The following is a 112,121-nucleotide window of genomic DNA, read 5'->3' as shown; positions in this document are numbered from 1 at the left end:
CACCATCATCATCTTCTTCGAGTTGGTCTGATCTCTGCTGACGGTGCGCCTCGGCTCGTGGAGCCGAGGCGACTGCAGGGGCAGGATCGGGGCTGACGGTGAAGGGCCAGCCTCTCCCGTCAGTCCCGCGGCAGCCCGATGCAGGTCCAGGAGGCTCAGCCTCCTGGTGGGGGTTCCAGGGGGCAAGGCCCCCTGGCTCTCCGGCAGTGCAAGGCTGCGGCGCTAACCGCGGGCCCGCAGCCGCAGCACGCTGATCACCGCCCCCAGGAAGGCCATCCCGCAGGCGAGGGTGAGGGCTGTTGTCGGCCCGGCGACGGGCATGCCGGGCATCCAGCCCAGGATGAGGCCGACGAGGGCGGCGCCCGTGGTCTGGCCGAGCAGGCGGGCGGTGGCCAGGAGGCCGCTGGCGCCGCCTGCGCGTTCCGGCGGCGCGGCGCCGACCATGGTGCGGTTGTTCGGGGTTTGGAACAGGCCGAAGCCGAAGCCGGTGAGGGCCATGCGCCAGACGATGTCGGCCGCGTGCGGCTGGGCGGGCAGGAGGGCGAGCAGGCCGAGGCCGGAGGCCATGAGGACCAGCCCGACCCCGCCGAGGAGCCCGGCCGGGAAGCGGTCCATCAGCCGGCCGGAGAGGGGTGCGGCGAGGGCGGTGGCGAGGAACCAGGGCGTGGTGAGCAGGCCGGCCTGGAAGACGGTGAAGCCGTGGCCGTTCTGCAGCAGGAAGGGCAGGCCGGAGAAGGCGAGGGCCTGGGCCATGAAGCTGCAAATGGAGGTGCCGACCGAGAGGGCGAAGACGGGGATGCCCAGCAGGTCCAGCGGCAGGAGCGGGCGCGGGCGCCCGGTTTGGCGGCGCACGAGCCAGGTGCCGGCGATGAGGCCCGCGGCGACGGTGGACAGGGAGGTGAGGCCGGCCCCGCCATGGGCGAGGGAGTCCAGGCCGAGGATGAGCAGGCCGAAGGTGGCGGCGGAGAGGAGGGCGCTGATCCAGTCGAAGCGGTGGCCGCCGCGGGGGGTGTGGGGCAGGGCACGCAGGCCGAGCGCGATGGCGAGGAGGCCGAGCGGCACGTTCACCGCGAAGATCCAGGGCCATTCCGCCACGCCGAGGATGAGGCCCGCCACGGTGGGCCCGGCGGCGGCGGCGGTGGAGACGACCATGGCGTTGAAGCCGAGCCCGCGGGCGAGGTGGGCGCGGGGCTGGATGAAGCGGATGAGGGCGGAGTTCACGCTCATCAGCCCCGCCGCGCCGAAGCCCTGGGCGGCGCGGGCGGCGACGAGCCACTCGAAGCCCTCGGCGGTGGCGCAGGCGAGGGAGGCGAGGGTGAAGAGGACGAGGCCGGAGATGTAGATCCGGCGGTAGCCCACGATCTCCCCCAGCGCGGCCAGGGGCAGGAGGGAGACGGTGACGGCGAGCTGGTAGGCGTTGGTGGCCCAGATGATGTCGGCGGGGGCGACGTTCAGGGCGCGGCCGATGGTGGGCAGGGCGGCGGTGCCGATGGTGCCGTCGATGACGGCCATGGTGATGCCCAGCGCCAGCCCCGCCGTGGCCCAGCGGCGGCGCGGGAGGGGCAGGCCGTCGGGTTGGCCGGGGTTGGATTGGCCGGGGTTAGGTTGGCCGGGGTTGGGTGAGGCGGCGGGCGCGGCGGGGTCGGGCTTGCGGGAGGGTTCGGGCGGCAGGGGGCGGTCACTCCGGCAGGGCCGCGGGGCGGCCTTCGCGCCTTCCTGCGCCCGATGGGCGGGTTTGGCTACCCGGGCAGGGGTTGGGTGCCGGCGCTCGGGTGGGGGACTTCGCCAGGGGACTCCGGCGGCATCGGGCCAGGGCCGTCCGCCGACACCGCGGCGCGGGTGCCGCCGCTCATGCGCAGCAGCTCCGCCGCGGTGCTGGGGAAGACGCTGCGGGGGCTGCCGGCGGCGGCCCAGACCTCGGCCTGCGCGAAGAGGGCCTCGTCCACCAGGACCACGGGCGGGGTGAGGTGGCCGACCGGTGCCACGCCGCCGATGGCGAAACCCGTCGCCTCCCGCACCCAGCGGCCCTCCGCCCGGCCGATGGAGAGGCCGGTCAGGGCCGCCACCTTCTCCGGATCCACGCTGTGGGCGCCGCTGGCCACCACCAGCACGGGGCGCGCCGTGCCGTCCGGGGCGGTGCCCCGGAAGATGACGGATTTCGCGATCCCGCCGACCTCGCAGCCCACGGCGCGGGCGGCGTCGGCGGCGCTGCGGGTGCCTTCCGGGAATTCCCGCACGGCGTCCGGGTGGCCTGCCGCGCGCAGGGCTGCCCGCACGCGCGCGACGGAGCCGCCGTCTTTGCCTTCCCCTGCCGACATGACCATATCCCCCGCGTGCACGAGACCCTGACCCTGGCCCCGGCCGCCACAGCCCTCGGAGCGACGGCGGCGGAGCCGCTGGCCCTCTACATCCACTGGCCGTTCTGCGCCGCCAAGTGCCCGTACTGCGACTTCAATTCGCATGTCCGCCCGGCGGTGGACGCGGCGCGCCACGGCCGTGCCCTGGTGGCGGAGCTGGAGCACGAGGCGGGGCGCGCGGGCGGGCGGCGGCTGGGGAGCATCTTCTTCGGCGGCGGCACCCCCTCCCTCATGCCGCCGGAGGCGGTGGCGGCGCTGATCGGGCGCGCGACGGCGCTGTTCGAGCCCGTGGACGGGCTGGAGATCACGCTGGAGGCGAACCCGACGAGCGTGGAGGCGGGGAAGCTGCGCGCCTTCCGGGAGGCGGGGGTGAACCGCCTCTCCCTGGGGGTGCAGGCGCTGGACGCGGCCTCGCTCGGCTTTCTCGGCCGCAACCACTCGGCGAGGGAGGCGATGGCGGCGCTGGAACATGCCCGCGCGACCTTCCCACGCCTCTCCTTCGACCTGATCTACGCTCGCCCTGGCCAGGGCGAGGCGGCGTGGCGGGAGGAGCTGCGCCGGGCGCTCTCGCTGGCGGCCGACCACCTCTCCCTCTACCAGCTGACGGTGGAGCCGGGCACGCGCTTCGCGACCGAGCACGCTCGCGGCGCCTTCCGCCTGCCGGAGGACGACGAGGCCGCCTCCCTCTACGCCGCGACGGTGGAGGAGGCGGCGCGCTTCGGGCTGGAGCCCTACGAGGTCAGCAACTACGCGAAGCCCGGCGCGGAGAGCCGCCACAACCTGGCCTACTGGCGCTACGCCGACTACCTGGGCATCGGGGCCGGGGCGCACCAGCGGCTGACGCTGGACGGCGAGGTGCTGGCGGCGCGGCGCCACCGCGCGCCGGAGATCTGGCTGGAGCGCGTGGAGCGCGACGGCCACGCCCGGGTGGAGGAGGAGGCGCTTACTCCCGTGGAGCGCGGGCGCGAGGCGATGCTGATGGGGCTGCGCCTGGCGGAGGGCATCGACCCCGCCCGCATCGCCGCCCGCAGCGGGCTGGGTTTCGACGCGGTGGTGGACCGCGCGATGCTGGACGCGCTGATGGAGGAAGACTACCTGCGCTGGCTGCCGGACGGGCGGCTGCAGGCCACGATCGAGGGACGGCTGCGGCTGGACGCGATCCTGCCCGTTCTGTTGCGCTGATGGGAGGCGAGACGATGAGCGACACATCCCCCATGGCCGGCGCCATCGCCGCCGCCCAGGCCGCCTTCGCGGCGGACGAGACGATCCGGGACCTGCCCCCCGGCACCGCCGGGCGGCGGGAGCGCATGGCCCGGATCATCCACGAGATCGCGGATGCCTGGGAGGTGGAGCGCGTGGACCTGACGATGGCGCTAACCCAGGCCTCCGTGCGGAAGAACTAAGGTGGCCGGCCGGCAAGGGGGCGCTGCCCCCTTGCATCCCCCGCCAGGGGCCTGAGGCCTCTGGACCCCCATCCGGCTGCCGCCGCTCCGTCCCGAGACGGAGTCTCTGCGAAAAGGGCATGATTTTGCCCTTGCAGTCGCCTCGGATCATCAACCTGGGGCGCACCGTCAGCCGGATAAGGCCAAAAGCCAGAAAAAATGATGGTGAGGGATCCGGGGAGAGGAAGAATTCCTTCTTCCTCTCCCCGGGACAGCGTTACGCCCCCGGCTTATGGACCCGCAGCGGCCCGAAGCTCTGCGCCACCGGCATCACCTGCAGCGTGTTGACGTTCACGCGAGCGGGGCGCGAGGCGACCCAGTGCACGGCGTCCGCGATGTCTTCCGGCGTCAGCGCGTCCGCACCCTGGTAGATGGCGGCGGCGCGGGAATCGTCGCCGTGGAAGCGGACGTTGCTGAGCTCCGTGCCGCCGACGAGGCCGGGCTCGATATCCGTCACGCGCACGGGGGTGCCGTACAGGTCGGCGCGGAGATTGAGGGAGAAGTGGCGCACGAAGGCCTTGGTGGCGCCGTAGACGTTGCCGCCGGGATAGGGCCATTCCCCGGCGGTGGAGCCGATGTTCACCACGTGGCCGCGCCCGCGCTCGATCATGCCGGGCAGCACGGCGCGGGTGAGGTACATCAGCCCCTTCACGTTGGTGTCCACCATCGTGTCCCAGTCGTCGAGGTCCGCCTGCTGCGCGGGTGCCAGGCCGAGGGCGAGGCCGGCGTTGTTCACCAGCACGTCGACGGCCGACCACTCGGCGGGGAGGGAGGCGACCGCCTTTTCCACGGCGGCGCGGTCGCGCACGTCCAGCACGAGGGGCAGCACCTTCTCCGCGCCGATCTCGTCGCGCAGGGCGTCCAGCCGCTCCGCGCGGCGGCCGGCGGCGACGATGCGCGCGCCGTCCTGCGCGAAGCGGCGGGCGATGGCGGCGCCGAAGCCCGCGGTGGCGCCGGTGACGAGGACGATCATGCGGCTTCCCCCGCGTGCAGGCCCTCATGAAGGATGGACCAGAGCTTCGCGGGGGTGGCGGGCATGTCCACATGGGTCACGCCGCGCTCCGCCAGCGCGTCCACGATGGCGTTCATCACGGAGGGCAGGGCGCCGGCGCAGCCCGCCTCGCCGCAGCCCTTGGCGCCGAGCGCGTTGGTGCGGGCGGGCACGGGGTGGCTGGCGAAGCCGAGGAGCGGGGCGTGGACGGCGCGCGGCAGGCCGTAATCCATGTAGGAGCCGGAGAGGAGCTGGCCGTCCTCGCTGTAGGTGGTGACCTCCGTCAGGCACTGGCCGATGCCCTGCACGATGCCGCCATGCGCCTGCCCCGCGACGAGCATGGGGTTCACGATGGTGCCGAAGTCGTTGACGGTGGTGTAGCGCACCACCTCCGCCTCGCCCGTCTCCTCGTCGATCTCCACCTCGGCGACGTGGCAGCCGTTGGGGAAGGCGCTGTCCTCGTACTTGTCGGTGATGGAGACATCGAGGCTCTCGCCGATGCCGCGCGCGGCGGCCGCCAGCTCCAGGATGCCGATGCCGCGGTCCGTGCCGGCGATGGCGAAGCGGCCATCAGAGAACTCGATATCCTCGGCGGAGGCCTCCAGCACCTGCCCGGCGAGCCGGCGGCCCTTCTCGATCACCCCCGTGCTGGCAGTGGAGAGCGCCTGGCCACTGGCCATCATGGAGCGCGAGCCGCCCGTGCCGCCGCCGGCGATGAGCAGGTCGCTGTCGCCCTGCTGCAGGCGGATGCGGTCGAAGGGGATGCCGAGGCGGTCCACCAGCACCTGCGCGAAGGGCGAGGCGTGGCCCTGGCCGTAATCCAGCGTGCCCGTCAGGATCGTCACGCCGCCGTCCTCGTCGAAGCGGATGCCGCCCATCTCCGGGTTCGGCGGCGCCGTCACCTCGAGGTACTGGCCGATGCCGATGCCGCGCAGCTTGCCTCTCCGGCGGCTCTCCGCGCGGCGGGCGGCGAAGCCGTCCCAGTCGGCGGCGGCCAGCGCCTCCTCCAGGATCGCGGGGAAGTCGCCGCTGTCGTAGTGCATGCCGGACGGCGCCTTGTAGGGAATCTCGTCCGCGCGGATGTGGTTGCGGCGGCGCAGCTCCACCCGGTCGATCCCCATCTCCCGCGCGGCGGTGTCGATCAGCCGCTCGATGTAGAGATTGCCCTCCGGCCGGCCGGCACCGCGATAGGGGCCGACGGGGGTGGTGTTGGTGAGCATGCAGCGGGTGGAGACCTCCACCAGCGGCGTGCGGTACACGCCGACGACGTTCTTCACCGTGTTCGTCGTGGCGGGCTGCGTGGTGGCGTTGCTGAGATAGGCGCCGAGGTTCGCGAAGCCCTGGACGCGCAGCGCCAGGAAGTTCCCCTCTGCGTCCAGCGCCAGGGAGAGCTCGAAGTCGTGGTCGCGGCCGTGGCTGTCCGACAGGAAGCTCTCGCTGCGGGAATCCGTCCACTTCACCGGCCGCCCCAGCGTCCGCGCGGCGTGCAGCAGGGCCGGGTACTCGGGATAGACGCTCGCCTTCATGCCGAAGGAGCCGCCGACATTGCCGGTCAGCACGCGCACCCCTTCCTTCTCCACGCGCATGACCTTGGCGACGTTGCCGCGCATGCCGAACACGCCCTGGCTGCCCAGGCGCAGCACGTAGCGCCCCTCCTCATGGGTCGCGAGCGCGGAGCGCGGCTCCATCGGCGAGACGACGACGCGGCTGTTGCGGATGGCCATGCGCGTGACGTGCGCGGCGCCCGCGAAGGCCGCCTCCACCGCCGCCGTGTCGCCGTAGTGGAAGTCCGAGACGATGTTCCCCGGCACGTCCCCGTAGAGCTCCGGCGCGCCCTCGGCCGATGCCTCCCGCGCCTCCGTCACGGCGGGCAGGGGGTCGATGTCCAGCACCACGGCCTCTGCCGCGTCCCGCGCGCCCTTCGCCGTCTCCGCCACCACCATCGCCACGGGGTCGCCGACGAAGCGCACCTTGTCCGTGGTGAGGACGGGCTGCACCGGGACGCGGGCGGGCGACCCGTCGCGGTTTACCTGGGTGATGCCGACCGGCATGGGGCCGATCCCCGCCGCCTCCAGGTCGCGCCCGGTGATCACGGCCAGCACGCCCGGCATCGCCAGGGCCTCCGCCACGTCAATCCCGCGGATCACCCCATGGGCATAGGGGCTGCGCACCATCACGGCATGGGCCTGGCCGGGAAGGGAGAGGTCGTCGCTGTAACGGCCCTCGCCCCGCAGCAGCACCGGGTCCTCCTTGCGGGAGACGGGCTGGCCGATGCCGAACTTCAGCCGCGAGGGATCGATCGGAGCATTCATGCGGGCATCCTGTCGGGCTTGCGGCCGGGGGAACCGGCCCTCGCCCCAAGTTGGGCCGGGATGGTGGGGTGCGGAAGCCCCCCCTCGCGTGCATTCTCCGGAGCACCGGTTCTGCGGGTCCGGTCCGTGGCCAGGGAGAGGAAGAAGGAATTCTTCCTCTCCCCGGACCCCTCTCCATCATCTTCTTCTAGGAGTTGGTCTCTCTCGGCTGACGGTGCGCCTCGGGTCGATGACCCGAGGCGACTGCACGGGGAGTAGAAGGCCCGTCAGGCAGAGACACCGTCTCAGGACGGCGCGGCGGCAGCCAGACGGGGGTCTAGGGGCCTCAGGCCCTTGGCGGGGATCCAAGGGGCAGCGCCCCTTGGGGCCACCCGCCCGCCTATTCCCCTCGCGGCAGCGGATTGCGCCCACGGAACTCGCGGCTGGTGAGGAGGGCGGTGCGGACCTCGTGCAGGGGGCGGCCGACCAAGCCGGTTCCCGCCTCGGAGTCCGGCACGCGGTCCAGCAGCATCCGGAAGAGGAAGGCCACCTCCTCCGGCGTGGCGGGGCGTTCGCGGTCCATCCAGACCTGCGCCTTCTCCTGCAGCAGGCGGGTCAGGCGTTTCCCGCGGTGCTCCGTCTGCATGGTCAGGGACTCGGCCATGATGTGGGGGATGGCGGCTTCCACGCCTTCGGCCAGGTGGTGCTCCGGGCCCTCCCGCCATTCTGCGCCCTCGAAGCCCATCTCGCGGAAGACGCCCGCGTCGAAGGAGGAGCCGCGCTCGCCGATGTAGCGGGCGAAGCAGACTTCCGTCATCACGCGGGCGATGCCGAGCGCGTCGCAGCCCAGGGTCTTCGCCGTGTCCTGAGAGGAGAAGGGGCGGGAGACGGGCAGGGTCTCCATCCAGCGGAAGATCGCGAGGTGGTCGCGGTAGGCGTAGTCGGCGCCTTCCAGGATGCGGTCGTAGGGGAGGAGGAACTCGCAGAGCCGGCGCCAGGCCTCCCGCTTCAGACCGAAGCCCCAGTTGTGCTGCATCCGGACCAGCCAGGCGTAGGGGCCGGTGGGGGCGATGTGGTGGTCGCCATAGGCGGCGAAGTAGCCGATGCGGGGGTCGCGGTCGGACAGGGCGCGCAGCTCGCCCATCATGCGGAGGTAGTCCGGGCCCAGCTCCAGGTCGTCCTCGAAGAAGTAGGCCAGCTCCGCGCCCAGGGCCTCGAAGGCCAGCACCTCGCCGCGGCGGATATTGGCGGCGATGCCGAGGTTGTGCGGGGCGGCGGCGACCTGGCCGCGCGGGAAGTGGCGGCGGAAGGCGGCGATGGAGGCCTGCACCTCCGCGTCCTCCGCGTAGCGCAGGCCGGTGCGGGGGGAGACGGCGCCGTCCTGGACGAGGAAGACCCGGCGCGGGTCCAGCGCCACGCCGCGCTGGCGGAGGAGGGAAGCGCAGACGCGGTCCAGGTAGTCCGGCCGGTTGAGGGCGAAGAGGATTACCGGCACGTCCAGCACGGCGGGCGCCGGGCGGGCGTGCAGCGCGGGCACGGGGGGCGCTTCGCTCAATCCTCTCTCTCTCCGTCGGGCCTCTGTCCGTCGGGCCTAGAGGGCAGCGCGGGGGATGGCAACGGCCAGTGGGTGATCCAGTGGGTGATCCGGCAGCGGGTGGCACGCATATTTCCCGCGTCGATCACAGGGTGGTTCCATGAGCGCCGCCGCCGAGTACGCCGACCGCCTGAACTTCGCCGAGCAGGTCGCCCGCATCGAGCGGGCTCAGGAGGAGACGCGCAAGTTCGTGGCGGAGCAGCACAAGCTGCAGGCCGAGGCTGCAAAGTTCCAGCGCGACACGCGGCTGGCGCCGTGGCTGGCGGGCGGCGCCGTGGCGGGCGGCGTCGTCACCGTGACCACCCTGCTGTTCCGGGCGCTCGGCGTCCTCTCCTGATCTAGCCCTTCCCGATCTCCAGCGCGCGCGCATAGATCTGCCGGCGCGGCAGGCCCGTTGCGGCCGCGACCATCGCCGCCGCGTCGCGCAGCGATTCGCCCCCGGCCAGCGCCGCCCGCAGCCGGGCATCCACCTCCTCCGCCCCGCTCGGCGCATCGGCCTCCGCGGGGCCGACCACCACCACGATCTCGCCCCGCGCGGCGTTCGCGGCGTAGTGCGCGGCCAGGGCCGGCAGGGTGCCGCGCCGCACCTCCTCGAACCGCTTCGTCAGCTCCCGCGCCACCGCCGCCGGCCGGTCCCCGAGGCCTTCCGCCAGGGCGGCGAGGCACTCGGCCAGGCGGTGCGGGGCCTCGAAGAACACCAGGGTGGCGGAGAGGCCGGCGCCTTCCGCCGCGCGCAGCCGGGCGATGGCGTCGCGCCGCGCCCCCTCCTTCGGGGGCAGGAAGCCGTTGAACAGGAAGGGCAGGGGCGGCAGGCCGGAGAGGGTGAGGGCCATCACCGCCGCGTTCGGGCCGGGCACGGCGGAGACGTGCAGCCCCGCCTCCATCGCCGCGCGGGCCAGGCGGTAGCCGGGGTCGCTGACCAGCGGGGTGCCGGCGTCCGAGACGAGGGCGAGGCGGGCGCCGCCGCGCAGGCGCTCCAGCAGCCCCGGCACCTCGGCGGCCTCGTTGTGGTCGTGCAGGGCGCGCAGGGGCGCGCCGATGCCGTGGCGTGCGAGGAGCGGCGCCGTGACGCGCGTGTCCTCGCAGAGGATGAGGTCCGCCGCGCGCAAGGTCACAACCGCGCGGGAGGAGAGGTCCCCCAGGTTGCCGATGGGGGTCGCGACCAGCCATAAACCCGGGGCCAGCGCGGCGGTCGTGCCGCCGGCAGCCGAAGGGGCTTCCCGTGCAACCTCGTCCGTCTCACCGGGTCCCGGCCCCTCACCATCGTCCTGCAAGTGCCTGCCCCCGTGCCGCGTCCCGTGCCGCTTCCCTGGCGCGCCGGCTCGGAACCCTCGCGGCGCTGATGGGTGTTGTGGGGCTGGCCGCCTGCGCCCCGCAACCCCGGCCCGCCCTCTATGGCGGCCCGTCCGGATCGCTCTTCGGCGGCTCCACTGTCGGCTCCGCCCCCTCCGCGCCGGAAGCGCCGACGGCGAAGGTGGCGGTGCTGCTGCCGATGTCCGGGCCGCAGGGCGCTCTCGGGCCGGCCATGATGAACGCCGCCACTCTCGCCCTCTTCGATTCGGGCGTGCGCGGGGTGGAGCTGGTGCCGCGCGACACCACCGGCAGCGCCGGCGGCGCCTCCGAGGCGGTGCGCGGCGCGATCGCGGAGGGCGCCCGCGTGGTGGTCGGGCCGCTGACGGGGGCCGAGACCGCTTCCGCCGCCGGGCAGGCCCGGGCCTCCGGCGTGCCCGTGCTGGCCTTCACCAACGACGTGGAGCAGGGCGGCAACGGGGTGTGGGTGACGGGCGTCACCCCCTCGCAGCAGGTGCGGCGCCTTCTCGCCTCCGCCCGGACGGCGGGAGTGGGGCGCGTCGGCCTCGCCGGGCCGGAAGGGCCCTTCACGCGCCAGCTCGCCGCCGCGCTCCGCAACGCCTCCCGCGAGGCGGGGCTGCCGCCGCCGGTGGTGGTCACCTATCCGAGCGGCGCCTCCCGCAGTCAGGCGGCGGGGCTGGTGGCGCAGCAGGCCGGGACGGAGGGGCTGGGCCTCCTCATCCTCGGGGAGAGCGGGGCGGGGGCGCGGGAAATGGCGGCGGCCCTGGCCGGCGCCGGGCTGCCCGTGCCGCCGCTGCGCCTGGCCGGCACGGTGCTCTGGGCCAATGACGCGACGCTCGCCTCCGAGCCCGCCCTGGCCGGGGCGCTGGTGCCCGGGCCGGACCCGCTGGCGCGCAACGGCTTCGAATCCCGCTACCAGGCCGCCTATGGCGAGCGCCCGCCGCGCCTGGCCGCCACCGCCTACGACGCCACCGCCGCCGCCCTGCGCGGGGTGCGGGGCGGCGACCCCCGCGCCGCGGCGCAGCTTCCGGTCGGGGAGCCGCTGCAGGGCGCGGACGGGACCTTCCGCCTGCTGCCGGACGGGCAGGTGCAGCGCGCCCTGGCGATCTACGCCCTTTCCCCCGGGTCGGAGCCGCGGATGGTGGAGCCCGCCATCCTGCCCGGCGCCGCCGGGTCCTGAGCCCGCGCCCACCCCGGAGGGCCATGCTGCGCGCGGTGACGCTGGTGGGCGGCGTGCCCGCCGCGGCGCTGCTGGTGCTGATGATCGCCGGCTGGGCGGAGCCCCTGCCGGCCTTCCTGGCCATCCTCGCCACCCTCGGCGCTGCCTATGTGTTCGGCCGGGCGTGGCTGGGAACGCTGGCGGGGCTTGAGGCGGACCTGCGGGCCGCGGCGGAGGGCAAGCCCGTGCCGCCGCGCCCGCCCCTGCTGCCCGCCGCCGCGCGGGTGGCCGAATCCGCCGCCCGTCTCTCCCGCGGGCTGGCGGAGCGGGAGGCGCTGCTGCGCCAGCTCCGCCGCACGGATGCCGCCATCATCGACGCCCTGCCCGACCCGCTGCTGGTGCTGGGAGAGGACCGGAAGGTGCTGCGCGCCAACCCGGCCGCGCGCCGCTTCTTCGGCACCGGCGCGGACGGGGTGGCCGATACCGCCTCCGTCCTGCGCCACCCCCGCATCGCCGCCGCGGTGGACGACGCCCTGGCGGAGGGCGAGCCCCAGGCGGCGGAGGTGGTCCTGCCCCTGCCCGTGCAGCAGGACCTCTCAATCCACGCCATCCCGTTGGACCCGCCCCTCTCCGACGGCGGCTGCCTGCTGCTGGTGCTGGCGGACCGCACCCAGGCGCGGGCGGCGGAGCGGATGCGGGCTGATTTCGTGACGAACGCCAGCCACGAGCTGCGGACGCCGCTCGCCTCCATCATCGGCTTCGTGGAGACGCTGCGCGGCCCCGCGAAGGACGACCCCGAGGCGGGCGCCAGCTTCCTCGGCATCATCGCCACCCAGGCGGAACGGATGCGGCGGCTGGTGGAGGACCTGCTCAGCCTCTCCCGCATCGAGATGGCCGAGCACCGCGCCCCCGCCGGCGAGGCCCGGCTGGACGCCCTGGCCCGGGACGAGGCGGCCGCCATGGCCCCCATCCTGGCCGACCGCAACGTGAACCTGGCCCTGGAGCTGACCCCCGCCACCGCCGCCCCCGCCGATGCCGGGGAACTGGCCCAGGTGATCCGGAACCTGCTGGAGAACGCGGTGCGCCACGGGCGGGACGGCGGCACCGTGCGCCTCTCCGTCCGCCGCCTGGCGGCGCCGGAAGGCGCGCTGGCCCCTGGCGTGATGCTGAGCGTAAGCGATGATGGGCCGGGCATCGCGCGGGAACACATCCCCCGCCTGACGGAGCGCTTCTACCGCGTGGATGCCGGGCGCAGCCGCAACGCCGGCGGCACGGGGCTGGGCCTGGCTATTGTGAAGCACATCGTCGGCCACCACCGGGGGCAGCTGCTGATCGACAGCACGGTGGGGCAGGGGACGGTGATGCGGGTGTGGCTGCCGGGGCGGTAGGGGCGCCCGGGTGGCCCCAAGGGGCTCCGCCCCCTGGACCCCCGCCAAGGGCCTGAGGCCCCTGGACCCCCATCTGGCTGCCGCCACGCCTTCCTGACGCGGGATCTCTGCGCAACCGGGTCTATCCTGCCCTTGCAGTCGCCTCGGGTCGTGGACCCGAGGCGCACCGTCAGCCGAACGATTCCAAAGCCTAGAAGAAGATGATGGAGAGGGGTCCGGGGAGAGGAAGAATTCCTTCTTCCTCTCCCTGGCCACGGACCGGACCCGCAGGATCAGGCCACTTCGATCCCCGTGAGCCCCGCGGTCAGGGCTGCCCGCAGGTCGGGCCCGGCCAGGGCGATGCAGCCCTCGGTGGGCGCCAGGTCCGGCCGGGCGAGGTGGAGGAAGATGGCGCTGCCGCGCCCGGGCACCACCGGGTCGTCGTTCCAGCCGAGCACGCCGACGATGTCGTAGATGTGGTCCTGTCGCCAGAGTTCCTCGTGCCTGGCCTCGTGGGGCAGGTTGACCGGGCGGTTGTAGGCGGGGCTGGCGGGGTCGTCGCACCAGCCGTCGTTCGGGCCGATGGGTTCCACGGGCACGGCGCAGCGTGGGGCGGGGCCGCGGTCGGCGCGGTAGAGCACGCGGCGGAGGGGGAGGGTGGCGCGGGGGGTGGCGCCGTCGCCTTCCGCCTTGTCGGCGCGGATGCCGCCGCGGCCGATGGCGCAGCACCAGCGGTCGCGGTTCAGGATGAGGTGGGGGCCGTCCAGGCGGGCGAGGGTCATGCGGCCTTCTATCATTATGCGGTGCCATCATGCGGTGCCGGTCAGGCGGTGCTGGAGCGCATCTGCTCCTGGTAGGCCGCGCGGCCGCGGGCGATGGTTGCGGGGTCGGCGGTCTGGCCCCAGGCGAGGAAGGCGGTGGGCTGGTCCCGCCCGTTCGCGATGGCCTGGAGGGTGCCGACGAAGCCCGTGACCTCCAGCACGGCGGAGGCGACGCCGCCGAGGAAGCCCACCGGCCCGCCGATAGCGGTGCCGACGAGGATGCGGGCGGCGATGGGGGCGGAATTGCCGGTCACGGCCCGGTAGGCGGTGCCGACACCCGGCACGTATTGCAGGGGGTTCAGCGCCTCCAGCAACTCGTCGAAGGTCGTCTCCACGGGCATGGGGGCCGCCTCCTCGCCGAGGAGGGGTGGGCCGCCATCGGGGGCGGGGCGGGCGCCGCCGTAAACGCGGCCGGCGAACATGGCCCATCCCTCCGGGGATGCGGTGTTCGGGACGATGTGGTTCACGGGCACCCCTCTCCGCCTGGGCGGGGCCAGGCGCCGCAAGAGGCGTGCCTAGCCGAGCAGGTGGCCGAAGCGGGCCTTCTTCGTCGCGAGATAGGCGTCGTTCACGCCGTTGGCGGCGAAGAGGTGGGAGACGCGGCCCGTCACCTCGATCCCGCAGGCGGAGAGGCCGGCCACCTTGTCCGGGTTGTTCGTCAGCAGGCGGATGCGGGGCAGGCCCAGGGCCTCCAGCATCGTCGCGGCCACGCGGAAGTCGCGCTCGTCGGCGCCGTAGCCGAGGGCGCGGTTGGCATCCAGCGTGTCCAGCCCGCCATCCTGCAGGGTGTAGGCGCGCAGCTTGTTCACCAGGCCGATGCCCCGCCCCTCCTGCGCGAGGTAGAGCAGCACGCCGCCCGCCGGCTCCGCCGCCATGCGGGCGATGGCGCCGCGCAGCTGCGGGCCGCAGTCGCAGCGCAGGCTGCCCAGCAGGTCGCCGGTGAAGCACTCGGAGTGGATGCGGGCGAGCGGCGCCGCCTCTCCGGCCGACTCTCCCGCCGACTTTCCGGCCGACTTTCTGGCCGCCTCGGGCGTGCCGACGAGGATCGCGAGGTGCTCGATCCCGCCATCGGCGGCGCGGAAGGCGGCGATGCGGGCCTCCGGCGCGTCCTCCAGCGGGACGCGGGCCTCGGCCACGCGGGTGAGGCTGGTGGCGGCGGCGGCCGGGTATCCCAGCACTGCCGGCACGGCGACGGAGAGCAGGCCCAGGCGCGCCCCGGCGGCGGTGGAGGCCGGGGCGGCGACGAGGGCGGGCAGCAGCCGCCCGACCTTGGCCAGGGCGATGGCGACAGGGGAGAGCGCCTGGGCGAAGCCCGGCGCGGGGACGATCTGCGGGACTTCGGGCAGCAGGTCCTCGGCCACCGGATCGGCCAGGCGGCGCAGGGCGGCAGGGTCCAGCAGGGCGGGGGAGAGGCGCAGCGCCACCGGCGCGTCCTCCGCCGCCGCAGCAGGCACGGAACGCGCAAGTATGGGGCGGGCCAGCACGGCGGCCGCGCGGGGGGCGGCGAGGAGCAGCACGGGCGGGGCCAGCGCCGCCCCGGCCAGCTCGGCGAGGCCGCGCGCGCCGACCGTCTCGGCGGCGGCGAGGACGAGCGCCTCTCCGCCGCCTTCCAGCAGCACGGGCGTGCCGCGGCGCAGGTCGGAGACGGCGCGGTGGACCGCCCGCATCGATGCGGCGCGCGAGTCCGGCCCTTCGCCCGGCCGGCCCGGGAAGGACGGCGCCGTGGCCCGTGTTGACGCGTCGGCCATTCCCGATCCCATCCTTGGAGTAACCTATGATAGCCGGTGGTGCCCAGTTCCACAGCCATATGGGATGCCGTCAGGCACAGGAAGGGCCGGTGCCGCCGGGATTCGTCCCGCAACCTCCGCATGCCCGCTCCATCCTGCCCACAGACCCACGAAAAAGAGAGCCGAGACTTGCCGGTTCCGGCCTTATGGCCCCATATCCCGACTTCACGGCTCCGGGATCGCTCCGTTTCATCGGGTGGACCCCAGCTATCAACGGGAGGGTGCATGTCGGACCCCCGTCCGATCCTGATCGTGGACGACGACCCGGCGCTCCGCGCCACGCTGTCCGAGCAATTGGCCGTCGATGGCGAGTTCGCCCCGAGCGAGGCCGCGACGAAGGCCGAGGCCGGGCAGATCCTGCTCGCCGACGGTGCTCGCTTCGATGCCGTGCTGCTCGACATCGGCCTGCCCGATGGCGATGGCCGCGACCTCTGCGCGGAGCTCCGGCGGGCCGGGCTGAAGGTGCCGATCATCATGCTCACCGGCGCGGACGGGGAGCAGGACGTGGTGCGCGGGCTCGATTCGGGCGCGAACGACTACATCGCGAAGCCCTTCCGCATCATGGAGCTGCTGGCCCGCCTGCGCGCCCAGCTGCGCGGCTTCGACAATTCCGAGGACGCGGTTTTCGTCATCGGCCCCTACACCTTCCGCCCCTCGGCCAAGATGCTGCAGGACCCCGGCCGCAACCGCCGGATCCGCCTGACCGAGAAGGAGTGCGCGATCCTGAAGTTCCTCTACCGGGCCGGTGGCCGGCCGGTGGGGCGGCAGATCCTGCTGAACGAGGTGTGGGGCTACAACGCGGCCGTGACGACCCACACGCTGGAGACGCACATATACCGGCTGCGGCAGAAGATCGAGCCGGACCCGGCGACCGCTTCCCTGCTGCTGACCGAGGGCGGCGGGTACCGCCTGGACCCGCAGGCCGGCCGCGCGGCGGCCTGAGGCCGGGGAATCACCGGAGAACGCGAAGGGCCGGAGGGGCGCACCCCTCCGGCCCTTTCTACTTCCGGGGCTTCGCGGGCGCCGGCAGGGCGCCGATGGCCCGCAGGGCCGGGATCAGGATCGGTCGGACCATCGTTGCTGCCCCTCTCTGGATGGGCGACTCAACGGGGGAGTGCCGGGGCGGTTGCCCCAGGGGAGAGGAGAAGGAATGCTCCCCTCCCCTGGACGTCGAAGGCAGTGCCTTCACCCCCTCGTCTTAGAGCCATGCTGCTGACGGTGCGCCTCGGGTCGAGGACCCGAGGCGACTGCGGAGGCAGGATCGGGCCCCCAGGGAGAAGCCCCGTGTCGAAGCGGCGTGGCGGCAGCCGGACGGGGTTCCAAGGGCCTCAGGCCCTTGGCGGGGATCCAAGGGGCGGAGCCCCTTGGGGCCAAACAGATTTCACGTTTCGGTGATGCGCTCGCCCCGTCCCCCGCCTATCCTGCGCGGGATGCGCCGCGCCCTGATCCTCCTTCCCCTCCTCCTGGCCGCCTGCGAGTTGCCGGACATGCCGGAGCTGGGGCGTGCGGCCGAGAACACCCTGCGGGCGAGCGTGTTCCTGCCGCCGATCCAGGACGGGCTGCGGCCGCGCCGGTACGAGGCGCCGAACGGCGCGCTGGACGAGGAGCAGGTGGCCGTGACGAGCGGGCCGACGCTGGTCGTCAGCTACGGGCGGCAGCGCAAGGTGATGACGATGATCCAGGGCCAGGGCGAGCAGCGCATGTGGCGCTCGGACGACGGCACGGTGGTGGCGACGGACGGGGCGCGGGTGGTGGCGACGGCGGGGGTGCAGACGAACCTCTCGGCCACGCGCTTCGACAGCCCGGACCCGCTGGACGACGTGACGGCGCTGATCGAGCGGCCGGCGATGGCGCGGCGGGTGGTGGACCTGGCGCCGGCGCAGCGCGATCCCGGGCGGATGCGCTTCGGCGTCTCGCTGGAGTGCCGGATGCGGGCGGCGCGGGTGCCGGAGGGGCTCTATGTGGAGGAGCGCTGCGGCGGCGGGGCGCGGTTCCTGAACCGCTACTGGGCGGATGCGGAGACGGGGGCCGTGTGGCGGTCCGAGCAGTGGGTGGGGATGGAGGACCGGCCGATGACGATCGAGGTGCTCAGCCCGCCCGCCAACTAAGGCCGGCGCGCCGCACGCGCCAAGCGACGTAGGCAAGCCAGAGGAGCTGCAGGGCGAGAGGGGGGAGCACGACGAGCGGCTTCGCCCAGGGGGGAAGGCCCGGGAAGGACAGCGCCAGCATCGCCTGGAACAGCACGAAGGCGCCGTGCGTCGCGGCCACCCGCCGCACGGACATGCCGCTGCGCTGGGCCATCTGGTAGAGGTGGGTGCGGTGGGGCGCGCTGATCCTCTCCCGCATCAGGGCGCGGCGGATGAGGGTGAAGCCCGTGTCGAAGAGGTGCGCGAAGAGCAGCAGGGGCACGATGAGGAAGGAGAGCTGCTCCGTGTCGAAGCGGGCGCAGGCGACCGCGAGCACGGCGAGGACGAAGCCGAGGAACTGGCTGCCCACGTCGCCCATGAAGATGCGGGCGGGGTGCAGGTTGTAGGGCAGGTAGCCCAGCAGCCCGGCGGTGAGGAACAGCGCGGCGGCGTAGACGAACCAGGCGCCCTGTTCCGCCCCGATGAAGCAGAGGGCGGCGCAGGCGACGAGGAGGGAGCCGGCGACGAGGCCGTCCATCCCGTCCATGAAGTTCACGGCGTTGGTGCAGGCGACGATCCAGAACAGCGTCAGCACCGGGCCGAGAAGGCCGAGGTCGGTCACGCCCACCCAGGGGATGGCGAGGCGGGTGACGACGAGGCCGCTGGCCATGGCGACCAGCGCGGCCCCGGCCTGGGCCGCGAGCTTCACGACGAAGCGGAAATCCTTCAGGTCGTCCAGCAGCGCGACGCCGGCGATGGCGAGGGCGGCGAGGATGGTGCCGATGAATTCCGGCTCCGCGATTCGGGCGAAGCGGGCGGTGCCGTAGAGGACCACCATGCCCGCCACGAAGGCGGCGACGATGCCGAGGCCGCCTCCCTTCGGGGTGGGGACCTTGTGTGCGGTGGCGGCGCGGCGGGCCGGGTCGTCCAGCATGGGGTGGGCGATCATCAATCGCACGATGCCGGCCGAGAGCAGGACGAGCAGGGCGGCGAAGCCGAGATGGGGGAAGAAGGCCTCCGCGCGCATCACGGGGTGATCCGGGCGGCGTCGGGGCTGGCGTAGACGTCGCCGCTGTTGGCGGCGTGGGGCAGGGCCTCGATCCAGGCGCCCATGGCGTCGGCGGTGACGGGGGCGGGGAGGGCGAGCTCCATGCTCTCGCCGAGCGCGGCGTTGAAGCGGTAGGGGCCGAGGGCGGCCAGACGCGCCAGGCACGCCGCCGCCACGTCGCGCTGGATGGTGGTGAACTCGAAGGAGAGGGCGCGGGGGGCGAAGGAGAGGCCGGCCAGGGCCTCCGCCTCGAAGCCCTCCACGTCCAGCTTGATGAAGTCGGGGGTGCCGTGGGCGGCGGCCAGGGCGTCCAGCGTGGTCACCGGGCGGGGGATGGTGCGGTCCCACCTCTGGTCTTCCCAGCCCGCCGCGCCGTCGGCGGCGGCCACGAAGGCGTCGGAGGCGGTGGCGACGGTGGGGTTGCGCGTGTTCAGGCGCAGCACCGCCTCGCCCGGCGCGGCGCCGACGAGGGCGGGGATGATCGCGACGCCGGGATCATCGCGGAAGCAACGGCGCAGCAGGCGGGCCAGGGCGGGCTGGGGCTCCACCGCCACGGCGCGGGCGCCGAGGCGGCGGAAGCCGGCCGTGCGGTCGCCGACATGGGCGCCGATGTCGAAGCCGAGATCGCCGGGGGAGAGGAAGCGGGACTGGAAGGCGTCCAGCGCGGCCTCGCGCCCCGGCGCGTAGTAGGTCTGAACGGATTGGCGCAGGGGGCTGGCGCGCCTCATGGCGAGACGACCACGGCGCGCCTCATGGCGCGAAGATCAGCGCGCAGCCCGCGGCTTCCGCCTGCGGCACCATCAGCCCGGTGGGGGTTTCCAGGTGCAGCACGCCGGAGAGGGCCTGTCGCGCGCGGTCGGGGCTCTCCACGCCCAGCACCATCGCGGCCACGGCGGGCAGGGGCGGGAGGACGAGGCCGGGGAGGAGGGCGGCGGCGGTGCCGGGGTCCAGCACGCGCACGCGGGCGCCGTCCGGCAGGGGCAGGGCGAAGCCGCCGGCGGGGTCGGGCTCCAGCGGCAGGCCGGAGAGGCGGGAGAGGCGGGCGGCGCTCTCGGCCGGGCGGTCGGCGACGACGATCGCGGCGCGGAGTTCGGTGGCGCCGTTGGGGTGCTCCATCCAGCGGGGCTGCCAGATGGCCTCCGGCGTCAGGTGCCGCACGAGCTGGACGCGGCCCTCCGGCGCATCCGGCAGGGGCAGGCGCTCGAAGCGGGCGATCGGGCCGCCGGGCTCCACGGGGCGGGAGAGGGGGGAGATGCCGGGGATGTCCAGCCCGGCGCGGCGGAGGCGGGCGAGGTTGCCCTCCGAATCCGCCATGCCCAGTGCCAGGATGCGCGCGCCCTCGAACACATCGAGCAGCGCGCCCAGGCCGTTATCGGGCAGGGCGGGATCGACGATCGCCAGCAGCTCGATGTAGCCCCGGCGCAGCATGGCGCAGCGGTTGGCGGTGCCCAGCGGCCCGTCGCCGCGCGACTGCCGGGCGACGGGGGTGAGGGCGAAGCCCAGCCGCTCATAGGCGCCCCAGAGCGCCGCGGCGTCGCGCGAGCAGACGCCGACATGGTCCAGGCCGTTGGAGGAGGCCATCAGGCGGCCCCCCTCAAGCAGCCGGCCCGGCCTCGTAGTGGGCGAGCTGCCACTCCTTCGGCTCCTGCGCCGCCTCGTCGTACCAGCGCGCCACCAGCGGGTGGGCGCGGAGGGCGGCCATGTAGGCGCGGCCGCGCGGGGAGACGGCGGGGGCGTAGGTGATGAGGCGCGCGACCACGGGGGCGTACATGCAGTCCGCGACGCCCATCGCCGCGCCGTGCAGGAAGGGGCCGCCGCTGGCGTCCAGGCACTGCGCCCAGATCGTCTCGATGCGGGCGATGTCGGCCAGCGCGTCCGGCGTGCCGCCGCGGCCGGGGAAGCTGCCGCCGAGGTTCATCGGCATGGCCTGGCGCAGTCCGCGGAAGCCCGCGTGCATCTCGCTGGCGGCGCTGCGGAGGAGGGCGCGCAGGACGCGGTCCCCCGGCCACAGGCCCTCTCTGCCCGACGCTTGGGCGATCTCCGCGCAGTACTCGCAGATCGCGAGGCTTTCCCAGACCCGCGCGCCGTCGTGTTCCAGGTAGGGCACGAGGCCGGCGGGGGTGGCCTGCTTGATGGCGGTGGTGCCGCCGCCGCCGGCGAGCGGGATCAGCACCTCCTCCACCTCCAGCCCGGCGAGGTGCACGGCGAGCCAGCCGCGCAGCGACCAGGAGGAGTAGCGCTTCGTGCCGATGAAGAGCTTGCCGCCTGCCCCTTGCGTCTCAGCCATGGACGGGGACCCCCTTGGAGGTGGAGTACTCGAAGTGCAGCGCCTCACCCGGATGCACGCGCGGGTGGATGGCGTGGGCGGTCATGGCGGCCTCCGAGAAGCCCTGCAGGATGAGCTTCAGCTTGCCGGGGTAGGTCGCCACGTCGCCGATGGCGTAGATGCCGGGGCGGGAGGTCTCGCAGGTGGCGGGCGTCACCGACACGTGGCTGCGGTCCATCCCCAGCCCCCACTCCGCGATGGGGCCGAGCTCCATGGAGAGGCCGAAGAAGGCGAGGAGGTGGTCCGCCTCCACGTCGCGCTCCTCGCCCTTCAGGGTCGCGAGCGTCACGTGGGTGAGCTTGCTGCCGTCGCCCTTCAGCGCGTGCAGCTGGTAGGGGATGGCCATCTCCAGCTCGCCGCGGGCGGCGGCGGCCTCCATCTGGGCGGCGGTCTCGGGGGCGGCGCGGAACTTCGGGCGGCGGTGCACCACCGTGACCTTCGCCGCGATCTCCTTGAGGGACAGGGCCCAGTCCACGGCGGAATCGCCGCCGCCGGCGATCACCACCTTCTTGCCCCGGAAGTCCTCCCGCCGGGCCACCATGTAGCGGACGGCCCCCGACGCCTCGTACTGCGGCAGGTCCTCCAGCGGCGGGCGGTTGGGGCCGAAGGCGCCGGCGCCGGCGGCGAGGATCACCGCCTTGGCGCGCACGCTGTCGCCCTCGCTGGTGCCGAGAACGAAGCTGCCATCCTCCTCCAGCAGCCGCTCCACGCGCCGGCCCATGAGGTAGATGGGGGCGAAGGGCTGGGCCTGGGTCTCCAGCTCGCGGATCAGGTCGCCGCCGGCGATGCGGGGATGGGCGGGGATGTCGAAGATCGGCTTCTCCGGGTAGAGGGCCGAGCACTGGCCGCCGATGGCTTCCAGCGCGTCGATCACCACGCATTTCATCCGGAGCATGCCGCACTCGAACACGGCGAAGAGCCCGGCGGGGCCGGCGCCGATGATGGCGACGTCGGTCTCGATATGCGCGGTCATGGCGTCGGCACGTCCCCCGATGGCGATGAGGGGTGCGGTGATACAGCGGGCGGGGAAGGGGGGGAAGCTTGGGGAAGCCTCCTCCCGGTCAGGGCCCGGCCGGCTCCGGGGTGGTCCCCAAGGTGCTCTCGGTGGCGTTCATCGTCAGCAGCCCGGCCGCCAGCCGCGTCAGGTAGCGCGCGGCGCGCAGGCGGACCGCGGCCTGGCTGGCCGCGCCCTTCGGCGCGTCCTCCGGCAGGGTGCAGCCGGCGAGGGTGATGGCGCTGCCGACGATCCGGGCCTCCAGCGCGGCGGCCAGAGCCTCGGGCGCGGCCTCGCGGGGGAATTCCGTGTCCACGGCCTCGCCCGCGCGGTCGATCTCGGCCTCCACGCGCTCGTCATCGGCCAGGACGGCCATGATCTCGGCGGGCGGGTCGGGATCCTCGCCGGCCCCGATCGCCATCAGGCCAATGGCGCCGACGAGCATGTGCATGGGGCCGGAATCGTCGCCATCCCTGGCGAAGGCGCCGTAGGCGACGGCCAGCGCCGCCTCGCCGAGCACGACCCGGCTCTCCGGCTCCATCGCGTCGATGACCTGGGACTCCTCTCCTCCCGGCAGCCCGCCCTCCCCGAAGGCGCGGCTGACGGTGGCGAGGGCCTCGAAGAGTTTCAGCTCGGACGCGCTCGGCATCAGCCCCCTCCCCCAATCAGTTCCAGCCGTCGGTTCGGGACGTCAGTTCGGGCGGACGCGGTCGACGGCGCGGTCCACGGCGCGGCCAGTGCGCTCCACGGGGCCGCTCGGCGGGTCGATGGTGTCGCGGGCGCGCTCGCCGAAGGTGCGGTCGTTGCCGGTGCAGGCGGCGAGGGTGCCGAGGAGCAGCATCGGCATCAGGGCGGCGCGGAGAAGGCGCATCGGTTCTCTATCCTTGTCCCGGGCGTCCCCCTCGGGCCGCCCTTCCCGGGCCTAACCGGCCGGGCTGCCCTTCGGTTTCCACGGGCCTGTCCGGGAGGCCCGCCCGGTCGGGGCCGGGAGGCGCTTGCCCCGGCCGGGGGCGGGAGGGCAGATTGGGGGCGCCGATGACCGCCCCGATCACCCTTTCCCTGCCGGACGAGGCGGCCACCGTCGCGCTCGCGGCCCGGGCCGCGCGCCTGGCCCGGCCGGGGGACGCGATCCTGCTGGAGGGGCCGCTGGGGGCGGGGAAATCCGCCTTCGCCCGCGCCTTCCTGCGCGCGGCGGCGGGGGACCCGGCGCTGGAGGTGCCTTCGCCGACCTTCACCCTGGTGCAGTCCTACGAGCTCTCCGGCATGGCGGCCCACCACATGGACCTCTACCGCCTGGAAGGGCCCGACGCCCTGCCGGAGCTGGGCTGGGAGGAGATGCGGGAGGGGATCGTGCTGGTGGAGTGGCCGGAGCGCCTCGGGGCCTGGGCCCCGCGCGGCGCGCTGCGGCTGGCCCTGGCGCAGGCCGTAGAGGCGGACGCCCGCACCGCCATCCTCTCGGGCTGGGATCCTGCCCGCCTCTCCGCCCTCGCTGAAGTGCCGGTTGCGAATGACGCCTGACGCTTTCCTCGCTGCCCACGGCTATGCCGGGGCCCGCCGCGCGCCCCTGCCGGGGGATGCCGGGCATCGCCGCTACCTTCGCCTGGCGGGCGGGCCGCGCCCGGCGCTGCTGATGGACGGGTCGGGCGCCGCCGCCGTCGGGCTGGCCTCGGCCGAGGCGGACCTGCGGGCCTTCATGGGGATCGCGGCGCATATCCGGAGCCTTGGCCTCTCGGCGCCGGAGGTGATCGCGGCCGATCCGCCCTCCGGCCTGCTGCTGCTGGAGGACCTGGGGGAGCCGACCCACGCGGCGTTGCTGGATGCAGGGGCGGAGCCGATGCCGCTCTATCTCGCCGCCGCGGAGGCGCTGGCCGCGCTGCACGCCGCCCCGCCGCCGCCCGGCCTGCCGGCCTGGGAGGGGGAGGCCATGGCGCGGGCCGCCGCCGCCACCTTCCTGGACTGGTGGTGGCCCGCAGCGATGGGCGCGGAGCCGACGGCGGCACAGCGCGAGGGCTTCCGCGCGGCCATCCGCGCGATGCTGGCGCCCTTCGAGGGCGCGGGGGGCTTCGTCCACCGCGACTTTTTTCCCGCCAACCTGCTGCCGGTGGACCGTGCGGGACCGGCCGGGGTGGGGATCATCGATTTCCAGGACGCCGGGCACGGCCACCCGGCCTACGACCTAGTGAGCCTGCTGCAGGACGCCCGGCGCGACGTGGCGGAGGATGTGCGGGAGGCCGCCACCGCCCGCTACATGGCGGCCCGCCCTGGGCTGGATCGCGCCGCATTCGGGGCCGCCACCGCCGCCATGGCCGCGCAGCGCCACCTGCGCGTGGCCGCGCTGTGGGTGCGGCTGGACCGGCGGGACGGGAAGCCGCAATACCTGGTCCACGGCCCGCGCTGCTGGCGGCTGCTGGGGGAGGCGTTGCGCCACCCCGCCACGGCGCCGCTGGCCGCCTTCCTCGACGAGCACGTGCCGCCCGCGCGGCGCGGCAATCCCACCACCGCCACCACGGAACACGCCGCATGATCCGCCTCACCCACGGCATGGTCCTCGCGGCCGGGCTCGGCACGCGGATGCGGCCGCTGACCGAGGCCGTGCCGAAGCCCTTGCTCGCGCTGCGCGGACGCTCCTTGCTGGACCACGCGCTGGACCGGCTGGACGAGAACGGGGTGCACGACGTCGTGGTGAACGCCCACCACCTGGCCCCCCAGGTCGTGGCGGCCTGCGAGGCGCGGAAATCCCCCCGCTGCACCGTGCTGGTGGAGGAGGTGCTGCTGGAGACGGGCGGCGGAGTGCGCAACGCGCTGCCGCATCTGGGGCAGGAACCCTTCGCCGTGGTGAACGGCGACGCCTACTGGCTGGACGGCCCCACCCCTGCGCTGGCGCGGCTGGCGGCGGCCTTCGACCCGGAGCGGATGGACGCGCTGCTGCTGATGGTGCGCGCGGCGGCGGTGGACGGGGATGTGGGGCTGGGCGACTTCCTGCTGGACCCGATGGGCCATCTCCGCTGGCCGGAGGAGCGGGAGGTGGCCCCCTACCTCTATGCCGGGGTGCAAATCGTCCATCCCCGGCTGCTGGACGGCACGGAGCGGTACGAGCAGCCCGGGGGGCGCTTCGGCATGAAGGGGCCGTGGACCCGCGCCATCGAGGCGGAGCGGCTCTACGGGCTGGTGCATGACGGGGCCTGGTTCCACCTCTCCACGCCGCCGGACCTGCAGCGCGCGGAAGAAGCGCTGGACAAAGGGCTCGTGAAGTTGTTCTAGCCCCGTTCTCCGCGGCGCCGAGGGGGCAAGGGCCGCGGGGCGAGGGGGACGCTGCATGAATCTGTACGAGATTCCCGCGCATCGTCCTTTCCTGGACGATCTGGCGCAGGGCGTGGTCGCCATGGCCGCCCAAGGGGGCAAGGGGGATGACCCCGCGGCGCTGGCGCGCGTTACGATCCTGCTGCCCACCCGGCGCGCAGCGCGGAGCCTGCGCGAGTCCTTCCTGCGCGCCTCCGGCAAGCCGGCGCTGCTGCTGCCGCGGCTGCGGGCGCTGGCCGGGCTCTCCACGGAGGATGCGGAGGAGCTCTCCCTCCCCGCACTGATGGACCAGCCGCCCGCGGTGGACCCGGCGCGGCGGCTGGCGGTGCTGACGGGGATGGTGATGCGCCTGCCCCCGCATTTCGGCGGTCCCGGCAGCCCGGACCAGGCCTGGCGGCTGGCGCTGGAGCTGGCGACGCTGCTGGACGAGATGGCGCTGGAGGGCTGCGACCCCGCGGGCATCCCGGATCTCGTCACGGGCGACCTCGCGCAGCACTGGGAAATCACGCACAAGTTTCTCGGCGGCGTGATCGGCGCCTGGAACGAGTGGCTGGAAGAGCAGGGGCTCTCCGACATCGGCGTGCGGCGCGTGGCCTCGCTGCGCGCCCAGGCGGCGGCGTGGCGGGACAACCCGCCGAAGGACCCGATTATCGCGGCCGGCATCGGCATCGGCGGCACCATCCCCGCCGCCGTGGAGCTGCTGCGGCAGGTGGCGCGGATGCCGAACGGCGCGGTGGTGCTGCACGGCGCCGGGGAGGAGATGGAGGCGGAGCTGTGGGAGGCGCTGCGCGAGGCGCACAGCCACCCCCTGAACGGCACCGCCCGGCTGCTGCGCGGCATGGACGCCACCGCCGCCGATCTGCGGCCCTGGCCGGGCTGCGCGCGCGATGCGCCCGCGCCGAACGAGGCGCGCGCCGCGCTGCTGGCGCGCGCGCTGCGGCCGGAGCAGGCCATCGCCTGCTGGCAGGACCGGGAGCCGGAGCGCTGGCGGCCCGCGCTGACGGGGCTGGACCAGATCATCGCCCCGGACGAGGCGGGGGAGGCCGCCGCCATTGCCCTGCTGCTGCGGGAGGCGCTTGAGACCCCCGGCGCCCGCGCCGCGCTGGTGACGCCGGACCGGGACCTGGCCCGCCGCGTTTCCGTGGAGCTGCTGCGCCACGGCATCCAGGCCGATGATTCCGCCGGCCAGCCGCTGGGGATGACGCCGGCCGGCGCCTTCCTGCGGCTGATCGCGCGGATGGTGGAGGAGGGCTTCGCGCCCGTTGCCGCGCTATCCTGCCTGAAGCATCCGATGGCGGCCGGCGGGATGGCGCGCAGCGAGTGGATGCGGGCGGTGCGGGAGCTGGAGCGCTACGCGCTACGCGGCCCGCGCCCCGCCGCCGGGCTGGACGGGCTGCGCCGCGCCGCGGAGGCGATCCGGCACGAGGCGCCGCGCGGGCGCGTGCTGGCGATGCTGGACGCGCTGGACCGGGCGCTGGGAGATTTCCGCGCGCTGGACCGCAACGTGCGGCCGCCGGCGGACCTGCTGGCCGATCATCTGGCGGCGGCCGAGGCGCTGGCCTCCACGGACGAGTTGCCGGGTGGCCTGCGCCTGTATCGCGGCGAGGAGGGGGAGCCGCTGGCCGTCCACCTCGCCGGGCTGGAGCCGGCGATGCGGACGCTGCCGCCGCTGGAGGCCGCCGCCTGGCCGCCGCTGTTCGACGCGCTGCTGGAAGGGCCGCTGGCACCGGGCGTGCGGACCATGCGCGGGCGCAAGGGCGGGTCGCACCCGCGCGTGCAGATCCTCGGGCTTCTGGAAGCGCGGTTGCAGAGCTTCGACCGCGTGGTGCTCGGCGCGCTGGAGGAGAGCGTGTGGCCGATCGCGACGGACCCGGGCGCCTGGATGAGCCGGCCGATGCGGACGCAGTTCGGGCTGCCGGCGCCGGAGGCGCGCATCGGGCGGGTCTGCGCGGATTTCCTGCTCTCGGCGCTGGCGGCGCCGCGCGCCACGCTGTCCCGCGCGCGCAAGCGCGGCGGATCGCCCACGGTGGCCGCGCGTTGGCTGACGCGAATCGACACCTTCCTGCGCGGGCAGGAGCTGGGCGGGCTGGAGAACTCCCCCGCCACCGGATGGGCGGGGCTGCTGGACGTGCCGGAGCGCCCGGAGCCCTGCGCGCGCCCGGCCCCCGCGCCGCCCGCCGCGATGCGCCCGCGCAAGATCGGCGTGACGGATGTGTGGCTGCTGAAGTCCGATCCCTACGCCTGGTACGCCAAGCGCGTGCTGCGGCTGCGGCCGCTGGACGACCTGGATGCGGAAGCGGACGTGGCGGAGTACGGCAACATCGTCCACCACATGGTCTCGCGCTGGCTGACGCTGTGCGACGGCGATCCGCACTGCGCGGATGCGGTGGAGCATTTCGAGGCAGCGACGGAGGAGGCGCTGGCGGAGTTCGCGCCGCGCCCCGGCCTGATGGCCTATTGGCGGCCGCGCCTCTCGCGCATCGCGGAGTTCGTGCTGGAGGTGGAGCGCGGGCGGGACGGCGTGGCGAAGCGCCACGCCGAGATCACGGGCGGCATCGACCTGCCCTGCGGCGTGCGGCTGGAGGGGCGCGCGGACCGGGTGGACGTGCTGAAGGACGGCCGCCTCGTCCTCATCGACCTCAAGACGGGAGGCCCGCCATCGAACGCCGAGATGGCGGATGGGCGCGCGCCGCAGATGCCGCTGGAGGCCGCCATCGCCGCGCGCGGCGGCTTCGCGAACATTCCTGCCGCCGCCGTGTCCGGGCTGGAGCACTGGCACGTCTCCGGCGGGTGGGAGGCGGGCACGCGCGCGGAGTTCCGGCCGAAGGACACCACGCTCGAGGAGGTGAGCGAGGAGGCCTTCGAGGCGCTGAACGGGCTGGTGCAGGATTTCCTGCTCGGCGAGCGCCCCTTCCTGGCCCGCCCGCATCCCGGGCGCACGCCGAAGGGGGATGAGTACGACCACCTCTCGCGCATCGCCGAGTGGGGCGGCGCGGGGGAGGGGGATCTGTGAACGAAGCCTTCTCCGCCCGCTCGCGCGCGCAGTACAGCCAGCGCGTCGCCTCCGATCCGCGGCTCTCCGCCTGGGTGGGCGCCTCCGCGGGGTCGGGCAAGACGAAGGTACTGACGGACCGCGTGCTGCGCCTGCTGCTGCGCGGGGATGCGCAGCCCGGCCGCATCCTCTGCCTCACCTTCACCAAGGCAGCGGCGGCGGAGATGGCGACGCGCCTCGCGCGACGGCTCGGCGAGTGGTCGGTGATGCCGGAGGCGAAGCTGCGCGCGGCGCTGGACGAGCTGGCCGGGCAGCCGCCGACGGCCGAGGAGGTGGCGACCGCCCGCAAGCTGTTCTGCCGCGTGCTGGAGCAGCCCGGCGGGATGCGGATCGCCACCATCCACGCCTTCTGCCAGTCCCTGCTGCGCAGCTTCCCGTTGGAGGCGCGGCTGCCGCCCGCCTTCACCCTGCTGGAGGAGGCGGACAGCGCCACGCTTCTGGCCGAGGCGCGGGAGGCGGCGCTGGCCGGGCGCGCCATTCCGGAGGAGGCGCTGGCGGGGTTGGCGAAGCTGGTGTCCGCCGACAGCCTGGCGAAGGCGCTGCGGGAGCTGGTGGGCAAGCGCGACCGGCTGGCGCCGCTGATGGCGCGGGTGGATGGCTGCGATGGCGCGCTGCGCGACCTCCTGGAGATCCCGGCGGACGAGGACGAGACCTCGCTCTGCGCGCGGATTACCCTCCCGCCGGACTCCTTCCGCGAGGCGCTGGCGACGCTGGCGCAGCACAAGAACAAGGGGCCGCGCGAGGCGGCGGCGACGCTGCTCTCCATCCTCTCCGAGCCGGAGGAGGCGCGCGGGGCGCGCTGGGCGTCCTGGCACATGGCGCTGTTTACGCAGAAGGGCGAGAAGCGCGCGGCGCTGGCGAAGGAGGACGCCCTTCTCGCGGAGATGGAGCGGGTGGAGGAGATCCTGGCGCGCTGGTCCGCGCACCGCCTGCTCTCCGCCACCGGCGCCCTGCTCTCCGCCGCCCGGCCGGTGCTGGAGGACTACACGGCGCGCAAGACCCGCCGCGGCGCGTTGGACTTCGACGACCTGATCCACCGCGCCCAGGCGCTGCTGCGCGATCCCGGATCGGCCTGGGTTCTCTACAAGCTCGATGGCGGGCTGGACCACCTGCTGCTGGACGAGGCGCAGGACACCAACCCCGCGCAGTGGGGCATCGCCCAGGCGCTGGCGGAGGAGTTCTTCGCGGGCAAGGGCACGCACGAGCCGGGCGACCGCACGCTGTTCGTGGTGGGCGACGAGAAGCAGAGCATCTTCGGCTTCCAGGGCGCCGACGCGCGCGGCTTCGCGGAGTGGGAGACGCGCTTCGACGCGCAGGTGACCCGCGGCGGCGCGGTGTTCGAGCGCGTGCCGCTGAACGTCTCCTTCCGGTCCTGCGCGCCCGTGCTGGCGCTGGTGGACCAGGTGTTTGCGGATGGCGCGGCGCGGCGCGGCGTGGTGCGGGAGCACGCGGTGCTGGAGCATTCTGCTGACCGCGCGGGGCAGGCGGGGAAGGTGGAGATCTGGCCGCTGCTGGAGCACGCGGACGCGGCCACGCCCGAGCCCTGGATCGTGCCGCGCGACCCCGTGGCCGCGCAGGACGCGGAGGCGCTGCTGGCGGAGGCGCTGGCGGCGCGGATCGCCGGCATGATCAGGGACGAGACCCTGCCGGCGCGCGAGGGGCGGCCCATCCGCCCCGGCGACATCATGGTGCTGGTGCGTCGCCGCACGCGGCTGATCGAGCTGCTGGTGCGGGAGCTGAAAGGGCGCGGCATCCCTGTGGGCGGCGTGGACCGCATCGTGCTGGTAGAGCAGATCGCCGTGCGCGACATGCTCGCGCTCCTCGACGTGCTGCTGCTGCCGGAGGATGACCTTTCGCTCGCCGCGCTGCTGAAGTCTCCGCTGGTGGGCGTCTCGGAGGAGGAGCTGCTGGACCTCGCCCATGGGCGGGAGGGGCCGCTCTGGCACGTCTTCATCAAGCGGCGGGGTGAGAATTCCGCCATCGGCCGCGCGGCGGAGTGGATCGCGGGGCTGGCGGATCGGGCGGACCTCATCACCCCGCACGCGCTGCTGTCCGAGGTGCTGGGCGAGCATGGCGGGCGCGCGAAGCTGCTGGCGCGGCTGGGCGCGGAGGCGGCGGAGGCGCTGGACGAGCTGCTCTCGGCCGCGCTGCGGCACGAGAACAGGTACGCGCCCTCCCTCCAGGGCTTCGTGCAGTGGCTGCGGCGCGGCGGCGCCGAGGTGAAGCGGGAGATGGAGAACGCGGCGGACGCCGTGCGGATCATGACCGCGCACGGGTCCAAGGGGCTGCAGGCGCCGGTGGTGATCATCCCCGATATCGGCCGGGGCGGCGCGCGGGACACGCTGCTGTGGAGCGGCAGGCGGGATATCGGCGTCAACATGCCGGAGGTTCCTCTCTGGGCACCGCGCAAGGAGTTCCAGGCGGCGCCCTGGACCCGCGCCCGGACCGCGCGCGAATCCGCGGAGGCGGAGGAGGAGAACCGGCTTCTCTACGTGGCCCTGACGCGCGCGGAGGATCGGCTGCTGGTCTGCGGCCTGGCGCCGCGCCGGGCGCCCGCCCATCCGCCCTGGCACCAGCTGGTGAAGGAGGGCTTCTTCCGCGGGCTGGAGGGCGGGCGGGACGGCTTCGCCCGCGTGCCCTTCGACCCCACCGCGCTCGGCCTGCCCGCGGATTGCGGCTTCGGCGAGGAGGGGTGGGAGATCACCGCCCCGCAGAGCGCCGAGCCGAAGGCCGATCCCGCCGTGCTGCGCGCGGAGGCCGGCATCCTGCCGCACTGGGCCACCGTGCCCGCCCCGGTAGAGGCGAGCCGCGACCCGGTCGCGCCCTCATCGCTGGAGGGCGAGAACGAGCCCCCCGCCGCCGCCCCGCACGGCGCGGGCGATCCCACCGGCCGCCGCTTCCGGCGCGGCCTGCTGATCCACGGGCTGCTGCAGCACCTGCCGGAGCACGACCCCGCATCGTGGGAGGGGATCGCCCGCCGTCACCTGGCCCGCCCCGGCCACGGGCTGCACACGGAGGAGCAGGAGGCCACGCTGACCGAGACGCTGGCCGTGCTGCGCCACCCCGCGCTGGAGGGTGCCTTCGGGCCGAACAGCCTCGCCGAGGCGCCGCTGGCCGGAGTGGTGGACGGCATCCCGATCGCCGGGCAGGTGGACCGGCTGCTGGTAGCGCCGGACCGGGTGCTGGTGCTGGACTACAAGACCAACCGCCCGCCGCCCGCCGAGGTCTCGGCCGTGCCGGCGCTCTACCTGCGGCAGATGGCGGCCTACCGCGCCGTGCTGCGCGCCGCCTGGCCGGGGCGGCGGGTGGAGTGCGCGCTCGTCTGGACCTGGTCCGGTCACGTCATGGCGTTGCCGGACGCGGCGATGGACCCGCACGCGCCCAGCGCCGGGATGGGCGCCGGGATGGGCGCCGGGATGGGCGCCTAGTTCTCGCGCAGCGTGGAGATCGGGTCGCTGGCGGGGAAGCTCTCGTCCAGCGCCTCGTCCAGCTCCGCCTCGTCATGCGCGCGCTGCGCCTCGCCGGCCGGTTCCGGCGACGCGGGCGGCTTCGGGTCCCCGGTCGGCTTCGCGGGTGGCTTTTCCTCTGGCATGGCGGACTCTCCTGCTCCTGGCGCAGAGGATAGCGGGGCAGGAGCGCTCCCGTCTTGTCCGCAACGCCCGTCGCGTGACATGCAAAGGCCGGAACGACCCGCGGGAAGCGGGCCGACGAGGGAACGACGACCATGCCCACCCGCCGCCTGCTCGGCCCCTCCATCCTTGGCATGGCCGCGCTCGGCCTGCCCTTGCTGAACCGTGCCGCCCTCGCCCAGGGCGTGGCAGGGGGTGCGGCCACCTATCCCGATCGTCCCGTCACCCTCGTCGTTCCCTGGGCGGCGGGCGGCTCCACCGACGCGGTGGCGCGCATCCTCGCTGCGCGCCTCTCCCAGGACACGGGCCGATCCTTCGTCATCGACAACCGCGCGGGGGCCAACGGCACCATCGGCTTCGCCTCCGTCGCGCGCGCCCGGCCGGATGGTGCCACGCTGCTCGTCGGCACCGTCAGCACCTACGCCATGGCACCCCACCTCTACGCCCTGCCCTACGACAACGACCGCGCCTTCACCGGCATCGGGCTGATCGCCGCGCAGCCGATGATCCTGGTGGTGCCGAAGACCTCGCCCTACCGCAGCCTGGCGGAGTTCGTGGCCGCGGCGAAGCGGCCCGACAGCCGCATGACCTACGCCAATTCCGGCACCGGCAGCTCCACCCACCTCGCGACCGAGCTGTTCCTGCGGGACGCCGGCATCACCATGGCCGATGTGGGCTACCGCGCCGGCGCCCCGGCCGTGCAGGGCACGATGCAGGGCGAGGTCTCCATGGTGATCCAGGCCGCCTCCGGCCTGCTTCCCCTCATCGGCTCCGGCGACCTCCGCCCGCTCGCCATCTCCTCCCGCGAGCGGAGCACCATGGCGCCGGACATCCCCACCTTCCGGGAGCAGGGCTACCCGGACTACGAGGCGGCGGAGCACATCGCCCTCCTCGGCCCCGCAGGCATCCCCGCGCCGATCGTCCAGCGCATCAACGAACTGGCCCGCGCCGCCATGACCGCGCCCGAGACGATGGAGCGCCTGGCCGCCCTGGCCGTGACGCCCGAAACCCAGCGGCCGGAGGAGTGGGCGGCCTATAACGCGGCGGAGAACGCGAAGTGGGGGCGGGTGATCCGGGAGCGGGAGATCAAGGTGCAGTAGGCGCGGGTTCTGCCGCGCCCGGTCCGTGGCCAGGGAGAGGAAGAAGGAATTCCTCCTCTCCCCGGACCCCTCACCATCATCTTCGTCTAGGCTTTGGTCTTGCTCAGCTGACGGTGCGCCTCGGGTCCGTGACCCGAGGCGACTGCAAGAGCAGGATAGACCCCTCCACGCAGAGACGCCGCCTCAGGACGGCGCGGGCGGCAGCCAGAGGGGGATCCAAGGGCCTCAGGCCCTTGGCGGGGGGTCCAGGGCGCGGAGCTCCCTGGGGCCGAACAGCGCAGGAAGCGGTCAGCCCACCCCTGTCGGCCCGTCCAGGACGATCCGCACGCGCCGCGCCAGTTCCGCGCGGCCGTAAGGCTTGTGGATCAGGTCGAATTCCGTGCCGCCTCCGTCGTCGCGGTTCATGCTGTCGTCGGCGTAGCCGGTGGTCAGCAGGATCTTCAGGCGGGGGCGCTGGCGGCGGGCCTCGCGGGCCAGCATCACGCCGTTCATGCCGCCGGGCATGATGAGGTCGGTGAAGAGCATGTCCAGCGGCATGTCGCCGGCGATCATCCGCATCGCCGCGTGCCCGTCATGGGCGAGGTGCACGGTGTAGCCGAACTCCTCCAGGATGGCGCGGGCCAGTTCCGCCACTTCCGGCCGGTCGTCCACCACCAGGATCGTCTCCGTGCCCGGGCGCTCGGAGGCGCGGGGCGAGGCGGGCCGGTCCGCGCCGTCCGCCTCCGCCTCGGGGAAGGAGAGGTGGACGGTGGTGCCCTGGCCGGGGGTGCTCTCGATCCGCACGGCGCCGCCGGACTGCCGGGCGAAGCCGTAGACCATGGAGAGGCCGAGGCCCGTGCCGCGCCCTTCCTCCTTCGTGGTGAAGAAGGGCTCCATCACGCGGGCCAGGATTTCGGGTGGCATGCCGCTGCCGTTGTCCGCCACGCTGATCGTCGCGTAGCGGCCGGGCGACAGGCGGTTGGCTATTCCCGGATCGTCGTGGTCCACCACGATGGTGCGGGTGGAGACGGTCACGACCCCGTCCGGCCGGCCGGCCAGGGCGTCGCGGGCGTTGATCAGCACGTTGAGCAGCGCGACCTCGGCCTGGGTCGGGTCCAGGCGGCAGGTGCCGATGGTGGGGTCCAGATCGAAGCGCAGCGCGATGCCCTCGCCGAGGCTGCGGGCCGCCATCTCGCGCAGGCCGTCGGCCAGGGCGTTGAGGCTCATCGTCCGCCCTTCCAGCCGCTGCTTGCGGGAGAAGGCGAGGAGCTGGGAGGTGAGGGTCGCCGCGCGGTCGGCCGCGGAGCGGGCGGCGCCGAGGCTGCGCTGCATCCGCGCCCGGTCCGGCTCCGGCTTGCCCAGGGCGCTGTCCAGCAGGTCCATGTAGCCGCGCATGACCTGGAGGAGGTTGTTGAAGTCGTGCGCGATGCCGCCCGTGAGCTGGCCCAGCGCCTCCATCTTCTGCGCCTGGCGCAGCGCGTCCTCGGCGTCCCGCCGCCGGCTGACGTCGAGCTGGGAGGCGAAGAAGTAGATCAGCTCCCCCTCCGGGTTCAGCACGGGGGAGATGAAGAGGGCGTTCCAGAAGGTGGAACCGTTCTTGCGGTAGTTCAGGATCTCGGTCGCGATCTCCCGCCGGGCCTCGACCGCGCGCCGCACCTCCGCAACCGTCTCGCGGTCCGTCTCCGGGCCCTGGAGGAAGCGGCAGTTGCGGCCGACGATCTCCTTGGGCTCGTAGCCCGTCATCTTCAGGAAGGCCTGGTTGGCGAAGACGATCGGGTTGTCGGGCTGGTTGGGGTCCGTGACGATCATCGGCATGCGCGTCATCTCGACGGCCGCGAAGAAGATGTCGGAGTGCTTGCCGGAGACCTCTCCGCCGCCCTCAACGGTGGGCTTGCCCTGCGGCGGGGTCCAGCCGCCCTTGTGGGGCGCGGGCTCCGGATCGACGGTCTCGTTCATACGGATTTCCAGGCGGCGCAACGAGCAGTGTAAACGACACCGGCGAGATCGGCCCACCTCACCATTCCGCAAGGGGGCGACGGCCGCATCTTCCGGACCGCCCCGTTGCTCAGGCGGCCAGCGCCTGCACGGCGCGGGTGTTGCGCACCTGGACGAGGGTGAAGAGGCCGCCCGGCGGGCAGGGCTCGATCGCCTCCACCTGCGCGTCCCCGTCCAGCAGGTCGGAGAGGGCGAAGTCCGGGTGCCAGCCCAGCACGCGGGAGAGCGGGGCCATGGTCCGCTCCACCCACCAGCGCGGCCCGTCCTGGGCGGCGAAGTGGTTGACGAAGAGGAGCTGGCCGCCGGGCCGCACGACGCGGGACATCTCGGCGAAGAGGCGCTTGGCGTCCGGCACGACGCTGGCGGTGAACATCGCCACCGCCAGGTCGAAGCTGTCATCGGCGAAGGCCATGCGCTCCGCATCCATCTCGATCAGCCCCTCGACGTGGGAGAGGCCCTCGGCCGCCACGCGCTCCCGCGCCTTCTCCAGCATCTCGCGGGAGAGGTCGATGCCGACCACGCGCTTCTCCCGCCGATAGCGGGGCAGGGCGAGGCCGGTGCCCACCCCCACCTCCAGCACGCGGTTGCCGGGCAGGCGGTTCACCGCCGCCACGGCCCGCTTGCGCCCGAAGGAGGAGACGCCGCCGAAGACGGTGTCGTAGACGCCCGCCCAGCGGCGATAGGCCTCCCGCACTGCGCCCGCGTCCAGCACCGCCCGCTTGTGGTCGCGGGACGGGTCGGCGGTGAGGTCGGGCAGGGGCGGCGCCATGATGCGTTCTGGGTCCGATGAAATGTGACCGCCCGAAGGCAGCCGAAAGAGGGCGCTAAACCAGCCGCCGCCGGGGCGCAAGCGTGCGCGAGGGGCGGGGGGTTCACGGGCCGGGGAGGGTCGGGGGCTGTCGCTCGGGCGGTGCCGGGGGGAGGAGGGGATTCCCCTCTCCCAGGCCCCGCTCGCTCTCTTCCGGGGGACTGCCGCAGGGTGCGGCGGCCGCCCCGGGGGCGGCTCACCCCGCCGCGCCCGGCCGGATCAGCCGCACGCGGCGGCCTTCGACGCCGAGGGAGAGGTCGCCATTCCGCAGCGCCAGGGCATCGCCGCCGAAGACCTTGCGGCGCCAGCCCTGCAGGGCGGGCAGGTCCTCCGGCGCCTCGGCCGCCAGCCGGTCCAGTTCGTCGGAGCTGGCGAGCAGGCGGGGGGCGACCTGGTGCTCCTCCGCCTTGGCGGCCAGCAGCACCTTCAGCAGGGCGACGAGCGCGGGGGAGGCGGTGGGGCCGGCCCTCTCCCGCGGGGCCTCGGGCAGATCGGCCTCCGGCAGCGCCTTCGCGGCCTCGATGGCGGCCAGCAGGGAGGCGCCGGACTTGCCGCGGGCGAAGCCCTCCGTCACGCCGCGGGCGCGGGCCAGGGCGGCGGCGTCGGCCGGGGCGGTGGCAGCCACCTCCAGCAGGGATTCGTCGCGCAGCAGGCGCTGGCGGGGGATGTTCACCCGCTGCGCCTCCCGCTCCCGCCAGGCGGCGATGGCCTGCAGCACGCCGAGGAAGCGGCGGTTGGTGGTGCGCGGGCGCAGCTTCTCCCAGGCCGTTTCCGGCTCGGTGCGGTAGGTGGCGGGATCGGTCAGGGCCGCCATCTCCTCGCCCACCCAGTCCAGCCGGCCATCCTTGGCCAGCCGGTCGCGGAGCGCGACGTAGATGCGGCGGAGATGCGTCACGTCCGCCGCGGCATAGGCGATCTGGGCGGGGGAGAGGGGGCGGGCGGACCAGTCGCTGAAGCGGTGGGCCTTGTCGATGGAGGCGTTGGCGAGGGCGCGGGCGAGGCTGTCGTAGCTCGCCTGGTCGCCGAAGCCCGCCACCATGGCGGCGATCTGGGTGTCGAACAGGGGCTGGGGCGTAGCGCCGTAGCGCAGCAGGAAGATCTCCACGTCCTGCCGGCAGGCGTGGAACACCTTCACCACGTGCTCGTCCGCCAGCAGGGCGCCGAGGGGGGAGAGGTCGAGGCCGGGGGCCAGGGCGTCCACCACCGCCGTGTCGTTCTCGCCGCCGAGCTGCACGACGCAGAGCTCCGGCCAGTAGGTGCGCTCCCGCATGAATTCCGTGTCCACCGTCACGAAGGGCTCCTGGCGGAGCCGCTCGCAGAGCGGCACGAGCTGCTCCGTGGTGGTGATGAGGACGGGCTCGGGATCGGCGGCAGCGGGACGGCGGGACATGGGGCGCCGGTTTAGACCGGGAAGCCGCCCCCCACAAATCCGCGGCCCCGCGACACGCGCCCGTGCCCTGCCGGCGGCCGCGCCGCCGCCCAGGGTGCGGCTTTCAGGCCTTCCGCTCAGGCGCCCCCCCCTCGCTCAGGCCCCCCACGCTCAGGCCAGATCGTTCTGCTCGTCGGCCTTCGCGTCGAGAAGGGCGTGATAGGCCTCCGCCAGCCCGACCGTGTCCTCGACGGTCGCGGTGAAGACCGTCTCCTCCTCCGCGCCCTCCACCCGCAGGACGAGCTGGAAATCGAAGTGGCCGGCCTCGGCGGAGGGCGCGAGGGTGGCCGTCAGGCCTCCGGGCGCCGCGTCCACCAGCACGGAGAAGCGCCCGCGCAGGGTCGGCGGGTCGGCCGCCTCGTCGGCCTCCAACTCCCCCGCGTCCCGGGGCTCCGTCGTCACCTGCACCGTGCGGCCGAGCTGCGCCTCGGCGGCCGAGCCGATGAGGGCCTGGGTCATGCTGTTGAACATCTGCAGGGGATCGGTGGTCATCGACCGGCAACACCTCGTCCTGGCCCTGTGGCTCGCGCGGGTGCATAGGCGCATGGCGGGCGCCGGCGGTCCATCTTTGCGGCGCCGGGGTTGCCGCGCCGCCTCCCTCCTGCCGGGGGCGGAATGAGTCTACGCTTGTCCGATTCGCCCCATTCGACTCGAGGATGCGGTGGTCGCGCCAGAGGAGTGCTTCGTGACGACAACCAGGCCCATGCTGTCGCGCCGCGCGCTCCTCGGCAGCGTGCCCGCCCTTGCGGCGCTGCCCGCCTGCGCGCCGGAGAGGCCGGCCGGGGGAAGCGGGCTGACGATGCGCCCGCATGGGGATGATGGGCCGGCCATGCGGCCGAGTGGGGATGATGGGCCGGCCATGCGGCCGGCGGGGCACGATGCCGGCCCCGGCGAGCCCGCCCTCTTCGACAACCCCTTCGCGTCCTGGATCGACCTCGCCTCCCGCGCCGGCGGCGCCGAGGATGGCCCCTGGCCCCGCGCCAACACGGTGGCCCTGACCGTGCGGGCCATGCACGACGCGCTGAACGCCATCGAGCCCCGGTACCAGCGCTGGACCCCTCGTGGCCCCTCCGAGCCATCGGGCGCAGGCGCCTCGCCCCTCGTCGCGGCCTCGGCCGCGGCCCACGCCCTTCTCGTCACCCGGGGGAGCCGCGCGGAGCCCGACGCGCTGCTCGCGGCCTGCGTCGCCCGGGAGCCCTCGGGCGCGGCGCGCGAGGCGGGGATCGCGCTCGGCGCGGCGGTGGGCGCCACCACCCTGGCGCGGGCCGGCGCGACCCCGCCGGAGCGCCGGCGCTACGCCGACTCCGACCGGGAGGCCGTGTGGCGGCCCACCCCGGTCCGCCACGCCAACACCTACTTCTACCTCGATCCGCCCTTCCTGTTCCCGGACCGCGGCGCGCTGTTCGGCCCGCCGCCGCCCCACCTCTCCTCCGTGCTCTACCGGGAGATGCTGGAGGAGGTGCGGCGTATCGGCGGGAAGGTCTCGACCGAGCGGACGGCGGCGCAGGCGGAGGCGGCGAGCTTCTGGGTGCCGCAGCTCCTGCGCCGCAACCTGATGATCGTGCTCCTCCTCCGCCTGACGGCCCAGCCGCCGCGCGGCGGGCCGTGGGACATGGCGCGGATGGTCTCCATCCTCGCCACGGCCAACGCCGACGCCGATGTCTTCGCCTACGGCGCGAAGGCCCACTACTCCTTCTGGCGCCCGGTGACCGCGATCAACCTCGGCAGCCCCGGCATCGCCGCGGACCCGGGGTGGCAACCTCTCCTCGAGACCCCCGCGCACCCCGACCACCCCTCGGGCCACAGCGTGGACATCAGCACGGGCACCTTCGTCATCGCCGGGCTGCTCGGCGACGGGCCGGTCCGCTACCAGGCCTATGACCGCCCGGACCGCCCGGCCCGGAACTTCCCGAGCCTCACCGCGGTGCGCCGCGAGTGCTCCGACAGCCGGGTCTGGGCAGGAGCCCACTTCCGGACCGCCTGCACGGCAGGGGAGGAGATCGGCGAGGCCATCGCCAGGCGCGCGCTCGCCCAGGTGCCGCCGACCGCGTGAGGGATTTCGGGTCTGCCGCCCCTGCGTCGGTTGAGCCTTGGTCCTGCCCTTTCGCCGGGCCGCCGTGGCCAGAGGGAGGAAGAAGGAATTCTTCCTCCCTCCGGACCTCCCACCATCATCTTCTTCTAGCGGTTTGGCCCCGGCTTCACTGACCCACGCCTCGGGGCTTGGCCCCGAGGCGACCGACAGCGCCGGACGGTCGCGGCGGGATCGGGGTGCCCTTTGGGCATCGCATCCGCGGCAGCCCGGACGCGGGGTCCGGGGAGCCCGCCGGCTCCCCGGCGGGGATCCAAGGGGCGGCGCCCCTTGGGGCTACCCGCGCAGGACACCGGAAATCACGCCCGGCCGTGCTGCCTAGCGCGCCAGCGGTTCCAGCCCTGTCCTCCGGAGCGCCGGCGCCGCATCGGGGGAGGCGAGGTAGCGGATCAGTGCGCTCGCTGCGTCCGGCTCCCGCGCGTTCGCGGCGATGCCCGCGCAGAAGATCGTGGGCTGCTGCACGGCCTCCGGGATGGTGCCGAGGTAGTCGATGCCCTCGATCGGCAGCAGCTCGCTCACCTGCTGGAAGCCGATCTCGGCCTCGCCGCGCGCCACCACGGTGCCCACGCGCTCGCTGAGGATGCGGCGGCTCTTGGCCATCAGCTCCTCGTGCAGGCCGAGCTTCCGGTACATCTCCGTCTCGATGTAGACGCCGCTCGCGCTGGCGGAATAGGCGATGGATTTCGCATCCAGCAGGGCCTGGCGGAAGGATTCCAGGGCGGAGATGTCGGGTCTCGGCGCGCCCTTGCGAACGGCCATGCCGATGAGGGAGCGGGCGATGTCCACGCGGCTGCCGGGGCGGGCCTGGCCCCTGGCGATCAGCGCCTCCAGGCCGTCGGCGGCCAGCAGCACCACGTCCGCCGGTTCCCCGCGCGCCAGGCGCTGCGGGATGGCGTCCGGCGCGTTGCCCATGGAGGCGCCCTGGTGGGTGGTGAGCTTGTGGCCGGTGGCCGCCTCAAAGCCGGGGATGAGGGCGCGGTAGGCGGCGGTGAGGCCGCCGGAGGCGAGGACCACGACCTCCGCCGCCGCGGCGCGACGGGCGAGGAAGGGCAGGGTGGCGGCGCCCAGCAGCAGGGCACGGCGCGTGGCGTGGGGCATGGTGTTGTCCTCCCGTTTCCGGCGACGCTAGAACCGATCGGCCGGCCGTGGAACCTTCGGCGGGGCGGGCTGCGCGGCCTGGGATCCACGGCCTGGGATCCGCAGCCTGGGACCCGCGGCCGGAGCGCCCTGCCGGGCGCGCGACAGGAACGGGTTCCTTCCGGGAATCGGCCCTGGCGTGGCATCCCCGCCGGATGCTCCGGAAAGCCCGCCGCCATCTCCGTGCCTGCCTCGTCGCGGTCCTCCCGTTCGGGCTGCCCGCCTGCGTGGCGCCCTGCGATTACGGCGGGGGCGACACGGTGGCGATGGTGGTTCGGGACGGCCTGCCGATCGTGCCGGTGGAGGTGAACGGCAGGCGGGTTCCCTTCGTGCTGGACACTGGCGCCTCCCGCACCACCGTCTTCTCCGAGAGCGTGGCCGCGCTGGGGCTGCCGGTGGACCGGCTGCGCTCCAGCAGCGGCCTTGGGATCGCCGGGCAGTCGCGGGAGAGGAACGCGCTGCTGGCTCGGATGCGGGTGGGCGAGCACGACCTGCGAAACCTGACGGTCCCGGTCGCCACCCGCTCCATGCCGCACCGGACGGGTGCGGTGGGCCTGCTCGGCGCGGACCTGCTGGGGATCGGCGAGGTGGAGCTGGACGTGTCCGCCCGCCGCCTGACGCTGCATGATGGGCGCCGGTGCCGCGTTGCCGCGGTGCCCTGGGTGGGTGAGTACGACACCATTCCCGTCACGCTCGTGGCGGGCGGGCTCGTGGTGGTGCCCGCCGAGGTGAACGGGATGGCCGTCCGCGCCCTCTTCGATACGGGGGCCATGATCAGCGCCCTCCGCCGGTCCATGGCGTCCGCTATCGGGGTGACGGAGGAGGTGCTGGCCGGCCTTCCCACCGCGACGGCGCACGGGATCGGGACGGCGGGGGTGGAACTCCGGCTGCTCCGGGGCGTCACGGTGCGGGTAGGCGCGGAGAGGATCGCCGGCGCGTCCGTGGGGCTCGTGGACCTGCCCTCCTCCCTGCCCTTCGAGATGATCCTCGGGCAGGACTACATCGGGAGCCGGCGCTTCTGGCTCTCCTACGCCGAGCGGCGCCTCTACGTGCAGAGGACGGGGGGACGGGGGGTGGGCGGCGCGGCCCCGACCTCGGCGGCGGCGCGGGGCATCACAGCAGGGCCCGCAGCAGAACCGGCGCCAGCAGGGCGCTGACGAGGGCGTTCAGCGCCATGGCGATGCCGGCGAAGGTGCCGGCCACGGGATTCACCGTGAAGGCGCGGGCGGTGCCCAGCCCGTGCGCGGCCAGCCCCGCCGCGAAGCCGCGGGCGCGCATGTCCTTCATCCCGAGGGCGTTCATCACGGGGGTGACGAGCACCGCCCCGATGGCGCCGGTGATGAGGACGAGCACGGCGGCGAGGGCGGCGTCCCCGCCAAGCCCTTCCGCGATGCCCATGGCGATGCCGGTGGTGACGGATTTCGGGGCGAGGGAGGCGAGGACGGGGCCGGAGACGCCGAGCGCCCGGGCGATGAGCAGGGCGGAGAGCATGGCGGTGACGGAGCCCGCCAGCAGCGCCGCCGCCATGGGCAGGAGGGAGCGGAGCACCGTGTGCCGGTTGCGGTAGAGCGGCACGGCGAGCGCGACGGTGGCGGGGCCGATGAGGAAGTGGACGAACTGCGCGCCCTCGAAATAGGTGCGGTAGGGCGTGCCGGTGGCGTAGAGCACGGCCGCCGCGATCACCACGGCGATGAGCATGGGGTTCGCCACGGGGTGGCGCCGCAGCAGGGCGGAGATCCGGTCCGCCGCCAGGTAGGCCAGCAGCGTGACGGTCAGCCAGAGGAGCGGCGTGCGGGAGAGATAGACCCAGAGCGAGAAATCGGGGTCGCTCATGCCTCGGCCTCCCCCTTGCCGCCGCGGTTGGCCAGGCGGGCCACGGCGACGAAGACGAGGGCGGTGACGATCAGGCCGAGCAGGGTGGAGGCCACCAGCGCCGCCGCGAGGGCGAACCAGTGCGCCGCCAGCACGTCCATCCGGTTCACCACCCCCACCCCGGCCGGGACGAAGAGGAGGGTGAGGTTCATCAGCAGCCCGTCCGCGGGGCCGGTGACGAAGCGCGTGTCGATCGGCTCCGCCAGGAGATCGTTCCCGAGCAGCAGGAGGAGCAGGAGCACCATGCCGAGCACGGGGCCGGGCAGGGGCAGGCCGGTGCCGTGCACCAGCGCCTCCCCCACGAGCTGGCAGAGGAGGATGAGGGCCGCGCCTGGGATCATGGGCGGGGTTTAGCGAGGATCGTGCCGGGGCGGCCCCGCGATCCCGGCACACCGCCCATGCCCGCCCGGGAAGGCGGCGACCCCTGCGAAGGTGATGCCGCCCCGGCTTTCCCGCCGGGGCGGCCCTCCGTAACCTCCGCCCCGATTCGAAGGGGGCCTTCATGGCGGACGGGATCGAGGCGGCCTGGGAGCGGGTGGCGGAGCTGGCACGCGCCCCGGGGGCGGGCGCCATCCGGCCGCTGATGGGCGATGCGGGCCGCGCCGACCGCCTGATCCGCCGCGCCGGGGAGGTGCGGGCGGACCTGACCAAGACCTCTCTCTCCGCCGAGGTGCTGGACGCGCTGCTGGAACTGGCCCGGGCGCGCGGGGTTCTCGCGGCGCGGGACGCCATGGCGCGGGGCGAGGCGATCAACGTCACGGAAGGCCGGGCCGTGCTGCACATGGCGCTGCGCGGGCCGCGCGGGGCGTTCAAGACCGGGGACGAAGACGCCTCGGCCGAGGTCCACGAGACCCTGGACGCCATGCGCGCCTTCTGCGGCCGGGTGCACGGGGAACGGCGGTTCACCGACGTGGTGAACATCGGCATCGGCGGCTCCGACCTCGGGCCGCAGATGGCGGCCCGCGCCCTGTGGCGCGCGGGGATGCCGATGCGCGCCCACTACCTCTCCAACGTCGATGGCCACGCCTGGGAGGCGATGCGCCACGGGCTGGACCCGGCGCGCACCCTGGTGCTGGTGGCGAGCAAGACCTTCACCACGGCCGAGACCATGGCCAACGCCCACCTGGTGCGGGACTGGCTGCGGGCGGGGCTGGGCGAGGCGGAGGCGGGGGCGCACCTCGTCGCGCTCTCGACCAACCTGAAGGCGACGGCCGCCTTCGGCGTGCCCGCGGAGCAGGTGTTCGGCTTCAAGGACTGGGTGGGCGGCCGTTTCTCCATGTGGTCGGCGATCGGGCTCTCGGTGGCGCTGGCCTGCGGGTGGGAGGTGTTCCAGGCGCTGCTGGACGGGGCGCGCGCCATGGACGAGCACTTCCTCTCCGCGCCGGAGGCGGAGAACCTGCCGCTGCTGATGGCGCTGGCGGAGCTGTGGCACGTGGACGGGCTGGGCTACCCCACCCGCGCCGTGCTGCCCTACGACGAGCGGCTGGGGCGCTTTCCCGCCCATCTCCAGCAGGTGGAGATGGAATCGCTGGGCAAGCGCGTGACGCTCGGCGGCCTGCCCGTGACCCGCCCGACCGGGCCGGTGGTGTTCGGCGAGCCCGGCACGAACGCGCAGCACTCCTTCATGCAGCTGCTGCACCAGGGCACCACGCCCGTGCCGGCCGACATCGTGCTGGTGGCGAACCCCGACCACGGCTTCGAGGAGAACCACCGCCAGCTGCTGGCGAACGGCCTCGCCCAGGCGGAGGCGCTGCTGCGCGGGCGGGACGCGACGGAGGTGCAGGAGGAAATGGAGGCGAAGGGGATGGACGCGGCCGCGATCGCGGCGCTGCTGCCCCACCGCCTCTTCCCCGGGGACCGTCCCAGCACGACCCTGCTGATCCCGCGGCTGGACGCGGGCACGCTGGGGCAGCTCGTCGCGCTGTATGAACACAAGGTGTTCTGCCTCGGCGCGCTGTGGAGCGTGAACGCCTTCGACCAGTGGGGGGTGGAGCTGGGCAAGCAGCTGGCGGGGGTGCTGCTGCCGGAGCTGGCGCCGGGGGCGGAGGCGGGGTCGCACGACCCCTCCACCACCGCGCTGATCGCGGAGATCCACCGGCTGCGCGGGGCGTAGGGTACCCCGCGGCCGGGCGGAATTGCCGGGCGGAATTGACGACCGCCCGCGGCCGCGGGATCATGCCGGTGCGGCAACGAGCGCGGGTGCGACATGGATGAAGACGGCGTCCTGATCCTCGCGGCCGGGATCTTCCTCTTCCTCCTGTTCTCCACCGGGCTGACCGTGTGGTGCATCCTGCTGCTGCGCCAGCGGTCGGACCGGCCGCTGTGGCAGGACGCGGCGGGCGTGACCGAGGTTCCCGTGCGCGGCCTCAAGCGGACGCTCGGCTTCTTCGGGCACTCCTCCAACGGCATCGGCGCGCGCCTCGCGATCGCGCCGGACGGGCTGCGGTTCAAGGTGTTCCGGCCCGATTACTGGCCTTTCGCCGACATCGCCCAGGTGGACGCGCTGGGGCTGTTCTTTGTCACCCGGCTCGCCATCCGCCACCGGCAGGGGACGCGGCTCTACGTGGACCTGGCCGACGCGGCGCGGGCGCGCGACCTGCTCCGGGCCCTGCCGGCGACCGTGCCGCTCACGCGGGGTGCTGCCGCGCTGCGCGACGGGACCGCGTGACCCTGCCCGCCGGGGGCGGTTGACGCCCGGCCACCGGGCGTGTTCTCGGACGCCTCCTTCCGATGCTGGCGCGCCGCGCCGGCCCCAGGCCCCGAGTATCCATGATCCGCCTCGATTCCATCAGCAAGCAGAACGGTCAGCAGCTTCTCTTCATCGAGGCCTCCGCCGCGCTCCAGCGCGGGGAGAAGATCGGCCTCGTCGGCCCCAACGGCGCGGGCAAGACCACCCTGTTCCGCATGATCACCGGGGCCGAGCAGCCCGATGAGGGCCAGGTGCTGGTGGACCGGGGCGTTAGCATCGGCCTGTTCAGCCAGGACGTGGGCGAGATGTCCGGCCGCACCCCGGTGGCGGAGGTGATGGACGGCGCCGGCGACGTCAGCACCGTGGCCGCCGAGCTGGCCGCGCTGGAGGCCGCGATGGCGGATCCGGAGACGGAGGACCTCGACGCCGTGATCGAGCGCTTCGGCGAGGTGCAGGGGCGCTTCGAGGAGCTGGGCGGCTACGCGCTGGAGGGGCGCGCGCAGGAGGTGCTGGCGGGGCTCGGATTTAGCGGGGAGATGATGGCGGGCGATGTCGGCAAGCTCTCCGGCGGCTGGAAAATGCGGGTCGCGCTGGCGCGCATCCTGCTGATGCGCCCGGACGTGATGCTGCTGGACGAGCCGAGCAACCACCTGGACCTGGAGAGCCTGATCTGGCTGGAGGGGTTCCTGCGCGGCTATGACGGCGCGCTGCTGATGACGTCGCACGACCGCGAGTTCATGAACCGAGTCATCAACAAGGTGGTGGAGATCGATGGCGGAAGCCTGAACTCCTACTCCGGCGACTACGCCTTCTACGAGGCGCAGCGCGCGATGAACGAGCGCCAGCAGCAGGCGCAGTTCGAGCGCCAGCAGGCGATGCTGGCGAAGGAGATCAAGTTCATCGAGCGCTTCAAGGCCCGCGCCTCCCACGCCGCGCAGGTGCAGAGCCGCGTGAAGAAGCTGGACAAGATCGAGCGCGTGGAGCCGCCGAAGCGCCGGCAGACCGTGGTGTTCGAGTTCGGCCAGGCCCCGCGCTCCGGCGACGACGTGGCGAGCCTGCGCGGCGTGCACAAGCGCTACGGCAGCAGGGTGATCTATGACGGGTTGGACTTCCTGGTGCGCCGAAAGGAGCGCTGCTGCGTGCTCGGCACCAACGGCGCGGGCAAGTCCACGCTGCTGAAGCTGGTGACGGGGTCCACCGCGCCGGACAGCGGTACGGTCTCGCTCGGCGGCAGCGTGAAGATGGGCTACTTCGCGCAGCACGCGATGGAGCTGCTGGACGGCGAGCGCACCGTGTTCCAGGCGCTGGAGGACGCCTTCCCGCAGGCGGCGCAGGGATCGCTGCGGACGCTGGCGGGCTGCTTCGGCTTCTCCGGCGACGAGGTGGAGAAGCGGTGCCGCGTTCTCTCAGGCGGGGAGAAGGCGCGGCTGGTGATGGCGCGGATGCTGTACGACCCGCCGAACTTCCTCGTGCTGGACGAGCCGACCAACCACCTGGACATGGCGACGAAGGAGATGCTGATCGCCGCCCTCTCGGATTACGAGGGCACGATGCTCTTCGTCTCGCACGACCGGCACTTCCTGGCGGCGCTGTCCAACCGGGTGCTGGAACTGACGCCGGAGGGCATCCACCAGTACGACGGCGGCTACACCGAGTACGTGGCGCATACCGGGCAGGAGGCGCCGGGCCTGCACGCCTAGATCCTGGCCCCTCCCTTGGCGCCCATGGAGGGCGGGTCCAGACTTCTGCCGGCGCCAAGGGTGGTGCCGCGGGGCGGAGGCAGGTGATGGCGGGTTTCGGACGTCGGGCATTCGGGCCGCTCGGGCTGGCGACGCTGGCTGCGCCGGCCCTGCTGCGGGGGCGGCCCGCCCTGGCGCAGGACGGGCCGGTCGCGCGCCCGCCGGCCGGCGCCCTGCGCGGCGCCGCGCTCGACGGGGTTCTGGCCTTCAAGGGCATCCCCTACGCCGCGCCGCCGACGGGGCCGCTGCGCTACCGCTCGCCCCAGCGCCTGCCGACCTGGGCGGGGGAGCGGGACGCGACGCGGGCCGGCGCGGCCTCCATCCAGACCATCCCGCCCTGGGCGACCTGGCTCTACGACAGGCCCGCGGCCACCGGGGAGGACTGCCTCACCCTGAACATCTGGACGCCCGCGCTGGAGGGGCGCCGCCCCGTCATGGTCTGGATTCACGGCGGCGCCTGGCGCACGGGGGAGGGCGCGGCGGCCGGGAATGACGGCACGGCGCTCGCCCGGGTCGGCGACGTGGTGGTGGTGACGGTGAACTACCGCCTGGGCGCGCTGGGCTTCCTCGCCCACCCCGAGCTGAAGGACCCGGAGACGGGGGCATCGGCGAACTGGGGCGTGCAGGACCAGGTGGCGGCGCTGCGCTGGGTGCGCGCCAACATCGAGGCCTTCGGCGGCGACCCGGAGAACGTCACCCTCTTCGGCCAGTCCGCCGGCGGCACCAGCGTGGCGAACATCGTGGTGAACCCGGCCAACCGTGGCCTAGTCCACAAGATGATCATCGAGAGCGGCGCCTTCCTCGGCCCGCCCGACCTGCCGGACGTGGCAGGAGCCGCCGCCTATGCCGAGGCGCTGGCGGCAAGGCTGGAGACGACGCTGCCCGGGCTGCGCGAGGTGCCTGCCGAGCGGCTGCACGCGACGGAGCTGGCGCTGGCGCGGGAATGGGGCGCGCGGAACGGCGGGCGCGTGCCGGTGCTGCCGATCGCGGACGGCGCGGTGATCCCCGCCGTGCCGCGCGGCGCCCGCCTGCCCGCGATGCCCCTGCTGATCGGCACCACGCGGGACGAGGCGGTGTTCTGGTACGACTTGCTGGACCCGGAGGGGCGCCGCATTCCCGGCCTGCCCTCCCCGACGGACGACGCCTCGCTGCTGCGGATGGTGGGCGCGCTGAAGGAGGGCAGCCGCCCGCAGGCCAGGGCCTCGGCCGAGGCGGTGGTGGAGGCCTATCGCCGCGCTGCCGCCGCGCGGGGCGGGGCCGCCGACCCGAACGCCCTGTGGATGGCGGCCTATACCGACCTCCGCTTCCGCCTGGACGCGCTGGAGACGGCGCGGCGCCACGCGGCCTCGGGCCATCCGGCCTTCCTCTACGAATTCGTCCATCCCCTGGCCGGGAAGGCGCGGGGCGTGCCGCACTGCGCGGAGATCCCCTTCGTCTTCGGCACCCACGCCGATCCGTACTTCGCCGCAAAGTGCGGCACCGGCCCCGCCGAGGCGGCGCTGTCCCGCGCGATGATGCAGGGCTGGTCGGGCTTCGCCCGCACCGGCGTGCCCTCCTCCGACGCGGGCGGGGCCTGGCAGCCTCTCTCCGCCGCCGGAGAGGGGGTGAACCTGCTGGGGGGCGAGGCCGGGCCGCGGCAGGTCGTGCCGGTGGTGCGGGCGGAGGAGCTGGAGGTCTGGAACCTCTGAGAGGCGCGGCCAGCGGTTCATCCTTCCTTCACCCCTGTCGCGGATGATCATCCCCCGTGGCTTGTGCCGGGACCGCGGAAACCCCATCCCCTCCGGCGTGAGCCCGCCCGTCATTCGCCGCCTGCCCTCCACCACCGCGGACCGCATCGCCGCCGGTGAGGTGGTGGAGCGCCCCGCCGCCGCGGTGAAGGAGCTGGTGGAGAACGCGCTGGACGCCGGCGCCCGCCGCGTCTCCGTGACGCTGGAGGGCGGCGGGATCGACCGCATCCTGGTGGAGGATGACGGGCGCGGCATGGGGCCGGACGACCTGGCGCTCTGCATCGAGCGCCACGCCACCTCCAAGCTGCCGGACGAGGAGACGCTGTTCCGCATCGCCACCCTCGGCTTCCGGGGGGAGGCGCTGCCCTCCATCGGGGCGGTGTCCCGGCTGACGATCACCACGCGGCCACGCGAGGGCGAGGCGCACGCCATCCACGTGGAGGCGGGGCGGGTGGGAGAGGTGGCGCCCGCATCGGCCGCCCCTGGCACCCGGGTGGAGGTGCGGGACCTGTTCTTCGCCACCCCCGCCCGCCGCAAGTTCCTGAAGACCCCGGGCACCGAGGCCTCCCACGCCGTGGAGGCGGTGCGCCGCCTGGCCCTGGCCTGGCCGGAGGTGGGGTTCCGGGTGGCCGTGGACGGGCGCACGGCGCTGGACCTGCCGCCCGCCGACCGCGCGGGCCGCGCCGCCGCCCTGCTGGGGCCGGATTTCGCGGCGGCCAGCGTGGCCGTGCAGGGGAGCTGGCCGGACCTGGTGCTGGAGGGGCTGGCGGCGCTGCCGACGCATCACCGCGCCACCTCGGCCGAGCAGCACCTCGTGGTGAACCGGCGGCCGGTGAAGGACCCGCTGCTGCGCGCGGCGCTGCGCGTGGCGTACCGGGACGTGCTGGCCTCCGGGCGCTACCCCGTGGCCGCGCTGTTCCTGGAGATCCCGCCGGACCGGGTGGACGTGAACGTGCACCCCATGAAGACGGAACTGCGCTTCCGCGACGCGGGCGGGGTGCGGGGGGCGCTGATCGCCTCGCTCCGCCGGGCGCTCGGCACCGGGGCGGGGGTGGGGATGGCGCGCGGCGGCTGGGATGCGGGCCCGGCGCCCCAAGGCCAGGCCGGAGGCGCGCCCGATCCCGCCTGGCCCAGCCGCGCCGGGCAGGCCATGGAGGCGGCCGCGACGCCCTGGCCGTCGAACGAGGCGCCCGCCGCGCCGCGCGGCTTCGCGGAGGCGGGCTTCGCCTTCACGGCCCCACCACCTCCCGGCCCCGCCCCTGTGCAGCCGCGCTTCGCCCTGCCGCCCGGCGCCTTCACCGTCCCGGCCGAGGCGCCGGCCCTGCCGCAAGGGGCGGGGGAGGGGCCGCTGGGCCGGCCGCTGGCGCAGATCCTCGACACCTACGTGCTGGCGGAGGCACCGGACGGCGCGCTGGTGCTGGTGGACCAGCACGCGGCGCATGAGCGGCTGACGCATGAGCGGCTCTCGGCCCAGCTCGTGGCCGGGGGCGTGCGGTCCCAGCCCCTGCTGCTGCCGGCGGTGGTGGACATGCCGGCGGGCGACGCCGCGCGGCTGGCGGATCGGGCGGAGGATCTGGCGCGGCTCGGGCTGGAGATCGAGGCCTTCGGGCCGGGCGCCATCCTTGTCCGCGCGCTGCCGGCCCTGCTCGGCACGCCGGAGCCGGGGCCGATTCTCGCCGACATCGCGGCCGAGCTGGCGGAGTGGGAGGAGAGCACGGCGCTGGAGCGACGCCTGGACGCCGCCGTGGCCCGCCTGGCCTGCCACGGCAGCGTGCGCGCGGGGCGACGGCTCAACGCGGCGGAGATGGCGGCCCTGCTGCGGGAGATGGAGGCGACGCCGCGCGCCGCCACCTGTTCCCACGGGCGGCCCACCTTCCTGCGGCTGGGGCCGGGGGATCTGGCGCGGATGTTCGGGCGGACGTGAGGCGCTTCAGCGCCCCTCTGCCCGGAGGGGCGTGGGACGCTGGTCCGCGAGGCTCAGAGCGGATGCCGCGCGACGACGGTGTCCCTCTCGAGGCGGAGGGGCTCGGCGGGGCCGGAGGGTTCCGTCTCGCCCTCCGGCAGCAGCCAGCGCAGGGCCTGGCGGAGCTGCCGGGCGCCGTCGCGCTCGAACCAGCGGCCGTGGGCGAAGACCACGTGCTCCGGCGCGAGGGCGAGGAGGCGCGCCGCGGCCGCCGAGGCCTCCGCGTGACGCCACTTCACCACGGCGCGCAGATAGGGCGGCGGCATGCCCTCCGTGACGCCGAAGAGGCGGGCGACCGGGCGCAGCGGGGCGGGCAGCTTCGGCGGCTCCAGGTTCATCACCAGGTCTGTCATCAGCAGCGTGCGGCTGGCGCGGTGGAACATCGCCATCTCGTGGAAGCCGATGGCGCCGGGGATGCCCACCACCTCGAAGGCGCCGCCCCAGGATTCGGGCGGGGTCTCGCCGAGGTCGAAGTCCAGCCGGACGCCGCTGCGGCGCACCTGCCCGCGCGCCCGCAGCCCTGGGGCGGCCCAGCTCGTCGCCTCCGGGCAGGCTTCCTTCCAGTCCTTCAGGAACATCCAGTGCGCGATGTTCGGCGCGACGAGGTGGCGGATCGGCCCGATCCGCTCCAGCGCCGCCTTCAGCGCCAGGCCGTAGGGGGTGGGGGAGTGCAGCAGCAGCCCGCCATCGGGCAGGCGCACCACCGTCATCCGCACGCCGAGCGGCGCGCCGGGCATGACGCTGTCCACGATCCAGACATCGGTGGCGACCGGCTTCGGCACGTCCAGCGGCGGGTAGCCCACGGCATGGGCGTGGGCGGCCTCGTCCCGGCCCAGCAGGCGCCCGACGGGGCCGGAGCCCTGGCCCGGGCCGCGCTTCGGCTCGGTGCTGCTGAGGGCGACCACGGCCAGTTCCGCCAGCCCCAGCCCGACGAGCAGGTTGCGGGAGGGGGCGTGGCGCAGGGCGAGCCCCTGGCCGACGAGGGCGAGGCCGCCCAGCGCGTCGAGGGCGAGGTGCTGGCGCATGGAGAGGGCGGGCTTCACCCCGCCCTCGTAATCCGTGACCAGCGCGTAGCCGGTGTGGAAGGCGCTGGCCGTGCCGAGCGCCCGCCGCGCGGCCGGGTGCAACTCCCGGCGGGTGGAGAGGGCGCCCAGCAGGGCGGCCACGCCGTAGTCGATCAGCCCGTGGGTTCGGGTGGGGATCATGCTCGGGCATCCGTGCCGGGGTGCCCTGCAAACGAGATCGGCGCAGGATGGATGCGCCCGCGACGGAGCGAAACGCGATGACCGACCGCATTGCCGACCCCGCCGCCCGCGCGGCCGCCGAGGGTTCGGGACAGGTGCCGGAGGGCGGGTTCGCCGCGCTGGTGCCGGAGCTGTCCGTGACGGAGATCGCGGCGAGCCTGCGCTTCTGGTGCGGGCCGCTCGGCTTTCGCGTCGCCTATGACCGGCCGGCGGCGCGCTTCGCCTTTCTCACCCACGGCCCCGCCCGCGGCGCCGCGCAGTTGATGCTGTGCGAGCGGAACGGCCGGTGGGGGACGGGTGGGATGCAGCGCCCCTTCGGCCGCGGCATCAACCTCCAGATCACCGTGGAGCGGGTCGCGCCGATCCTGGAGGGGCTGGAGGCGGCGGGCTGGCCGCTCTTCGAGGCGCCGCGCGAGGCCTGGTACCGCACCGGCGACGGGATGGCCGGCCAGCGCGAGTTCCTGGTGCAGGACCCGGACGGCTATCTGCTCCGCTTCGCCGAGCGCCTGGAGGGGCGCCCGGCCCTGGCGGAGTGAGGGCCGCTCAGCCCTCCTCCTCGTCGTCCGCGCCGCGCAGGTCGCAGGCGATGACGTAGGCGGGGGAGCCGTCCTCGGCCTCCATCTCCTCGATGAGGTCGATGCCGTAGATGTCGATCTCGCCCTCCTCGCTGTCCTCGCCGCCGAGCATGATGCCGAGCGCGATGGGGCGGGAGGCGTCGAGCTTCTGCAGCTCGGCGATCAGGGCGCCGACCGTCATGGTCTCGGTGGCCTGGGTATCGTCGGACATAGTGATGCGCTCCTGAGGGCCGCTGCGATGTGGCAGGCCCGGGCGGGGCCGGCAAGGGCCGGGGGGCGCCGGGGCGGCGATTCAACGCCGCCATCCCCGCCCCTGCCCTTAACCCCTGGGCCCGGTCACAACCCGATCTGGCGCTTAGTCCCGCTTCGCCCAGCCGTTCGGGCCCTGCTGCCAGTAGGTGAGGGCGTGCCCGGCGGCGCGCGCCCGGCGCCAGCGGTCCCGCGCCGCCTCCAGCGCGGCGGGGTCGTTGCCGTCGAAGAGGTCGAAGACGCGGTCGTAGGCCTCCGGGCGCGCCGTCTCCGCGCCGTCCGCCAGGAAGAGGTGGCGGGCGCCGTTCGGGGCCTCGTCCTCCGTCGTCAGCAGGATCGGCTGCAGGTCGGGGTCGCCCGAGGCCGGGGTGCCGTGGGGCAGCCAGTCCGGGTCGGGGCAGAGCCAGAGGGCAGTGTCCAGCGCCGCCAGCCGCTCCGGCCCGCCCACCCGCACCACGGCGCGGCCGCCTGTCGCCAGCACGCGGCCGAGCAGCTTCGGCAGCGCGACCTCCAACGCCGTGCGGGTCAGGTGGTAGAAGCCGATCTCCGCCATGCCGCCCTCAGCCCTTGCGGTCCGGGGGAGCGCCCTGGGAACTGCCGGGAGGACCGGCCGGGGGGGTGCCTGGAGAAGATCCCGGAGAAGTTCCCTGGGCCGCCCCGACCGGGCAGCGCAGCCGGTACCAGTTCAGCATCGGCGGGGCGCCCGGACGGTCCGTCCTGCCGAGATAGGTCTCGACGTGCACCTCCCCCTCCGGCGAGAGGGTGGCGTGGTTGAACACCGTGCTCCAGGGGCCGGAATTCGGGAGCTGGAAGGCGGTGAGGCGCACGGAGAGGCCGGGGCGCGGGCCGGGCACCAGCTCCGTCCGGCCGGTGCGGTTGCCCGGCAGCTCCAGCGTCAGCACCGCCACGCGGCCGTCCCGGATCACGGCCTGGTAGCCCAGCGCGGCCACGGTGCCCGGCCCCTCGTTGCGGCCGTCCAGGAAGTCGCAGCGCACCGCCTCCTCCCCTGCCGGCGGGGGCTTCTGGGCCGTGGCGGGGGTGGCGGGCAGCAGGGCCAGGGTGGAGGCCAGGGTGGAGGCCAGGGTGAGGGCCGGGATGGCGGCGCGGATCGTCATGGCGGGCTCCTCCGGGTCGGGGCGGCAGGGTGCGGCGGCAGGGTATCCCGGCAGATTAGCGCGGCCGGGCGGGCCGCAGCCACTGCGCCTCTCCCTCGAAGCGGTCTGCCACCAGCCGGTCCAGGAGGCGCACGCCGTAGCCGCTGGGGCCGGGGGGAAGCGGGTAGGGGCCGGCCTCGCGCCCCGCTTCCCGCAGGTCCATGCCCGCGATGTCCAGATGGGCCCAGGAAATGAGAGGCGCGCCCTCCGGCGCCGCGAAGTCGCGCAGGAAGGCGGCGGCGTGGCAGGCATCGGGCAGGAACTTCCCGGCCCAGCCCGGCCCTCCGCCACCAGGGGGCAGGCAGTGGCGGAGGTCGGCGATGTCGCTCGTCAGGTCCTCGCGGTGCCGGGCGCCGATGGGCATGGGCCAGAGGGGCTCGCCCACCGCCTCGCCGGCCTCCATCACGGCGTCGCGCAGCGCGTCGTCGTTGCCGAAGAGCCCGGCGCGGTGGTGGCCGAGGGCGGAGATGATGCTGCCCGTGAGCGTGGCGAGGTCGAGGATGGCGGCGGGGTTCAGGCCGCGCGCGCGGTGCAGGGCGTCCGCCAGCACCAGCCGCCCCTCCGCGTCCGTGTCCATCACCTCCACCATCAGGCCGGAAGCCATGCGGAGGACGTCGCCGGGGCGGTAGGAATCGGCGCCCGTCATGTTCTCCGCGATCGCCAGCACGGCGGTGACGGGGGCGGGGCTGTCGCGCAGCGCGAGGGCGAGGACCGCGCCCGCGCAGGCGGCGGCGCCGGCCATGTCGGCCTTCATCGCCTCCATGCCGGCGGCGCCCTTGATGGAGACGCCGCCCGTGTCGAAGGTGATGCCCTTGCCGACCAGGACGACGGGCGGGGCCTCCGTGCGGCCGGGCCAGCGCAGCTCCACCAGCCGCGGCGGGTGGGCGGAGCCGCGCCCGACCGCGAGGAGGCCGCCGTAGCCGTGCCGCTCCAGCCAGCGGCGGCCGTGGACGGTCACCTCGATGCCGTGCGCCTCCAGCTCCCAGAGCCGCTCGACGAAGAGGGGCGGCGTGAGGCGGTTGGCGGGTTCCGCCGCCAGGTCCCGCGCCAGCCCCGCGCCGCGCAGCAGGGCGCGCGCGCGGTCCAGGCCCGGCCCGTGCGCCGCCGCGTCCTCCACCAGCAGGTCCAGCCTTCGCAGGGCGGGGGGCGGGGTGGCGCCGTAATGGGGCAGGGGATGGGCGCGCATCCCCGCGCCGATGGCGAGGGCGGCGACGTCGGCGGGCGGCAGGCCGCGTGCGTCGATCACGCCGCGCCGCCCGCCCGGCGGTTCCTCCCCGGCTATCGCGGCGGCGGCGAGGGCGCCGGCGGCCTCCATCCCGGTCGGTCCGGGCGCGACGCCGATAAGCCAGGCGGTGCGGTCGCCCAGCGCGCCGTCCAGCCGCAGCGCCTCGCCACGGGCGGGGTCGAAGCCCGCGGCGGCGGCCGCGGCGGCGTATCGCTCCGGCAGCGCCACGCCGGGCCGGACGGGCAGGGCGAGGGGCGCGCTCCCCTTCCCGTGCCCGGACTTGCCGCCTTCCGCCGGCAGCTCGACGAGACGGAGTTTCAGCACGGCGTTCCCGGCACCGGGTGGGGAGCCCAGGGCGCCCGTTCCCGCCCTAGCGGCGCGGCCGGCGCGTCGCCGGGCGGCGCGGGGCGCGGGGGGCCGGGGCGGGGCCCTCGGCCGGGCGCGTCGCGGCGTCGGGGGTGGGCACCAGCGGCTCGGAGGCGGGCGTGCCCTCCGACAGCACGGCGGGGGAGGTGCTGCCGGCGCCGCTCACCAGCGCTGTCGCTTCCTCGGCCGGCTCCGGCGCGAGGGCGGCGAGGGCGCGGCCCTCGTGGTGCTCGGCCACCATCCGGTCCAGCAGGCGCACGCCCCAGGCGGTGGCGCCCTTCGGCACGGTGGGCTGATCCTTCCCGCTCCAGGCCACGCCCGCGATGTCCAGGTGCGCCCAGGGGCAGCCGTCCACGAAGCGCTGGATGAACTGGGCCGCGGTGATGGAGCCACCGGCGCGGCCGCCGCCCACGTTCTTCATGTCGGCGATGTCGGAGCGGATCTGGCGGTCGTAGGCGTCGCCCAGCGGCATGCGCCAGGCCAGCTCCCCCACCGCCTTGCCGGCGTCCTGGATGCGCTGGGCCAGCCCGTCATCGTTGGAGAAGAGGCCGGCGTGCTCGTTGCCCAGCGCCACGATGATGGCGCCCGTCAGGGTGGCGAGGTTCACCATGAAGGCGGGGTCGAAGCGCTTCCTGCAGTAGGACAGCACGTCCGCGAGGACGAGGCGGCCCTCCGCGTCCGTGTTGATCACCTCGATCGTCTGGCCGGAGTAGGAGGTGACGACGTCGCCCGGGCGGGTGGCGGTGCCGGAGGGCATGTTCTCCACGAGGCCGACAAGGCCGACGACGTCCACCTTCGCCTTGCGGCCGGCGAGCGCGGCCATGAGGCCGGAGACGACGCCGGCGCCGGCCATGTCCCACTTCATGTCCTCCATCCCGCCCGCGGGCTTGATGGAGATGCCGCCCGTGTCGAAGGTCACGCCCTTGCCGATGAAGGCGATGGGCTTGCTGCCCTTCTTCTTCTGGTCCGAGCCGTTCCAGCGCATCACCACCATGCGCGGCGGCTGCGCGGAGCCCTGGGAGACGCAGAGCATGGAGCCGAAGCCGAGCTTCTCCAGGTCTTTCTGCCCGAAGACCTCCACCTCCACCCCGAGCTTCTCCAGGCGGCGCAGCCGGTCCGCGAACTCGGGCGGGTTGAGGATGTTGGCGGGCTCGCTCACCAGCTCGCGCGTCAGGAACACGCCCTCCGCCACTGCACGGCGGGAGGCCCAGTCGGCCTTCGCGGCGCCGGGGTCGTCGCAGAGCACCTTCACGGCGCTCAGGCGCGGCTTGTCCTCGGCCTTCTCGGTGGTGCGGTAGCGGTCGAAGCGCCAGGCGCGCAGGACGGCGCCGAGGGCGATGTCGGCCGGGGAGGGCGCGCCGGGGGCACGGGCGGAGAGGGCGCGGGCGTCGATGGCGGCGATGCCCTCCTTGCCGAGGGCCGTCACGGCCGCGCCGCCCGCCGCCTCGGCCGCGGTGGCGTCCAGCGCCTCGCGCTTGCCCAGCCCGACGAGGACGAGGCGGGAGAGGCCGCCGCCCGGGGCGTAGAGCGTCGTGCTGCTCCCCTTGCGGCCCTTGAACTCGGCGGCGGAGATCCCGCGCGCGAGGTGCCCGCCCAGCAGCCGGTCCCACTCCGCCACCAGCCCGCCGCCCAGGTCCTCCTCGGCCAGAGGCAGGACGAGGGCGCCGCTCTCGGGCAGGGTGGGCTTGGCGAAGGCGATGTCGAGCATGGGGGGTTCCGGCACAGAGCCCTTCAGAGATAGCACCGGGTGCGCGAAGCGCCATGGCGGCCCCCCCCTTCGCCGGGGCGGGGGCCCCTTGCCCGAGGCCGGCATCGGATGCCCGGGCGGAAGCGGAGACCGGAGCAGGCGCAGGTTCCAGGGCGGGGAAAGGTGCCGGGACAGGCCCCGGCCAGGCGCAGCGCCCTCCTGCCCTCGCCTTCCCCCGCCGGCGGAACGGCGCCTAGCGGGCGCGCCAGTCCGGGCGGTTGCCGGCCGGGGCGCGGAGCCAGAGGAGGATGTCCCGCACGAGCCGGGCGAGCCAGCATCGGCCCGCGGCGAGGGCGCGGGAGGGGGCGGCGGGGCTCTTGGCTCTTTTCTGGGGCGGCATGGGGCGGGCCTGGGCGTCTCTCGCGCCTTGTACCGTGAGCGGCTGACGATTTCCTGACAGGGATCCCCGCCGTGGCGGCCCGAGCTGCGGTGGGAGGGGTGCCCTTCGGGACGGCCCCCCGCTATGTGCGGCCGATGAACGACGAAGACCTGCTCGCCCTGGCCGCGACCCTTGCCGAGCGCGCCGCCCACGCCATCAACGCCATTCGCGCCGCCGGCTTCGCGGTGGAGCGCAAGTCCGACGAATCGCCCGTGACGGAGGCGGACCGGGTGGCCGAGGCGCTGATCGTGGAGGGGCTGCGCGCCGCCACGCCCGGCATTCCCGTGGTGGCGGAGGAGGAGGTCTCGGCGGGCCTGAGGCCCGCGCTGGCCGAGCGCTACTGGCTGGTGGACCCGCTGGACGGCACGCGGGAGTTCGCGGCGGGGCGGGACAGCTTCACCGTGAACATCGGGCTGGTGCAGGGGGACCGGGCCTATCTCGGGGCGGTGGCGGTGCCGGCCTCCCTGGAGATCTTCGGGGGCATCGTGCCGGCGGGGCTGGCCTGGAAGCGGGACGCGGCGGGGCAGCGGTTCATCCGGGCGCGGCCGGTGCCGGGGGCGGGGGCGGTGGTGCTGGCGTCGCGCCACTACTCGGACGACCCGCGGCTGGACCGCTTCCTGGAGGGGCGGAAGATCGCGGAGGTGCGGAAGGTCGGGTCGGCCGTGAAGTTCTGCCGGCTGGCAGAGGGGGAGGGCGACCTCTACCCGCGATTCGGGCGCACGATGGAGTGGGACACGGCGGCGCCGCAGGCGGTGCTGGAGGCGGCCGGGGGCCGCGTGGTGTCCTTCGAGGGGGCGCCGCTGCGCTACGGCAAGCCCGAGTTTGAGAACGGGGCCTACCTGGCTCTCGGCGCGGCGTGACGGCGCTTCTCCTCGCGGGGGAGGTGGCGCGGGCGGCGGCGATGCTGCGCGCGGGGGAGCTCGTCGCCTTCCCCACGGAGACGGTCTACGGCCTGGGCGCGGATGCCCGGGACGGGCGGGCGGTGGCGGCGATCTACGCGGCCAAGGGGCGGCCGAGCTTCAACCCGCTGATCTCCCACTTCGCGGACGCGGACGCGGCCTTCGCCGAGGTGGTGCCGGATGGCCGCGCCAGGGCGCTGGCGGCGCGCTTCTGGCCGGGGCCGCTGACGCTGGTGCTGCCGCGCCGGGAGGGGGGGCGGATCGACCAGCTGACGGGGGCGGGGCTGGACACGCTGGCGGTGGGGGTGCCCGGGCACCCGCTGGCGCTGGACCTGCTGCGGGCGGCGGGGGTGCCGCTGGCCGCGCCCTCCGCCAATCGCTCAGGCGGGGTGTCGCCGACCACGGCCGATCACGTGATGGCCGGGCTCTCCGGGCGGATCGCGGCGGTGCTGGATGGCGGGCCCTGCGCGGTGGGGGTGGAGAGCACGGTGCTGGACCTTTCCGGCCCCGCCCCGCTGCTGCTGCGGCCGGGCGGGGTGACGGTGGCGGCGCTGGAGGAGGTGGTCGGGCCCGTGGCGCGGCCCGTGGCGTGGCCCGAGGAGGCGGAGCCGGCGATGCTGCGGTCGCCGGGGATGATGCTCTCCCACTACGCGCCGGGGCTGCCGGTGCGGCTGGGGGCGCGGGAGGTGGGCGCGGAGGAGGCCCTGCTGGCCTTCGGGGCGCCGCTGGCCGGGGCGGGGGCGGTCTGGAACCTCTCGGAGGCGGGGGAGCTGGCGGAGGCGGCGGCGCGGCTCTTCGCCGGGTTGCGCTGGCTGGACGGGGAGGGGGAGCGCCTGGGGTTGCGCGGGATCGCGGCCATGCCGGTGCCGGAGGAGGGGCTGGGGGAGGCGGTGAACGACCGGTTGCGGAGGGCGGCGGCGCCGCGCTGAAGGGAAGGGGTGGTCCGGGTCCGGCCCTGCCGTGGAGTGGAATGACATTCACTCGCAATCCCTTGTCGGCCGCCCGCGGCTGAGTTACGCGACCGTAATTCTCCGTCCAGAAGGTCCAGCCGCGTCATGAGCTGCTTCCGCCGCGCCGTGTTCCTCGCCGCTTCCCTGCTGCTTCTCCTTGGCGGGCCCCTCGGTGGGGCGGGCGCGGCGGAGGTGAACGTCTACACGACCCGCGAGGCGGGGCTGCTGCGGCCCCTGACCGACCTGTTCACCGAGCGGACGGGCATCCAGGTCCGCACGGTCTTCGTGCAGGGCGGGCTGGCCGAGCGGCTGGAGTCGGAGGGGCGGCGCTCCCCGGCCGATGTCGCGATCGTGGTGGACGTGGGCAACCTGATGGAGCTGGTGGACCGCGGCCTGACGCAGCCGGTGGAGTCGGCGGCGCTGGAGGCCGCGATCCCCGCGGGGCTGCGGGACGCGCAGGGGCGCTGGTTCGCGCTCTCCACCCGCGCGCGGGCGATCTACGCCTCCCGCGAGCGGGTGCCGGAGGGCGAGGCGCAGGGCCTGACCTACGAGGCGCTGGCCGAGCCGCGCTGGAGGGGCAAGGTCTGCGTCCGCTCCGGCCAGCACCCCTACAACACCGCGCTCTTCTCCATCCTGATGATCCAGCACGGGGAGGCCTGGCTGCGGGACTACTTGACGCGGCTGAAGGCCAACCTGGCCCGCCGCGCGGCCGGCGGGGACCGGGAGGTGGCGCGCGACATCCTGGCCGGGGTCTGCGACGTGGGGCTGGCCAACACCTACTACGCCGGGCTGATGCTCTCCGGCCGCGGCGGGGAGGAGCAGAAGCGCTGGGGCGAGGCGGTGCGGGTGGTGATGCCGGCCGGCGGGACGGCGGTGAACATCTCCGCCGGCGCCGTGGCGCGGAACGCCCCGAACCGGGCTGAGGCGGTGCGGCTGCTGGAGTTCATGGCCTCGCCGGAGGCGCAGACCCTCTACGCCAACGGGAACTTCGAGAACCCGGTGCGGCCGGGCACGCCGACCAACCCCATCGTGGAATCCTTCGGCGCGCTGACGCCGCGCGAGGTCTCCATGGCCGAGGTGGCGGCGCGGCGCGCGGCGGTGAGCCGGATCGTGGACGAGGTCGGGTTCGACCGCTGAACGGGGCACTGATTCAGGCGCTGGGCCGCTCCTTCCAGACCCCGGGCCTGATGCGGGGGGTCCGCGTCCCGCTCCACCTTCTCGCGGCGGCGGGCGTGGCGGTGGTCGCGCTGCCCGTGCTGGCCCTCCTCGCCGCCGCGGCGCGGGGATCGGGTGACCTCTGGCCGCACCTGATCCGCCACGTCCTGCCCGGGGCGGCGGTGGAGACGCTGCTGCTGCTGGCCGGGGTGGGGGCGGTGGTGGTGGGGGTGGGCACGGGCACGGCTTGGCTGGTGGCCTGCCACCGCTTCCCCGGGCGGCGGGTCCTCTCCGCGGCGCTGGTGCTGCCGCTGGCGCTGCCGGCCTATGTCTCCGCTTATGCCTGGCTGGACGTGCTGCACCCGGCCGGGCCGGTGCAGTCCGGGCTGCGCGCGCTGCTGGCGCCGCTGGAAATGGGGCCGCTGCCGATGCCGGAGATCCGCTCCCTGCCGGGCTGCGTGACCGTGATGGGGAGCGTCCTCTACCCCTATGTCTACCTGCCGGCCCGCGCGGCTTTTCTCGCCCAGGGGGCGGAGCTGGTGCAGGCCGGGCGGGGGCTGGGGGCGGGCGGGTTCCGGCTGTTCCGCTCCATCGCCCTGCCCCTGGCCTGGCCGGCGGTGGCGGCCGGGGCGTCGCTGGCGCTGCTGGAGGCGCTGAACGACGTGGGGGCGGCGGAATTCCTGGGCGTGCGGACGCTGACGGTCTCGGTCTACGTCACCTGGATCACCCGCTCCTCCCTGGCGGGGGCGGCGCAGGTCGCGCTGGCGATCCTGGTGCTGGTGGCGGGCCTGCTGGCGCTGGAGAGCTGGGCGCGGGCCCGGCTGCGCGGCCGCGGGGCGGGGCGGGAGGGGGCGGTGCCGGTGCTCCGGACGCTCTCCCCCCTCGCCGGATGGCTGGCCGCGCTGTCCTGCCTGATCCCCGTGCTGCTGGGCTTCCTGATTCCCGCCGCCTACCTGGCCTGGGCGGCCTGGGGGCGGGTGGCCGCCTTCGGCCCGCCGCGGGAGCTGGGCGCCTGGATCGGCAACAGCGCCACCCTCTCGGCCGCGGCCACGCTGCTGACGCTGCCGGCCGCCCTGGCCCTGGCGATGGCGGCGCGGGGGGAGGCGTTGCCGGACCGGCGGCCGGTGCTGGGCCGGGCGCTGCTGCGGGCCGGGCGGCTGGGTTACGCCCTGCCGGGCGGGCTCGTGGCGGTGGGGCTGGTCGTCGCCTTCGGCGCGCTGGACGGGCTGACGGAGGACTGGGCGCGGCCGCTCCCCGCCCTGTCCGGCACGGCGTCGGCGCTGGTGGCGGCCTATTTCGTGCGATTCCTCGCCATTCCCGCCGGCGGGCTGGATGCGGGCTACGCGGGCATCCGGCCGCAGCTGGACTGGTCCGCCCGCGCCATGGGGGCGGGGCCGGGGCGCATCCTGGCGCGGGTGCACCTGCCGCTGCTGGCGCCCTCGCTCCTCGCCGCCGCGCTGCTGGTGTTCCTGGACACGATGAAGGAGCTGCCGGCCACCCTCCTGCTGCGGCCCTTCGACCGGGAGACCCTCGCCACCGCCCTCTACGCCGAGGCGGCGCGTGGGACCTACGAGGAAGGGGCGGTGGCGGCGCTGGCGCTGGTGGCGGCGGGGCTGCCGGTGATCGCGCTGCTGGTCCTGGGCGGGCGTCCTCCGGGCGGGCAGCCGGGCCTTTCCGCGCGGGGCTGAAACGGGCCTTGACCCGCGCCCCCGGCCCGGCGTTTGGTCCCCTGACATGCCCGATACGATCGCGCCCCTCACCGTCCTGCCCCTGGCCGAGCCGCTGATGGCGGCGCTGCGGGCGATCCTCGGCCCGCGGGGCATGATCACCGATCCCGCGGACCTGGAACCGCACCTGTCCGACTGGCGCGGGCTGTACCGTGGTGCCTCCCCGGCTCTGATCCGGCCGGCTTCCACCGAGGAGCTCTCGGCGGCGCTGAGGCTGCTCTACGAGGCGGATATCCCGGTGGTGCCGCAGGGCGGGAACACCTCCATGGTCGGCGGGGCCATGCCGGACGAGAGCGGGCGGCAGGTGATCCTCTCCCTCTCCCGCATGAACCGCATCCGCGACATCGACCCGGTCGACATGACGATGGTGGCCGAGGCCGGGGTGGTGCTGAAGACGGCGCAGGACGCTGCGGCGGGGGCGGGCTGCCTCTTCCCCCTCTCTCTCGGGGCCGAGGGCACGGCGACGATCGGCGGCGTGCTCTCCACCAATGCCGGGGGGAACACCACGGTCCGCTACGGCAACGCGCGGGATCTGATGCTGGGGCTGGAGATCGTGCTGCCCGATGGCGGCGTGATCCACGGGCTGCGGCGGCTGCGGAAGGACAACACGGGCTACGCGCTGCGCCACCTGATGGTGGGGGCGGAGGGGTCGCTGGGGATCATCACCGCCGCGGTGCTGCGGCTGTTCCCCCGGGCGCGAGCGGAGGCCACGGCCCTCTGCGCCGTGAGGAGCGAGGACGCGGCGCTGTCCCTGTTCCGCCGCTTCCGGGACCGGGACGAGACGGCGGTGCGGGCCTTCGAGTACATGTCCGGCACGGGGATGGATTTCGCGCTGAAGCACATCGAGGGGGCGGTGCTGCCGCTCTCCGAGCGGGGGGACCACTATGTCCTCGTCGATCTCGCCTCCTCCCGCGCGGATGCCGACCTGCGCGGGCTGATGGAGGCGGTGCTGGAGGAGGCGCTGGAGGCCGGCGAGGTGACCGACGCGGCGCTGGCCGAGAGCGAGGCGCAGCGTCACGCCATCTGGCGCCTGCGCGAGGAGCACCCGGAGGCGCAGAAGCGCGAGGGGGCGAGCGTGAAGAACGACGTCTCCGTCCCCGTCTCCCGCGTGCCGGAGATGATCCGGCGCTGCAGCGCGGCGCTGCGCGCGCTGATCCCGGGCAGCCGGCCCGTGCCCTTCGGGCACATGGGCGACGGCAACATCCACATGAACCTGGAGCAGCCGGAGGGGATGGAGCCCGCCGCCTTCCTGGCGCGTTCCCACGACATCATGGACTGCGTGAACGCCATCGTGCGGGAGCTGGACGGGTCGTTCAGCGCGGAGCACGGCATCGGCCGGCTGAAGCCGGACATGCTGGCGGAGTGGCGCGGGGGCGCGGAGCTGGGGGCGATGCTGCGGATCAAGGCGGCGCTGGACCCCAAGGGCCTGCTGAACCCCGGCAAGGTGCTGCCGGCCTGATGCGCCTTCCGCGGGTCTGCGCGCCGGCGGCGCTGGCCGCCCTTGTCCTCTCCGCCTGCGCGCAGCGGGTGGAGCGCCCCTGGACGGAGAGCGCCCCGACCCGCACGCCCGAGCCGACCGAGCGCCTGCCCGACCTGCCCGACGCCTTCCGGGCGGAGCTGCGCGGGGGGCAATCCCCGGGCTGCCCGCTGCGCGGCAACGCCGTTTATCTCGGGGGCGGGCGCTTCCTGACGGCGGCGCACCTGGTGGACGGCATCGTGCCGCGGCTGCGGCAGTGCAACGGCACGCCCATCCCCACCACCGTGCGCTTCGCCGGCCGCACCCTGGCCGTGCGGGCGCTGCGCGTGGGGGAGGGGTATCTCGAGCCAGGGGTGGGGCCCCTCTACAAGGGCGGGGAGGACCTGGCGCTGCTCCAGGCCTCGACCAGCCCGCCGGGGCCGGCGGCGCGGCCCTGCGGGGCGGGGCCGTCGCCGGGCCAGGCCGTGCTCGTCTCCTCCTCCGCCAGGCAAGGGCTGGCGAAGGCAGGCGAGATGGTGCCGGAGACCCGCAAGGCGGACGGCGCCTATGCCGACATCGCCCTGCCGATGGCGGAGGGGGAGTCCGGCGCCGGCGTCTTCGATCCGGAGACGAACTGCCTGCTGGGGATCGTCAGCCACCGGCCGGATTCCACGCCCGACCACTCCCGCATCGTGCCGGCGGGCATCATCCGAGCCTTCCTGGGGGCCGGAGGCGTGGCGGAGCTGTCCGCGCCTAGGGGACCCCGCCCCCTGGAGCCCCCGCCAGGAGGCTGAGCCTCCTGGACCTGCATCGGGCTGCCGCCGCGCCGTCCTGATGCGGTTCCCCGTGTGAAAGCTCTTTTCCTGCCCCTGCGGTCGCCTCGGGTCGATGACCCGAGGCGTGACGGCACATGAACAAATTCAAGCAGATAGAAAAAGATGAGGGCGAGGGGGCCGGGGAGAGGAAGAATTCCTTCTTCCTCTCCCCGGGACATCCCGCCCCCGCCAAGGGGGCGCCGCCCTTCGTCACATCAGCCCATTTGCCCCGGGGTGGACGGATGGATAGGTTGCGCCCCCCATGAGCCGCGTCACGCGCTACATCTCGAAGCAGATCGCCCTCTCCCTCCTGGCCGTGACGGTCGGGCTGGCGGCGCTGATCTGGCTCACCCAGTCGCTCCGCTTCATCGAGCTGGTGCTGGACCGCGGCCTGTCCTTCGCGGTCTTCCTGGAGCTGACGGGACTGCTCCTGCCCTCCTTCTTCGCGGTGATCCTGCCCATCACGACCTTCGTGGTGACACTGTTCACCTATGTCCGCCTCTCCTCCGACCGGGAGCTGGTGGTGATGCGGGCGGCCGGGCTGTCGGACTGGCGGCTGGCGCGGCCGGCGCTGCTGGTGGCCACCCTGGCCACCGCGATCGGGCTGGTGCTGCAGACCTGGCTGGTGCCGATCTCCCACGCCGCGTTCCGGGAGTGGCAGTACGAGATCCGCAACCAGATGGCCGCGATCCTGGTGCAGGAGGGGGTGTTCAGCAGCGTCTCGGCCGACCTGACCGTCTATGCGCGGGACAGGGAGCGGGACGGGACCCTGCGCGGCATCCTGATCCATGACATGCGCGAGCCGGGGGCGCCGGTGACGATCCTGGCAGAGCGCGGGGTGATCCTTCCCAGCAACAACGGGCCGCGGGTGATCCTGCTGAACGGCCAGCGGCAGCAGATGGAGCGGGCGGTGCCGCCGAACTCGCCGCCGGGCACCGCGCCGCAGCCGCGCCTCTCCGTGCTCGCCTTCGGGGAGAACAGCGTGGACCTGGCGCGGAGCAGCCGCACCGAGGATGCGCGCAACCGCGACAGCCGGGAGCGCTTCGTGGGCGAGCTGCTGAACCCCAACCCCGAGGAGGGGCTGCTGGAGCGGGACGTGCGGAAGTTCCGGGCGGAGGGGCATGGCCGCCTCGCCTCGCCCTTCACCGCCCTGTCCTTCGCCATGGTGGGGCTGGCGGCGGCGCTGGCCAGCGCCTTCCGGCGCCATGGCGGCGGGCTGACCGCCATGGGGGCAGTGGGCGCGGTGGTGGGGCTGCTGGCCCTGGGGCTGGCGGTGGGGAACCTGGCCGCGCGGGACAACCGCTTCATCCCGCTGATCTGGCTCCACGCCATCGGGCCGGGGCTGGCGGCGGCCTGGGTGCTCTCCGGCGCACCGGGCTGGCCGCGCCGCGCGCCGCCGATGCCGGCACCGCGCGCCGCGCCGGGCGCCGTCCTTCCCCGCGGGGCCGCCGCGGAGTGACCCTGCCCTTCACCTTCGGGCGCTACGTCGCCCGCCGATTCCTCGTCATGTGCCTTGTCATGCTGGCGGCGCTGACGGGGCTGGTGGCGCTGTTCGACTTCATCGAGCTGCTGCGCCGCGCCGCCACGCGGGAGGTGGGCTTCGCCACCGTGGCGACCATCGCCGGGCTCCGCGTGCCCTTCGTGGCGATGCAGGTGCTGCCGTTTGCCATCCTGCTCGGCGGCATCCTCGCCTTCTGGCGGCTGGCCCGCTCCTCGGAGCTGGTGGTGGCGCGGGCGGCGGGGATCTCGGCCTGGGGCTTCCTGACAGGGCCGGTGATCGTGGCGACGATGATCGGCGCGGGGGCGACCGCCGGCCTTTCCCCGCTTTCGGCCGCCATGCTGTCGCGGGCGGAGCGGCTGGACGCGGCGGTGCTGCGGAACCAGTCCGGCGTCAGCGCCCTGGCGGGCGGGCGGCTCTGGCTGCGCCAGGCGGACCGGGAGCTGGACCCGATGGGGGTGGCCATCCTCTCCGGCCGGCCGGTGGCGCCCGGCACGGGCGGGGCGGCCGGCGCGTCCGGCGGCGTCTTCGGGATGGAGGAGGTGTCGCTCTGGCGGATTTCCGGCGCGGACCGCTTCCTCGGGCGGGTGGAGGCGCCGCGGGCGGCGCTGACGAACGGCGCCTGGGTGCTGGAGGAGGCGATCGCCTTCGGCTCCGACCGGCAGGCCAGCCCCGCCCGCACGATCCGCTTCCCGACCGAGCTGACGCCCGAGCGGATCGAGGGCAGCTTCGCCAGCCCCGACACCCTCTCCTTCTGGGTGTTGCCGGACTTCATCGCTGTGCTGGAGAATTCGGGCTTCTCGGCGGTTCGGCACCGGCTGCAGTTCCATTCGCTGCTCGCACTGCCCATGCTGGCGGTCGCCATGGCCCTTCTCTCCGCCGGATTTTCGATGCGCGAGGCCCGAAAGGGCGGCGTTGCCCAGATGCTGGGGCTGGGGGTGGCCGCGGGCTTCGCCCTGTTCCTGCTGGACCGCGTGACGGGCGAGTTCGGGGAGACGGGCACGCTGCCCGTGGTCCTGGCCGCCTGGGCGCCTGCCATGGCCGGCCTGATGTGCGCGGTCGCGCTGCTGCTTCACCTGGAGGATGGATGACCGACGTGACCGGACGCAGGGGCGGGCCCCGGTCCCACAGCACGGGCCCCTCAGGCGTGGCCCCCTCAGGCGCGGCCCCCTCTCGCGCAACCCCCTCTGGCGCCCCCTCTGGCGTGGGGCGTGCCGTCCCTCGCCGCGCGTGGCTGCTCGGCGGCGTGGCCCTGGCGGCGGTGCTCTCCGCCCCGCTGGCGCTGCCCGTGCCCGCGGCGGCGCAGGGCGGGCCGATGAACATCAGGCCGGACGAGTTCAGCTCCGGCATCGGCCCGGGCGGGGCGCGGGGCCAGCCCGCCGCGCCATCCGCCGGCCAATCCGCTAACCCGCCGGCCACCACGGCCGGCGTGCTGCGCGGCGGGGTGCCGCCGGTGGACCGCAACGCGCCCGTGACCTTCACGGCCGACGAGGTGGAGTACGACCAGAACGAGAACCGGGTGACCGCCACGGGCCGCGTGGAGGCCTGGCAGAACGAGCGCATCCTGCGCGCGGACCGCTTCACCTACGACCGCGACACCGGCGTCTCCGTCGCCGAGGGCAACGTGCAGCTGCTGGAAGCGGACGGGCAGGTGCTCTTCGCCGAGCGGGCGGAGCTGCAGGGCGGGATGCGGGACACGATCGTGGAGGGACTGCGCGGCCTGCTGGCGCAGAACGGGCGGCTGGCCGCGAACGGCGCCCGCCGCCGCACGCTGGAGGGCGGGGCGGTGGTGATGGACCTCTCCCGCGTCGTCTACTCCTCCTGCGACCTCTGCGAGGAGAACCCGAGTGAAGCGCCGCTGTGGCAGCTCCGCTCCCGCCTCGCCACCCAGGACGGGGAGGCGCGGCGCATCCGCTTCCGGGACGCGACCGTGGACTTCAGCGGCGTGCCGGCCTTCTACACGCCCTACCTCTCCATGCCGGACCCCTCCACGCCGCGCTCCTCGGGCTTCCTCTCGCCCTCCTTCGGGCAGACGACCTATCTCGGCGGGTTCCTGGAGACGCCCTACTACTGGGCGATCGACGATTCGAGCGACCTGACGGTGACCCCGGTGGTGACCACGAGGACGGTGCCCTTCGCGAACGGCGTGTACCGGCAGCGCTTCAATTTCGGCGAGGTGAACATCGCTGCCTCCGCCGCCTACCTGGAGGAGCGGAGCCGGAGCGAGGAGAGCGGCCTGGGTGGCAGCATCTTCGCCCGCGGGAACTTCACGATCGACGAGAACTGGAGCGCCGGCTTCAACATCAACCGCGCGTCCAGCCAGACCTACCTGCGCTCCTTCCGCCTGCCCTCCCCCGCGATCCTGGCCAGCACCGCCTACGTGGAGGGGTACTGGGGCTACAACCGCTACGCCCGGATCAACGGCCTGGCCTTCCAGGGCTTGCGGGAGACGGACGACGTGGGGCGCACGCCCTTCGTGCTGCCGAACCTGTACTACGAGCACGTGTTCGAGCGGGACGGGCTGGGCGGCACCTTCGCGGCGGACGCCACCGCCTTCTCCATCTACCGCAGCCAGGGCACGCAGACGCGGCGGGCCGGAACGCGGCTGCGCTACGAGCTGCCGCGCACCGACGCCTTCGGATCGCAGTGGACCTTCCGCGTGCAGGCGGACGGGCTGGCCTACAACGCCAGCAACCTGGACCAGGCGCCGAACTTCAGCGACACCAGCAGCGTGACGACGGCCACCGGCAACATCCGCGCGGCGGTGGACTGGCGGCTGCCCCTGGTGCGCTCCGCCGGCAGCCTCGGCAGCCAGCTGATCGAGCCGCGGGTGCAGCTGGTGACGGGGCCGAACACCGGGCGGCAGCGCGACATCCCGAACGAGGAGAGCCTGGACTTCGAGTTCACGGACGCGAACCTCTTCTCCCTCAACCGCTTCAACGGGCGGGACCGGCAGGAGGGCGGGACGCGGGTGGACGCGGCGCTGCGGGGCGCCTGGTTCTTCCCCAACGGGGGCTCCGTGGAGGGGCTCGCCGGGCGGTCGTTCCGGGCCTCGGAGGAGGCGCTGTTCACGGAGAATTCCGGGCTCGAGAAGCGGGCCTCGGACTGGGTGGGGCGGGTGACGGTCTCCCCCACCTCGTGGTTCGACGTGACCGCCCGCGGGCGCTTCGACGGCGACAGCGGGGACCGGCGGTTGCTCGACACCTCCGCCAGCTTCGGGCTGGAGCCGATCGGCCTGCCGGGCACGCGGCTGACGACGGGCTACGTGTACCGCACCCCCGACCCCCGCCAGACGCCCCTGCGCTACACGCGCGAGGTCTATGCGGGCGCGACCACCCGGGTGGGCAAGTACTGGCGCGCCGCGGTCTTCGGCCGCTACGACCTGGAGCTCGAGCGCGGCGTCTCCTATGGCACCAGCGCGGCCTACGAGGACGAGTGCTTCGTGCTGGAAGGGCGCTTCTTCCGCTCGCTCGCGGAGAACGCGGTCACGGGCACCACCTATCCCGGCGCGACGACCCTGGTCTTCCGCATCGCCCTGAAGACGGTGGGCGACTTCTCGGCGCGGGCGCTCTGAGGGCCGGTCCGGGGTTGGGGGAGGAGGCATTCTCCCCCGCCCCGGACCCGCCGGAACGGCGGCCGCCTCGCCCGCTGAAACGACCCCTCCTGAAACGACCCCCTGAAACGACCCCCTGAAACGAAATGCCACGCCCTGCGGCCACCGGATCGCTTCAAACCTCGCGCCGCATGGTCTAGGAACCCCGGCATGCGACGCTTTTCCCGTTTCCGTCCGGCCTTTCCTCGCCTTGCCATGGCCTTGCCCGCGCTGCTCCTCGCGGGCGGGGCGGCGCTGGCGCAGCCCTCGGCCCGGCAGCCCGCGCCGCGGCCCGGGGGCGGGGAGGCCTCGGCTCCGGCGCCCGGGGATGCGAACCGGGGGGATACGAACCGGATCGTGGCCGTGGTGAACGGCGACGTGGTGACGGAGGCGGAGGTGCGGTCCCGCGCCCGGCTCTTCGCGCTGAACGTGGGGCTGCAGCCCGCGCCGGACCTGACGGCCCGGATCAGGCCGCAGATCCTGCGCCAGATCATCGAGGAGCGGCTGCGGCTGCAGGACATCCGCCGCCGCCGCATCCCCGTGGGGGACGACGAGGTGGCCGAGGCGATCGGCGACATCGAGAAGCGCAACGGGCTGCCGCCGGGGGGGCTGCGGGCGCAGCTCCGCGCCGCCGGGATCGAGCCGCGGGTGCTGTACGACCAGCTCCGCTCCCAGCTGGGCTGGGGGCGGCTGATCCGCGGCATGATGGGGCCGAACGCCGAGCCCTCGCCGGAGGCGGTGCAGGAGGCGGTGGCGGCCCATGCGGCGCGGGTGGGGCAGCCGGAGTTCCTCGTCTCCGAGATCTTCGTGCCGGTGGAGAACCCCTCCTCCGCGGCGGAGACGAAGCGCTTCGTGGACGACGTGATCGCGCGCCTCCGCCAGGGCCTGCCCTTCGCGCTGGCGGCGACCCAGTTCAGCCAGAGCCAGACGGCGCTGCAGGGCGGCGACCTCGGCTGGATCAGCGCGGAGCGGCTGGACCCGGAGGTGGCCTCCGTCGTGCAGCGCATGCCGCCGGGCGCCGTCTCCAACGCGGTGGAGGTGCCGGGCGGGTACCAGATCATTCAGCTCCGCCAAAAGCGGGAGACGGGGCGCGAGAACGCGACGATGGTGACGCTGCGCCAGGCCTTCCTGCCCTTCTCCTCGCCGCTGGACCCGCAGAACCCGACGGAGCAGCAGCGCGCGACGCTGGCGCGCGCCCAGGCGGTGCGGGGCGGCTGCGACGCGGTGGAGGCGGCGAACCGCGCCGCCGGGAACGCGCGCCCCTCCGATCCGGGCGGCGAGGTGCGGCTGGAGACGCTGGGGCCGCCGCAGCTGCGGCAGCTGGTGGGGGGGCTGACCCCGGGGCGGGCGAGCCAGCCGATCGTGACGCCGGAGGGGATCCTGGTGGTCGCGGTCTGCTCCAGGGAGACGCGGAACCTGGCGAGCTTCACGCCGGAGATGGCGAAGCAGCAGATCGTCCGCGACCGGGCGGAGAACCTCTCCCGCCAGCAGAGCCGCGACCTGCGGCGGCGCGCGACGATCGAGATGCGGGGCTAGGGCCGGCGTTCCGGGTCGGGTGACGTGACGACACCGCCCGGCCTTCCCAGCCTTTCCGAGACCGTCCACCGGCACGGGCTGGCCGCGCGCAAGGCGCTGGGCCAGCACTTCCTGCTGGACGAGGCGCTGTGCGGCCGGATCGCGCGGCTGGCGGGGGATCTCTCCGGGCGGCAGGTGCTGGAGGTGGGGCCGGGGCCGGGCGGGCTGACTCGGGCGCTGCTGGCGAACGGCGCGGATCACGTCCACGCGGTGGAGCTGGATTCGCGGGCCATCGCGGCGCTGGCGGAGCTGGCGGCGGCCTGGCCGGGGCGGCTGACGGTGACGGAGGCGGACGCGCTGGGGGTGGATCCGGTGGCGATGATGCCGGCGCCGCGCCGGATCGTGGCGAACCTGCCCTACAATGTCGGATCGCCCCTGCTGATCGGCTGGCTGGCCCGGGCCGGCGAGTTCGAGAGCATGACGCTGATGTTCCAGCAGGAGGTGGCGGAGCGGATCGTGGCCGCGCCGGATACCTCCGCCTATGGCCGGCTGGCGGTGGCGGCCCAGTGGCGCTGCGAGGCGCAGATGGTGCTGCGGCTTCCGCCGGGCGCCTTCAGCCCGCCGCCGAAGGTGTGGTCCGCCGTGGTGCACCTCGTGCCCCGGGCGGTGCAGCCGGAGCCGGCGCTGGCGAAGGCGATGGAGCGGGTGACGGCGGCGGCCTTCGGGCAGCGGCGGAAGATGCTGCGGGGATCGCTGAAGTCGCTCGGCGAGGCGGAGGCGCTGCTCGGGGCGGCGGGGATCGAGCCGACGCGGCGGGCGGAGACGCTCTCGGTTGCGGAGTTCGAGGCGCTGGCGCGGGCGCTGCTGGGCCGCGGGGGCGGCTAGGCCGGAACCCGCGGCGCCAGGGCCGGGACGCGCGGCCCCTGGGAGAGGGCGGCCCTACTTCGGCGGGCCCTCTTCGGCGGCTTGCCCGCTGTCTCCACCGCCCCGGTTCCCGTCGTAGGTGCCGCCGGTGCTGGGGAGGGGGCCGGGGGCGGGGCTGAAGGGCTGGCTCGGCGCGGCGCGCGGCGCCTGGGAGGGCGCGGGGCTGAAGGGCTGGGTGGGGCCGCGGGGTGCTCCCTGGGGTGCTCCCTGGGGCGCTCCCTGGGCGAGCTGGCGGATGCAGCCGCTGAAGGCGTCCGCGGCGGCGCTGCTGCCGGAGAGGTTCAGCGACCAGGAGCCCTCGCTGCCCTGGGGAAAGGTGATCTGGCCGCGGCCGGCGCCGCGGAACTCCCGGATGAAGAGGGCCAGCCGGTCCGCGGTGATGCGGCCCTCGACGAAGTTGCGGTGGCCGGTGCCGCGGTAGCGCCAGGGCGTCTCGCCGCCGAAGCGGATCTCCACGGGGACCTGAGTGCCCTCAGGGATGTTCCAGCCACCCTTGGAGAGGTGCGTGGTGACGTGCTGGTTGCCGAGGAAGTACTTCAGGCCGAAGTAGCGGCCCTCCGGCCCGCCGGTGGAGAGGACGCAGACCATCGTCCCGTTGTTGGAGCGGCCGGAGAAGACCTCCCACACGCCGGTGCGGCTGACGAGGGAGAGCTGCGCCCGCGCCTGCAGGGGCAGCATCGCGAGCACGCCGGCCAGGATCCAGAACGCCTTCCTCATCGCTGACCCCTTTCCACCCCTGGTTTCCGGCTGCCGGGCCCCGTTGCCGCCGGGTCGCCCGGCGACGCGCGACGACAACGCGCGACCGGAAGGTGTTTGAGCCGGGCGCGCCGGATCAATAAATGATGGTCACTGGCATGTAACAGTAACGCCTTCGCGCGGGGGGAGTAGCGGGGAGGGGCGGGGGCGGTTCCCGGCCGTCAGGCCAGGGCGGCGAAGCGCGACGCGAAGGCCTCGCGCTCGGCGGGGGTCATGTGCAGGCCGCGCCGGGTGCGGCGCCACAGCGCGTCGTCCGGCCGCGTCACCCATTCGCGGGCGCGCATCCACTCCAGCTCCCGCGCGGTGATGCCGCCGCCGAGGTCGCCGCCCATGGCCTCGAGAGAGGTGGCGCCGCCGATCACGCGCTCCAGCTCGCCGCCATGGGTGCGGATCAGGCGGTGCAGCAGGGGGCGGGGGAGCCAGGGATGGGCGCGGGCCATGCTTCCCGCGAAGGCCTCGCGGGTGAGGCCGCCGAGGTCGCCGCCGGGCAGGGGCGCTCGGCCGGTCCATGAGGGGGCGGCCTTCCCCAGTGCGTGGCCGATCCTTTCCACCGCGTCCTCGGCCAGCCTGCGATAGGTGGTGATCTTGCCGCCGAGCACGGAGAGCAGGGGCGCCCCGGCGCGGTCCATCTGCAGCGTGTAGTCCCGCGTGACGGCGGAGGGGTTGTCCGAGCCGTCATCGTGCAGCGGGCGGACGCCGGAATAGGTCCAGGCAATCATGTCCGGCGTGACGGGGGTGCGGAACTGGCGGGAGACGGCGTTGCACAGGTACTCGGCCTCCTCCGGCGTGCATCGGGGCCGGCCCATGGCCGGGTCGTGCGGCACGTCGGTGGTGCCGATGAGGGAGTAGCGCTCCTCATAGGGGATGACGAAGACGATGCGGCGGTCGTCGTTCTGCAGGATATAGGCCTGGGGGCCGTGGTAGAGCGCGGGCACCACGATGTGGCTACCGCGGACGAGGCGGACCCGGCCGCGCAGCGCCGTGCCCGTCTCCTCCTGCGTGGGGGTCACCCAGGGGCCGGCGGCGTTGGCGATGGCGCGGGCGCGGAGGGTGCGCTCCACCCCGTCCGCGCCGCGCAGGGCGCAGGTCCAGGCCTGCGGGGCGCGGGTGGCGCGGAGGAACTCCGTGCGGGGCAGGATCGTGGCGCCGCGCGCGGCGGCGTCCCGCGCGTTCAGCAGGACGAGGCGGCTGTCCTCCACCCAGCAGTCGGAATAGGCGAAGCCGCGGGAGAACTCGGGCTGCTTCAAGGGCTCGCCCTGTGGCAGGGCACCGAGGTCCAGCGCCTCGCTGCCGGGCAGGGATTTCCGGCGCGCCAGGTGATCGTAGAGGAAGAGGCCGGCGCGGATCATCCATCGCGGGCGCATCTCCGGCCGGTGGGGCAGGACGAAGCGGAGCGGCCAGATGATGTGGGGGGCGATGCCCATCAGCACCTCGCGCTCCGCCAGCGCCTCCCGCACCAGGCGGAACTCGTAGGTCTCCAGGTAGCGGATGCCGCCGTGGATGAGCTTGGAGGAGGAGGAGGAGGTGGCCTCCGCGATGTCGTCCCTCTCCACCAGCGCGACCGAGAGGCCGCGGCCGGCGGCGTCGCGCGCGATGCCGCAGCCGTTCACGCCGCCGCCGATGACGAGGAGGTCGAGGGTGCCGGGAATGTCCATCCGGGCGAAGGGCCTCTCAGGTGGGCGTGGAAAATGCCGCGCGGGGTATGGAGGGTCAAACATCCGGCGCGAGGTGGACCGCGACGCCGGAGCGGATGAGGGGGGCGGCGGCGGGGCCGATTCACGGCGGGTTAACGGCTTCGCGCCAGGATCGTGGGCGAGGGCGGGCAAAAGGGCCTGCCGGAGGGCCGCATGCCAGAGACCGCGCCGTGTGGCGACGCCGTGCAGGCCGCCGGGGAGGATCGGGCACCGCGGATCCGGGCGCTGGTCTTTCCCTGCGGGTCCGAGAATGGCGGGGAGATTCACGACGCGCTGCGCCACTCCCTGCACGTGGAGGTGATGGGCGCCTCCAGCGCGGAGGATCACGGGCGCTTTCGCTTCGCGCGCTACTTCGGCGGGCTGCCGCGCGTGGGCGAGGAGGGGTTCGATGGCGCCTTCTCCGCCCTGCTGCGCGGGGAAGGGGTGGCGATGGTCTTCGCCACGCACGACACGGTGGCGGAGTACCTAGCGCCGCGCATGCGGGCGATGGGCGCGCATCTCGTGAACGGCGATCCGGAGACGGCGGCGGTCGCGCGGCGCAAGAGCCTCACCTACCGGCTCTTCGCGGATCAGGGCTGGGCGCCGCGCGTGTTCTGCGGGCCGGAGGCGGTTCCGGAGTGGCCGGCGGTGGTGAAGCCGGATCGCGGGCAGGGCGGGAGGGGCGTGGCGGTGGTGCGGGACAGCTGGGAGGCCCGGCTGGCCACCGCTGCGCTGGAGGAGCCCGTGCTGATGGAGCACCTGCCGGGCGATGAGGTGACGGTGGACTGCTTCACGGACCGGCACCGGCGGCTGGCCTGGGTGGGCCCGCGCACGCGGGAGCGGGTGCGGGCGGGGATCGCCATGCGGTCCGAGGTGGTGGAGGCCGATGCGGAGATCCTCGGCATCGCGGAGGCGATCAACGCGCGGCTGCTGATGCGCGGGCCCTGGTTCTTCCAGCTGCGGCAGGACCGGGAGGGGCGCTGGAAGCTGCTGGAGGTGGCCTGCCGGGTGGCAGGCAGCATGGTGGCGCAGCGCGCGCGGGGGGTGAACCTGCCGCTGATGGCGGTGCACGACTTCCTGGGGCGCGACGTGGTGCCGCTGCCGGACCCGCGCGTGCGGCTGGTGGACCGGCGGATCGCGACCCGGGCGCGGCTGGACTGGGAGTTCGACGAGGTCTTCGTGGACCTGGACGACACGCTAGTGCTGGACGGGCGGGCGGTGCCGGGCGTGGTGGCCTTCCTCTACCAGTGCGCGGGGGAGGGGAAGCGGCTGCACCTCGTCACCCGCCACGCGGGCGAGCCGGAGGAGGCGCTGCGGCGCGCGCGGATCGCGCCCGGGCTGTTCGACCGCATCCACCACCTGCGCGCGGGGGAGCCGAAGGCCGGGGTGATCGGGGGGCGGGCGATCTTCGTGGACAACCACTTCCCGGAGCGCGCGGCGGTGGCCGCGGCGCGGGGGATCCCGGTGCTGGACGTGGACGCGGTGGAGTTCCTGCTGGGATGAGCGAGGGGGCGGCGGTGCGGAAGAACGGGGCGGGCGAGTTCGTGGGGCTGCGGACCGAGGCGCAGCTGGAGCGCGACGCAGACTTCAAGAGGACGGCGCTGCGGCTGATCGGGGATGCCGGGGAGAACTGGGCGGTCCATGCGCTCGCGGTGACGAAGCGGAACGCGCTGGCGCGGGTGCTGTACCTGGACGAGCTGTACCGGCGCATCCTGCCGGTGCCGGGCGTGATCCTGGAGTTCGGAGTCCAGTGGGGCGCGACGCTGGCGACGCTGCTGAACCTGCGGGCGCTGCACGAGCCCTACAACGCGTCCCGCATGATCTACGGCTTCGACACCTTCGAGGGGTTCGCGGCGGTGGACGCGGAGGACGGCGAGGGCGTGCGGAAGGGGGATTTCAGCGCGGGGCCGGGGCACGAGAGGGGGCTGGACGACATCCTGGCCTATCACCAGTCCATCAACGCCTTCCCCGAGCACCGGCGGCACGGGCTGGTGAAGGGGGATGCCTCCGAGACGATCGGGCCCTGGCTGGAGGGGAACCCGCACGCGGTGATCGCGCTGGCGCTGTTCGACATGGACCTCTACCGGCCGACGCGGGACGTGCTGCAGGCGATCCGGCCGCGGCTGGTGAAGGGCTCGGTGCTGGTGTTCGACGAGCTGAACTGCCCCTTCTTCCCCGGCGAGACGGCGGCGGTGGCGGAGGTGCTGGGCCTTGGGAATTGCCGCCTCACCCGGCACCCGTTGCAGAGCTACTGCGCGGTGATGGAGGTGGCGTAACGCGCTCTCCCCGGAAGGTGAGGGGCCGCGCGGTTTCTCGCGTGTGCGAAACGGCGTAACGCCCTGGACCATGACCGCCCCGCCGCCGCGCCGACCGCTGATCCTGGCCTCCGTCATGGTCGCGCTGTTCATGGTCTCCATCGAGTCCACCATTGTCTCCACGGCCATGCCGCAGATCGCGGGTCGGCTGGGGGACCTGCACCTCTACTCCTGGGTCTTCGCGGCCTTCCTGCTGACGCAGACGGCAATGACGGTGGTGTTCGGCAAGCTGGCGGACATCTACGGGCGGCGGCCGGTGATGCTGGCGGGGATCGGGATCTTCCTCGTGGGGTCGCTGCTCTGCGGGCTGGCCTGGTCCATCCCCTCGCTCATCGTCTTCCGGCTGGTGCAGGGGATCGGGGCGGGGGCGGTGCTGCCGGTGGCGCAGACGGTGGTAGGCGACCTCTACTCCGCGCAGGAGCGGGGGAAGGTGCAGGGCTGGCTGGCGAGCGTCTGGGGGCTCTCCTCCGTGCTCGGGCCGCTGGCGGGCGGCATCATCGTGGAGCGGGCGAGCTGGCCCTGGATCTTCTGGATCAACCTGCCGATCGGCGTCCTCGCGGCGATCGGCTTCGCGCGCTTCCTGCGGGAGACGGTGGTGCGGGAGCGGCGCCCGGTGGACGTGGTGGGGGCGGCGCTGCTCACGCTGACGGTCGCCGCGCTGATGGCGGCGGTGACGGATCCCGGCACCCCCCTCTCGCTCGTCTCCGCGGCGGTGTTCCTGCCGGCGCTGGCGGGGTTCCTGTGGTGGGAGAGGCGGGCGGCGGACCCGGTGCTGGACATCGCGCTCTGGGCGCGGCAGGCGATCGCGACGAACAACCTCGTCGTCTTCCTCGGCGGGGCGGCGCTGATCGGGCTGACCACCTTCCTGCCGATGTATGTGCAGGGCGTGCTCGGCCGCTCCGCCCTCACGGCCGGTTTCGCGCTGACGATGACGGTGCTGGGCTGGCCGGTGGGCGCGGCGGTCGGCGCGCGCTCCTTCGGCCGGCTGGGGCTGCGGGGGTGCCTGCTGCTGGGGGCCGCGCTGATGCCGGTGGGGGCGGTGGCCTTCGTGCTGCTCGGCCCCGGCTCCTCCCCCGTGCTGGCGGGGGCGGGGTCCTTCGTGATCGGGCTGGGGATGGGGTTCCTGAACACCGCGGCGGTGGTGATGGTGCAGGAGGTGGTGGGCTGGTCCCAGCGCGGGTCGGCCACGGCCTCCGCCATCTTCTCCCGCAACCTCGGCAGCGCGCTGGGGGCGGCGGTGCTGGGCGGGGTGCTGAACCTCAGCCTCTCGCGCAGCTTGGCCGGGGGGATGGAGTCCGAGTCCCTGCGGCGCCTGCTGGAGGGCGGGGGCGGCGCCGTGGCGGATGCGGCGGTGCGGACCGCGCTGGACGGGGCGCTGCACCTGACCTTCTGGGCCGTGCTCGCGCTCTCGCTGGGCTGCCTGGTGGTGGGCTTCCTGGTGCCGCCGGTGGTCATGCGGCCGCGGGTGCCGGTGGCGGCGCCGGCCGACTGAGCGGGGCTTCGATGGGCGCGGAGCAGACGATGCCCCGCCTCCGCCCTGGGGGTGGACGCGCCTTGGCGCGTGGGCTTCCGCCGGTGCTTCACCCCCTTCGGTCTGGAAAGTGTTTCATCCATGGGGTGGATAGGAACTATCCGTCTCCTCAAGTGGACCGCACGGGCGCGGCGGCGCATATCGGCGCCAGAAGACGACGACACGACGCCGCCGCCATCCACTGAAGGCATGATCTGATGTCCAGCTTCCGTACCCTCGCCCTCGCCGCCGCCCTGATCGGCTCCGTCGCCGCCCCCGCCCTCGCCGCCAGCAACGCCCTGCCGGGTTCCGTGGCGTCGCCGGCCTGGAGTGCGGCCGATGCCGGCCGCACGCCGCTGGCGAGCAACGCCACCGGTCCCGGCCAGACCCTGCTGGAGCTGAACGGCGCCACCGGCGGCGGTGGCCAGCACAGCTGACCTGCCGCGCCGCACCGGGCGCAACGAGAGGGGCCGCCGGATCATCCGGCGGCCCTTTCTGCTGAGTGTCCGGTCGGAACCGGGAGGGACCGCGGCATTGACGCGCCGGGTCCCCGCCCGGATATCCCGCCCCCGGTCGGGGACAGGGCTGCCAGCACATGACGGGTTCGGACGCCTCGGGCCGCCTCTCCTACGGGCTCGCCGCGCTGATGGGGCTGGCGGCCGTGCTCGGGCTGGTGGGCGCGGAGGTGGTGGCCGGCACGGGCGGGCTGTGGCGGCACACCGGCACGGATCAATCGCAGAACCTGTCCGGCCACCTCGCCTTCCAGGCGGATGCCTGGCGCTGGCCGCTGCTGTTCACGCAGCAGCTCTTCTGGCCCCAGGGGCTGAGCGCGGCGATGACGGACAGCAACCCGCTGGTGTCCCTGCTGGGCAAGGCGGTGGCAGCGCCCCTGGCGGGGCATCCGGTGAACCTCCTCGGCGCCTGGATCGGGGCGTGCTGGCTGCTGCAGCCCGTGGCGGCGGTCTACGCGCTGCGGGGCTTCGGGGTGCCCGCCGGGTGGCGCGGCGTGGCGGCGGCCGGGGCGGCGGGGGCGCTCGCGCTGCTCTGGCCGGCGATGCTGTTCCGGCTCGGGCATGTGAACCTGCTCGGGCACTTCCTGCTGCTGGCGGCATTGGCGCTGGCCGCGCGGGCGGTGCTGCGGCCGGCACGGCTGCCCTTCCTGCCCTCGGTGGCGGTGCTGACGCTGGCGATCCTGACGCACCCCTACAACTTCCTCTTCGCGGCGGCGGTGCTGGCGGCGCCGCTGCTGCGCCGGCACCCCGGCGGGCGGGCGGGGTGGTGGCGGGAGGCCGGGCGGTTCCTGCCCATCCTGGCCCTGCCTGTCGGGCTGTTCCGGGTGCTGAGCGGGAGCACGGGCGGGGCGGACCGGGGATACGGGTACTACTCCATGGACCTGCTCTCGCCGGTCTGGCCGCAGCTCTCCGGCCTGTTCGGCGGGGCGGTGCTGGACGGGACGGGCGGTGCCTATGAGGGATTCAACTACCTTGGCGCCGGGGCGCTGCTGCTGCTTGCCGTGGCGCTGGCCCTGGGCTGGTGGCGCGGGTGGCGGGCGGGGCTGCCGCTGCTGGTCCTTGGCGCCGGGCTAACGGCGGTAGCGGTGACGCCGCGGGCCTATGCGGGCGGGGTGCTGGTGCTGCCGCTGCCCGCCTGGCCCTGGGACCAGGTGTTCGGGATCGTCCGCGCCTCCGGCCGGGCCTTCTGGCCGGTGGGCTACATGCTGCTACTGGCGCCTCTGGCCTGGCTGGCGCGGCGGCTGCCGATGCGGGCGCTGGGGCCGCTGCTGGTCGTGGCGGTGGGGCTGCAGGCGGCGGATGCGTGGCCGCTTCTGCGACAGGCACACCACCGGCTGGCGGAGGGGGAGACGGGGCTGCCGCCCCTGCCGGTCCTGCCGGAGGGGATGGTGCTGTTCCGCACCGCGCCGGTCTGCCCGGCGCCGGGACCGGCCTCCTCCGTCGTCGAACGGGCGCGGTTGCAGGCGGTGCGGCAGGGGGCGGCGCTGGCCGACATCCGCGCCTCTCGCCAGCCGCGCTGGTTCAACTGCGAGTCCGGTCTCTCCGACGCCTTGGAGCTGCCGCTGCGCGCGGGCGAGGTGCGGCTGCTGCTGGAGCCAGCGACCGCCGCGCTGCGCCCGGCGGCACTGGGGGACGGAGTGGAGTGCCGCAGCCAGGGCGAGGCGGTGCTCTGCGCGCGCGGGCTGGCGCTGGCCGGGGAGGCGCTGCCGCCCGGCACCACCCTGCCGGAGGCGCGGCTGCCGGAGGCGCTGGGGACGGGGTGGGTGCGGGCGGAGGGGCTCGCTTGGTCCGAGGGGCCGCGGGCGACGCTGCTGTTCCGCAATCCCGGGCCGCCGCGCCGGCTGCGGCTGATGCTGGAGGGGGTGGGGCGCCGCGCGGGCGAGGCGCGGGCGGCGGAGCTGCGGGTGAACGACGCGGAGCCGGTGCCACTCCTCCTGCCGGACCTGGCGGAGACCGTTGTGGAATTGGAGGTTCCCTCCGGGCCGGTGCGGCTGGCCTTCGATCTCTTCCGGCCGGTGGACCCGGGCGCGCGGGGGCTGGCGGCGCCGGTGCGGCGGGCGGGGCTGCGGCTGCGCGGAGTGGAGTAGGGGACGGGTCCGTGGCGCGGGTGGCCCCAAGGGGCGCTGCCCCTTGGAACCCCGCCGGGGAGCCGGCGGGCTCCCCGGACCCCGCGTTCGGGCTGCCGCGGGCGGGGTGATCGAAGGGGTTTCTGACCCGATCGCGACCGTCCGGCGCCGTCGGTCGCCTCGGGGCCACGCCCCGAGGCGTGGGTCAGCGAAGCCGGGACCAAACCGATAGAAAAAGATGATGGTGGGAGGTCCGGAGGGAGGAAGAATTCCTTCTTCCCCCCTCTGGCCACGGCGGGCCGGCGGAAGGCCTGGCCGGTGTCAGTCGTCCGCCCCCGCCCGCTGCAGGACCTCGCGCTTGCCCACGTGGTTGGCCGGACCCACCACGCCGTCGCGCTCCATCTGCTCGATCAGCTTGGCCGCGCGATTGTAGCCGATGTTGAGGTGGCGCTGGACGAAGCTGGTGCTTGCCTTGCCCTCGCGGGAAACCAGCGAGACGGCCTGCTCGTAGAGGCCCTTCTCGCCGCCGTTGGCGCCGGCGTCGAAGACGGGGCCAGAATCCTCGTCCTCGTCGGTTTCCGTGACCTCCTCGATGTAGGCCGGCTCGCCCTGCTCGCGCAGGTACTCCACCACGCGCTCCACCTCCTCGTCGGAGACGAAGGGGCCGTGCACGCGGTTCACGCGGCCGCCGCCGGCCATGTGCAGCATGTCGCCCTGGCCAAGGAGCTGCTCCGCGCCCTGTTCGCCGAGGATGGTGCGGCTGTCGATCTTTGAGGTGACGGCGAAGGAGATGCGGGTGGGGAAGTTGGCCTTGATGGTGCCGGTGATCACGTCCACCGAAGGGCGCTGGGTGGCCATGATGACGTGGATGCCGGCGGCGCGCGCCATCTGCGCCAGGCGCTGCACGGCGGCCTCGATCTCCTTGCCCGCCACGATCATCAGGTCCGCCATCTCGTCGATGACGACGACGATCATGGGCAGGGAGGTGAGGTTCAGCGGCTGCTCCTCGAAGACGGGCTTGCCCGTCTCGGGGTCGAAGCCGGTCTGCACGCGGCGGGTAATCTGCTCGCCGCGCGCGTTGGCGGCCACGACCTTCTCGTTGTAGCCGCCGATGTTGCGGACGCCGAGCTGGGACATCGCCTTGTAGCGGCGCTCCATCTCCCGCACCGTCCACTTCAGCGCGCCGATCGCCTTCGGCGGCTCCGTCACGACGGGCGCCAGCAGGTGCGGGATGCGGTCGTAGACCGAGAGCTCCAGCATCTTCGGGTCGATCATGATGAAGCGGCATTCGTCCGGCCCGAAGCGGTAGAGCAGGGAGAGGATCATCGTGTTGATCCCGACCGACTTGCCCGAGCCGGTGGTGCCGGCGATCAGCAGGTGCGGCATCCGCGCGAGGTCGGCGACCACGGGTGCGCCGCCGATGTCCTTGCCGAGCGCCAGCGGCAGCTTGCCGGGGTTCCGCGCCCAGTCCTCCGCCTCCATCATCTCGGAGAAGACGACCATCTCGCGCTTCACGTTCGGCAGCTCGATGCCGATCACGTTGCGGCCGGGGACGGTGGCGATGCGGACGGCCAGCACGGACATGCTGCGGGCGATGTCGTCCGCCAGGCCGATGACGCGGGCGGACTTCGTGCCCGGCGCCGGCTCCAGCTCGTAGAGCGTCACCACCGGGCCGGGGCGGATGTCGGCGATGCGGCCGCGCACGCCGTAATCCTCCAGCACGGATTCCAGCATCCGCGCGTTCTCCTCCAGCGCCTCGCGGGAGGGACCGGTCTCGCGGCGCGGCGGGGCGGGGGCGAGGAGGGAAAGGGGCGGCAAGCGGAACTTGCCGTCGTCGCCCTTCTTCACCGTCTCCCCGATCGGCAGGCGGCGGGGCGGCAGCACGCGGTCGGCGATGCGCGGCCCGCTGTCGCTGGCCCCATCCTCCCTGGCCCTGTCCTCCTTGGCCCCGTCCCCCCTCGTCCCGGCCTGATCCAACGTGCGCTCCGCGACGGTTTCCGCCGCGGGCTTCGGGGCGCGGCGAGGGGCGGGGCGCGGGCCCGGCGGCTCCTCGGCGGCTGCGTCGGCCGCGCGGAGCAGCTGGGAGAGCTGGGGGGAGGGCTCCTGCCGCCGCCGGATCATCCCGGCCAGGGATTCGCCGAAGCGGCCCGGCGCGCCGATGACGCGGGCCAGCAGGCCGGGGCGCGCTTCCGGCTCCCCGTCGTGGAGCCGGGCGCGGGCCATGCGGGCCTCCGCCGCGCGGGCGCGCGCCTGGGAGCGGCGGCGCAGGATGTTGCCGGCCAGGCCGTGGCTGCGCCGCGCCGCGGCCCCGCCGGCGCGGCGCCATGAGGAGAGCGGGACCGCGAGCGCGAGCACCACCGCCACGACGGCCAGGGCCGCGAGGGCGGAGTTGCCCATCACCGAGCCCAGGGGACCGAAGATGGCGCCGATCGTCTCGTCCACCGCGTCCCGCATCAGCGGCCCGACCGCCCCGCCGGCCGTGCCGCCCGGGAAGGGCGCGGGCAGGGGGGTGACGGAGAGGACGGCCGCCAGAAGCGGCAGCCCCGCCAGCAGCGCCGCCACACGCAGGGGGAAGGGCGAGAGGCCGCGATGGGTGGAGAGGCGCAGCGCCCAGGTGAGGAGGCAGGCGGCCGGCAGCAGCCCCGCCCAGCCGAAGCCCTGCAGCAGCACGTCCGACACCATGGCGCCGAAGGGGCCCGCGAGGTTGGTCGGCGCGCGGCTGGTGGCGGTGGAGAGGGAGGGATCGCCCGGGTTGTGGCTGGCCAGCGCCACCAGCACTGCCAGCCCCAGCAGCCCGGCGATCATGCCCAGGAGCTGCGCGCCCCGCCGCGTGAGGGCCGCCCGCACGGCGGGTGAGGCGAAGCGGCGGATGCCCGCGGGCGTGCCGAAGGGGTTCATGCCGGAAGGGTGGACGCCGGCCGGGGCCTCGATCGGAGCGGCGGAGGCGGATCGGCTGGCGCGCGGCATGGTTTTCCCGGTGGAGTTTGAGGAACCGGGGGAAGGCTACACGACAAGCCCTTGGTTTTGGGGCCACAGGCGAACAAAAAAGGCCCACAAAAAAGACCCGGGGGAGTTTCCTCCCCCGGGCCCGGAGCGGGGCCAGGCCCGGCTCAGTAGCGGTACAGCTCGGCCTTGAAGGGGCCCTGCTGCGGCACGCCGATGTAGTCGGCCTGCTGCTGGGAGAGCTTCGTCAGCTTCGCGCCCACCTTCTCCAGGTGCAGGAAGGCCACCTTCTCATCCAGGTGCTTCGGCAGGGTGTAGACCTGGTTGCCGTAGGCCGCGCCGTTCGTCCACAGCTCGATCTGCGCCAGGGTCTGGTTGGTGAAGCTGGCGGACATCACAAAGCTCGGGTGGCCCGTGGCGTTGCCAAGGTTCACCAGCCGGCCCTCGGAGAGGAGGGTGATCTTCTTGTTGTCGGGGAAGCGGATCTCGTCGACCTGCGGCTTGATGTTCGTCCACTGCAGGTTGCGGAGCGCCGAGACCTGGATCTCGCTGTCGAAGTGGCCGATGTTGCAGACCACGGCGCGGTTCTTCATGGCGCGCATGTGGTCGATGGTAATGATGTCCACGTTGCCCGTGGCGGTGACGAAGATGTCGGCCTGCGGCGCGGCATCCTCCATCGTCACCACCTCGTAGCCCTCCATCGCGGCCTGCAGCGCGCAGATTGGGTCGATCTCCGTCACCATCACGCGGCAGCCGGCGTTGCGGAGGGAGGCGGCGGAGCCCTTGCCGACATCGCCGAAGCCGGCGACCACGGCGACCTTGCCGGCCATCATCAGGTCCGTGCCGCGGCGGATCGCGTCCACCAGGCTCTCACGGCAGCCGTAGAGGTTGTCGAACTTCGACTTGGTGACGCTGTCGTTCACGTTGATGGCGGGGAAGAGGAGCTTGCCCTCCTTCGCCATGGAGTAGAGGCGGTGAACGCCCGTCGTCGTCTCCTCCGACACGCCCTTGAGGGAGGCGGCGAGCTTGGCGAACCAGCCCGGCTTCTCCGACAGCGTGCGCTTGATGAGGGCGAAGAAGACGGTCTCCTCCTCGTTCGTCGCGCCGTCGAGGAAGGCGGTGTCGCCCTTCTCCGCGCGCAGGCCGTAGTGGACGAGCAGCGTCATGTCGCCGCCATCGTCCAGCAACAAGTTCGGCTCGCCGCCGTCCGCCCACTCCAGCGTGCGGCGCACGTAGTTCCAGTAGTCCTCCAGGCTCTCGCCCTTGATGGCGAAGACCGGGGTGCCGGTGGCGGCGATGGCGGCAGCGGCGTGGTCCTGCGTGGAGAAAATGTTGCAGGAGGACCAGCGCACGTCGGCGCCGAGCGCCTTCAGCGTCTCGATCAGCACGGCGGTCTGGATCGTCATGTGCAGGCAGCCCGCGATGCGGGCGCCCTTCAGCACCTGGGCCTCGCCGTACTCGCGGCGGGTCGCCATCAGGCCGGGCATCTCGTCCTCGGCCATCTCGATCTCCTTGCGGCCCCACTGGGCCAGGGAGAGGTCGGCGACGACGTAGTCGGTCTTCGGGGGCAGGGTGTCGGGCATGTCGGGGGCCTTCCGGTATCGGGAAGGCGCCTAACACAGGGGGCCGAGGATCGCCAGACCCATCGGCGATATAATGATATATTGATGTGAGGTCTTCGTCTCCTTGCCCGCCGCCCTGAACGGCCTCTCGCTTCCGCCCCGATTTTCATTGCTTTCATGGAACATATGGCCCCCTAGTCAGACCCAGAAGTCCTTGCCGAAGAGGTGCCGTGATGGGTGCAGCAGGGTGTTGCCAGCCTGAGTCGGCCGTCGCGGCCCAGGCTTCCCACGCAGCCCGCCCGTAGGACAGCGCCGTGGCGGGATCCGAAATCCTCGAGGTCGCGATCGGCCTCGTCTTCATCTTCCTGATCGCCAGCCTCGTCGCCTCGACTATCCGGGAGACGATCGAGGCCTGGTTGAAGACGCGCGCCGTGCATCTGGAGCGCGGCTTACGCCAGCTCCTTGTCGATCCGAAGGGAACGGGGGTCACGAAGGAACTCTTCGATCATCCTCTCCTCTTTGGCCTCTTTCCCGGACAGTACGAGCCGGGGAAGCAACTGACAGGCTTCAAGATGCGGGCGCCTGCCAGCCTGTTGAGGCGGCTTCTCTCTCTGACACCCAAACCCGACGCGCAGGCGCCGGACCAGCGGCTGGCCTACAGTTCGAACCTGCCGAACTACATTCCCTCCCGGAACTTCGCGCTCGCTCTCATGGACCTCGTCTCGAACAGCGGATCGGAGGGCAAGTCGTCGGCCGCGCCGCTCAGCCTCGAATCCATCAGGGCCGGTGCCATGGCGCTGCCCGAGGGGACGATCCGGCAGGCTATGGTCGTGGCGCTGGCGGAGGCCGGGAACGACATCGACCGCGCGCGGGCGAGCATCGAGGCCTGGTTCGACGGGAACATGGATCGCGTCTCCGGCTGGTACAAGCGCGAGACGCAGTGGATCCTTCTTGTCATCGGCCTCGTCATCGCCGCGTTCCTCAACGTCGACGCGCTCCGCATCGCCCACGATCTCTCGGTCAACAACAAGCTGCGCCAGGACGTGGTCGCGCAGGCTGTGAGGACCAACGCCGAGTTCAAGGACAACCCTGCGCTGCGGATGACTGAGGAGCAGCTGCGCGGTCAGCTCACCGGCCTCTCCGAGGTGATCGGCTGGGCCCGCCTCTCCCGTGCTGCCGAAGCGAAGATCGCAGCAAAGGAGCGGGCGCGCCGCGAGGCCTGCGGAAACCTGCCACTGCCGAACGGGAGTGACAACCGGCGGACCACCTGCGAGGAGGCCCACCCGGTGCCGAGCCACTTCGGACTGATCCTGCCGCACATTCCCGGCCGCATCCCAGGCTGGATCATCACCGCCCTCGCCATCTCGCTCGGCGCGCCCTTCTGGTTCGATCTGCTGAACAAGTTCATGGTCATCCGCTCGACCGTCAAACCCTATGAGAAGAGTCCATCCGAAGGGTCGGAGGACCGCGCGGGCGCTGCATCACCCGCCGCGCAACTTGCGCCGAGGCATGGGGCTGGCAGCCAGTCCCAGGGTGCCGGTCAGGCGGCGGCTCCGCCCACTCCGGCCCTGGTCCGCCTGCGGCTTGCCATCGATGCCCACGGCATCGACCTCAGCTCGCTCGTCGTGACGAGCAATGGTGAGAAGGTTGCCGTGATGAGCGAGAACGACGTCGCGCTCGCCGAGGTTCCCCTGCACGTGGGGGAGAGCAACAGCGTCCTCGCCGAGGCCAAGCCCGATGACGGCACAACGACGCTGCGGCGCTGGACGAAGGTGATCGTCCCGACACTCAACTCCGAGGCGGAACCCATGCTGGCAAAGCTCGTCTAGGACCACGGCGATGCGGGACATCTTCCAGGGCGACGCCCGGCCACTCTCGACGGCCGGACTCACCGCGGCCGCCACGGCGCTCGGCATCGGGGACGACTGCCCTCTCTGGGCCCTTCTTGCTGTCGAGACGCGCGGCTTCGGCTTCCTGCCGGACCGCCGTCCGCAGATCCTGTTCGAGCGCCACATCTTCCACAACCGCACGGATGGCCGGTTTAGCGCCGCCAACCCCGATATCAGCAACGCGTCGAGCGGCGGCTACGCCGGCGGAGCAATGGAGTACCAGCGCCTCAAGCGGGCCATGGTGCTGGATCGCAAGGCCGCGCTGGAGAGTGCCTCCTGGGGGCTGGGGCAGGTGATGGGGTTCAACGCCACCAGCCTGCGGTACGCCTCGGTGGACGCCATGATAGAGGCCTTCATGGAGAGCGAGGACAGGCAGCTGGACGGAAGTGTCCGCTTTATCCTCTCGAAGCCGCCGTTGCTGCACGCCTTGCAGAACAACGAGTGGACGAAGGTGGCCTTCTTCTACAACGGCGCGAATTTCGCCGCGAACAACTACCACATTCGTCTGGACAACGCCTTCAAGGCCTGCGGCGGCGCCGGGAGGCCGGACATCCAGGTTCGGACCGCGCAGGCCTACCTGACCTTCCTTGGCTTCAATCCCAAAGGAGTGGACGGCCAGCTCGGCCCCGGCACGAGAGCCGCGATCCGTGCCTACCGGAAACGGCACAACGAAAGGATCGGCGCAGAGAGGGCCGGCGCAGTGCCGCTGGACACCTCAACGGACGAGCTGGACGCGCCGACGAGCAAGGCCCTTGCCGCGGAGATCGAGGCCATGATCGTTGCCGCCTGAGGGCAGAAGCGCGGCAAAATCTCGCCCTCTCAGAGTCAGGCCTGTCCGACCGTCTCCCCACCGCGCTCCCGCAGCAGCGTCCGCAGGTTGCGGATCACCGGGAAGACCTCCTGGTTCCAGTCCTCGCCCTGCGCGTCGTGGGCGGCCTGCTCCATCTCCACAATCTCCCGGTCCTCCTTGAAGATGCGTTCCGTGAAGACGATCAGGATCGGCCAGCCCGCTTCCAGCAGCCCGGGGATCTTCGGCCGCTTGATGGAGAGCAGGCCGAAGGTGCGGTTGCGCCTCTGCTCCGCATCCGTCGGCACGTAGGCAATCCAGAGGTCCATCACCGGGTCGTCGTCCCCGGTCTGGATCCGGAGGGTCTGATACGGGTACTCCGTGCGGATCGTCATCAGGTCCTTCTGCGCGGTGGAGGCCTCCGTCCCCACCGCCCGGCGCTCCCCGAAGATCGCCGCCTCCGCCCAGGGCTGCTTCCCGCCGACGCGGGAGAAGGTGTAGCGCGCCTCGACGAAATCCTCGCCCTTGGCCCCGCCCATGTAGCGCGGGACCATGTTCCCCATCTGCTTCCGGTGCAGGAACTGATGGTTCATGTCCATCAGGTTCTCGTGCATGAAGCTGTAGTGGCAGGCCACTTCCCGCCCGAAGCGCCGCGTCTTGTAGGCGGGGTTGGCGACGGAGCCGAGGCCGGGCAGCGGCACCGTCTCCGCCAGGGCCGGGTCGCCGGGGAAGACGAGGATCAGCCCCTCCACCTCGCGGCAGGGATAGGCGCGCACCCCGTTGGGCAGCTTGCCCTTGCCGAGATAGGGCACGTCCGTGCACTGGCCGGATTGGTCATAGGCCCAGCCGTGGTAGCCGCAGCGGATCGCGCAGCCCTCCACCACGCCCCTGCTCAGCAGCACCTGCCGGTGGGCGCAGCGGTCCTCCAGCGCGAAGACCGGGCCCTGCTTCGGCCGCACCAGCACGATGGGGTCGCCCGCGAAGCGCACGGCCAGCGCCTTGCCGGGCTTCAGCTCCGTGGACCAGGCCAGGGGGTACCAGTGGTCCCGGTGCACGCCGACGCGGCGCAGGTCCCGCCCCGTGTCGCGCCCGTTGCGGGCCTCGGGAGGGGCCGACACAAGCTGATCCATGGAACCTCGCTCACCCGGCCGGGGCGCCCCGGCGGCCATGGCCCGGAGATTGGCACGGACCGCGCCCCGAGTCAGGACAGAGGGGGGTCAGGACAGGGGGTCGTCAGGGCAGGGGTGGTCAGGCCGCCCGGGTCAGCCCTTCTCGCCCGGCACGAACTCCATCACCAGTTCCTGGATCCGCTTCGGGTCGCTCTGCTCCATCACCCGGCGGGCGAAGCGGGCGCAGTCGTCCACGTTCAGGCTGCGGACCATCTGCTTCACGCGCGGGATGGCGCTGGCGTTCATCGACAGGCTGCGCAGGCCCAGCCCCATCAGCAGGGGCACCAGGCGGGGGTTCCCCGCCATCTCGCCGCAGACGGAGACCGGCATCCGCAGGCGCAGCGCCGCTTCGGTGGCGAACTGGATCAGCCGAAGCACCGCGGGGTGCAGGGGATCGTAGAGGTGGGAGACCTCCACCTCCGCCCGGTCCACCGCCAGCGTGTACATGGCGAGGTCGTTGGTGCCGATGGCGAAGAAGTCCGCCTCCAGCGCGATGGCGTCGGCGGCCAGGGCCGCACCGGGCGTCTCGATCATCGCGCCCAGCGCCGGCAGCTTCTCCGGCAGGGTCACGCCGCGGCGGCGCACGCGCTTGACCACGCGGTCGTAGATCTCCCGCGCCTCGCGCACCTCCTCGGGGATTGTCACCATCGGCAGCAGCACGCGCACGGGGCCGAGCGAGGAGACGCGCAGGATGGCCGCGAACTGGACCTCCAGCAGCTCCGGCCGGCGCAGCAGCATGCGGATGCCGCGCAGGCCGAGCGCCGGGTTCGGGCCGGCGTGGAAGGGCTCCACCCCTTCCGCCAGCGCCTCCATGTCCTTCTCGCCGCCCCAGTCCAGCACGCGGATGGTCACGCCCGCGCCGTCGGTGCCCTCCACGATCTGGCGATAGGCCTCGTAGTGGGCCTCCTCGTCCGGCAGGCCCTGGCGGTTCATGAACAGGAACTCGGTGCGCAGCAGGCCGATCCCGGCGGCGCCGGCCTGGGCGATCAGCGGCAGCTCCGCCGGGATCTCCAGGTTGGCCTGGAGCTCCATCTCCTCGCCGTCGGTGGTGACGGAGGGCAGGCGGCGCAGCTTGCCCAGCCGCGTCCGCTCCTTCGCGTAGGCCGCGATCCCGTGGCGACCCTCGGCCACCGCCTCCCTGCCCGGGCGCAGCACGATGGTGCCCGCGCGACCGTCCAGCACCGCCTGGTCGCCGCGCGCCAGCGCGTTGGTCAGGCCGGGGAGCCCCAGCACGCTGGGGATGCCGAGCGCGCGCAGCATGATGGCGGTGTGGCCGTCCGCGCCGCCCTCCTCCGTCGCCACGCCGGCGATGCGGGAGGGATCGAGCAGCGCGGCGTCGGCCGGGGTCAGCTCCTCGGCGACGAGGATCGAGCCCTCCGGCACCTCCTTGAAGGAGCGAAAGCCGGACTGGGTGAGGTTGCGGGTCAGGCGGCGCGCGATCTCGTGCACCTCGCCGGCGCGGCGGCGCAGCCCGGCCTTGTCGTCGTCCTTGGCGGCGAGGATGGCGCCCGCGATCGCGTCCGCCTCGTCGCTCACCGCCGTCTCGGCGGAGAGCAGCTCCGCCTCGATCCGCTTGCGCGCCCCGCGGATCAGCCGGCTCTCGCCGAGCATCATCGCGTAGGCGTCCAGCAGCGGCTCCAGCTCCTCCTGCGCCTCCTCGGGCAGGATCGCCAGCCGGGCCTTCAGCTTGCCCACCTGCTTGCGGGAGGTGGCGACGGCGGCCGTCAGCCGGCCCCGCTCCTCCTCCACCTTCGCCTCCCTGATGGCGCGGCGGGGGGCGGCGGCCGGGGCGGCGTCCACGTCGAAGACCGGGCCGATGGCGACGCCGGGGGAGATGGCGATCCCCTTGATCGTCAGCTCGCGCGCGCGCCGCCCGGCCTTGCGCGCCTCGGCCGCCTTCAGCTCGGCGGCCTTCTCAGGAGTCTTCTCGGCATTCTTCTCGGGGGACTTCTCGGCGGCCCTGGCATCGGCGGGCTTGCCGTCGCGCGCCTCCCCGGACTTCCCGTCCGTCGGGCGCGATGCGGCAGGTCCGTCCGACTTCATGCATTCCTCCGTCCCGGCCTCCTGCCGGGATGGCCGCGCCGCCCGCTTCGCTGGAGGGGGCGGTGCGGCGTCAGTCCTCGTGGAAGCCAGCCTCGATGAGCGCGGCCACCTCGTCCAGGGCCTCGCGGGCATCCCAGCCCTCGGCTTCCAGCACGACCGTGGCGCCCTTGCCGGCGCCGAGCATCATCAGCCCCATGATGGAGCAGGCCGGCACCGTCTGCCCCTCATGCGAGACCGACAGGCAGGAGCAGTGCTTCTCCGCCAGCGTCACCAGCTTGGCGGCGGCGCGCGCGTGCAGGCCGCGCTGGTTGCGGATCACGAGGCTGCGTCGAAGCGGCATGGGGGCGCCCTCCGGCTTCGGTGCGGTCGTGGAGGCGGTGTCGAGGCCCATGGTCTTCTTTCCTCCCTAGCCGCGCCGCGCGGAGCAGAGCTCGCCGGCGGTGGCCATGTACTTGCGGCCGGCGTTCACGGCGTGGTCCACCGCCTCGGCCAGCGGCTCCGTCCCGCGCACGCGGGCGAGCTTCACGAGCAGCGGCAGGTTCACGCCCGCGATCACCTCCACCTGATGCCCGCCGCGATCCGGCCCGCTGCAGAGGCCCTTCATGGAGGCGGCGAGGTTGGAGGGCGTGCCGCCGAACATGTCGGTCAGCACCACCACCCCGTCGCCCTGGTCGACCTGGTCCACCGCGGCGCGGATGTCCACGCGGCGGCTCTCCATGTCGTCCTCGGGGCCGATGCAGATGGTCGAGACGTGCTTCTGGGGCCCCATGACATGTTCCATGGCGAGGCGGAGTTCCTCGGCCAGGCGGCCATGGGTGACGAGGACGAATCCGATCATCGGCGGTCCAGCGAGGCCGCCCGCTGCGGGCGGGGTGGGGCCGAAAGGGGGATGGTCATGGGGGTGGGGGCCGCGGCAGGCGCGGCCGGATGGGTTTCGGTCATGCTCGGAGCATCGATATGGTGTGCGGATGGGCCTCTGGGGAGTCGGTGGCGCGGATCGCCTCCCGGATTCCCAGTTCCCGGTGGGTGAGCTCCACCGGCCAGCCGGCCTCGGCCAGGTGCCGCGCCAGCCGCTCCGCCGCGAGGACCGAGCGGTGCTTGCCGCCGGTGCAGCCCAGGGCCAGCGTGAGGTACTTCTTGCCGCCCGTTTCGTAGGCCGGCAAGAGCGGGTCCAGCAGCGCCGTCATGCGCGCCCAGAATGGGGCCCACTCCGGATCCGCCTCGATAAAGGCGGCTACTGGCGCGTCCCGCCCGGTCATCGGCCGCAGGGCGGGATCGTAGTGGGGGTTCCGCAGGAAGCGCAGGTCGATCGCCAGATCCGCCTCCCGCGGGAGGCCGCGCGGGTAGGCGAAAGACTGCACGGTGACGGACATGCCCGCCTTTCCCGCCGGCCCGTAGCGCCGCTCGATCATCCGCCGCAGCTCCGGCAGGGGCAGCTCGGAGGTGTCGATCACCCAGTCCGCCGCCTCGCGCAGGGGGGCCAGGGCCTCCTCCTCCCGCGCGATGCCGTCCCCGACCCCGCCGCTCGCCACCCCGGCCGGGGTCAGCGGGTGCCGCCGCCGCGTCTCGGAGAAGCGGCGCAGCAGCACCTCCTCTGAGGAGTCCATGAAGACCAGCTCCGGCGCCGCCGCGCCCCGCGCCCGCAGCGCATCCAGCCCCGCCAGCAGCGCGGTGGCGTCGAAGCCCCGCGTGCGCGTGTCCACCCCGATGGCCAGCGGCGCCGCCCCGGCGCCGGAGAGAAGCTCGCCCAGCACGGCCAGCGGCGGGTTGTCCACCGTCTCCAGCCCCAGATCCTCCAGCACGCGCATGGCGGAGGACTTCCCCGCGCCCGACAGGCCGGTGACCACCACGACCTGGCGCGGCGGCGCCTTCTGGAGGGGCGCGTTCAGGGCGCGGGTTCCGGGCGTGGCGCGGGTTCCAGCGCGCCGGCGCGGCAGGTGATCCGCCCGGCGATCGCGTCCAGCGCCAGCTCGAGCACCCGCGGCACGGAGGCGTCCGGCGCGTGGACGGCGATCCGCGGCAGGGCGTGGCCCAGGGCCTCGTAGCGGGCGGGCTCCGGCAGGCGGGAGACCTCGTCCCGCGCCACGCAGTCCACGGCGAGGGCCAGCGGCGCCTCCTGGGAGTCCAGCCCTTCCATGATCCCCAGCCCGCGCACCGCCATCATCCCGCGCAGGGCGGCGGGCGCCGCGGCGCGCAGGGCATCGCCCCCGTCCCGCAGCAGCACCTGGTCATCGGCCACGAGCCGCCATCCCCCGCCCGTCAGGCGGAGGAGAAGGTCGGACTTGCCCGCGCCCGGCGGGCCCAGCAGGAGGACCCCCTGGAGGAGGCCGCCCGCATCGCGTGCGGCACAACTGCCGTGTTGCAGCATGGCTGGACGGTGACACCCCGGACAGGCGCCGGAACGTGGCAGAAATCCGGCGGCGGCGGAAGCGGGCGGCTTGGGACCGGGGCGGCCCGCCCTCCCTCCCGCCCGGCCGCCCCGGCACCCCGCGGGGTGCCGGGCCATTCGCTTCCGGCGGGAGGATCCGCCCGCAACCCCTTCCCGGCCCTCCGCTTCGGCCGGGCCGGAGGGTGGACAGGCGGGCGCCCCGGGGCCATCCCCGGGGCATGATCACGCGCACCGCCATCGAAGCCGCCGCAGCCCGGATCGCCCCGCATATCCGCCGGACACCCGTCCTCGGTCTGCCCGGCGCGGCCCTGGGCGCGCCGTGCGGCGTGTCGCTGAAGCTCGAGTCGCTGCAGGTCAGCGGATCCTTCAAGGCGCGCGGGGCCTTCAATGCGCTCCTGCAGGCGGATGGGGCCGCCCGCGGGGTCATCGCGGCCTCCGGCGGCAATCACGGCGCGGCCGTGGCCCATGCCGCCGGCGCGCTCGGCATTCCCGCCGAGATCTTCGTCCCCGCCATCGCCGCTCCCGCCAAGGTTGCCCGCATCGCGGAGGCGGGGGCGCGCGTGGTCCAGGGCGGCGACACCTACGCCGAGGCCTTCGCCGCGAGCGAGGCCCGGCGCGGTGAGACCGGTGCCCTGTCCGTCCACGCCTACGACCAGGCGGAGGTGCTGGCCGGGCAGGGGACCGTGGCGCGGGAGCTGGAGGCCGACCTGCCGGGCCTGACCCATGTGCTGGTGGCGGTGGGCGGCGGCGGCCTGATCGGGGGCATTGCCGCCTGGTTCGCCGGCACGGGGGTGCAGGTGGTGGCGGTGGAGCCGGAGGGCTGCCCCACCCTGCACGCCGCCCTCGCCGCCGGCCGGCCCGTGGACGCGCCAGTCGGCGGACTGGCGGCGGACAGCCTCGGGGCGCGCCGGGTCGGCGGCCTCATGTTCCCCCTCGCCCAGGGGGTGGTCCGCGAATCCGTGCTGGTGGCGGACGAGGCGATCCGCGCTGCTCAGCGGCGCCTCTGGTCCGCCGCCCGCGTGGTGGCGGAGCCCGGCGGGGCGGCGGCGCTGGCCGCCCTTCTCTCCGGCGCCTGGACGCCGCCCGCGGGGGTGCGGGTGGGCGTGCTGGTCTGCGGGGGGAACTGCGACCCCGGTTCGGTGGCCTGAGGGGGGGCTGGGTGGCGGCGCCTACCGCCGTTGGTTGAGCAGGCCTTCGAGGTAGTGGCCGTAGCCGCTCTTGCGTTGTGCTTGTGCGAGGGCTTGGAGGGCGGTGTCGTCGATGAAGCCCATGCGCCAGGCGACCTCCTCGGGGGCGTTCACCTTCATGCCCGTGCGCTTCTCGATGGCGCGCACGTACTCGCCGGCTTCGAGCAGGCTGTCATGGGTGCCGGTGTCGAGCCAGGCGTAGCCGCGGCCGAGGCGGATGACGCGCAGGCTGCCCTCCTCGAGGTAGAGGCGGTTGAGGTCGGTGATCTCGAGCTCGCCGCGGGCGGAGGGCCTGACGCGGCGGGCCATCTCGGAGGCGCGGCCGTCGTAGAAGTAGAGGCCGGTGACGGCCCAGTCCGAGCGCGGGCGCGCCGGCTTCTCCTCGAGCGAGAGGGCGCGGTAGGCCTCGTCGAACTCGACCACGCCGTAGCGCTCGGGGTCGGCCACGCGGTAGGCGAAGACGGAGGCGCCGGGGCCGTTGGCGCGGGCCTCGGCCAGGCGCCCGTCCAGCTCGGAGCCGTGGAAGATGTTGTCCCCCAGCACGAGGGCGGAGGGGGCGCCGGCGAGGAACTCCTCGCCCAGGAGGAAGGCCTGGGCGAGGCCGTCGGGGCTGGGCTGGGCGACGTAGGAGAGGCGGATGCCCCACTGCTCGCCGGTGCCGAGCAGGCGCTGGAACAGGGGCAGGTCGTGCGGGGTGGAGATGATCAGCACCTCGCGGATCCCGGCGAGCATGAGCACCGAGAGCGGGTAGTAGATCATCGGCTTGTCGTAGACGGGCAGCAGCTGCTTCGACACCGCCATCGTCGCCGGGTACAGCCGCGTGCCGCTACCACCCGCCAGAATGATGCCCTTCATGGGTGTCCCGGACATCATGCCGTGTCTTTCTTGTTGTCGGGGAGGAGTCCGAGGCGTTCTCCGGCGTATGTGTCGCGCAAGGGTCGCCACCAGGCCTCGTTGTCGAGGTACCATCGCAGGGTGCGCTCGATGCCCTCCTCGAAGGTGAGGGTGGAGCGCCAGCCGAGTTCCCTCTCGGCCCTGGTGGGGTCGATGGCGTAGCGGCGGTCATGTCCCGGGCGGTCGGGGACGAAGGTGATGAGGTCGCGGCGCGGGGCGGGGCCCTCGTCGGCGGGGTCCTCGTTGGTGGGGCCCTCGTTGGTGGAGCGGGGGCGGAGGCGGTCCAGGGTGTCGCAGATGGCGTGGACGACCTGCAGGTTGGTGCGCTCGGCGCGGCCGCCGATGTTGTAGGTCCGCCCCGGGGTGCCGCGGGTCAGCGCCGCGGCCAGGGCGCGGGCGTGGTCCTCGACGAAGAGCCAGTCCCGCACGTTGCCGCCGTCGCCGTAGACGGGGAGGGGCTTGCCCTCCAGCGCGTTGAGGGTGACGAGCGGGATGAGCTTTTCGGGGAAGTGGTAGGGCCCGTAGTTGTTGGAGCAGTTGGTGACGATCGTGGGCAGGCCGTAGGTCTCGTGCCAGGCGCGGGCCAGGTGGTCGGAGGCGGCCTTGCTGGCGGAGTAGGGGGAGCGCGGGTCGTAGGGCGTGCTCTCGGTGAAGGCGCCGGTGGGGCCGAGGGAGCCGAAGACCTCGTCGGTGGAGACGTGGAGGAAGCGGAAGGCCGCGGCCCGGGGGGCGTCGTAGCCGGCCACCAGGGCGCGGGCGGCCTCCAGCAGGGCGAAGGTGCCGACCACGTTGGTCTGGATGAAGGGGGCGGCGGAGGCGATGGAGCGGTCCACATGGCTCTCGGCGGCCAGGTGCAGCACGGCGTCGGGGGCGTAGTCGGCGAGGGCGGCGCGCATCCGCTCGGCGTCGCAGATGTCGGCCTGCAGGAAGGCGAAGCCGGGGCGGCCCTCGCAGGGGGCCAGCGTCCGGCGGTCCCCGGCATAGGTGAGCTTGTCGACCACGAGCACCTCGTGCCCGAGCTCGAGAACCAGGTGCCGAACAAGAGCAGAGCCGATGAAACCGGCACCACCAGTGACGATCACGCGCATGGGGGGGTGTGGGTCCTCTTTAGGCGGCCTGCTTTGGGCGGCCTGCGGCGGGGTTAGCAGGGCATTGCGGCCCGCTGGGGGCAGGGGCGGGGCGCATCGGGGTTCTCTTTGCACCCATTGGGGCACCTATAGGGCGTGACGGCTCCCGGAGAAATCGCTCGGGGATGCGGGGGTGGCCGCGACGGGGATCGCGCCGGTGCGGGGCCAGGGCAAGGATGCGTCGGTCGCGGCCTTCGCCGCCGGGCCGGGCTGCGTTATGGGAGGGCCGCGCCGGCCCCGTGCCCTGGGGCCGGGCGGGCAGGAGGCGCGGCGCGATGGACCAGGTGCACCCCAGGCTGACGCTCCTCACCCACCCGCTGGTGCAGCACAAGCTGACGATCATGCGGCGGCGGGAGACCTCCACGGGCGAGTTCCGGGCGCTGGCGCGCGAGATCAGCCTGCTGATGGCCTATGAGCTGACGCGGGACCTGCCGGTGCGGGACGTGCCGATCGACACGCCGCTGGAGCCGATGATGGCGCCGGAGATCGCGGGCAAGAAGCTCTGCATCGTCTCCATCCTGCGGGCGGGGGACGGGATCGCATCGGGCATGCTCGACCTCGTGCCCTCCGCGCGGGTGGGACATATCGGGATGTACCGCGACCCCGTGTCCAAGCGCCCGGTGGAGTACCTGCTGAAGCTGCCGGAGGACGTGGCGGAGCGGCTGGTGATCGTGGTGGATCCCATGCTGGCCACCGGCTACTCGGCCGCCGCCGCGCTGGAGCGGCTGAAGGCGGCGGGCTGCGCGAACCTGCGCTTCGCCTGCCTGCTGGCGGCGCCGGAGGGGGTTTCCGTGCTGGCGAAGGCGCATCCGGACGTGCCGGTCTATGCCTGCGCGGTGGACCGGGTGCTGGACGAGCACGCCTACATCCGCCCGGGGCTGGGCGATGCGGGGGACCGCCTCTTCGGGACGAAGTAGGGTCGAAGGATCGACCGGGACGATCGTTCCGATCTGATCCAACTGTTTGTTGGATGACTCCGGCCGGCGCACATCCCGGGCCGGAGATTGCCGTTTCATGACCCTGCCCGAAGTGACGCCGGTTCGAGCGAGGCCGGCCGGAGCGGCCCCGGCCGGGATGACGCTTGCCGGCCGCGCGGCCCGGCTCCTGCCGGGGGTGGTGCTCTGCGCCGCCGTCTCGCTCGCCGCGCTGGGGCTGGCGCGGCTGGAGGAAGCAGTTTTCGGCCGCGCCTGGCTGGAGACGCTGGTGCTGGCGATCCTGCTGGGCTGCGCCATCCGCACGGGCTGGCGGCCGGGGCCGCGGTGGAAGCCGGGGGTCGACTTCTCCGCCAAGGTGCTGCTGGAGGTGGCCGTTGTGCTGCTCGGCGCCTCGCTGAGCGCCGCGACGATCCTGGCGGTGGGGTGGGAGCTGCTGCTGGGGATCGCGGCGGTTGTGGGGGTGGCGATCCCGGCCAGCTACGCCCTGGGGCGGGCCTTCGGGCTGGCGCCGCGGCTGGCCGTGCTGGTGGCCTGCGGCAACTCGATCTGCGGGAACTCCGCCATCGCGGCCGTGGCGCCGGTGGTGGGTGCGAAGGGGGAGGACGTGGCCGCCGCCATCGCCTTCACCGCCGTGCTGGGCGTGGCGGTGGTGCTGGCGCTGCCGCTGCTGGCGCCGCTGCTGGGGTTGAGCGGCGGGCAGTACGGCGTGCTGGCCGGGCTGACGGTCTATGCCGTGCCGCAGGTGCTGGCGGCCACGGCGCCGGTAGGGGCGCTGAGCGTGCAGGTCGGCACGCTGGTGAAGCTGGTGCGGGTGCTGATGCTGGGGCCGGTGGTGGTGGCGCTCTCCCTGCTGGCGCCGGGGCGGGGCGGGGCGCGGCCGCCGCTCTCCCGGCTGATCCCTTGGTTCATCCTGGGCTTCCTGGGGCTGGCCGCCCTGCGCTCCCTGGAGTTGCTGACGGCCGCGCTGTTGGGGCCGTTCGCGAGCGCTGCCACGGCGCTGACGGTGCTGGCCATGGCTGCGCTGGGGCTGGGGGTGGACCTGCGGAGCGTGGCGCGGTCCGGCGGGCGCGTGGTGGGGGCGGCGGTAGCGTCGCTGCTGCTGCTGGTGGCGGTGAGCCTGGGGCTGATCCGGGTGCTAGGGGTGGCGTGAGTGGCCCCAGGGGACGCTGCCCCCTGGACCCCCGCCGGGGTGGCAACGGCCACCCCGGACCCCGCGATCGGGCTGCCGCGGATACGATGAGCGCCGTTGCGCCGCGGACTTTTTGAATGAGGTCAGCCCTTACTGCCATATCCGGCGCCGAGGGTCGTGGACCCTCGGCGAGCCCCCGGTTCCGCATCCCGCGGCAGCCCTTTGAAAGAAGATGAGGGGTGGGGTCCAGGGGAGGGGAGAATTCTTTCTCTCCTCCCCTGGGGCCACCCGCGCTCACTCCCCGGGCAGAAGCGCCAGCAGGGCTTCCGCCGCGCGGCTGGGCGCGCGGTCGCGGTGGCGCAGCACCTGAAAGGCGCGCCGGAGGGCCGGGGCGGGGAGGTCCAGGGGCACGCGGTGGAGGAGCCCGGCCTCGATCGAGGGGGCGGTGACGGAGGCGGAGAGGGCGGTGGCGCCGAGGCCGGCCTCCACCGCGCCGCGCACGGATTCGTTGGAGGGAAGCTCGAGGGCGACGCGGAGGGAGCGCGGGGCGAGGCCGGCGTCGCGGAGGGAATCCTCGAAGGCGGAGCGGGTGCCGGAGCCGGGCTCGCGCAGGACCCAGTCGCCCTCCGTCAGCCCGGTCAGGGTGGCGGGCGGGTGCCGGGCCCAGGGGTGGGCGGGGGCGACGACGATGACGAGCTGGTCCGTGGCGACCGTGCGGGCGAGGAGCTGGGCGTCCTCCACCGCGCCCTCCACGAAGCCGAGCTCGGCGGTGCCGGCGCGGACGGCGGCGGCCACCCCCGCGGTGTTGCCGATGGCCAGCGGCACGGCGATGCCGGGATGGGCGCGGCGGAAGGCGACGAGGTGGCGGGGGAGCCAGTAGCTCGCGATCGTCTGGCTGGCGTGGACGGGGAGAGTGCCGCGGCCGAGCCCGGCGAGGTCCGCCAGGACGTTCTCCGCCGCCTCCGCCCGGGCCAGCACGGCACGGGCTTCCGGCAGGAACTCGCGGCCGGCGGCGGTGAGGGCGATGCCGCGGCCGATCCGGTCGAAGAGGCGGAGGCCGCTGCGGGATTCAAGGGCGGCGACGGCGGCGCTGGTGGCGGACTGGGTGAGGTGCAGCGCCTCCGCCGCGCGGGTGACGTGCTGGCGTTCCGCGACGGCGACGAAGACGCGGAGCTGTTCCAGCGTGAGGCGCATCAGGGGAAGTTGGGGCGGATCATCTCGAACATCTCGCCGATCTCCGCGTAGTCGCCGCGGTAGCCGCAGCGGCCGATGGGGCGGGCGGCCTTGGTGTCGAAGATCCCGTCCTTCAGGAAGGCGCGGTTGATGTGCACGCCGACGACTTGGCCGAGGACGATGTGCGTGCCGATCTCGCGCCCGTCCAGGTCCTTCGGCGAGACCACCTGCAGCACGCGGCACTCCAGCGCGGCGGGGGAGGCGGCGACGCGCGGGGGGCGCACGAGGCGGCAGGGGGCGGCCTCGAGGCCGGCGTGCTCGAACTCCGACATGCCGTGGGGAAGGGGGGCGCAGCTCTGGTTCATCGCCTCCGCCAGCTCGCGGGTAACGAAGTTGCAGACGAACTCGCCGGTCGCCTCGATGTTGCGGACGCTGTCCTTGCGCCCCTCGCTGCCGAAGGCGACGACGGGGGGCGCGGAGCCGAAGCCGTTGAAGTAGCTGTAGGGGGCCAGGTTCACGCGGCCGTCCGGGTCCATGCTGCTGATCCAGCCGATGGGGCGGGGTGCGATGATGGCCTTGAAGGGGTCGTGCGGCAGGCCGTGGCCGAGCCGGGGCTCGTAGAAGTGCTGGTCCATAGGGTGATCCTGGCGGCTGTTCAGGAAATGGTCACCTGACCTGCCATGTGCATGCAAGATGGGCGGATCGGGTGCTGGCGTGGGCGGGATGTTGCGCTGCAGGGCGGAATTCCGCTTTTCGGCGCTTTGGACATAACTGTACGCTCAGTTAGTTTCAGCGGGAAGGCAGAGCCGATGGCGATCAGCGATGCGGACATGGTCGAGGCCTGGAAGAAGGTCCTGGCGCTGTCGAACCTGAAATCGGGCGAGGTGGTGACGGTGCTGACGGGGGCGGCGACGCACCCGCAGACTCTCTCCACCGCGATGATCGCGGCGCGCGGGATGGGCGCGATCGTGAATCGCCTGGACCTGCCGCCGATGAACGGGGAGGCCTCGCTCTCCCGCGACGCGCTGGCCTTCGTGGGCGACACGCCGCTGACGGGGAACCCGGCGGGAATGGCGGCGCTGAAGGCGAGCGACCTGGTGCTGGACCTGATGCTGCTTCTCTTCTCCCCCGAGCAGGGGGAAATCCTGGAGAGCGGGACGCGGATGCTGCTGGCGGTGGAGCCGCCGGAGGTTCTGGCGCGGCTGGTGCCGACGATGGCGGACAAGCTGCGGGTGAAGGCGGCCGCCGAGAAGCTGAAGGCGGCGAAGGAGATGCACGTGACCTCCGCAGCCGGGACGGATATCCGGTTCGCGGTCGGCGAGTACCCGCTGCTGGAGGAGTACGGCTTCGTGGACGCGCCGGGGCGGTGGGACCACTGGCCTTCGGGGTTCCTGGCGACCTGGCCGAACGAGGGGAAGTCGAACGGCACGATCGTGATCGACCGGGGCGACATCCTGCTGCCGCAGAAGTCCTACACGCAGGACAAGATCGTGCTGACCGTGAAGGACGGCTACGCCGTGAAGGTCGAGGGCGGCCTGGATGCGGAGCTGCTGCGCGACTACATGGACAGCTTCAACGATCCCGAGGCCTACGCCATCTCCCATATCGGCTGGGGGCTGCAGGACCGGGCGCGGTGGTCCGTTCTCTCGCTGTATGACCGGGAGCAGACGATCGGGATGGATGCGCGGGCCTTTGCCGGGAACTTCCTGTTCTCGCTCGGGCCGAACACGGAGGCGGGCGGCACGCGGAACACGCCCTGCCACATCGATATCCCGCTGCGCCGCTGCACCGTGCGGCTGGACGGCGTGCCGGTGACGCTGGACGGCAAGGTTCTTGATGAGGCGCCTCTGGCGGCCGAGTGAACGGCCGCTTCCGCATCCCAACCCGACCAGGAGTAGCTCCATGCCCGTCTCACGGCGCCTGATCCTCGGCGCGACCGGTTCGCTCGCCCTGCCCGGCCTGGTCCGCGCGCAGGGGAGCAACCCCATCCGCATCGGCGAGATCAACTCCTACACCGCGCAGCCCGCCTTTACCCTGCCCTACCGTAACGCCATGCAGCTGGCGGCGGAGGCGATCAATGGGCGCGGCGGCGTGCTGGGGCGGCCGCTGGAGCTGATCACGCGCGACGATGCGGGGCGGCCGCAGGACGCGGTGCGGCTGGCGGGCGAGCTGTACAACGACCAGAAGGTGGACGTGCTGGCGGGCGCCTTCCTCTCCAATGTCGGCCTCGCCCTCAGCGAGTACGCGCTGCAGAACAAGCGCCTCTATGTCGGCGGTGAGCCGCTGACGGACGCGATGGTGTGGGACCGCGGCAACCGCTACACCTTCCGCCTGCGCCCCAGCACCTACATGCAGGCCGCGATCCTGGCTGAGGAGGCGGCGAAGCTGCCCGCCAAGCGCTGGGCCGTGGTGGCGCCGAACTACGAGTACGGCCAGTCCGCCGTGAAGTGGTTCCGCCAGATCCTGACGGCCAAGCGGCCGGACGTGACCTTCGTGGGCGAGCAGTGGCCGGCGCTGGGCCGCGTGGACGCGGGCGCGACGGTGCAGGCGCTGGAGGGGATGCGCCCGGAGGGCATCTTCAACGTGCTGTTCGGCCCGGACCTGACGAACTTCGTGCGCCAGGGCAACACGCGCGGGCTGTTCGAGCGCCGCAGCGTCGTCTCCATGCTGACCGGGGAGCCGGAATACCTGGACCCGCTGGGCGACGAGGCGCCGGAGGGCTGGATCGTGACGGGCTATCCCGGCGAGGCGATCGACACCCCCGCGCACAAGGCCTACGCGGCCGATTACCGGCGGCGGTTCAACGCCAAGCCGATGTGCGGGTCGCTGGTGGGCTACGCGCTGATCCAGTCCATCGCGGCCGGCATCGCCAAGGCGGGCTCGGTGGAGGTGGAGCGCATGGCGGAGGGCTTCCGCGGCGCCTCCTTCGAGAGCCCCGTGGGCCCCGTGACCTGGCGCGCGCAGGACCACCAGGGGACGCTCGGCGTCTTCGTCGGCAAGACCGCCCTGCGCGGGAATGCCGGCGTGATGGCGGACTGGCGCTACGTGGACGGCAAGGATCTGCTGCCGACCGACGACGCGGTGCGCGCCATGCGCCCCGCCTCCGCCAACTGAGGGGAATTCCGGCGAGCCTATGGACAGCATCCTTCCTCAACTGCTGACCGGGCTCGCCGGGGCCTCGTCGCTTTTTCTCGTGGCGTCCGGGCTGACGATCATCTTCGGCGTCACCCGGATCGTGAACTTCTCCCACGGGTCGCTCATGATGCTCGGCGCCTATATCGGGTGGAGCATCCTCACGCGGCTGCCGCGGGACCCGGAGTGGTTCGTCCTCGGCGTCCTCCTCACCGCGCTCGCCACCGCGGCGATCGGGGTGGTGCTGGAGTTGGTGGTGCTGCGGCGGGTGTATCGCGCGCCGGAGCTGTTCCAGCTTCTCGCTACCTTCGGCGTGGTGCTGATGCTGCAGGACATCACGCTCTGGCTGTGGGGGGCGGTGGAGCTGCCCCTGCCGCGCCCGCGCTGGCTGCGGGGGTTCGTGGAGATCGGCGGCAGCCGCTTTCCGCTCTTCGACCTGATCCTCATCGCGATCGGGCCGGTGGTGCTGGGGCTGCTGTGGCTGCTGATGAACCGCACGCGCTGGGGCACGCTGGTGCGCGCCGCCACGCTGGACCGCGAGATGGTGGCGGCGCTGGGGGTGAACCAGCGCACGCTGTTCACGGCCGTGTTCGCGCTGGGCGCGGGGCTGGCGGGGCTGGGCGGCGCGCTCTCGCTGCCCAGCGCCTCGGCCAACCTCAACATCGACCTCGCGGTCATCACGGACGCCTTCGTCGTGGTGGTGGTGGGCGGACTGGGCAGCCTGACGGGGGCTTTCGTCGCCAGCCTGCTCATCGGCGTCCTCCAGGCCTTCGGCATCGTGCTGGTGCCGAAGATCACGCTGGTGCTCGTCTTCCTCGTCATGGCCGTGGTGCTGGTGTTCCGCCCCAACGGGCTGCTGGGCCGGCCGCAGGCGGAGGCGCGGGAGGCGACAGTGGCCGCGCCCGTCATCCGCGCCGCGCCGCCGGAGCTGAAGGCCCTGGGCGCCGTGGCGCTGCTGCTGGCGGTCGCCGCGCCTTTCCTGGTGGGGGAGTACGCGCTCACCGTCCTGACGGATGCCTGCGTCGCAATCCTTTTCGCCGTGTCGCTGCACTTCATGATGGGGCCGGGCGGGATGGCGAGCTTCGGCCACGCGGCCTGGTTCGGCATCGGCGCCTACGCGGCGGGGCTGCTGATGCAGTGGATCGCCGCGCCCATGCCGGTGGGGCTGCTCGCCGCGCCGCTCGTCGCGGGGATCGTGGCGGCGGGGTTCGGCTGGTTCGTGGTGCGGCTCTCCGGCGTTTACCTCTCCATGCTGACGCTCGCCTTCGCGCAGATCGTCTGGGCCGTCTCCTTCCAGTGGGTGGAGGTGACGGGGGGCGACAACGGGCTGCTGGGGCTGGTGCGGCCGGCCTGGGCCTCGGAGACGCGGGTCTTCTACTGGCTGGCGCTGGCGCTCTCGGTCGGCGGGGCGCTGCTGCTGCGGCGGATCCTCTACGCGCCCTACGGCTACGCGCTGCGGGCGGCACGGGATTCCGCCCCGCGCGCGGCGGCCATCGGGCTGGACGTGAAGGGGCTGCGGATCGCGGCCATTACCGTGGCGGGGGCGGCCTGCGGGCTGTCCGGCGCGCTGTTCTCCTACGGCAAGGGCAGCATCTTCCCGACCTACATCTCCATCGCGCACTCGGTGGAGGCGCTGCTGATGGTGCTGCTGGGCGGGCTGCAGACGGTGGCCGGGCCGATCATCGGCGCCCTCGTCTACACGGGACTGGCGGACGTGCTGATGCGCTCCACCGATCTATGGCGGCTGGTGCTGGGCGCGGTGATCGTGACCCTCGTCGTCGCCTTCCCCGAGGGTATCGCGGGGGCCGTGCGCCGGCTGTGGCTGCGGGGGCGTGAGGCATGAGCGTTCTGGTGGTGCAGGGGCTGAGCAAGTCCTTCGGCGGCGTGCAGGCGGTGGGGGATGTCTCCTTCGCCGTGGCGCCGGGGGAGATGCTGGCGCTGATCGGGCCGAACGGGGCGGGGAAATCCACCTGCTTCAACATGGTGGGCGGGCAGTTGAACCCGGACAGGGGTTCGGTGCTGCTGGAGGGGAAGGCGATCACCGGTCTCTCGCCGCGCGCCATCTCGCGCGCGGGGGTGGGGCGGACCTTCCAGATCACCGCCACCTTCGGGTCCATGACGGTGCGGGAAAACGTGCAGATGGCCCTGCTCTCCCACCATCGGGAGATCTGGGGGTTCTGGCGGCCGGTGGCGGGGCGGTACCTGGCCGAGGCGGACGCGCTGCTGGCGCAGGTGGGGCTGGAGGCGCAGGCGGAGCGGGCGACGGGCGTGCTGGCCTATGGCGACCTCAAGCGGCTGGAACTGGCGATCGCGCTGGCGAACCGGCCGCGGCTGCTGCTGATGGACGAGCCGACGGCCGGCATGGCGCCGGTGGAGCGCGTGGGACTGATGAAGCTGACGCGGCGGCTGGCGACGGAGCGGGGCGTGGCGGTGCTGTTCACCGAGCACGACATGGACGTGGTGTTCGACGTGTCCGACCGGATCCTCGTGCTGAACCGGGGGGTGCTGATCGCGGAGGGGGATGGGGATTCCATCCGGGCCGATCCGGCGGTGCGGGAGGTTTACCTCGGCACCGGCGCGACGAGCGGGGGGCACTGACGATGCTGCTCTCGGTAGAGGGGCTGAACACGCATTACGGGCGGGCCCACATCCTGCAGGACATGGCGCTGACCATCGCCGCGGGCGAGGTGCGCGTGCTGCTGGGGCGCAACGGCGCGGGCAAGAGCACGACGATGAAGTCGGTGATCGGGCTGGTGCGGCCGAGCGCGGGCAGGATCGCCTTCGACGGCGCGGAGATCGCGGGGGAGGAGCCGCACCGGATCGCGCGGCGGGGCCTGGGCTACGTGCCGGAGGACCGGCGGGTCTTCGCCGACCTGACCGTGATGGAGAACCTGGAGGTCGGGCGCCAGGCGGCGCGGGGCGGGATGCGGCCCTGGACGCCGGAGCGGCTGTTCGAGCTGTTCCCCAATCTCGGGCGGATGCGGGACCGGCCGGGCGGGCGGATGAGCGGTGGGGAGCAGCAGATGCTGACCATCGCGCGGACGCTGATGGGCAATCCGCGCCTCGTGCTGTTGGACGAGCCGAGCGAGGGGTTGGCCCCGGTCATCGTGGAGCAGATGGCGAACGCCATCCTGGCGCTGAAGCGCGAGGGGCTGACGGTGCTGCTGGCCGAGCAGAACCTGCACTTCGCGGGCGGCGTCGCCGACAGCGCGACGGTGGTGGAGAAAGGCCGGGTGGTGTGGTCCGGCACCATGGAGGCGCTGCGGGCGGATGAGGCGGCGCGCACCAAGTACCTGGCTGTGTGATGGGCGCAGCGCGGGACGTCTCGCTGGAGGTGAACGGGCGGGCGGTGGTGCTGCGCCTGGACCCAGACGCACCCCTGCTGATGGTGCTGCGGAACGACCTGGAGCTGAACGGGCCGAAGTACGGCTGCGGGCTGGGGGAGTGCGGGGCCTGCACGGTGCTGCTGGACGGGCGGGCCGTGCGGTCCTGCGTTCTGCCGCTCTCCCGCGCCGAGGGGCGGCGAGTGGTGACGCTGGAGGGGCTGGGCACGGTGGAGGCGCCGCATCCCGTGCAGGCGGCCTTCATCGCGGAGCAGGGCGCGCAGTGCGGCTACTGCCTGAACGGGATGATCATGACGACGGTGGCGCTGCTGGCGCGGAGGCCGGACCCGAGCGAGGCGGAGATCCGGGACGCGCTGGCGCATAACCTGTGCCGCTGCGGGACGCATCTGGAGATCCTGGCCTCCGTGCGCCGCGCCGTGGCGGAGCGCGCGGCGTGACGCGGGCGCGGCAGGAGCTGTCCCGGCAGGAGGTGCTGGAGGCGGAGGGCGTGCTGGCGGTCACCCGGCGCCGCGCACCGACGCCGGGGACGGTACCGGGGGCGAATGCGCGGGACGAGGAGGACGTGTTCGTCGCCGTGTTCGACGACGGCAGCGTGGCGGCCTTCAACGGGCATGTGGATCTGGGCACGGGCATCCGCACGGCGCTGGCGCAGATCGTGGCGGAGGAGCTGGACGTTCCGCTGGACGCGGTGACAGTGGTGCTCGGGCATACCGGGCGGGCGCCGGACCAGGGGCCGACCATCGCCAGCGAGACGATCCAGATCTCCGCCGTGCCGCTGCGGCAGGCGGCGGCGGAGGCGCGGCGGGCGCTGCTGGCGGTCGCGGCCTCGCGGCTGGGGACGGGAGAACTGGCCGTTCGGGATGGGGTGGTCCTCGCGCCGGATGGGCGGGGGCTGTCCTATGCGGAGCTGCTGCGGGGCGCGCGGGAGGTGGTGCCGCTGAGCGGGACGGCGCCGCTGAAGCGGGTAGAGGACTACCGCATCGTCGGGAAGCCGGTGCCGCGGGTGGACATCCCGGCCAAGGCGACGGGCGGGCTGACCTTCGTGCACGACGTGCGCTTGCCCGGGATGCTGCATGGGCGCGTGGTGCGGCCGCCCTACTCGGGGCTGGATGCGGGGGCCTTCGTCGGGGCCAGCCTGCTGTCTGTGAACCGGGATTCGGTGGCGCACATCCCCGGGCTGGTGGATGTGGTGGTGATCGGCGACTTCGTCGGTGTGGTGGCGGAGCGGGAGGAGGAGGCGGCGCGGGCGGCGCGCGATCTGCGGGTGGCGTGGAAGGCGTTCTCCGCGCCCGCCGGGTTGGAGGATGTGGAGCGGGCGCTGCGGGAGAACCCGTCCACGCGGCGTGTTCTGAAGGATACGGGGGATGTGGAGGCGGCGCTGGACGGCGCGGCCAAGCGGATGCCGCGGACATATTCCTGGCCGTATCACATGCACGGCTCCATCGGGCCGTCCTGCGCGGTGGCGGATCTCGCGGAGGGAGTGCTGCGGGTCTGGTCGGGCTCGCAGAACCCGCACATGCTGCGGGCGGCGCTGGCGCGGCTGATGGCGCTGCCGGAGGCGCGGGTAGAGATCACGCGGCTGGAGGCGGCGGGGTGCTACGGGCGCAACTGTGCGGATGATGTGTGCGGCGACGCGGCGCTGCTCGCCCGCGCGGTCGGACGGCCGGTGCGGGTGCAGCTGACGCGGGAGCAGGAGCACCTGTGGGAGCCCAAGGGCGCGGCGCAGCTCATCGACGTGGATGGCGGGCTGGATGCGGCCGGTGGCGTGGCGGCGTACGACTTCGTGTCGCGCTACCCGTCCAGTGATGCGCCGTTGCTGGGGCTGCTGCTGACGGGGGTGGTGAAGCCGGAACCGGCGGTGCTGCAGATGGGGGATCGCACGGCGATTCCGCCCTACGACTATCCTTCCATGCGGATCGCGGTGGAGGACATGCCGCCGATCGTGCGCGCTTCCTGGATGCGGGGCGTGTCATCGCTGCCCAGCACCTTCGCGCATGAATCCTGGATCGACGAGTGCGCGGCGGAGGCCGGGGTGGATCCGGTGGAGTACCGGCTGCGCTACCTGCACGAGCCGCGCGCCGTGGATCTGGTGAAGGCGGTGGCGGAGCGGGCGGGGTGGGAGACGCGCACCGGGCCGCGCATGAAGGCCGATGGAGACATCCTGCGCGGGCAGGGGTTTGCCTACGCTCTCTACGTCCACAGCGCGTTCCCGGGCTACGGCGCCGCCTGGGCGGCCTGGGTGGCGGAGGTGGAGGTGAACCGCCGCACGGGCGTGGTAACGGCGACGCGGATCGTCACGGGGCATGATGCCGGGCTGATGATCAACCCGGCGGGGGTGAAGCACCAGGTCCACGGCAACGTCATCCAGGCCACCAGCCGCGTGCTGAAGGAGCGGGTGCCCTTCGAGAACGGCTTGGTCGCGGCGCAGGAATGGGGCGGGTACCCCATCCTCGATTTCCGGGAGGTGCCGGAGATCGAGGTGGTGATGATGGACCGGCCGGACCAGCCGCCCTTGGGTTCGGGGGAGTCCGCATCGGTTCCGAGCGCGGCGGCGATCGCGAACGCGATCTTCGACGCGACGGGGGTGCGCTTCCGGAAGGTGCCCTTCACGCCGGAGGTGATCCGCGAGGGGTTGCAGCCCGCGGTGCAGGCGGAGGCGAAGCGGAAGCGCCGCCGCTGGTTCGCTGGGCTGGGCGGGCTGGCAGGCGGGCTGTTGGTGGCGGCGGGCGCGGCGGTGGGCTGGGCCTCCGCCATGGCGCCGGTGAGGCCGCCTGGGGCGGATGTGTTCTCGGCGGCGCAGATCGAGCGCGGGCGGCTGCTGGCGGCGGTCGGGAACTGCACGGGGTGCCACACGGTGCCGGGCGGGGCGGTGAATGCGGGCGGGCTGGGGCTGGAGACGGGTTTCGGCACGATCTACGCCACCAACATCACGCCGGATGTGAAGACGGGGATCGGCGCCTACTCCTTCGCGGCCTTCGAGCGCGCCATGCGGCAGGGGATCGCGCGGGATGGGCGGCATCTCTATCCCGCCTTTCCCTACACGGCCTATTCCGGGATGACGGAAGAGGACCTGCTGGCGCTTTACGCCCACCTGATGGCGCAGGCGCCGGTGCGGAACGTGGCGCCGGAGACGAGGCTGGCCTTTCCCTACAGCGTCCGGCCGCTGATGGCGGGGTGGAACCTGCTGTTCCATCGGCCAGGGGCGATGCAGGCGGATCCCTCGCGCTCGGCGGAGTGGAACCGGGGGAATTACCTCGTCAACGCGCCCGGGCATTGCGGGGCCTGCCACACGCCGCGCAACGCGCTGGGGGCGGAGAAGCGGAGCGCCGCGTTCGCGGGGGCGGTGGTGGAGGGGTGGGAGGCGCCGGCGCTGAACGCGCTCTCCCGCTCCCCCGTGCCGTGGAGCGAGGCGGATTTCTTCGACTATCTACGGACCGGGCATTCCGCGAATCACGGCGTGGCGGCGGGGTCGATGGCGCCGGTCGTGGCGGGGCTGCAGGCGCTGCCGGACGCGGATATCCGGGCCATGGCGCACTACCTGGCCTCGCTGAATCCGGCGCCGGCGTCGGTTGATCCGGTGGCGCTGGTGGCGGCGGCCTCGGTGGCGCCGCGGCAGGGGCTGAGCGAGGGCGCGCGGCTGTTCCAGGGGGCCTGCGCGGCCTGCCACGGCGGCGGGGCGCAGGAAGGGCCGGAGGTGGCGCTGGCGCTGAACAGCAACGTCCACTCCGACCGGCCGGACAACCTGATCCGCACGGTCCTGGACGGCATCCGCCCGACCATCCCCGGCCATGGCGAGATGCCGGGGTTCCGGGGGAGTTTGAGCAACCGGCAGGTGGCGGAGCTGGCCGGGTTCATCCGCGCGAACTTCGCGCCGGGGCGGCCGGGCTGGGGGGACCTCTCCGGCACGGTGGCGCGGCTGCGGAATGCGGTGCCGCACTGAAGAATGCGCTTTCTTCTAACTGAACGTGCAGTTAAATAAAGACGAGCTGGCCAGGAGACCGAGAATGAGCAAGCCGCGCATCGCGATCGTCGGGGCGGGGCTGGGCGGGATCGCCGCCGCCCTGCTGCTGCGGAAGGAGGGCTTCGAGGCCACCCTCTACGAACAGGCGCCGGCCTTCGCGCGCCTGGGCGCGGGCATCCATGTCGGGCCGAACGTGATGAAGATCATGCGCCGCATCGGGCTGGAGGGTGCGATGGAGGCGATGGGGTCGCACCCCGACTACTGGTACAGCCGAAACGGGGCGGATGCCGCGATCCTGTCCCAGATTCCGCTGGGCGACTTCGCCCGCAAGCACTACGGCGCCTCCTACCTCACCGTGCATCGCGGTGATTTCCACCAGCTGATGGTGGATGCGGTGCCGTCCGGTTCCCTGCACTACAACAAGCGGCTGACGGGGATCGAGGATCGCGGCCGCGACGTGGTGCTGCGCTTCGAGGACGGAACCGTCGCCGAGGCGGACATCGTGATCGGCGCGGACGGCGTGAACTCCGTGATCCGCGAGCACATGCTCGGCGCGGAGGCGCCGCGCTACACGGGGTGGGTGGCGCACCGCGCCGTGTTCTCCGCCGACCGGCTGGCGAAGTACGGCTTCAAGTTTGACCAGTGCGTGAAGTGGTGGTCCGAGGACCGACACATGATGGTCTACTACGTGACCGAGCGGCAGGACGAGTACTACTACGTCACCGGCGTGCCGCAGGCCGAGTGGGACATGAGCAAGGCCTGGGTGCAGAGCAGCCAGGAGGAGATGCGCGAGGCCTTCGCGGGCTATCATCCGATGGTGCAGGCGCTGATCGACGCCTGCGACGACATCACCAAGTGGCCGCTGCTGGAGCGCGACCCGCTGCCGCTGTGGAGCCGCGGGCGGCTGGTGATGCTCGGCGATGCCTGCCACCCAATGAAGCCGCACATGGCCCAGGGCGCGGCGATGGCGATCGAGGACGCGGCGATGCTGGCGCGCTGCTTCGGCCAGGTGGGCGTGGAGGATTACGAGACGGCCTTCGCGCTGTACCGGGCCAACCGGATCGAGCGGGCCTCCCGCGTGCAGAAGGTGAGCCACGACAACACCTGGCTGCGCACGAACGAGGACCCGGCCTGGGTGTTCGGCTACGACGTGTTCGAGGTGCCGCTGGTCGAGCCCGCCCGCGTGGCCGCCTGAGCGTGGCGGCATCGGCCACGCCGAAGAGGAGGATCGGCCGGCGCCCGGCCGATCCCGATGGCGTCTCCACCCAGGACGGCATCCTGGCCGTGGCCGAGCAGGTTTTTGCCGATCACGGCTACGTCGCCGCCTCGCTGCGCGAGATCGCGGAGCGGGCGGATGTGACGCAGGCGCTGATCATCTACTACTTCGGCAGCAAGCAGGGGTTGTTCGAAACGCTGTTCAAGCGGCGGGGGCTGGAGGTCTCGAACGAGCGGCAGGCGCTGCTGGACGCGCTGCTGGCGCGTGCCGAGCCGCCGACGGTGCGGGATCTGATCACCGCCTACCTGACCCCGCAGTTCAAGCTGCGCGGGCAGGGCTCGGACGCCATCGCCTTCGTGCGGATGCAGGCGCGGCTGCACCATGAACCGGACGAGCTGGCGTTGCGGCTGCGGCGCGAGGTCTATGACTTCTCCACCCGCAACTACATCGCGGCGCTGGAGCGCGCGGCGCCGGGGATCGACGCGGCGGACGCGCACTGGCGCATGATGTTCGCGGTGGGCACCTATCTCTACATGCTTTCGGGCTTCGACCGGCTCGCGGAGGTGTCGCAAGGGCGGTTCAGCACGGAAGATACGGAGGAGGTGGTGCGGCGCCTGACGGACTTCCTTGTGGGCGGGTTCACGGCACCGTCCAGCCGGTAGCTGGGGCAGATCGCCGGAGGGCGGCATCGCCCGCAGGCGTGAGGCTGCCCCTCAACTATTCAGCCAGTTATCCACGCAGCGGCGCAGGAAGGCGGTGTCCTCCGCATGGCCCTGGGGATTGCCGGCGCGGTGGCCCCAGATGCTGGGGATGGGGC

At 73.6% G+C, this 112,121-nt stretch carries 97 protein-coding genes (1 of these 97 running past the window's edge); 51 read left to right on the top strand and 46 right to left on the bottom strand.

Annotation, left to right across the window (positions count from 1 at the left end; all coding sequences use genetic code 11):
* Positions 1 to 222 precede the first annotated feature (222 nt).
* Positions 223 to 1,512: an MFS transporter gene (locus tag VQH23_RS03690; protein WP_408904282.1), complete on the bottom strand. Its 1,290-nt coding sequence runs from the start codon at positions 1,510 to 1,512 to the stop codon at positions 223 to 225.
* 227 nt (positions 1,513 to 1,739) lie between these two features.
* The gene (locus tag VQH23_RS03685; protein ID WP_338664267.1) at positions 1,740 to 2,318 is read right to left on the bottom strand and encodes a YbaK/EbsC family protein; all 579 of its coding nucleotides are present in this window, start codon (positions 2,316 to 2,318) and stop codon (positions 1,740 to 1,742) included.
* Between the two features lie 15 nt (positions 2,319 to 2,333).
* Here VQH23_RS03685 and hemW point away from each other — a divergent pair, with 15 nt between their 5' ends.
* Positions 2,334 to 3,539 carry a radical SAM family heme chaperone HemW gene (gene hemW / locus VQH23_RS03680; RefSeq protein WP_338664266.1) on the top strand — a complete coding sequence of 402 codons (1,206 nt, stop codon included), beginning with the start codon at positions 2,334 to 2,336 and terminating at the stop codon, positions 3,537 to 3,539.
* A gap of 14 nt (positions 3,540 to 3,553) precedes the next feature.
* The gene (locus VQH23_RS03675) at positions 3,554 to 3,760 is read left to right on the top strand and encodes a hypothetical protein (protein WP_338664265.1); all 207 of its coding nucleotides are present in this window, start codon (positions 3,554 to 3,556) and stop codon (positions 3,758 to 3,760) included.
* Between the two features lie 256 nt (positions 3,761 to 4,016).
* Here VQH23_RS03675 and ydfG read toward each other — a convergent pair whose 3' ends face one another.
* From ydfG to VQH23_RS03660, 3 genes are all read right to left on the bottom strand, one after another.
* Positions 4,017 to 4,772, bottom strand: a complete 756-nt coding sequence (ydfG, locus tag VQH23_RS03670; protein WP_338664264.1) for a bifunctional NADP-dependent 3-hydroxy acid dehydrogenase/3-hydroxypropionate dehydrogenase YdfG — start codon at positions 4,770 to 4,772, stop codon at positions 4,017 to 4,019.
* Positions 4,769 to 7,102 (bottom strand): xanthine dehydrogenase family protein molybdopterin-binding subunit, encoded by a 2,334-nt coding sequence (locus VQH23_RS03665; protein WP_338664263.1) that lies wholly within the window; start codon positions 7,100 to 7,102, stop codon positions 4,769 to 4,771. The genes ydfG and VQH23_RS03665 overlap by 4 nt, the downstream gene beginning before the upstream one ends.
* A 379-nt stretch (positions 7,103 to 7,481) precedes the next feature.
* A complete protein-coding gene (locus tag VQH23_RS03660) occupies positions 7,482 to 8,636 on the bottom strand; it encodes a hypothetical protein (protein WP_338664262.1) in 1,155 nt (384 codons plus the stop codon).
* A 139-nt stretch (positions 8,637 to 8,775) separates the two neighbouring features.
* Here VQH23_RS03660 and VQH23_RS03655 point away from each other — a divergent pair, with 139 nt between their 5' ends.
* The gene (locus VQH23_RS03655) at positions 8,776 to 9,012 is read left to right on the top strand and encodes a hypothetical protein (RefSeq protein ID WP_338664261.1); all 237 of its coding nucleotides are present in this window, start codon (positions 8,776 to 8,778) and stop codon (positions 9,010 to 9,012) included.
* A gap of 1 nt (position 9,013) precedes the next feature.
* On the opposite strand, the gene rsmI is transcribed toward VQH23_RS03655, so the two are convergent.
* Positions 9,014 to 9,949, bottom strand: a complete 936-nt coding sequence (gene rsmI, locus VQH23_RS03650; protein WP_408904281.1) for a 16S rRNA (cytidine(1402)-2'-O)-methyltransferase — start codon at positions 9,947 to 9,949, stop codon at positions 9,014 to 9,016.
* A 68-nt stretch (positions 9,950 to 10,017) separates the two neighbouring features.
* On the opposite strand from rsmI, the gene VQH23_RS03645 reads away from it, so the two are divergent.
* Positions 10,018 to 11,166: a penicillin-binding protein activator gene (locus tag VQH23_RS03645; protein WP_338664260.1), complete on the top strand. Its 1,149-nt coding sequence runs from the start codon at positions 10,018 to 10,020 to the stop codon at positions 11,164 to 11,166.
* Between the two features lie 23 nt (positions 11,167 to 11,189).
* Positions 11,190 to 12,533, top strand: a complete 1,344-nt coding sequence (locus VQH23_RS03640; RefSeq protein WP_338664258.1) for an ATP-binding protein — start codon at positions 11,190 to 11,192, stop codon at positions 12,531 to 12,533.
* A gap of 272 nt (positions 12,534 to 12,805) precedes the next feature.
* Here VQH23_RS03640 and VQH23_RS03635 read toward each other — a convergent pair whose 3' ends face one another.
* Genes VQH23_RS03635 through VQH23_RS03625 form a run of 3 tightly spaced genes read right to left on the bottom strand, consistent with a single transcriptional unit; the run spans position 12,806 to position 15,000 of the window.
* Positions 12,806 to 13,294 (bottom strand): L,D-transpeptidase family protein, encoded by a 489-nt coding sequence (locus VQH23_RS03635; RefSeq protein WP_338664257.1) that lies wholly within the window; start codon positions 13,292 to 13,294, stop codon positions 12,806 to 12,808.
* Between the two features lie 41 nt (positions 13,295 to 13,335).
* Positions 13,336 to 13,800, bottom strand: coding sequence for a hypothetical protein (locus VQH23_RS03630; protein WP_338664256.1), 465 nt, complete (start codon positions 13,798 to 13,800; stop codon positions 13,336 to 13,338).
* Positions 13,801 to 13,848: 48 nt separating this feature from the next.
* A complete protein-coding gene (locus VQH23_RS03625; protein ID WP_338666046.1) occupies positions 13,849 to 15,000 on the bottom strand; it encodes a GTP cyclohydrolase II in 1,152 nt (383 codons plus the stop codon).
* A 345-nt stretch (positions 15,001 to 15,345) separates the two neighbouring features.
* Here VQH23_RS03625 and VQH23_RS03620 point away from each other — a divergent pair, with 345 nt between their 5' ends.
* Positions 15,346 to 16,062: a response regulator transcription factor gene (locus VQH23_RS03620; protein ID WP_338664255.1), complete on the top strand. Its 717-nt coding sequence runs from the start codon at positions 15,346 to 15,348 to the stop codon at positions 16,060 to 16,062.
* Between the two features lie 488 nt (positions 16,063 to 16,550).
* Positions 16,551 to 17,228: a YjbF family lipoprotein gene (locus VQH23_RS03615; RefSeq protein WP_338664254.1), complete on the top strand. Its 678-nt coding sequence runs from the start codon at positions 16,551 to 16,553 to the stop codon at positions 17,226 to 17,228.
* Here VQH23_RS03615 and VQH23_RS03610 read toward each other — a convergent pair.
* The 7 genes from VQH23_RS03610 to VQH23_RS03580 form a co-directional block, all read right to left on the bottom strand.
* Entirely contained in the window at positions 17,209 to 18,273 is a 1,065-nt protein-coding gene (locus VQH23_RS03610) for an MraY family glycosyltransferase (RefSeq protein ID WP_338664253.1), read from the bottom strand. The genes VQH23_RS03615 and VQH23_RS03610 overlap by 20 nt on opposite strands.
* Complete coding sequence (locus tag VQH23_RS03605; protein ID WP_338664252.1) at positions 18,273 to 19,022, bottom strand: FkbM family methyltransferase; 750 nt, start codon at positions 19,020 to 19,022, stop codon at positions 18,273 to 18,275. Before VQH23_RS03605 ends, VQH23_RS03610 begins: the two co-directional genes overlap by 1 nt.
* Positions 19,023 to 19,044: 22 nt before the next feature.
* Positions 19,045 to 19,875 (bottom strand): VOC family protein, encoded by an 831-nt coding sequence (locus VQH23_RS03600; protein ID WP_338664251.1) that lies wholly within the window; start codon positions 19,873 to 19,875, stop codon positions 19,045 to 19,047.
* A 13-nt stretch (positions 19,876 to 19,888) separates the two neighbouring features.
* A complete protein-coding gene (locus tag VQH23_RS03595) occupies positions 19,889 to 20,581 on the bottom strand; it encodes a glutathione S-transferase family protein (RefSeq protein ID WP_338664250.1) in 693 nt (230 codons plus the stop codon).
* On the bottom strand, positions 20,574 to 21,593 hold the full coding sequence (locus VQH23_RS03590) for an NAD(P)/FAD-dependent oxidoreductase (protein WP_338664249.1): 1,020 nt from the start codon (positions 21,591 to 21,593) through the stop codon (positions 20,574 to 20,576). The genes VQH23_RS03595 and VQH23_RS03590 overlap by 8 nt, the downstream gene beginning before the upstream one ends.
* Before the next feature lie 88 nt (positions 21,594 to 21,681).
* Positions 21,682 to 22,263: a hypothetical protein gene (locus VQH23_RS03585; protein WP_338664248.1), complete on the bottom strand. Its 582-nt coding sequence runs from the start codon at positions 22,261 to 22,263 to the stop codon at positions 21,682 to 21,684.
* A 42-nt stretch (positions 22,264 to 22,305) separates the two neighbouring features.
* Entirely contained in the window at positions 22,306 to 22,485 is a 180-nt protein-coding gene (locus VQH23_RS03580; RefSeq protein WP_338664247.1) for a hypothetical protein, read from the bottom strand.
* Positions 22,486 to 22,649: 164 nt separating this feature from the next.
* On the opposite strand from VQH23_RS03580, the gene tsaE reads away from it, so the two are divergent.
* The 5 genes from tsaE to addA are packed head-to-tail and all read left to right on the top strand — an operon-like array spanning position 22,650 to position 31,394.
* Positions 22,650 to 23,132, top strand: a complete 483-nt coding sequence (gene tsaE / locus VQH23_RS03575) for a tRNA (adenosine(37)-N6)-threonylcarbamoyltransferase complex ATPase subunit type 1 TsaE (RefSeq protein ID WP_338664246.1) — start codon at positions 22,650 to 22,652, stop codon at positions 23,130 to 23,132.
* Positions 23,122 to 24,138 (top strand): phosphotransferase, encoded by a 1,017-nt coding sequence (locus tag VQH23_RS03570; RefSeq protein WP_338664245.1) that lies wholly within the window; start codon positions 23,122 to 23,124, stop codon positions 24,136 to 24,138. The genes tsaE and VQH23_RS03570 overlap by 11 nt, the downstream gene beginning before the upstream one ends.
* Positions 24,135 to 24,875, top strand: coding sequence for a nucleotidyltransferase family protein (locus VQH23_RS03565; protein ID WP_338664244.1), 741 nt, complete (start codon positions 24,135 to 24,137; stop codon positions 24,873 to 24,875). The genes VQH23_RS03570 and VQH23_RS03565 overlap by 4 nt, the downstream gene beginning before the upstream one ends.
* Positions 24,876 to 24,930: 55 nt before the next feature.
* Positions 24,931 to 27,927 (top strand): double-strand break repair protein AddB, encoded by a 2,997-nt coding sequence (gene addB, locus VQH23_RS03560; RefSeq protein ID WP_338664243.1) that lies wholly within the window; start codon positions 24,931 to 24,933, stop codon positions 27,925 to 27,927.
* Positions 27,924 to 31,394 (top strand): double-strand break repair helicase AddA, encoded by a 3,471-nt coding sequence (addA, locus tag VQH23_RS03555; RefSeq protein WP_338664242.1) that lies wholly within the window; start codon positions 27,924 to 27,926, stop codon positions 31,392 to 31,394. Before addB ends, addA begins: the two co-directional genes overlap by 4 nt.
* On the opposite strand, the gene VQH23_RS03550 is transcribed toward addA, so the two are convergent.
* The gene (locus VQH23_RS03550) at positions 31,391 to 31,558 is read right to left on the bottom strand and encodes a hypothetical protein (protein WP_338664241.1); all 168 of its coding nucleotides are present in this window, start codon (positions 31,556 to 31,558) and stop codon (positions 31,391 to 31,393) included. The two genes, addA and VQH23_RS03550, sit on opposite strands and share 4 nt — an antisense overlap.
* 132 nt (positions 31,559 to 31,690) lie before the next feature.
* Between VQH23_RS03550 and VQH23_RS03545 the strand changes: the two genes are divergently transcribed.
* Complete coding sequence (locus VQH23_RS03545) at positions 31,691 to 32,695, top strand: tripartite tricarboxylate transporter substrate binding protein (RefSeq protein ID WP_338664240.1); 1,005 nt, start codon at positions 31,691 to 31,693, stop codon at positions 32,693 to 32,695.
* A 288-nt stretch (positions 32,696 to 32,983) separates the two neighbouring features.
* Here VQH23_RS03545 and VQH23_RS03540 read toward each other — a convergent pair whose 3' ends face one another.
* From VQH23_RS03540 to VQH23_RS03525, 4 genes are all read right to left on the bottom strand, one after another.
* Positions 32,984 to 34,630, bottom strand: a complete 1,647-nt coding sequence (locus VQH23_RS03540) for a histidine kinase famiy protein (protein WP_338664239.1) — start codon at positions 34,628 to 34,630, stop codon at positions 32,984 to 32,986.
* Positions 34,631 to 34,739: 109 nt separating this feature from the next.
* Complete coding sequence (locus VQH23_RS03535; RefSeq protein WP_338664238.1) at positions 34,740 to 35,438, bottom strand: methyltransferase domain-containing protein; 699 nt, start codon at positions 35,436 to 35,438, stop codon at positions 34,740 to 34,742.
* Positions 35,439 to 35,673: 235 nt separating this feature from the next.
* A complete protein-coding gene (rnd, locus tag VQH23_RS03530; protein ID WP_338664237.1) occupies positions 35,674 to 36,867 on the bottom strand; it encodes a ribonuclease D in 1,194 nt (397 codons plus the stop codon).
* A gap of 150 nt (positions 36,868 to 37,017) precedes the next feature.
* Positions 37,018 to 37,398, bottom strand: coding sequence for a hypothetical protein (locus VQH23_RS03525; protein WP_338664236.1), 381 nt, complete (start codon positions 37,396 to 37,398; stop codon positions 37,018 to 37,020).
* A gap of 193 nt (positions 37,399 to 37,591) precedes the next feature.
* Here VQH23_RS03525 and VQH23_RS03520 point away from each other — a divergent pair, with 193 nt between their 5' ends.
* Positions 37,592 to 38,959, top strand: a complete 1,368-nt coding sequence (locus VQH23_RS03520; protein WP_338664235.1) for a vanadium-dependent haloperoxidase — start codon at positions 37,592 to 37,594, stop codon at positions 38,957 to 38,959.
* A gap of 354 nt (positions 38,960 to 39,313) precedes the next feature.
* Here the strand turns inward: VQH23_RS03520 and VQH23_RS03515 are convergent, their stop codons facing one another.
* The gene (locus VQH23_RS03515; protein WP_338664234.1) at positions 39,314 to 40,093 is read right to left on the bottom strand and encodes a substrate-binding domain-containing protein; all 780 of its coding nucleotides are present in this window, start codon (positions 40,091 to 40,093) and stop codon (positions 39,314 to 39,316) included.
* 194 nt (positions 40,094 to 40,287) lie between these two features.
* Between VQH23_RS03515 and VQH23_RS03510 the strand changes: the two genes are divergently transcribed.
* Positions 40,288 to 41,289: a retroviral-like aspartic protease family protein gene (locus VQH23_RS03510; protein WP_338664233.1), complete on the top strand. Its 1,002-nt coding sequence runs from the start codon at positions 40,288 to 40,290 to the stop codon at positions 41,287 to 41,289.
* Here VQH23_RS03510 and VQH23_RS03505 read toward each other — a convergent pair.
* Entirely contained in the window at positions 41,246 to 41,965 is a 720-nt protein-coding gene (locus VQH23_RS03505) for an LrgB family protein (RefSeq protein ID WP_338664232.1), read from the bottom strand. The genes VQH23_RS03510 and VQH23_RS03505 overlap by 44 nt on opposite strands.
* Positions 41,962 to 42,345, bottom strand: a complete 384-nt coding sequence (locus VQH23_RS03500) for a CidA/LrgA family protein (RefSeq protein WP_338664231.1) — start codon at positions 42,343 to 42,345, stop codon at positions 41,962 to 41,964. The genes VQH23_RS03505 and VQH23_RS03500 overlap by 4 nt, the downstream gene beginning before the upstream one ends.
* Before the next feature lie 161 nt (positions 42,346 to 42,506).
* Here VQH23_RS03500 and pgi point away from each other — a divergent pair, with 161 nt between their 5' ends.
* The 5 genes from pgi to mutL all read left to right on the top strand — a co-directional run bounded on the left by pgi (position 42,507) and on the right by mutL (position 50,083).
* Entirely contained in the window at positions 42,507 to 44,117 is a 1,611-nt protein-coding gene (gene pgi / locus VQH23_RS03495) for a glucose-6-phosphate isomerase (protein ID WP_338664230.1), read from the top strand.
* Positions 44,118 to 44,210: 93 nt separating this feature from the next.
* On the top strand, positions 44,211 to 44,672 hold the full coding sequence (locus VQH23_RS03490) for a hypothetical protein (RefSeq protein WP_338664229.1): 462 nt from the start codon (positions 44,211 to 44,213) through the stop codon (positions 44,670 to 44,672).
* 101 nt (positions 44,673 to 44,773) lie between these two features.
* Positions 44,774 to 46,393, top strand: coding sequence for an ABC-F family ATP-binding cassette domain-containing protein (locus tag VQH23_RS03485; protein WP_338664228.1), 1,620 nt, complete (start codon positions 44,774 to 44,776; stop codon positions 46,391 to 46,393).
* An 86-nt stretch (positions 46,394 to 46,479) separates the two neighbouring features.
* Complete coding sequence (locus VQH23_RS03480) at positions 46,480 to 48,120, top strand: carboxylesterase family protein (RefSeq protein WP_338664227.1); 1,641 nt, start codon at positions 46,480 to 46,482, stop codon at positions 48,118 to 48,120.
* A 43-nt stretch (positions 48,121 to 48,163) separates the two neighbouring features.
* The gene (gene mutL / locus VQH23_RS03475; RefSeq protein ID WP_338664226.1) at positions 48,164 to 50,083 is read left to right on the top strand and encodes a DNA mismatch repair endonuclease MutL; all 1,920 of its coding nucleotides are present in this window, start codon (positions 48,164 to 48,166) and stop codon (positions 50,081 to 50,083) included.
* A gap of 53 nt (positions 50,084 to 50,136) precedes the next feature.
* On the opposite strand, the gene VQH23_RS03470 is transcribed toward mutL, so the two are convergent.
* Positions 50,137 to 51,327, bottom strand: a complete 1,191-nt coding sequence (locus tag VQH23_RS03470) for a DUF4336 domain-containing protein (RefSeq protein WP_338664225.1) — start codon at positions 51,325 to 51,327, stop codon at positions 50,137 to 50,139.
* A 77-nt stretch (positions 51,328 to 51,404) separates the two neighbouring features.
* Between VQH23_RS03470 and VQH23_RS03465 the strand changes: the two genes are divergently transcribed.
* Positions 51,405 to 51,902, top strand: a complete 498-nt coding sequence (locus VQH23_RS03465) for a VOC family protein (RefSeq protein ID WP_338664224.1) — start codon at positions 51,405 to 51,407, stop codon at positions 51,900 to 51,902.
* Positions 51,903 to 51,909: 7 nt separating this feature from the next.
* Here VQH23_RS03465 and VQH23_RS03460 read toward each other — a convergent pair whose 3' ends face one another.
* The 6 genes from VQH23_RS03460 to VQH23_RS03435 form a co-directional block, all read right to left on the bottom strand.
* Complete coding sequence (locus tag VQH23_RS03460) at positions 51,910 to 52,152, bottom strand: hypothetical protein (protein WP_338664223.1); 243 nt, start codon at positions 52,150 to 52,152, stop codon at positions 51,910 to 51,912.
* 144 nt (positions 52,153 to 52,296) lie between these two features.
* The gene (locus tag VQH23_RS03455) at positions 52,297 to 52,743 is read right to left on the bottom strand and encodes a DNA polymerase III subunit chi (protein WP_338664222.1); all 447 of its coding nucleotides are present in this window, start codon (positions 52,741 to 52,743) and stop codon (positions 52,297 to 52,299) included.
* Positions 52,744 to 52,750: 7 nt separating this feature from the next.
* Positions 52,751 to 53,305, bottom strand: a complete 555-nt coding sequence (locus VQH23_RS03450; RefSeq protein ID WP_338664221.1) for a hypothetical protein — start codon at positions 53,303 to 53,305, stop codon at positions 52,751 to 52,753.
* A gap of 55 nt (positions 53,306 to 53,360) precedes the next feature.
* The gene (locus tag VQH23_RS03445) at positions 53,361 to 54,893 is read right to left on the bottom strand and encodes a leucyl aminopeptidase family protein (protein WP_338664220.1); all 1,533 of its coding nucleotides are present in this window, start codon (positions 54,891 to 54,893) and stop codon (positions 53,361 to 53,363) included.
* 46 nt (positions 54,894 to 54,939) lie between these two features.
* A complete protein-coding gene (locus VQH23_RS03440; RefSeq protein ID WP_338664219.1) occupies positions 54,940 to 56,643 on the bottom strand; it encodes a leucyl aminopeptidase in 1,704 nt (567 codons plus the stop codon).
* A 232-nt stretch (positions 56,644 to 56,875) separates the two neighbouring features.
* Entirely contained in the window at positions 56,876 to 57,022 is a 147-nt protein-coding gene (locus VQH23_RS03435) for a hypothetical protein (RefSeq protein ID WP_338664218.1), read from the bottom strand.
* Positions 57,023 to 57,156: 134 nt separating this feature from the next.
* On the opposite strand from VQH23_RS03435, the gene cysQ reads away from it, so the two are divergent.
* The 11 genes from cysQ to rsmA all read left to right on the top strand — a co-directional run bounded on the left by cysQ (position 57,157) and on the right by rsmA (position 71,553).
* On the top strand, positions 57,157 to 57,921 hold the full coding sequence (cysQ, locus tag VQH23_RS03430) for a 3'(2'),5'-bisphosphate nucleotidase CysQ (protein WP_338664217.1): 765 nt from the start codon (positions 57,157 to 57,159) through the stop codon (positions 57,919 to 57,921).
* Between the two features lie 41 nt (positions 57,922 to 57,962).
* Positions 57,963 to 58,889: an L-threonylcarbamoyladenylate synthase gene (locus VQH23_RS03425; protein ID WP_408904324.1), complete on the top strand. Its 927-nt coding sequence runs from the start codon at positions 57,963 to 57,965 to the stop codon at positions 58,887 to 58,889.
* Between the two features lie 126 nt (positions 58,890 to 59,015).
* The gene (locus tag VQH23_RS03420; protein WP_338664215.1) at positions 59,016 to 60,047 is read left to right on the top strand and encodes an extracellular solute-binding protein; all 1,032 of its coding nucleotides are present in this window, start codon (positions 59,016 to 59,018) and stop codon (positions 60,045 to 60,047) included.
* A gap of 50 nt (positions 60,048 to 60,097) precedes the next feature.
* A complete protein-coding gene (locus VQH23_RS03415; protein WP_338664214.1) occupies positions 60,098 to 61,753 on the top strand; it encodes an iron ABC transporter permease in 1,656 nt (551 codons plus the stop codon).
* Positions 61,754 to 61,799: 46 nt separating this feature from the next.
* Complete coding sequence (locus VQH23_RS03410) at positions 61,800 to 63,251, top strand: FAD-binding oxidoreductase (RefSeq protein WP_338664213.1); 1,452 nt, start codon at positions 61,800 to 61,802, stop codon at positions 63,249 to 63,251.
* A complete protein-coding gene (locus tag VQH23_RS03405) occupies positions 63,251 to 64,042 on the top strand; it encodes a trypsin-like peptidase domain-containing protein (protein WP_338664212.1) in 792 nt (263 codons plus the stop codon). Before VQH23_RS03410 ends, VQH23_RS03405 begins: the two co-directional genes overlap by 1 nt.
* Before the next feature lie 283 nt (positions 64,043 to 64,325).
* Complete coding sequence (lptF, locus tag VQH23_RS03400; RefSeq protein WP_338664211.1) at positions 64,326 to 65,522, top strand: LPS export ABC transporter permease LptF; 1,197 nt, start codon at positions 64,326 to 64,328, stop codon at positions 65,520 to 65,522.
* Entirely contained in the window at positions 65,519 to 66,652 is a 1,134-nt protein-coding gene (gene lptG / locus VQH23_RS03395; RefSeq protein ID WP_338664210.1) for an LPS export ABC transporter permease LptG, read from the top strand. The genes lptF and lptG overlap by 4 nt, the downstream gene beginning before the upstream one ends.
* Positions 66,653 to 66,765: 113 nt before the next feature.
* On the top strand, positions 66,766 to 69,135 hold the full coding sequence (lptD, locus tag VQH23_RS03390; protein WP_338664209.1) for an LPS assembly protein LptD: 2,370 nt from the start codon (positions 66,766 to 66,768) through the stop codon (positions 69,133 to 69,135).
* A 234-nt stretch (positions 69,136 to 69,369) separates the two neighbouring features.
* On the top strand, positions 69,370 to 70,689 hold the full coding sequence (locus VQH23_RS03385) for a peptidylprolyl isomerase (RefSeq protein WP_338664208.1): 1,320 nt from the start codon (positions 69,370 to 69,372) through the stop codon (positions 70,687 to 70,689).
* A gap of 24 nt (positions 70,690 to 70,713) precedes the next feature.
* Positions 70,714 to 71,553 (top strand): 16S rRNA (adenine(1518)-N(6)/adenine(1519)-N(6))-dimethyltransferase RsmA, encoded by an 840-nt coding sequence (rsmA, locus tag VQH23_RS03380; RefSeq protein ID WP_338664207.1) that lies wholly within the window; start codon positions 70,714 to 70,716, stop codon positions 71,551 to 71,553.
* A 54-nt stretch (positions 71,554 to 71,607) separates the two neighbouring features.
* On the opposite strand, the gene VQH23_RS03375 is transcribed toward rsmA, so the two are convergent.
* Positions 71,608 to 72,309 carry a hypothetical protein gene (locus VQH23_RS03375; RefSeq protein WP_338664206.1) on the bottom strand — a complete coding sequence of 234 codons (702 nt, stop codon included), beginning with the start codon at positions 72,307 to 72,309 and terminating at the stop codon, positions 71,608 to 71,610.
* Between the two features lie 200 nt (positions 72,310 to 72,509).
* A complete protein-coding gene (glpD, locus tag VQH23_RS03370) occupies positions 72,510 to 74,003 on the bottom strand; it encodes a glycerol-3-phosphate dehydrogenase (RefSeq protein ID WP_338664205.1) in 1,494 nt (497 codons plus the stop codon).
* A 192-nt stretch (positions 74,004 to 74,195) separates the two neighbouring features.
* On the opposite strand from glpD, the gene VQH23_RS03365 reads away from it, so the two are divergent.
* The 5 genes from VQH23_RS03365 (at position 74,196) to VQH23_RS03345 (ending at position 80,445) form a co-directional block, all read left to right on the top strand.
* Entirely contained in the window at positions 74,196 to 75,524 is a 1,329-nt protein-coding gene (locus tag VQH23_RS03365) for an ATP-grasp domain-containing protein (RefSeq protein WP_338664204.1), read from the top strand.
* Complete coding sequence (locus VQH23_RS03360) at positions 75,521 to 76,297, top strand: class I SAM-dependent methyltransferase (RefSeq protein ID WP_338664203.1); 777 nt, start codon at positions 75,521 to 75,523, stop codon at positions 76,295 to 76,297. The genes VQH23_RS03365 and VQH23_RS03360 overlap by 4 nt, the downstream gene beginning before the upstream one ends.
* A 70-nt stretch (positions 76,298 to 76,367) precedes the next feature.
* Positions 76,368 to 77,828 (top strand): MDR family MFS transporter, encoded by a 1,461-nt coding sequence (locus tag VQH23_RS03355; RefSeq protein WP_338664202.1) that lies wholly within the window; start codon positions 76,368 to 76,370, stop codon positions 77,826 to 77,828.
* 236 nt (positions 77,829 to 78,064) lie between these two features.
* Positions 78,065 to 78,283: a hypothetical protein gene (locus VQH23_RS03350; protein WP_338664201.1), complete on the top strand. Its 219-nt coding sequence runs from the start codon at positions 78,065 to 78,067 to the stop codon at positions 78,281 to 78,283.
* Between the two features lie 158 nt (positions 78,284 to 78,441).
* Positions 78,442 to 80,445: a DUF6311 domain-containing protein gene (locus VQH23_RS03345; protein ID WP_338664200.1), complete on the top strand. Its 2,004-nt coding sequence runs from the start codon at positions 78,442 to 78,444 to the stop codon at positions 80,443 to 80,445.
* Between the two features lie 300 nt (positions 80,446 to 80,745).
* Here VQH23_RS03345 and VQH23_RS03340 read toward each other — a convergent pair whose 3' ends face one another.
* On the bottom strand, positions 80,746 to 83,391 hold the full coding sequence (locus VQH23_RS03340) for a DNA translocase FtsK 4TM domain-containing protein (RefSeq protein WP_338664198.1): 2,646 nt from the start codon (positions 83,389 to 83,391) through the stop codon (positions 80,746 to 80,748).
* A gap of 143 nt (positions 83,392 to 83,534) precedes the next feature.
* Positions 83,535 to 84,950, bottom strand: a complete 1,416-nt coding sequence (ahcY, locus tag VQH23_RS03335) for an adenosylhomocysteinase (RefSeq protein WP_338664197.1) — start codon at positions 84,948 to 84,950, stop codon at positions 83,535 to 83,537.
* 293 nt (positions 84,951 to 85,243) lie between these two features.
* On the opposite strand from ahcY, the gene VQH23_RS03330 reads away from it, so the two are divergent.
* Positions 85,244 to 86,758 (top strand): hypothetical protein, encoded by a 1,515-nt coding sequence (locus VQH23_RS03330; RefSeq protein WP_338664196.1) that lies wholly within the window; start codon positions 85,244 to 85,246, stop codon positions 86,756 to 86,758.
* Between the two features lie 10 nt (positions 86,759 to 86,768).
* Positions 86,769 to 87,608, top strand: a complete 840-nt coding sequence (locus tag VQH23_RS03325) for an N-acetylmuramidase domain-containing protein (RefSeq protein WP_338664195.1) — start codon at positions 86,769 to 86,771, stop codon at positions 87,606 to 87,608.
* A gap of 35 nt (positions 87,609 to 87,643) precedes the next feature.
* Here VQH23_RS03325 and VQH23_RS03320 read toward each other — a convergent pair whose 3' ends face one another.
* The 6 genes from VQH23_RS03320 to VQH23_RS03295 all read right to left on the bottom strand — a co-directional run bounded on the left by VQH23_RS03320 (position 87,644) and on the right by VQH23_RS03295 (position 93,185).
* Positions 87,644 to 88,735 (bottom strand): aromatic ring-hydroxylating dioxygenase subunit alpha, encoded by a 1,092-nt coding sequence (locus VQH23_RS03320; protein WP_338664194.1) that lies wholly within the window; start codon positions 88,733 to 88,735, stop codon positions 87,644 to 87,646.
* A gap of 132 nt (positions 88,736 to 88,867) precedes the next feature.
* Positions 88,868 to 90,817 (bottom strand): phosphoenolpyruvate--protein phosphotransferase, encoded by a 1,950-nt coding sequence (ptsP, locus tag VQH23_RS03315; protein ID WP_338664193.1) that lies wholly within the window; start codon positions 90,815 to 90,817, stop codon positions 88,868 to 88,870.
* Positions 90,818 to 90,887: 70 nt separating this feature from the next.
* Complete coding sequence (locus VQH23_RS03310; protein WP_338664192.1) at positions 90,888 to 91,208, bottom strand: HPr family phosphocarrier protein; 321 nt, start codon at positions 91,206 to 91,208, stop codon at positions 90,888 to 90,890.
* Between the two features lie 15 nt (positions 91,209 to 91,223).
* Positions 91,224 to 91,655, bottom strand: coding sequence for a PTS sugar transporter subunit IIA (locus VQH23_RS03305; RefSeq protein WP_338664191.1), 432 nt, complete (start codon positions 91,653 to 91,655; stop codon positions 91,224 to 91,226).
* Between the two features lie 100 nt (positions 91,656 to 91,755).
* A complete protein-coding gene (rapZ, locus tag VQH23_RS03300) occupies positions 91,756 to 92,664 on the bottom strand; it encodes an RNase adapter RapZ (RefSeq protein ID WP_338664190.1) in 909 nt (302 codons plus the stop codon).
* A 38-nt stretch (positions 92,665 to 92,702) separates the two neighbouring features.
* Complete coding sequence (locus VQH23_RS03295; protein WP_338664189.1) at positions 92,703 to 93,185, bottom strand: hypothetical protein; 483 nt, start codon at positions 93,183 to 93,185, stop codon at positions 92,703 to 92,705.
* 239 nt (positions 93,186 to 93,424) lie between these two features.
* Between VQH23_RS03295 and VQH23_RS03290 the strand changes: the two genes are divergently transcribed.
* Entirely contained in the window at positions 93,425 to 94,354 is a 930-nt protein-coding gene (locus VQH23_RS03290) for a serine/threonine dehydratase (protein ID WP_338664188.1), read from the top strand.
* Between the two features lie 21 nt (positions 94,355 to 94,375).
* On the opposite strand, the gene rfbA is transcribed toward VQH23_RS03290, so the two are convergent.
* Positions 94,376 to 95,248, bottom strand: a complete 873-nt coding sequence (rfbA, locus tag VQH23_RS03285; RefSeq protein ID WP_338664187.1) for a glucose-1-phosphate thymidylyltransferase RfbA — start codon at positions 95,246 to 95,248, stop codon at positions 94,376 to 94,378.
* A 14-nt stretch (positions 95,249 to 95,262) separates the two neighbouring features.
* Complete coding sequence (gene rfbB, locus VQH23_RS03280; protein ID WP_338664186.1) at positions 95,263 to 96,375, bottom strand: dTDP-glucose 4,6-dehydratase; 1,113 nt, start codon at positions 96,373 to 96,375, stop codon at positions 95,263 to 95,265.
* 314 nt (positions 96,376 to 96,689) lie between these two features.
* Between rfbB and upp the strand changes: the two genes are divergently transcribed.
* Positions 96,690 to 97,331 (top strand): uracil phosphoribosyltransferase, encoded by a 642-nt coding sequence (upp, locus tag VQH23_RS03275; protein ID WP_338664185.1) that lies wholly within the window; start codon positions 96,690 to 96,692, stop codon positions 97,329 to 97,331.
* Between the two features lie 97 nt (positions 97,332 to 97,428).
* Entirely contained in the window at positions 97,429 to 98,499 is a 1,071-nt protein-coding gene (locus VQH23_RS03270; RefSeq protein WP_408904279.1) for a YeiH family protein, read from the top strand.
* Between the two features lie 273 nt (positions 98,500 to 98,772).
* On the opposite strand, the gene VQH23_RS03265 is transcribed toward VQH23_RS03270, so the two are convergent.
* The gene (locus VQH23_RS03265) at positions 98,773 to 99,672 is read right to left on the bottom strand and encodes a LysR family transcriptional regulator (RefSeq protein ID WP_338664184.1); all 900 of its coding nucleotides are present in this window, start codon (positions 99,670 to 99,672) and stop codon (positions 98,773 to 98,775) included.
* Positions 99,672 to 100,286, bottom strand: coding sequence for a flavin reductase family protein (locus VQH23_RS03260; protein ID WP_338664183.1), 615 nt, complete (start codon positions 100,284 to 100,286; stop codon positions 99,672 to 99,674). The genes VQH23_RS03265 and VQH23_RS03260 overlap by 1 nt, the downstream gene beginning before the upstream one ends.
* 174 nt (positions 100,287 to 100,460) lie before the next feature.
* Here VQH23_RS03260 and VQH23_RS03255 point away from each other — a divergent pair, with 174 nt between their 5' ends.
* From VQH23_RS03255 to VQH23_RS03215, 9 genes are all read left to right on the top strand, one after another.
* Positions 100,461 to 101,513: a 2,5-dihydroxypyridine 5,6-dioxygenase gene (locus VQH23_RS03255; RefSeq protein WP_338664182.1), complete on the top strand. Its 1,053-nt coding sequence runs from the start codon at positions 100,461 to 100,463 to the stop codon at positions 101,511 to 101,513.
* A 40-nt stretch (positions 101,514 to 101,553) separates the two neighbouring features.
* Positions 101,554 to 102,765 (top strand): ABC transporter substrate-binding protein, encoded by a 1,212-nt coding sequence (locus VQH23_RS03250; RefSeq protein WP_338664181.1) that lies wholly within the window; start codon positions 101,554 to 101,556, stop codon positions 102,763 to 102,765.
* Between the two features lie 19 nt (positions 102,766 to 102,784).
* A complete protein-coding gene (locus VQH23_RS03245) occupies positions 102,785 to 104,626 on the top strand; it encodes an ABC transporter permease (protein WP_338664180.1) in 1,842 nt (613 codons plus the stop codon).
* Positions 104,623 to 105,381 carry an ABC transporter ATP-binding protein gene (locus tag VQH23_RS03240; protein ID WP_338664178.1) on the top strand — a complete coding sequence of 253 codons (759 nt, stop codon included), beginning with the start codon at positions 104,623 to 104,625 and terminating at the stop codon, positions 105,379 to 105,381. Before VQH23_RS03245 ends, VQH23_RS03240 begins: the two co-directional genes overlap by 4 nt.
* Positions 105,382 to 105,383: 2 nt before the next feature.
* The gene (locus VQH23_RS03235; RefSeq protein WP_408904276.1) at positions 105,384 to 106,088 is read left to right on the top strand and encodes an ABC transporter ATP-binding protein; all 705 of its coding nucleotides are present in this window, start codon (positions 105,384 to 105,386) and stop codon (positions 106,086 to 106,088) included.
* Positions 106,088 to 106,564 (top strand): (2Fe-2S)-binding protein, encoded by a 477-nt coding sequence (locus VQH23_RS03230; RefSeq protein ID WP_338664177.1) that lies wholly within the window; start codon positions 106,088 to 106,090, stop codon positions 106,562 to 106,564. Before VQH23_RS03235 ends, VQH23_RS03230 begins: the two co-directional genes overlap by 1 nt.
* On the top strand, positions 106,561 to 110,067 hold the full coding sequence (locus VQH23_RS03225; RefSeq protein ID WP_338664176.1) for a molybdopterin cofactor-binding domain-containing protein: 3,507 nt from the start codon (positions 106,561 to 106,563) through the stop codon (positions 110,065 to 110,067). The genes VQH23_RS03230 and VQH23_RS03225 overlap by 4 nt, the downstream gene beginning before the upstream one ends.
* A 64-nt stretch (positions 110,068 to 110,131) precedes the next feature.
* Positions 110,132 to 111,283, top strand: a complete 1,152-nt coding sequence (locus tag VQH23_RS03220) for an FAD-dependent monooxygenase (RefSeq protein WP_338664175.1) — start codon at positions 110,132 to 110,134, stop codon at positions 111,281 to 111,283.
* A 2-nt stretch (positions 111,284 to 111,285) separates the two neighbouring features.
* Positions 111,286 to 111,966, top strand: coding sequence for a TetR/AcrR family transcriptional regulator (locus VQH23_RS03215; protein ID WP_338664174.1), 681 nt, complete (start codon positions 111,286 to 111,288; stop codon positions 111,964 to 111,966).
* A gap of 51 nt (positions 111,967 to 112,017) precedes the next feature.
* Here VQH23_RS03215 and VQH23_RS03210 read toward each other — a convergent pair whose 3' ends face one another.
* Positions 112,018 to 112,121 carry the final stretch of an alpha/beta fold hydrolase gene (locus VQH23_RS03210; RefSeq protein ID WP_338664173.1) on the bottom strand. 919 nt of this gene lie beyond the right edge of the window, so only the last 104 of its 1,023 coding nucleotides appear in the window; its start codon lies off the right edge, out of view; the stop codon is at positions 112,018 to 112,020.

This window comes from Pararoseomonas sp. SCSIO 73927 (genome assembly GCF_037040815.1).
Lineage (GTDB): Bacteria > Pseudomonadota > Alphaproteobacteria > Acetobacterales > Acetobacteraceae > Roseomonas.
Note: the sequence above shows the minus strand (reverse complement) of the source record. Positions and strands in the feature narration are given on the sequence as shown.

Coding starts and splice junctions, on each gene's coding strand:
- VQH23_RS03220 (WP_338664175.1), top strand. CDS start 110,132: ATGAGCAAGCCGCGCATCGCGATCGTCGGGGCGGGGCTGGGCGGGATC.
- VQH23_RS03305 (WP_338664191.1), bottom strand. CDS start 91,655: ATGATCGGATTCGTCCTCGTCACCCATGGCCGCCTGGCCGAGGAACTC.
- VQH23_RS03500 (WP_338664231.1), bottom strand. CDS start 42,345: ATGATCCCAGGCGCGGCCCTCATCCTCCTCTGCCAGCTCGTGGGGGAG.
- VQH23_RS03620 (WP_338664255.1), top strand. CDS start 15,346: ATGTCGGACCCCCGTCCGATCCTGATCGTGGACGACGACCCGGCGCTC.
- lptF (WP_338664211.1), top strand. CDS start 64,326: ATGAGCCGCGTCACGCGCTACATCTCGAAGCAGATCGCCCTCTCCCTC.
- VQH23_RS03595 (WP_338664250.1), bottom strand. CDS start 20,581: ATGGCTGAGACGCAAGGGGCAGGCGGCAAGCTCTTCATCGGCACGAAG.
- VQH23_RS03245 (WP_338664180.1), top strand. CDS start 102,785: ATGGACAGCATCCTTCCTCAACTGCTGACCGGGCTCGCCGGGGCCTCG.
- VQH23_RS03690 (WP_408904282.1), bottom strand. CDS start 1,512: ATGGCCGTCATCGACGGCACCATCGGCACCGCCGCCCTGCCCACCATC.
- VQH23_RS03645 (WP_338664260.1), top strand. CDS start 10,018: ATGGGTGTTGTGGGGCTGGCCGCCTGCGCCCCGCAACCCCGGCCCGCC.
- VQH23_RS03625 (WP_338666046.1), bottom strand. CDS start 15,000: ATGCGGGCGGTCCACCGCGCCGTCTCCGACCTGCGCCGCGGCACGCCC.
- VQH23_RS03510 (WP_338664233.1), top strand. CDS start 40,288: ATGCTCCGGAAAGCCCGCCGCCATCTCCGTGCCTGCCTCGTCGCGGTC.
- VQH23_RS03615 (WP_338664254.1), top strand. CDS start 16,551: ATGCGCCGCGCCCTGATCCTCCTTCCCCTCCTCCTGGCCGCCTGCGAG.
- tsaE (WP_338664246.1), top strand. CDS start 22,650: ATGACCGCCCCGATCACCCTTTCCCTGCCGGACGAGGCGGCCACCGTC.
- VQH23_RS03635 (WP_338664257.1), bottom strand. CDS start 13,294: ATGACCCTCGCCCGCCTGGACGGCCCCCACCTCATCCTGAACCGCGAC.
- cysQ (WP_338664217.1), top strand. CDS start 57,157: ATGAACGACGAAGACCTGCTCGCCCTGGCCGCGACCCTTGCCGAGCGC.
- VQH23_RS03535 (WP_338664238.1), bottom strand. CDS start 35,438: ATGGCGCCGCCCCTGCCCGACCTCACCGCCGACCCGTCCCGCGACCAC.
- VQH23_RS03375 (WP_338664206.1), bottom strand. CDS start 72,309: ATGAGGAAGGCGTTCTGGATCCTGGCCGGCGTGCTCGCGATGCTGCCC.
- VQH23_RS03415 (WP_338664214.1), top strand. CDS start 60,098: ATGCGGGGGGTCCGCGTCCCGCTCCACCTTCTCGCGGCGGCGGGCGTG.
- VQH23_RS03675 (WP_338664265.1), top strand. CDS start 3,554: ATGAGCGACACATCCCCCATGGCCGGCGCCATCGCCGCCGCCCAGGCC.
- upp (WP_338664185.1), top strand. CDS start 96,690: ATGGACCAGGTGCACCCCAGGCTGACGCTCCTCACCCACCCGCTGGTG.
- VQH23_RS03505 (WP_338664232.1), bottom strand. CDS start 41,965: ATGAGCGACCCCGATTTCTCGCTCTGGGTCTATCTCTCCCGCACGCCG.
- ptsP (WP_338664193.1), bottom strand. CDS start 90,817: ATGAAGTCGGACGGACCTGCCGCATCGCGCCCGACGGACGGGAAGTCC.
- VQH23_RS03345 (WP_338664200.1), top strand. CDS start 78,442: ATGACGGGTTCGGACGCCTCGGGCCGCCTCTCCTACGGGCTCGCCGCG.
- VQH23_RS03440 (WP_338664219.1), bottom strand. CDS start 56,643: ATGCTCGACATCGCCTTCGCCAAGCCCACCCTGCCCGAGAGCGGCGCC.
- VQH23_RS03465 (WP_338664224.1), top strand. CDS start 51,405: ATGACCGACCGCATTGCCGACCCCGCCGCCCGCGCGGCCGCCGAGGGT.
- rnd (WP_338664237.1), bottom strand. CDS start 36,867: ATGTCCCGCCGTCCCGCTGCCGCCGATCCCGAGCCCGTCCTCATCACC.
- VQH23_RS03585 (WP_338664248.1), bottom strand. CDS start 22,263: ATGCCGAGCGCGTCCGAGCTGAAACTCTTCGAGGCCCTCGCCACCGTC.
- VQH23_RS03350 (WP_338664201.1), top strand. CDS start 78,065: ATGTCCAGCTTCCGTACCCTCGCCCTCGCCGCCGCCCTGATCGGCTCC.
- VQH23_RS03455 (WP_338664222.1), bottom strand. CDS start 52,743: ATGGCGGAGATCGGCTTCTACCACCTGACCCGCACGGCGTTGGAGGTC.
- VQH23_RS03230 (WP_338664177.1), top strand. CDS start 106,088: ATGGGCGCAGCGCGGGACGTCTCGCTGGAGGTGAACGGGCGGGCGGTG.
- VQH23_RS03640 (WP_338664258.1), top strand. CDS start 11,190: ATGCTGCGCGCGGTGACGCTGGTGGGCGGCGTGCCCGCCGCGGCGCTG.
- VQH23_RS03320 (WP_338664194.1), bottom strand. CDS start 88,735: ATGGATCAGCTTGTGTCGGCCCCTCCCGAGGCCCGCAACGGGCGCGAC.
- VQH23_RS03250 (WP_338664181.1), top strand. CDS start 101,554: ATGCCCGTCTCACGGCGCCTGATCCTCGGCGCGACCGGTTCGCTCGCC.
- addB (WP_338664243.1), top strand. CDS start 24,931: ATGAATCTGTACGAGATTCCCGCGCATCGTCCTTTCCTGGACGATCTG.
- VQH23_RS03360 (WP_338664203.1), top strand. CDS start 75,521: ATGAGCGAGGGGGCGGCGGTGCGGAAGAACGGGGCGGGCGAGTTCGTG.
- VQH23_RS03515 (WP_338664234.1), bottom strand. CDS start 40,093: ATGCCCCACGCCACGCGCCGTGCCCTGCTGCTGGGCGCCGCCACCCTG.
- VQH23_RS03340 (WP_338664198.1), bottom strand. CDS start 83,391: ATGCCGCGCGCCAGCCGATCCGCCTCCGCCGCTCCGATCGAGGCCCCG.
- rfbB (WP_338664186.1), bottom strand. CDS start 96,375: ATGCGCGTGATCGTCACTGGTGGTGCCGGTTTCATCGGCTCTGCTCTT.
- VQH23_RS03420 (WP_338664215.1), top strand. CDS start 59,016: ATGAGCTGCTTCCGCCGCGCCGTGTTCCTCGCCGCTTCCCTGCTGCTT.
- VQH23_RS03460 (WP_338664223.1), bottom strand. CDS start 52,152: ATGTCCGACGATACCCAGGCCACCGAGACCATGACGGTCGGCGCCCTG.
- VQH23_RS03470 (WP_338664225.1), bottom strand. CDS start 51,327: ATGATCCCCACCCGAACCCACGGGCTGATCGACTACGGCGTGGCCGCC.
- VQH23_RS03665 (WP_338664263.1), bottom strand. CDS start 7,102: ATGAATGCTCCGATCGATCCCTCGCGGCTGAAGTTCGGCATCGGCCAG.
- VQH23_RS03255 (WP_338664182.1), top strand. CDS start 100,461: ATGGCGATCAGCGATGCGGACATGGTCGAGGCCTGGAAGAAGGTCCTG.
- glpD (WP_338664205.1), bottom strand. CDS start 74,003: ATGGACATTCCCGGCACCCTCGACCTCCTCGTCATCGGCGGCGGCGTG.
- VQH23_RS03480 (WP_338664227.1), top strand. CDS start 46,480: ATGGCGGGTTTCGGACGTCGGGCATTCGGGCCGCTCGGGCTGGCGACG.
- VQH23_RS03355 (WP_338664202.1), top strand. CDS start 76,368: ATGACCGCCCCGCCGCCGCGCCGACCGCTGATCCTGGCCTCCGTCATG.
- VQH23_RS03600 (WP_338664251.1), bottom strand. CDS start 19,875: ATGGCCTCCTCCAACGGCCTGGACCATGTCGGCGTCTGCTCGCGCGAC.
- VQH23_RS03565 (WP_338664244.1), top strand. CDS start 24,135: ATGATCCGCCTCACCCACGGCATGGTCCTCGCGGCCGGGCTCGGCACG.
- VQH23_RS03540 (WP_338664239.1), bottom strand. CDS start 34,630: ATGAACGAGACCGTCGATCCGGAGCCCGCGCCCCACAAGGGCGGCTGG.
- VQH23_RS03655 (WP_338664261.1), top strand. CDS start 8,776: ATGAGCGCCGCCGCCGAGTACGCCGACCGCCTGAACTTCGCCGAGCAG.
- VQH23_RS03685 (WP_338664267.1), bottom strand. CDS start 2,318: ATGTCGGCAGGGGAAGGCAAAGACGGCGGCTCCGTCGCGCGCGTGCGG.
- VQH23_RS03590 (WP_338664249.1), bottom strand. CDS start 21,593: ATGACCGCGCATATCGAGACCGACGTCGCCATCATCGGCGCCGGCCCC.
- VQH23_RS03235 (WP_408904276.1), top strand. CDS start 105,384: ATGCTGCTCTCGGTAGAGGGGCTGAACACGCATTACGGGCGGGCCCAC.
- VQH23_RS03605 (WP_338664252.1), bottom strand. CDS start 19,022: ATGAGGCGCGCCAGCCCCCTGCGCCAATCCGTTCAGACCTACTACGCG.
- VQH23_RS03365 (WP_338664204.1), top strand. CDS start 74,196: ATGCCAGAGACCGCGCCGTGTGGCGACGCCGTGCAGGCCGCCGGGGAG.
- VQH23_RS03240 (WP_338664178.1), top strand. CDS start 104,623: ATGAGCGTTCTGGTGGTGCAGGGGCTGAGCAAGTCCTTCGGCGGCGTG.
- VQH23_RS03425 (WP_408904324.1), top strand. CDS start 57,963: ATGCTGCGCGCGGGGGAGCTCGTCGCCTTCCCCACGGAGACGGTCTAC.
- VQH23_RS03550 (WP_338664241.1), bottom strand. CDS start 31,558: ATGCCAGAGGAAAAGCCACCCGCGAAGCCGACCGGGGACCCGAAGCCG.
- VQH23_RS03410 (WP_338664213.1), top strand. CDS start 61,800: ATGCCCGATACGATCGCGCCCCTCACCGTCCTGCCCCTGGCCGAGCCG.
- VQH23_RS03270 (WP_408904279.1), top strand. CDS start 97,429: ATGACCCTGCCCGAAGTGACGCCGGTTCGAGCGAGGCCGGCCGGAGCG.
- VQH23_RS03485 (WP_338664228.1), top strand. CDS start 44,774: ATGATCCGCCTCGATTCCATCAGCAAGCAGAACGGTCAGCAGCTTCTC.
- VQH23_RS03610 (WP_338664253.1), bottom strand. CDS start 18,273: ATGCGCGCGGAGGCCTTCTTCCCCCATCTCGGCTTCGCCGCCCTGCTC.
- VQH23_RS03570 (WP_338664245.1), top strand. CDS start 23,122: ATGACGCCTGACGCTTTCCTCGCTGCCCACGGCTATGCCGGGGCCCGC.
- VQH23_RS03435 (WP_338664218.1), bottom strand. CDS start 57,022: ATGCCGCCCCAGAAAAGAGCCAAGAGCCCCGCCGCCCCCTCCCGCGCC.
- VQH23_RS03405 (WP_338664212.1), top strand. CDS start 63,251: ATGCGCCTTCCGCGGGTCTGCGCGCCGGCGGCGCTGGCCGCCCTTGTC.
- VQH23_RS03545 (WP_338664240.1), top strand. CDS start 31,691: ATGCCCACCCGCCGCCTGCTCGGCCCCTCCATCCTTGGCATGGCCGCG.
- VQH23_RS03325 (WP_338664195.1), top strand. CDS start 86,769: ATGCGGGACATCTTCCAGGGCGACGCCCGGCCACTCTCGACGGCCGGA.
- VQH23_RS03310 (WP_338664192.1), bottom strand. CDS start 91,208: ATGGGCCTCGACACCGCCTCCACGACCGCACCGAAGCCGGAGGGCGCC.
- VQH23_RS03260 (WP_338664183.1), bottom strand. CDS start 100,286: ATGGACCAGCACTTCTACGAGCCCCGGCTCGGCCACGGCCTGCCGCAC.
- VQH23_RS03490 (WP_338664229.1), top strand. CDS start 44,211: ATGGATGAAGACGGCGTCCTGATCCTCGCGGCCGGGATCTTCCTCTTC.
- VQH23_RS03525 (WP_338664236.1), bottom strand. CDS start 37,398: ATGACCACCGATCCCCTGCAGATGTTCAACAGCATGACCCAGGCCCTC.
- mutL (WP_338664226.1), top strand. CDS start 48,164: ATGATCATCCCCCGTGGCTTGTGCCGGGACCGCGGAAACCCCATCCCC.
- rfbA (WP_338664187.1), bottom strand. CDS start 95,248: ATGAAGGGCATCATTCTGGCGGGTGGTAGCGGCACGCGGCTGTACCCG.
- VQH23_RS03290 (WP_338664188.1), top strand. CDS start 93,425: ATGATCACGCGCACCGCCATCGAAGCCGCCGCAGCCCGGATCGCCCCG.
- VQH23_RS03265 (WP_338664184.1), bottom strand. CDS start 99,672: ATGCGCCTCACGCTGGAACAGCTCCGCGTCTTCGTCGCCGTCGCGGAA.
- VQH23_RS03450 (WP_338664221.1), bottom strand. CDS start 53,305: ATGACGATCCGCGCCGCCATCCCGGCCCTCACCCTGGCCTCCACCCTG.
- ahcY (WP_338664197.1), bottom strand. CDS start 84,950: ATGCCCGACACCCTGCCCCCGAAGACCGACTACGTCGTCGCCGACCTC.
- ydfG (WP_338664264.1), bottom strand. CDS start 4,772: ATGATCGTCCTCGTCACCGGCGCCACCGCGGGCTTCGGCGCCGCCATC.
- VQH23_RS03385 (WP_338664208.1), top strand. CDS start 69,370: ATGGCCTTGCCCGCGCTGCTCCTCGCGGGCGGGGCGGCGCTGGCGCAG.
- VQH23_RS03580 (WP_338664247.1), bottom strand. CDS start 22,485: ATGCGCCTTCTCCGCGCCGCCCTGATGCCGATGCTGCTCCTCGGCACC.
- pgi (WP_338664230.1), top strand. CDS start 42,507: ATGGCGGACGGGATCGAGGCGGCCTGGGAGCGGGTGGCGGAGCTGGCA.
- VQH23_RS03295 (WP_338664189.1), bottom strand. CDS start 93,185: ATGCTGCAACACGGCAGTTGTGCCGCACGCGATGCGGGCGGCCTCCTC.